Origin of the sequence: Ureibacillus terrenus, from assembly GCF_006569205.1 — a bacterium.
GTDB classification, from domain to species: Bacteria; Bacillota; Bacilli; order Bacillales_A; family Planococcaceae; genus Ureibacillus; species Ureibacillus terrenus.
The window spans coordinates 56471-158024 of record NZ_VIGD01000007.1 but is presented as its reverse complement, the minus strand read 5'-3'; the positions used below and the strand labels follow the sequence as shown (position 1 = coordinate 158024).

At 40.7% G+C, this 101554-nt stretch carries 96 protein-coding genes and 1 rRNA gene; 62 read left to right on the top strand and 35 right to left on the bottom strand.

The annotated features are described in order from the left end of the window. The 8 genes from FKZ59_RS07345 to dnaA form a co-directional block, all read right to left on the bottom strand. Positions 1-89 (bottom strand): 16S ribosomal RNA (locus FKZ59_RS07345); the annotation flags it as partial. Between the two features lie 292 nt (positions 90-381). Further along, on the bottom strand, positions 382-1473 hold the full coding sequence (locus FKZ59_RS07340; RefSeq protein ID WP_246045841.1) for an HD-GYP domain-containing protein: 1092 nt from the start codon (positions 1471-1473) through the stop codon (positions 382-384). A gap of 162 nt (positions 1474-1635) precedes the next feature. Continuing rightward, a complete protein-coding gene (gene gyrA, locus FKZ59_RS07335) occupies positions 1636-4113 on the bottom strand; it encodes a DNA gyrase subunit A (RefSeq protein WP_141602100.1) in 2478 nt (825 codons plus the stop codon). A gap of 24 nt (positions 4114-4137) precedes the next feature. Further along, positions 4138-6072 (bottom strand): DNA topoisomerase (ATP-hydrolyzing) subunit B, encoded by a 1935-nt coding sequence (gyrB, locus tag FKZ59_RS07330; RefSeq protein ID WP_408057463.1) that lies wholly within the window; start codon positions 6070-6072, stop codon positions 4138-4140. A gap of 65 nt (positions 6073-6137) precedes the next feature. Next, complete coding sequence (gene recF / locus FKZ59_RS07325) at positions 6138-7253, bottom strand: DNA replication/repair protein RecF (RefSeq protein ID WP_141602099.1); 1116 nt, start codon at positions 7251-7253, stop codon at positions 6138-6140. Then, positions 7250-7480: a S4 domain-containing protein YaaA gene (gene yaaA / locus FKZ59_RS07320; RefSeq protein ID WP_141602098.1), complete on the bottom strand. Its 231-nt coding sequence runs from the start codon at positions 7478-7480 to the stop codon at positions 7250-7252. Before yaaA ends, recF begins: the two co-directional genes overlap by 4 nt. Positions 7481-7815: 335 nt before the next feature. Continuing rightward, entirely contained in the window at positions 7816-8958 is a 1143-nt protein-coding gene (gene dnaN / locus FKZ59_RS07315; protein WP_141602097.1) for a DNA polymerase III subunit beta, read from the bottom strand. 175 nt (positions 8959-9133) lie between these two features. Then, positions 9134-10477, bottom strand: a complete 1344-nt coding sequence (dnaA, locus tag FKZ59_RS07310) for a chromosomal replication initiator protein DnaA (protein WP_141602096.1) — start codon at positions 10475-10477, stop codon at positions 9134-9136. Between the two features lie 517 nt (positions 10478-10994). Between dnaA and rpmH the strand changes: the two genes are divergently transcribed. The 11 genes from rpmH (at position 10995) to FKZ59_RS07255 (ending at position 21573) form a co-directional block, all read left to right on the top strand. After that, positions 10995-11129, top strand: a complete 135-nt coding sequence (rpmH, locus tag FKZ59_RS07305) for a 50S ribosomal protein L34 (RefSeq protein WP_141602095.1) — start codon at positions 10995-10997, stop codon at positions 11127-11129. 65 nt (positions 11130-11194) lie between these two features. Beyond that, entirely contained in the window at positions 11195-11554 is a 360-nt protein-coding gene (gene rnpA, locus FKZ59_RS07300; RefSeq protein ID WP_141602094.1) for a ribonuclease P protein component, read from the top strand. 111 nt (positions 11555-11665) lie between these two features. Further along, positions 11666-12442, top strand: coding sequence for a membrane protein insertase YidC (gene yidC / locus FKZ59_RS07295; RefSeq protein ID WP_141602093.1), 777 nt, complete (start codon positions 11666-11668; stop codon positions 12440-12442). Then, positions 12439-13197 (top strand): RNA-binding cell elongation regulator Jag/EloR, encoded by a 759-nt coding sequence (gene jag / locus FKZ59_RS07290; protein ID WP_141602092.1) that lies wholly within the window; start codon positions 12439-12441, stop codon positions 13195-13197. The genes yidC and jag overlap by 4 nt, the downstream gene beginning before the upstream one ends. A gap of 312 nt (positions 13198-13509) precedes the next feature. After that, positions 13510-14895, top strand: coding sequence for a tRNA uridine-5-carboxymethylaminomethyl(34) synthesis GTPase MnmE (gene mnmE, locus FKZ59_RS07285; RefSeq protein ID WP_141602091.1), 1386 nt, complete (start codon positions 13510-13512; stop codon positions 14893-14895). A 35-nt stretch (positions 14896-14930) separates the two neighbouring features. Beyond that, complete coding sequence (mnmG, locus tag FKZ59_RS07280) at positions 14931-16826, top strand: tRNA uridine-5-carboxymethylaminomethyl(34) synthesis enzyme MnmG (protein ID WP_141602090.1); 1896 nt, start codon at positions 14931-14933, stop codon at positions 16824-16826. A gap of 82 nt (positions 16827-16908) precedes the next feature. Then, positions 16909-17625: a 16S rRNA (guanine(527)-N(7))-methyltransferase RsmG gene (rsmG, locus tag FKZ59_RS07275; RefSeq protein WP_141602089.1), complete on the top strand. Its 717-nt coding sequence runs from the start codon at positions 16909-16911 to the stop codon at positions 17623-17625. Positions 17626-17952: 327 nt separating this feature from the next. Further along, positions 17953-18840 (top strand): nucleoid occlusion protein, encoded by an 888-nt coding sequence (gene noc, locus FKZ59_RS07270; protein ID WP_141602088.1) that lies wholly within the window; start codon positions 17953-17955, stop codon positions 18838-18840. A gap of 195 nt (positions 18841-19035) precedes the next feature. Further along, positions 19036-19797, top strand: a complete 762-nt coding sequence (locus FKZ59_RS07265) for a ParA family protein (RefSeq protein ID WP_141602087.1) — start codon at positions 19036-19038, stop codon at positions 19795-19797. Next, positions 19790-20653: a ParB/RepB/Spo0J family partition protein gene (locus FKZ59_RS07260; protein ID WP_141602086.1), complete on the top strand. Its 864-nt coding sequence runs from the start codon at positions 19790-19792 to the stop codon at positions 20651-20653. The genes FKZ59_RS07265 and FKZ59_RS07260 overlap by 8 nt, the downstream gene beginning before the upstream one ends. 215 nt (positions 20654-20868) lie before the next feature. Further along, positions 20869-21573, top strand: a complete 705-nt coding sequence (locus FKZ59_RS07255; protein WP_141602108.1) for a DUF554 domain-containing protein — start codon at positions 20869-20871, stop codon at positions 21571-21573. On the opposite strand, the gene yyaC is transcribed toward FKZ59_RS07255, so the two are convergent. After that, positions 21475-22119, bottom strand: a complete 645-nt coding sequence (gene yyaC / locus FKZ59_RS07250; protein WP_141602085.1) for a spore protease YyaC — start codon at positions 22117-22119, stop codon at positions 21475-21477. The genes FKZ59_RS07255 and yyaC overlap by 99 nt on opposite strands. 98 nt (positions 22120-22217) lie before the next feature. Between yyaC and FKZ59_RS07245 the strand changes: the two genes are divergently transcribed. The 3 genes from FKZ59_RS07245 (at position 22218) to ychF (ending at position 24623) form a co-directional block, all read left to right on the top strand. Continuing rightward, on the top strand, positions 22218-23156 hold the full coding sequence (locus FKZ59_RS07245; RefSeq protein ID WP_141602084.1) for a mechanosensitive ion channel family protein: 939 nt from the start codon (positions 22218-22220) through the stop codon (positions 23154-23156). Then, positions 23137-23331, top strand: coding sequence for a DUF951 domain-containing protein (locus tag FKZ59_RS07240; RefSeq protein WP_141602107.1), 195 nt, complete (start codon positions 23137-23139; stop codon positions 23329-23331). Before FKZ59_RS07245 ends, FKZ59_RS07240 begins: the two co-directional genes overlap by 20 nt. Before the next feature lie 191 nt (positions 23332-23522). Continuing rightward, complete coding sequence (gene ychF, locus FKZ59_RS07235; RefSeq protein WP_141602083.1) at positions 23523-24623, top strand: redox-regulated ATPase YchF; 1101 nt, start codon at positions 23523-23525, stop codon at positions 24621-24623. Positions 24624-24680: 57 nt separating this feature from the next. Here the strand turns inward: ychF and FKZ59_RS07230 are convergent, their stop codons facing one another. Then, positions 24681-25226, bottom strand: a complete 546-nt coding sequence (locus FKZ59_RS07230; protein ID WP_141602082.1) for a DUF3267 domain-containing protein — start codon at positions 25224-25226, stop codon at positions 24681-24683. A gap of 188 nt (positions 25227-25414) precedes the next feature. Here FKZ59_RS07230 and rpsF point away from each other — a divergent pair, with 188 nt between their 5' ends. From rpsF to rlmH, 18 genes are all read left to right on the top strand, one after another. After that, the gene (rpsF, locus tag FKZ59_RS07225; protein ID WP_141602081.1) at positions 25415-25702 is read left to right on the top strand and encodes a 30S ribosomal protein S6; all 288 of its coding nucleotides are present in this window, start codon (positions 25415-25417) and stop codon (positions 25700-25702) included. Between the two features lie 40 nt (positions 25703-25742). Beyond that, on the top strand, positions 25743-26267 hold the full coding sequence (ssb, locus tag FKZ59_RS07220; RefSeq protein ID WP_141602080.1) for a single-stranded DNA-binding protein: 525 nt from the start codon (positions 25743-25745) through the stop codon (positions 26265-26267). Positions 26268-26311: 44 nt separating this feature from the next. Further along, positions 26312-26545 (top strand): 30S ribosomal protein S18, encoded by a 234-nt coding sequence (gene rpsR / locus FKZ59_RS07215; RefSeq protein WP_141602079.1) that lies wholly within the window; start codon positions 26312-26314, stop codon positions 26543-26545. Between the two features lie 578 nt (positions 26546-27123). Beyond that, the gene (locus tag FKZ59_RS07210) at positions 27124-27462 is read left to right on the top strand and encodes a hypothetical protein (protein ID WP_141602078.1); all 339 of its coding nucleotides are present in this window, start codon (positions 27124-27126) and stop codon (positions 27460-27462) included. A gap of 232 nt (positions 27463-27694) precedes the next feature. Continuing rightward, complete coding sequence (locus FKZ59_RS07205) at positions 27695-28651, top strand: YybS family protein (RefSeq protein ID WP_141602077.1); 957 nt, start codon at positions 27695-27697, stop codon at positions 28649-28651. Positions 28652-28663: 12 nt separating this feature from the next. Continuing rightward, a complete protein-coding gene (locus tag FKZ59_RS07200) occupies positions 28664-30637 on the top strand; it encodes a DHH family phosphoesterase (protein WP_141602076.1) in 1974 nt (657 codons plus the stop codon). Beyond that, positions 30634-31080: a 50S ribosomal protein L9 gene (gene rplI, locus FKZ59_RS07195; protein WP_141602075.1), complete on the top strand. Its 447-nt coding sequence runs from the start codon at positions 30634-30636 to the stop codon at positions 31078-31080. The genes FKZ59_RS07200 and rplI overlap by 4 nt, the downstream gene beginning before the upstream one ends. A 16-nt stretch (positions 31081-31096) precedes the next feature. Next, positions 31097-32452 (top strand): replicative DNA helicase, encoded by a 1356-nt coding sequence (gene dnaB, locus FKZ59_RS07190; RefSeq protein WP_141602074.1) that lies wholly within the window; start codon positions 31097-31099, stop codon positions 32450-32452. A gap of 170 nt (positions 32453-32622) precedes the next feature. Further along, entirely contained in the window at positions 32623-33909 is a 1287-nt protein-coding gene (locus FKZ59_RS07185; RefSeq protein WP_141602073.1) for an adenylosuccinate synthase, read from the top strand. 357 nt (positions 33910-34266) lie between these two features. Further along, positions 34267-35739, top strand: a complete 1473-nt coding sequence (locus FKZ59_RS07180) for a peptidoglycan DD-metalloendopeptidase family protein (RefSeq protein WP_141602072.1) — start codon at positions 34267-34269, stop codon at positions 35737-35739. A gap of 306 nt (positions 35740-36045) precedes the next feature. Beyond that, positions 36046-36756, top strand: a complete 711-nt coding sequence (yycF, locus tag FKZ59_RS07175; protein WP_141602071.1) for a response regulator YycF — start codon at positions 36046-36048, stop codon at positions 36754-36756. A 5-nt stretch (positions 36757-36761) separates the two neighbouring features. Next, positions 36762-38597: a cell wall metabolism sensor histidine kinase WalK gene (gene walK, locus FKZ59_RS07170; RefSeq protein ID WP_141602070.1), complete on the top strand. Its 1836-nt coding sequence runs from the start codon at positions 36762-36764 to the stop codon at positions 38595-38597. After that, positions 38594-39919, top strand: a complete 1326-nt coding sequence (locus FKZ59_RS07165) for a YycH family regulatory protein (RefSeq protein WP_141602069.1) — start codon at positions 38594-38596, stop codon at positions 39917-39919. The genes walK and FKZ59_RS07165 overlap by 4 nt, the downstream gene beginning before the upstream one ends. Continuing rightward, positions 39906-40754, top strand: a complete 849-nt coding sequence (locus tag FKZ59_RS07160; RefSeq protein WP_141602068.1) for a two-component system regulatory protein YycI — start codon at positions 39906-39908, stop codon at positions 40752-40754. The genes FKZ59_RS07165 and FKZ59_RS07160 overlap by 14 nt, the downstream gene beginning before the upstream one ends. Before the next feature lie 10 nt (positions 40755-40764). Next, positions 40765-41553 carry an MBL fold metallo-hydrolase gene (locus FKZ59_RS07155; RefSeq protein WP_141602106.1) on the top strand — a complete coding sequence of 263 codons (789 nt, stop codon included), beginning with the start codon at positions 40765-40767 and terminating at the stop codon, positions 41551-41553. A gap of 220 nt (positions 41554-41773) precedes the next feature. Continuing rightward, the gene (locus FKZ59_RS07150) at positions 41774-43051 is read left to right on the top strand and encodes a S1C family serine protease (protein ID WP_141602067.1); all 1278 of its coding nucleotides are present in this window, start codon (positions 41774-41776) and stop codon (positions 43049-43051) included. 166 nt (positions 43052-43217) lie between these two features. Beyond that, complete coding sequence (locus FKZ59_RS07145) at positions 43218-43382, top strand: CxxH/CxxC protein (RefSeq protein WP_141602066.1); 165 nt, start codon at positions 43218-43220, stop codon at positions 43380-43382. Between the two features lie 154 nt (positions 43383-43536). Continuing rightward, positions 43537-44016: a 23S rRNA (pseudouridine(1915)-N(3))-methyltransferase RlmH gene (rlmH, locus tag FKZ59_RS07140; protein ID WP_141602065.1), complete on the top strand. Its 480-nt coding sequence runs from the start codon at positions 43537-43539 to the stop codon at positions 44014-44016. A 52-nt stretch (positions 44017-44068) separates the two neighbouring features. Here rlmH and FKZ59_RS07135 read toward each other — a convergent pair whose 3' ends face one another. Both FKZ59_RS07135 and FKZ59_RS07130 read right to left on the bottom strand, forming a co-directional pair. Next, on the bottom strand, positions 44069-44560 hold the full coding sequence (locus FKZ59_RS07135; RefSeq protein WP_141602105.1) for a ferritin: 492 nt from the start codon (positions 44558-44560) through the stop codon (positions 44069-44071). Between the two features lie 139 nt (positions 44561-44699). Next, positions 44700-45107 (bottom strand): hypothetical protein, encoded by a 408-nt coding sequence (locus tag FKZ59_RS07130; protein WP_141602064.1) that lies wholly within the window; start codon positions 45105-45107, stop codon positions 44700-44702. A 195-nt stretch (positions 45108-45302) separates the two neighbouring features. Here FKZ59_RS07130 and FKZ59_RS07125 point away from each other — a divergent pair, with 195 nt between their 5' ends. Then, positions 45303-46070 carry a class I SAM-dependent methyltransferase gene (locus tag FKZ59_RS07125; protein ID WP_141602063.1) on the top strand — a complete coding sequence of 256 codons (768 nt, stop codon included), beginning with the start codon at positions 45303-45305 and terminating at the stop codon, positions 46068-46070. A gap of 94 nt (positions 46071-46164) precedes the next feature. Here FKZ59_RS07125 and FKZ59_RS07120 read toward each other — a convergent pair whose 3' ends face one another. From FKZ59_RS07120 to FKZ59_RS07085, 8 genes are all read right to left on the bottom strand, one after another. Continuing rightward, the gene (locus tag FKZ59_RS07120; protein ID WP_141602062.1) at positions 46165-46860 is read right to left on the bottom strand and encodes an ABC transporter ATP-binding protein; all 696 of its coding nucleotides are present in this window, start codon (positions 46858-46860) and stop codon (positions 46165-46167) included. Then, on the bottom strand, positions 46860-47978 hold the full coding sequence (locus tag FKZ59_RS07115; protein ID WP_141602061.1) for an ABC transporter permease: 1119 nt from the start codon (positions 47976-47978) through the stop codon (positions 46860-46862). The genes FKZ59_RS07120 and FKZ59_RS07115 overlap by 1 nt, the downstream gene beginning before the upstream one ends. Before the next feature lie 172 nt (positions 47979-48150). After that, on the bottom strand, positions 48151-48669 hold the full coding sequence (locus FKZ59_RS07110) for a PadR family transcriptional regulator (protein ID WP_141602060.1): 519 nt from the start codon (positions 48667-48669) through the stop codon (positions 48151-48153). A gap of 172 nt (positions 48670-48841) precedes the next feature. Then, positions 48842-49459 (bottom strand): NAD(P)-dependent oxidoreductase, encoded by a 618-nt coding sequence (locus tag FKZ59_RS07105; RefSeq protein ID WP_141602059.1) that lies wholly within the window; start codon positions 49457-49459, stop codon positions 48842-48844. 223 nt (positions 49460-49682) lie between these two features. Further along, positions 49683-50390, bottom strand: coding sequence for a LutC/YkgG family protein (locus FKZ59_RS07100; protein ID WP_141602058.1), 708 nt, complete (start codon positions 50388-50390; stop codon positions 49683-49685). Further along, a complete protein-coding gene (locus FKZ59_RS07095; RefSeq protein WP_141602057.1) occupies positions 50387-51811 on the bottom strand; it encodes a LutB/LldF family L-lactate oxidation iron-sulfur protein in 1425 nt (474 codons plus the stop codon). The genes FKZ59_RS07100 and FKZ59_RS07095 overlap by 4 nt, the downstream gene beginning before the upstream one ends. 13 nt (positions 51812-51824) lie before the next feature. Next, positions 51825-52541 (bottom strand): (Fe-S)-binding protein, encoded by a 717-nt coding sequence (locus FKZ59_RS07090; RefSeq protein ID WP_141602056.1) that lies wholly within the window; start codon positions 52539-52541, stop codon positions 51825-51827. 131 nt (positions 52542-52672) lie between these two features. Then, positions 52673-53392 (bottom strand): FadR/GntR family transcriptional regulator, encoded by a 720-nt coding sequence (locus FKZ59_RS07085; RefSeq protein WP_141602055.1) that lies wholly within the window; start codon positions 53390-53392, stop codon positions 52673-52675. Positions 53393-53618: 226 nt separating this feature from the next. On the opposite strand from FKZ59_RS07085, the gene FKZ59_RS07080 reads away from it, so the two are divergent. The 5 genes from FKZ59_RS07080 (at position 53619) to FKZ59_RS07060 (ending at position 60578) form a co-directional block, all read left to right on the top strand. Continuing rightward, positions 53619-55286 (top strand): L-lactate permease, encoded by a 1668-nt coding sequence (locus tag FKZ59_RS07080; protein ID WP_141602054.1) that lies wholly within the window; start codon positions 53619-53621, stop codon positions 55284-55286. 71 nt (positions 55287-55357) lie between these two features. After that, on the top strand, positions 55358-58786 hold the full coding sequence (pyc, locus tag FKZ59_RS07075; RefSeq protein WP_141602053.1) for a pyruvate carboxylase: 3429 nt from the start codon (positions 55358-55360) through the stop codon (positions 58784-58786). A gap of 161 nt (positions 58787-58947) precedes the next feature. After that, positions 58948-59271, top strand: a complete 324-nt coding sequence (locus tag FKZ59_RS07070; protein ID WP_141602052.1) for a DUF378 domain-containing protein — start codon at positions 58948-58950, stop codon at positions 59269-59271. Positions 59272-59411: 140 nt separating this feature from the next. Continuing rightward, positions 59412-59618, top strand: coding sequence for a YuzF family protein (locus FKZ59_RS07065; protein WP_141602051.1), 207 nt, complete (start codon positions 59412-59414; stop codon positions 59616-59618). 69 nt (positions 59619-59687) lie between these two features. Further along, positions 59688-60578 (top strand): manganese catalase family protein, encoded by an 891-nt coding sequence (locus FKZ59_RS07060; RefSeq protein WP_141602050.1) that lies wholly within the window; start codon positions 59688-59690, stop codon positions 60576-60578. Positions 60579-60758: 180 nt separating this feature from the next. Here the strand turns inward: FKZ59_RS07060 and FKZ59_RS07055 are convergent, their stop codons facing one another. The 3 genes from FKZ59_RS07055 to FKZ59_RS07045 all read right to left on the bottom strand — a co-directional run bounded on the left by FKZ59_RS07055 (position 60759) and on the right by FKZ59_RS07045 (position 62394). After that, positions 60759-61145, bottom strand: a complete 387-nt coding sequence (locus FKZ59_RS07055) for a cytochrome-c oxidase (protein ID WP_141602049.1) — start codon at positions 61143-61145, stop codon at positions 60759-60761. 236 nt (positions 61146-61381) lie between these two features. Further along, positions 61382-61687 (bottom strand): AzlD domain-containing protein, encoded by a 306-nt coding sequence (locus tag FKZ59_RS07050; protein ID WP_141602048.1) that lies wholly within the window; start codon positions 61685-61687, stop codon positions 61382-61384. Next, positions 61684-62394 (bottom strand): AzlC family ABC transporter permease, encoded by a 711-nt coding sequence (locus FKZ59_RS07045; RefSeq protein ID WP_141602047.1) that lies wholly within the window; start codon positions 62392-62394, stop codon positions 61684-61686. Before FKZ59_RS07045 ends, FKZ59_RS07050 begins: the two co-directional genes overlap by 4 nt. Positions 62395-62691: 297 nt before the next feature. On the opposite strand from FKZ59_RS07045, the gene FKZ59_RS07040 reads away from it, so the two are divergent. Next, complete coding sequence (locus FKZ59_RS07040) at positions 62692-63192, top strand: LURP-one-related/scramblase family protein (protein ID WP_141602046.1); 501 nt, start codon at positions 62692-62694, stop codon at positions 63190-63192. A gap of 56 nt (positions 63193-63248) precedes the next feature. Here the strand turns inward: FKZ59_RS07040 and FKZ59_RS07035 are convergent, their stop codons facing one another. The 3 genes from FKZ59_RS07035 to ahpC all read right to left on the bottom strand — a co-directional run bounded on the left by FKZ59_RS07035 (position 63249) and on the right by ahpC (position 65935). Continuing rightward, entirely contained in the window at positions 63249-63575 is a 327-nt protein-coding gene (locus FKZ59_RS07035) for a winged helix-turn-helix transcriptional regulator (RefSeq protein ID WP_141602045.1), read from the bottom strand. 249 nt (positions 63576-63824) lie between these two features. Beyond that, the gene (gene ahpF / locus FKZ59_RS07030; RefSeq protein ID WP_141602044.1) at positions 63825-65357 is read right to left on the bottom strand and encodes an alkyl hydroperoxide reductase subunit F; all 1533 of its coding nucleotides are present in this window, start codon (positions 65355-65357) and stop codon (positions 63825-63827) included. A gap of 14 nt (positions 65358-65371) precedes the next feature. After that, complete coding sequence (gene ahpC / locus FKZ59_RS07025) at positions 65372-65935, bottom strand: alkyl hydroperoxide reductase subunit C (protein WP_141602043.1); 564 nt, start codon at positions 65933-65935, stop codon at positions 65372-65374. Positions 65936-66229: 294 nt separating this feature from the next. On the opposite strand from ahpC, the gene FKZ59_RS07020 reads away from it, so the two are divergent. The 5 genes from FKZ59_RS07020 (at position 66230) to FKZ59_RS07000 (ending at position 70783) form a co-directional block, all read left to right on the top strand. Beyond that, positions 66230-66856 carry an NUDIX hydrolase gene (locus FKZ59_RS07020; RefSeq protein WP_141602042.1) on the top strand — a complete coding sequence of 209 codons (627 nt, stop codon included), beginning with the start codon at positions 66230-66232 and terminating at the stop codon, positions 66854-66856. A gap of 355 nt (positions 66857-67211) precedes the next feature. Further along, complete coding sequence (locus tag FKZ59_RS07015) at positions 67212-68732, top strand: malate:quinone oxidoreductase (RefSeq protein WP_141602041.1); 1521 nt, start codon at positions 67212-67214, stop codon at positions 68730-68732. Between the two features lie 105 nt (positions 68733-68837). After that, positions 68838-69560 carry a DNA/RNA nuclease SfsA gene (gene sfsA, locus FKZ59_RS07010; RefSeq protein ID WP_141602040.1) on the top strand — a complete coding sequence of 241 codons (723 nt, stop codon included), beginning with the start codon at positions 68838-68840 and terminating at the stop codon, positions 69558-69560. Positions 69561-69725: 165 nt separating this feature from the next. After that, the gene (locus tag FKZ59_RS07005; RefSeq protein ID WP_141602039.1) at positions 69726-69932 is read left to right on the top strand and encodes a DUF1540 domain-containing protein; all 207 of its coding nucleotides are present in this window, start codon (positions 69726-69728) and stop codon (positions 69930-69932) included. 56 nt (positions 69933-69988) lie between these two features. Next, positions 69989-70783: a nucleotidyltransferase domain-containing protein gene (locus FKZ59_RS07000; RefSeq protein ID WP_141602038.1), complete on the top strand. Its 795-nt coding sequence runs from the start codon at positions 69989-69991 to the stop codon at positions 70781-70783. On the opposite strand, the gene FKZ59_RS06995 is transcribed toward FKZ59_RS07000, so the two are convergent. From FKZ59_RS06995 to FKZ59_RS06975, 5 genes are all read right to left on the bottom strand, one after another. After that, positions 70775-71122 carry a DUF5658 family protein gene (locus tag FKZ59_RS06995; protein WP_220125034.1) on the bottom strand — a complete coding sequence of 116 codons (348 nt, stop codon included), beginning with the start codon at positions 71120-71122 and terminating at the stop codon, positions 70775-70777. The two genes, FKZ59_RS07000 and FKZ59_RS06995, sit on opposite strands and share 9 nt — an antisense overlap. A gap of 107 nt (positions 71123-71229) precedes the next feature. Next, positions 71230-71397 carry a YfhD family protein gene (locus tag FKZ59_RS06990; protein WP_141602036.1) on the bottom strand — a complete coding sequence of 56 codons (168 nt, stop codon included), beginning with the start codon at positions 71395-71397 and terminating at the stop codon, positions 71230-71232. Between the two features lie 190 nt (positions 71398-71587). Next, positions 71588-72730, bottom strand: coding sequence for an alanine/ornithine racemase family PLP-dependent enzyme (locus tag FKZ59_RS06985; protein WP_141602104.1), 1143 nt, complete (start codon positions 72728-72730; stop codon positions 71588-71590). After that, on the bottom strand, positions 72730-73818 hold the full coding sequence (locus FKZ59_RS06980) for a DUF1611 domain-containing protein (protein WP_141602035.1): 1089 nt from the start codon (positions 73816-73818) through the stop codon (positions 72730-72732). The genes FKZ59_RS06985 and FKZ59_RS06980 overlap by 1 nt, the downstream gene beginning before the upstream one ends. Positions 73819-74127: 309 nt before the next feature. After that, positions 74128-75537 carry a glycoside hydrolase family 18 protein gene (locus FKZ59_RS06975; RefSeq protein WP_141602103.1) on the bottom strand — a complete coding sequence of 470 codons (1410 nt, stop codon included), beginning with the start codon at positions 75535-75537 and terminating at the stop codon, positions 74128-74130. A 462-nt stretch (positions 75538-75999) separates the two neighbouring features. On the opposite strand from FKZ59_RS06975, the gene FKZ59_RS06970 reads away from it, so the two are divergent. Both FKZ59_RS06970 and FKZ59_RS06965 read left to right on the top strand, forming a co-directional pair. After that, positions 76000-77376 (top strand): efflux RND transporter periplasmic adaptor subunit, encoded by a 1377-nt coding sequence (locus FKZ59_RS06970; protein WP_141602034.1) that lies wholly within the window; start codon positions 76000-76002, stop codon positions 77374-77376. A 3-nt stretch (positions 77377-77379) separates the two neighbouring features. Further along, a complete protein-coding gene (locus FKZ59_RS06965) occupies positions 77380-80556 on the top strand; it encodes an efflux RND transporter permease subunit (protein ID WP_141602033.1) in 3177 nt (1058 codons plus the stop codon). Positions 80557-80670: 114 nt separating this feature from the next. On the opposite strand, the gene pgeF is transcribed toward FKZ59_RS06965, so the two are convergent. Then, a complete protein-coding gene (gene pgeF / locus FKZ59_RS06960) occupies positions 80671-81432 on the bottom strand; it encodes a peptidoglycan editing factor PgeF (RefSeq protein ID WP_141602032.1) in 762 nt (253 codons plus the stop codon). Between the two features lie 268 nt (positions 81433-81700). Further along, positions 81701-82948 (bottom strand): DUF346 domain-containing protein, encoded by a 1248-nt coding sequence (locus FKZ59_RS06955; protein ID WP_181733219.1) that lies wholly within the window; start codon positions 82946-82948, stop codon positions 81701-81703. 454 nt (positions 82949-83402) lie between these two features. Here FKZ59_RS06955 and FKZ59_RS06950 point away from each other — a divergent pair, with 454 nt between their 5' ends. The 5 genes from FKZ59_RS06950 to FKZ59_RS06930 all read left to right on the top strand — a co-directional run bounded on the left by FKZ59_RS06950 (position 83403) and on the right by FKZ59_RS06930 (position 88047). Further along, positions 83403-84608 carry an ABC transporter substrate-binding protein gene (locus FKZ59_RS06950; RefSeq protein WP_141602031.1) on the top strand — a complete coding sequence of 402 codons (1206 nt, stop codon included), beginning with the start codon at positions 83403-83405 and terminating at the stop codon, positions 84606-84608. A gap of 129 nt (positions 84609-84737) precedes the next feature. Beyond that, entirely contained in the window at positions 84738-85616 is an 879-nt protein-coding gene (locus FKZ59_RS06945) for a branched-chain amino acid ABC transporter permease (RefSeq protein ID WP_141602030.1), read from the top strand. A gap of 12 nt (positions 85617-85628) precedes the next feature. Further along, positions 85629-86567 (top strand): branched-chain amino acid ABC transporter permease, encoded by a 939-nt coding sequence (locus tag FKZ59_RS06940; RefSeq protein WP_141602029.1) that lies wholly within the window; start codon positions 85629-85631, stop codon positions 86565-86567. Further along, positions 86564-87340 carry an ABC transporter ATP-binding protein gene (locus FKZ59_RS06935; RefSeq protein ID WP_141602028.1) on the top strand — a complete coding sequence of 259 codons (777 nt, stop codon included), beginning with the start codon at positions 86564-86566 and terminating at the stop codon, positions 87338-87340. Before FKZ59_RS06940 ends, FKZ59_RS06935 begins: the two co-directional genes overlap by 4 nt. Then, positions 87340-88047: an ABC transporter ATP-binding protein gene (locus FKZ59_RS06930; RefSeq protein WP_141602027.1), complete on the top strand. Its 708-nt coding sequence runs from the start codon at positions 87340-87342 to the stop codon at positions 88045-88047. The genes FKZ59_RS06935 and FKZ59_RS06930 overlap by 1 nt, the downstream gene beginning before the upstream one ends. A 104-nt stretch (positions 88048-88151) precedes the next feature. Here the strand turns inward: FKZ59_RS06930 and FKZ59_RS06925 are convergent, their stop codons facing one another. Then, positions 88152-88871 (bottom strand): DUF6904 family protein, encoded by a 720-nt coding sequence (locus FKZ59_RS06925; RefSeq protein ID WP_141602026.1) that lies wholly within the window; start codon positions 88869-88871, stop codon positions 88152-88154. A gap of 415 nt (positions 88872-89286) precedes the next feature. On the opposite strand from FKZ59_RS06925, the gene adh reads away from it, so the two are divergent. The 5 genes from adh (at position 89287) to FKZ59_RS06900 (ending at position 94342) form a co-directional block, all read left to right on the top strand. Beyond that, the gene (gene adh, locus FKZ59_RS06920; protein WP_141602025.1) at positions 89287-90822 is read left to right on the top strand and encodes an aldehyde dehydrogenase; all 1536 of its coding nucleotides are present in this window, start codon (positions 89287-89289) and stop codon (positions 90820-90822) included. A 23-nt stretch (positions 90823-90845) separates the two neighbouring features. Beyond that, on the top strand, positions 90846-91211 hold the full coding sequence (locus FKZ59_RS06915) for a DUF779 domain-containing protein (RefSeq protein WP_141602024.1): 366 nt from the start codon (positions 90846-90848) through the stop codon (positions 91209-91211). Between the two features lie 89 nt (positions 91212-91300). Then, positions 91301-92263 (top strand): DUF4003 family protein, encoded by a 963-nt coding sequence (locus FKZ59_RS06910; RefSeq protein ID WP_141602023.1) that lies wholly within the window; start codon positions 91301-91303, stop codon positions 92261-92263. Between the two features lie 60 nt (positions 92264-92323). Beyond that, positions 92324-93751, top strand: a complete 1428-nt coding sequence (locus tag FKZ59_RS06905; protein WP_141602022.1) for an aldehyde dehydrogenase family protein — start codon at positions 92324-92326, stop codon at positions 93749-93751. 96 nt (positions 93752-93847) lie between these two features. Continuing rightward, on the top strand, positions 93848-94342 hold the full coding sequence (locus FKZ59_RS06900; protein ID WP_141602021.1) for an acyl-CoA thioesterase: 495 nt from the start codon (positions 93848-93850) through the stop codon (positions 94340-94342). Positions 94343-94470: 128 nt separating this feature from the next. Here the strand turns inward: FKZ59_RS06900 and FKZ59_RS15100 are convergent, their stop codons facing one another. Then, the gene (locus tag FKZ59_RS15100; RefSeq protein WP_141602020.1) at positions 94471-95781 is read right to left on the bottom strand and encodes a globin-coupled sensor protein; all 1311 of its coding nucleotides are present in this window, start codon (positions 95779-95781) and stop codon (positions 94471-94473) included. 161 nt (positions 95782-95942) lie between these two features. On the opposite strand from FKZ59_RS15100, the gene FKZ59_RS06890 reads away from it, so the two are divergent. From FKZ59_RS06890 to FKZ59_RS06865, 6 genes are all read left to right on the top strand, one after another. Further along, positions 95943-96164, top strand: coding sequence for a hypothetical protein (locus FKZ59_RS06890; RefSeq protein WP_141602019.1), 222 nt, complete (start codon positions 95943-95945; stop codon positions 96162-96164). 223 nt (positions 96165-96387) lie between these two features. Continuing rightward, positions 96388-96693: a DUF4870 domain-containing protein gene (locus FKZ59_RS06885; protein WP_141602018.1), complete on the top strand. Its 306-nt coding sequence runs from the start codon at positions 96388-96390 to the stop codon at positions 96691-96693. Positions 96694-96889: 196 nt separating this feature from the next. Beyond that, a complete protein-coding gene (locus FKZ59_RS06880; protein WP_141602017.1) occupies positions 96890-97354 on the top strand; it encodes a CtsR family transcriptional regulator in 465 nt (154 codons plus the stop codon). A gap of 14 nt (positions 97355-97368) precedes the next feature. Further along, entirely contained in the window at positions 97369-97923 is a 555-nt protein-coding gene (locus FKZ59_RS06875) for a UvrB/UvrC motif-containing protein (RefSeq protein ID WP_141602016.1), read from the top strand. Beyond that, complete coding sequence (locus FKZ59_RS06870) at positions 97920-98987, top strand: protein arginine kinase (RefSeq protein WP_141602015.1); 1068 nt, start codon at positions 97920-97922, stop codon at positions 98985-98987. Before FKZ59_RS06875 ends, FKZ59_RS06870 begins: the two co-directional genes overlap by 4 nt. A 22-nt stretch (positions 98988-99009) precedes the next feature. Continuing rightward, on the top strand, positions 99010-101448 hold the full coding sequence (locus tag FKZ59_RS06865; protein ID WP_141602014.1) for an ATP-dependent Clp protease ATP-binding subunit: 2439 nt from the start codon (positions 99010-99012) through the stop codon (positions 101446-101448). Positions 101449-101554: the final 106 nt, after the last annotated feature.

Sequence of the window (101554 nt, the reverse complement as noted above, 5' to 3'; positions counted from 1 at the left end):
AAGCAAGCTTCCTATGAGGTCCGCTCGACTTGCATGTATTAGGCACGCCGCCAGCGTTCGTCCTGAGCCAGGATCAAACTCTCCAAAAAGAATTTGATTTCGCTCAAATTGTTTGTCCGAATCCGGTTCGCCGACGGGGCCGGCAAACCAGAATTGTTTCTGGCATCAACGCTTTGGTGTTCAGTTTTCAAGGTTCATTATTAATCTTATCGTAGCGACTCATTAATACTAACATATTACTATAATGATGTCAATAAAAATATTAAAATATTTTAATGCAGATAGAAAATTTTATTTATATAATAAAGTAGTGTCAGCATTGGAACATTCTAATATAGGGTTAAGAAAAAATCAAGCTTAAAATTCACTTCAAAATTTTGCTTAATCCGTCACTATATCAGAAATCGTTAAAGATTTTTGTTTAGATAAATCAACGATTTCCCTATTTTTCAATAATCGGACAATTGGACGGGTTGGGCAAAATCGATTAATATATAAAACTTCCGCTTTTTCTAAATTCGTTAATTCTACCTTTGTTCCAATTGGCAAATCGGTTAGCAAATCGATCATTGCATTCACAACTTGGACATCAAGTTTACCGAATTCAGTTTCTTTAATCGTTTCAATCACTTCAAACGGGGTTTTTTTTGGGCGGTAAAAACGGTCGCTGGCCATGGCGTGGAAAGTATCAGCGACAGCAATAATTTGGGATAATTTCAATACATTCCCCATCTTGGCGCCCGAAGGATAGCCGCTGCCGTCCAAACGTTCGTGATGCTGAAAGATGGCGATTTTCATTTCCGGCTTTAATGCAGGTAAATCTTTAATCATGCTATAGCTGTAAATGGGATGTTTTCGAATTTCCTGCAATTCCGCATCCGTCAGAAGATCCTTCTTATTTCGTATACTTTTTATTATTTTAGACATTCCGCAATCCGCCAAAGTTCCTGCAATTCCCATTTGGATTGAATATCCCCAATCAACCCCCAGCTTGTTCGAAATGGCAGCCGCGATTAATCCTGTAGCAATACAATGATGGTAAATATAATCATCTGGTCTGGAGTATTTTAACAAATCAAAAATATAAAAGCGGTTTTCCAATACTTTTTCCATAAGCGGAATGACCATTTCCCTTAATTTTCTTATATCAATTTTGGAACCGGCTTCCCAGCTATTGAATTCTTTTTTAAATTGTTCAAACGATTCCAGATACTTTCTTCCAAATTGATTCATTTTATTTTCTTGGAAAATATCATGTTCATTTAAATCTATTGTTTTGTATGGAACGGATTGTCTTATACTTTCATCCAAAACTGGTACTTCTTTTATATTAAACGCTTTTAAAATATGTAAATGTTCATAGGAAATAGGTGTGTTTTTTTTAATAATCGGATAGCTGGTATTAGCGTAAATATCTTTTGCTATCACTGCACCTAGTTCTATGTTATTTACTTTTACCATCGTAAATCTCACACTAAAAACCCCTTTTTGTATGAATCCATCAAAGATCCCCGTGTAAATTATACTATAAACCACGGATTTTTTTAGTACTTTTTTCATAAAAAGGTAAAAAACAGGAACATTACATGAAAGCAATGTTCCTGTTTGGAAAGTAGATTATTTCTGTTTTTCTTTTTATTTATGATTTTCTTCTGTTTCTGCCGTTTCAGTTTCTTCGGAATTCTCTTCTTTTTTTACTCTTGCAACCGTAGACACATATTCGTCTTCAGCCAAACGGATTAAACGGACCCCTTGTGTATTTCTTCCGATGCAAGATATATCATTGACATCCATGCGGATCAGAATGCCATTGTTTGTAATCAACATGATATCTTCTGTACCGTCTACAGTTTTTACTGCACACATTGGACCGTTTTTCTCTGTAATCTGAATCGTTTTAATACCAATCCCACCACGGTTTTGCAGACGATATTCGGATTCAGGCGTACGTTTTCCATACCCTTTTTCCGTTACGACTAAAATATCTTGTCCGGGTTCAACGATTTCCATGCCGACTACCCAGTCGCCTTCCCGCAATTTAATGCCGCGTACACCTGCTGCTGTACGGCCCATTTCACGGATATCTGTTTCTTCAAAGCGGATTAACATGCCGTTTCTTGTGCCAATTACAACATGTTTTGATCCGTCTGTTAATCGGACGGAAATTAATTCATCATCTTCGTGTAAATGAATCGCAATCAATCCGTTGTTGCGGATATTTGCGAATTGGGATAAAGAGGTGCGCTTTGTAATCCCCATTTTTGTCGTAAATACGAAGAATGCATTTTCATCATATTCTTTTACGCCAATCATTGCCGTTACTTTTTCTTCTTTTTCCAAATTTAACAGGTTGACAATCGGCAATCCTTTTGCCATCCGTCCATATTCTGGAATTTCATATCCTTTCGCTTTATAAACTTTTCCTTTTGAAGTGAAGAATAAAATAACATCATGAGTGGATGTATATAACAGATGTTCAACGAAATCATCTTCATTGGTATTCATTCCCTGAACACCGCGGCCGCCCCTTCTTTGGCTGCGGTATGTGCTTGCCGGCAATCGTTTGATGTAGCCTCTATGGGTTAACGTTACAACAGAATCTTCTTTTGGAATCAAATCTTCGTCTTCAATCATTTCCGGACCGCCTGGGGCGATTTCCGTACGGCGTTCATCGTTGAATTTCTCTTTAATTTCCAATAATTCTTTTTTAATGATGTCGATGATTTTCGCTTCATCTGCCAAGATTGCTTTTAATTCGCCAATTAATTTTTGCAAGTCCTGATATTCATTTTCAATTTTTTCTCTTTCAAGACCGCTCAAACGGACAAGTCGCATATCCAAAATGGCTTGCGCTTGTTTATCTGTCAAGTTAAAGCGTTCCATCAAAATCGGTTTTGCGTCTTCACCTGAACGCGAAGATCGGATGATATTGATGATTTCATCAATATGGTTAAGTGCAATGCGCAATCCTTCCAAAATATGGGCCCGCTCTTCCGCTTTTCTTAATTCAAATTGTGTACGACGGGTAATGACCACTTTTTGATGTTCCAAATAATGATAAAGAACTTCTTTTAAACTTAATACTTTCGGCTGGCCATCCACTAAAGCAAGCATGTTGACACTGAAATTCATCTGCATGGCCGTATGTTTGTATAGATTATTTAACACGACATTGGCGTTGGCGTCTTTTCTGATTTCAATCACGATCCGCATTCCCCGGCGGTCGGATTCATCCCGCAGGTTGGAAATGCCTTCTATTTTTTTATCACGGACTAATTCGGCTATTTTTTCGATTAACTTCGCTTTGTTTACTTGATATGGTATTTCCGTAACAATAATGGTTTCTTTTCCTATCGGGCTGACTTCGATTTCCACTTTCGCACGGACGACGATTGTTCCGCGCCCTGTTTCATATGCTCTGCGTATTCCGCTCCGGCCTAGAATAATTCCACCTGTTGGAAAATCAGGGCCTGGGATGATTTCCATCAATTCTTCTGTCGTAATTTCCGGATTTTCGGCTACGGCAATGATTGCATCAATGGTTTCGCCCAATTGATGAGGCGGTATGTTTGTGGCCATGCCGACAGCAATTCCGGATGCACCGTTGACAAGCAAATTCGGAAAACGGGATGGCAGCACTTTTGGCTCTTTTTCTGTCCCATCGTAGTTTGGATCATAATCGATTGTATCTTTATTGATATCCCTAAGCATTTCCATCGAAATTTTGGACATGCGGGCTTCCGTATAACGATTGGCAGCAGCCCCGTCGCCATCAATGGAACCGAAGTTTCCGTGGCCATCCACCAATACGTAGCGGTAGCTGAAATCCTGCGCCATCCGCACCAACGCATCATAAATGGAGGAGTCGCCGTGGGGATGGTATTTCCCCATTACATCACCAACAATACGGGCACATTTTTTATACGGTTTGTCCGAATGGTTCCCCAATTCATACATGCCATATAAAATGCGGCGCTGAACAGGTTTTAATCCGTCTCTTACATCGGGCAATGCCCTGGAAACGATTACGCTCATCGCATAATCCAAAAAGGATTTTTGCACTTCTTCACTGATTTTCACTTGCTTGATTTCTGAATGTAAATTTTCAGGCAAAGCGGAAACCTCCTTTCCCACTTATTAAACATCCAAGTTTTCTACATTTACTGCATTTTCTTCGATAAATTGTCTGCGAGGTTCAACCTCATCGCCCATTAATTGTCTAAAGATTTGATCCGCTTTAATGGCATCGTCCAATTGGATCTGAAGCAATGTACGTCTTTTCGGATCCATCGTTGTTTCCCATAACTGTTCAGCATTCATTTCCCCTAAACCTTTGTACCGTTGGATGGTAGGTTTTGGATTATCGGGAAGTCTTTTTAAGGTCTCTTGGAGTTCTTTATCGGAATAACAATACTCCACATGTTTCCCTTGTTTCACCTGATATAGGGGCGGCTGGGCTGCATATACATATCCGGCTTCAATGAGGGGACGCATGAAGCGGAAGAAAAATGTCAGCAAAAGAATACGGATATGCGCTCCGTCGACGTCTGCGTCTGTCATGATGATGATTTTATGATAACGGGCTTTTTCCAAGTCGAATTCTTCCCCGATTCCCGTGCCAAAAGCCGTAATCATGGCACGGATCTCCGAATTGGATAAAATGCGGTTTAAATTTGCCTTTTCCACATTCAAAATTTTCCCGCGCAAAGGCAAGATGGCTTGGAAATAACGGTCCCGTCCCGATTTTGCAGTTCCTCCCGCAGAATCCCCTTCGACGATGAAGATTTCCGATTCAGCAGGATTCGTTGAAGTACAGTCTGCAAGTTTTCCCGGTAAATTCGAAATTTCCAATGCCGATTTTCTTCTCGTAAATTCACGGGCCTTTTTCGCGGCAATCCGTGCCCGTGCGGCCATGATCCCTTTTTCAACAATTTTTCTGGCAACCGATGGATTTTCTAATAAATAACGTTCAAAGTTTTCGGCAAAAATTTGATTTGTAATTGTACTTACTTCCGAGTTCCCCAATTTTGTTTTTGTTTGCCCTTCAAATTGAGGATTCGGATGTTTGATGGAAATGACGGTTGTCAACCCTTCCCGGACATCTTCACCGGTCAAGTTCGCATCATTGTCTTTTAACATGCCGTTTTTCCGCGCATATTCATTAATGACACGGGTCAGGGCTGTTTTGAATCCGGACTCATGGGTACCGCCTTCGTACGTATGGATGTTATTTGCAAAGGAGAAGATATCTGTGGAATATCCGGAATTATATTGCATGGCAATTTCAACGGAGATTCCGTCCTTTTCTCCCAAAATTTCAATCGGATCGTGAATCGGCTCCTTCGACTCATTTAAGTGTTCCACATATTCCCTTATTCCGCCTTCGTAATGGAATATTTCCGAACGGGGCTCTTCCCCGCGCTCATCCGTTAAAGTGATCGTAATGCCGCGGTTTAAATATGCCAATTCCCGCAGGCGAGATGCCAATGTTTCATAATCGTATTCAGTTGTCTCCCTGAATATTTCAGGATCCGCTTTAAAGCGGGTAGTTGTTCCGGTTTCGTCAGTGTCGCCGATAATTTTTAACGGTTCTACCGTCTTTCCCCTGGCAAACTTAATATAATGAATGTGTCCGTCGCGTTTTACATAGACTTCTGTTTCTTCGGACAGCGCATTTACAACGGAAGCTCCTACACCGTGCAACCCCCCTGAAACTTTATATCCGCCGCTTCCGAATTTACCTCCTGCATGAAGTACGGTCATAATGACTTCCACGGCAGGAATTCCCATCTTTTCATGAATGCTTACAGGTATACCGCGACCATTATCTTCTACACGAATCCAATTGCCTTTTTCTATTGTTACATGGATTGTATTGCAATAGCCTGCTAATGCTTCGTCTATACTATTGTCGACGATTTCCCAAACCAAATGGTGCAGTCCTTTGGAATTGGTTGATCCGATATACATTCCCGGACGTTTGCGGACAGCCTCTAGTCCTTCCAACACTTGTATTTGTTCAGCGTCATAGTTTCCCTGAACTTTGCTTTCTTCTAAAGCCACCACGTTCACCTACTCTTTCATACCCTAGTATGCGTTATTTGAAATTGCCTAAATGACAAAAAATTAAATCTGGACTATTTGGTCTCCACTTTTCCTTGTTTCACGTGAAACATTTTTGCATGTTGTAGTGTCTCATGGTGAATTCCGTCAACACTTGTGGTTGTTACAAGTGTTTGCACTTCTTCTTGAATCGTATTCAATAGATGTGATTGACGGAAATCATCCAGTTCAGACAATACATCATCCAATAGTAAAATGGGAGACTCTCCCGTCTCTTGTTTGATTAATTCAATTTCCGCCAACTTCAATGATAGAGCAGTCGTTCTTTGTTGGCCTTGTGAACCGTATGTTTGAACATCATAATCGTTCACTAGAAATTGCAAATCATCACGATGAGGTCCGATCAGCGTCAGACCCCTTTCCATTTCTTTTTCTTTCACTTGAGCGAATTTTTCCGCTAAGTATGTAGTCATTTCACTGTTGGTCCAATTTTTTTCAATTCCTTTAGTAGTAAAATATTTGATCTTCAAATTTTCCATTCCCTGGGATATGCCGGAGTGGATCTTTTCCGCCCATTCTTGCAAAAGATCAACGAATTCAAATCGCTTACGAATAATTTGTATTGCCGATTGAATATATTGTTCAGTGTAAATATCGAACAATACTTCATCGACTTTTTGTTTCTCTTGATAGCTTTTCAACAACTGGTTTCTCTGCTTTAAAAGTTTTTGAAAATTGAGCAGTTCATGCAAATATATTGGGGAAATTTGCCCGATTTCCATATCAATAAAACGTCTGCGCACTTGCGGACTGCCTTTTACAATATTCAAGTCCTCCGGCGCAAACATAACAACATTGATTTGACCTATATAATTACTTAGTTTCGATTGCTCAATATGGTTAACCTTACCCTTTTTTCCTTTTTTAGTAATCAAAAGCTCTAAAGGAAAGCGGCCGTGCCGGTTTCTAATCTCTCCTTTTATTTTACCATAGTCTTCTCCCCAACGTATTAATTCTTTATCATTGCTGGTCCGATGGGATTTGGCCATCGCCAAGACATAAATAGACTCTAAAATATTTGTTTTTCCTTGTGCATTTTCTCCAATCAGAACATTTATGTTGGGGGAAAACTCCAAATCAAGAGATTCGTAATTGCGATAATTGATCAGTTGTAAGCGTTCAATAATCATCCATTTTCTCCGTTCTTACTTACAATTACATATCTTCCGCAACCCGGAATATTGACAATATCTCCATTTCTTAATTTCCGGCCACGGCGCCTTTCAATTTCGCCATTCACATATACGTTGTTTTCTTCCAAAAACCATTTTGCCATACCACCAGTACTGATTGCATCAGTAACTTTCAATAGTTGTCCAAGGGTGATAAATTCCGTATCAATCACAAATTCATTCAAACATCTTCAGCCTCCGTAAACGAACATCTATCATTTAATCTTACCTTAATTTTCGATAATTCGCCAGAAAAGCCGCGAACACCTAACCTAATTTTTGACGAAAAGCTTATAATTCAAACATTATAAACACTCTCCAACGTCTTCTGTTTTGAAAAACCGAATATTCAAAAATTTTTTCATCCAACCTGGAATAAATGAATCCCCCTTACATATAATTTGGTAAATCTTGATCCACCAAAAACTTTAAATTTAATAGAGATTAACAAGAATTCTTGTTTTTAAAAATAAAAAGTGTAGACAAGCCCCACTCGGCTTTATCTACACTTTGCAATTCTTTAGTATGTTCTTACCGGTAAAATCAGCTGAAGAATGGAATCGTCATTCACTTGTCTCAAAATGAACGGCCGCATTGCACCGGTAAATTGGACAATCACTTCCTGCCCTTGTCCGTCAATGGCTTTTAATGCTTCCATCATATATTTTGCACTGAATGAAATGACAAGTTCGTCGCCGTCAATGGAATGAACCGGAATTTGTTCCTCCACTTTCCCGATTTCAGGTGAGTTGGATGAAATTTTTACGGCATTGTCCTCCAATGTTTCGAAACGCACCACATTGTTCCGGTCTTCTCTGGCAACAAGGGACGCCCGGTCAATCGCCTGTAATAATGTTTTGCCATCCAAAGTAATGTTTGTTTTGAATTCGGTCGGAATTAATCTGGAAGTATCCGGATAATTTCCCTCAAGCAGACGGGAGAAGAATAAAACATGATCTGTTTTGAACAAGATTTGTTGATTTGACATGATGATTTGAACAGGATTGCTTGTTTCATCCAAAATTTTGTTCAATTCATTCAAGCTTTTTCCAGGGATGACGATTGAATCAACATCAGTTGGCAAATTTTCCAGTTTCACTTTTCTTCTTGCCAATCGGTGGCTATCTGTTGCAACACAAATCAATTCATCGTTTTCAATGATCCAGTTTACCCCTGTAAGGACAGGCCTGCTCTCGCTTGTTGCAACAGCAAATACTGTTTCGCGGATAACCGCTTTTAGCAAATCGGCAGGTATTTCAAATTTGTTTTCGTCGTCAATTTTGGGCAATAACGGATATTCCGATGCATCTGAACCGATTAGATGGAATTCTGTTTTACCAGACCGAATGTGAGTTTGGAACTCATTTTCCACTTCAATTTCTACATCATTTGTAGGCAGTTTTCTTACGATTTCGTTGAACATTCTGGCCTGAAGAACAATGGATCCCGTTTCGATGATATTGATAATCTGATCTCCGTTTTCTTCAGCCGGGATAAAAGTTTGAATGGTAATGTCCGCATCGGATCCCGTCAAAAGCACTCCATTATCCGTAACATCGATTTTAATCCCGGTCAAAATTGGTATCGTCGTCTTGGAGCTGATGGCTTTGGTTACATCATTCAGTCCATCCAACAGCCGGTCTCGCATGATTTCAAATTTCATCGTCATACCTCGCTTATATATTAAATTATTATTCTTTTAATAATTAAGTAAAAATAATAGTAATAGGTGATGTGGATTTGTGGATAAGTATATTTTTTTCTTTATACAGCAAGATATCCACATGTGAATATATTGTGCATAACGCCGCAAAGAAAAAAGAAAGTTATCCACAAAGCTATTTTCCAAGCATGTTGCGGATTTTTTTTATTTCTTCCTGCAGATGTTGATCCTCTTTTAACATTTTTTCAATCTTCTCATGGGCATGGATGACCGTTGTATGGTCCCTTCCGCCAAATTCTTCCCCGATTTTCGGCAAAGAAAAATCCGTTAATTCCCTGGATAAATACATTGCGATTTGGCGCGGGAACGCAATGGATTTTGTTCGCTTTTTCGAAGTGAAGTCTTCCAATCGTATATTGAAGTGTTCGCCGACTACTTTTTGAATTTCCTGGATTGTGATCGTTTTCGGTTTGGTGTTCGGCATGATATCTTTTAATGCTTCTTTTGCCAAATCAATTGTAATGTCTTTGTTGACAAGAGATGAATAAGCGACAACGCGAATCAATGCTCCTTCCAATTCCCGGATATTTGTGTCGATTTGATTCGCTATGTAGTGCATCACTTCGTTCGGAATATCGAGTCCGTCCGCTTTGGCCTTTTTGCGCAAAATCGCAATTCTCGTTTCCAAATCCGGCGGTGTAATGTCTGTAATCAATCCCCATTCAAATCTGGATCGCAGCCGGTCTTCCAAAGTCGGTATTTCTTTCGGAGGACGGTCGCTTGAAATGACAATTTGTTTTGATTCAGTGTGCAAGGCATTAAAAGTGTGGAAAAATTCTTCCTGAGTCGATTCTTTTCCTGCCAGGAATTGAATATCATCAATTAATAAAACATCCACATTGCGATATTTATTCCGGAAATCTTCGGCCTTGTTATCACGGATAGAGTTGATGAACTCGTTCGTAAATTTTTCGGAAGACAAGTAAACCACTTTTGCATTCGGATTGTGTTCAAGCACATAGTGTCCGATAGCGTGCATTAAATGAGTTTTCCCCAAACCTACACCACCGTAAATAAATAACGGGTTATAGGCTTTTGCCGGTGCTTCAGCGACCGCAAGTGAAGCTGCATGGGCAAACCGGTTGCCCGAACCGATAACAAACGTATCAAAGGTGTACTTTGGATTGAGCATGCTGTGTGAACTTTCCGCGGAATCATTTGACTTCGTTTGAATGACTGGCGCCGGAATGTCAAAATCATCATTGTCCTGATCCTTTTGAACAACAAATTGAATGAGTAGATCTTTTCCGGTAATTTCAGACAAGATTCTCGCTATTAAAGGAACATAGTGGGTTTCAAGCCATTCACGGGCGAACGAAGTGGGTGCGGCGATTGTCACTTTTTTCCCGTTGTAAGAGAGCAATTTTGTTGATTTTAACCACGTCTCAAAGCTTGGTTTCGAAATTTGTTGTTCTACTCGGGCCAGGACTTTGTTCCATAATTCATCTAAATGTTCCAAGCTTGTGACCCCTTTACTTATTTTTTTAATCAAAACGTCTTCATCAATATTATTAAAACACAAAATCACAACCTGTGGATAACTTTTTCCATAGGTTGTGGTTTATTTTATCCACAAGTTATCAACAGCTGGGGATAAAATATTTCCCAAAAAACTTTTCCACAGAGTAAAGCACAATAATACTATCAAAAAAATATCATCGTTTCAATAGGTTGATAAACTTATCCACAATATTCATCATCATCCTTGAAAATTTATCCACAATGTATGATTTTGTGAAAAAGTTGTCAATAACCATTGTGGATAAAAAAATGCCGAAAAAATTTATCCACAATATTTGTGATTATCTACAGGAGATTTGTGGATAAGTTGTTTAAAAATTTAGAAAATAATTTAGGAACTTTGTCGCTTGATTTTCTTTAATAGTCATTTGACAATATGAATGGGATTTTTATATAATAGTCGAGTCTATATGTAAAATTGAAACTGAACAATCACTTTGGAGGTGTGAATATAGATGAAACGCACTTATCAACCGTCAAAACTTAAGCGCAAAAGAGTGCACGGTTTCCGTAAACGCATGAGCACAAAAAATGGTCGAAAAGTATTAGCTGCGCGCCGTCGTAAAGGAAGAAAAGTATTATCTGCATAAGTCCACTGAATTTTCAGTGGTCTTTTTTTTCATAATTTGCCAACCAAGCGGAAGCAGGTGATTGAGTGAAAAAGCGCCAAAGGATTAAAGAAAATAAAGAGTTTCAGAAAGTATTTAAGGAAGGGAAATCGTTCGCCAACCGGCAGTTTGTCGTATATTGTTTGCCGAGAGAGGGGCAAAAGGAGTTCCGGATCGGGCTTTCAGTAGGAAAAAAAATCGGAAAAGCCGTGACCCGCAACAAAGTGAAACGCTATATTCGCCAATCGTTTTTGGAATTGAAAGACGATCTCAGGCAAGACATGGACTATGTTATCATCGCCAGATTACCGGCGGCCAATTTAAATTATCATGAAACGAAAAAAAGTTTGGAACATGTATTGAAAATCGCAAAAGTATTAAATAAGAAAAAAGTAAGTAAAGAATAAAAAATGCATATAGGGAAGGAAAAAAACTAGTAGTAGAGCTGCCAGTTAAAAACATGGTAAAATAGCATAAAAATAAAATAGAAAGTTCTGTAAGCTGTAGGAGGAACAGAATTGAAAAAAAATTCGCGGATCATATTGACTTTGGCGTTCGCCGCCATTTTGCTCAGCGGCTGCAGGGAATACAACCAGCCGATTTCAGCCGACAGTGAGGGTTTTTGGAATCAATTCATTGTTTGGCCAATCGTTTCAATCATTGAATATTTCTCTAATTTGTTCGGGTCATATGGGCTAGGGATTATTGCAGTGACCATCATCATCCGATTGGCTATACTGCCATTGACTATAAAACAGGTCCAAAGCTCGAAAAAAATGCAGGAACTCCAGCCGAAATTAAAAGAGCTACAAGAGAAATATAGTTCAAAAGATGCTGTAACCCAGCAAAAGTATCAAAAAGAATTAATGGAATTGATGCAATCCAGCGGCGTAAATCCAATGATGGGATGTTTGCCCGCTTTGATTCAAATGCCGATCATTATCGGGTTGTACCATGCCATTAGCCGGATGAATGCGACGCCTGAGTTTGATCTTGGGACATTCCTGATTTTCCCGCTGGCTGAACCAAGTATCATCCTTGCGATTGCAGCTGGTTTGATCCAATATATTGTATTAATGACCGGCCCGGCAGTGGACAACCCTCAAATGAAAATCATGCTGTATTTTATGCCTCTCATGGTTATTGGATTCGGGATGGTATTACCGGCGGCATTATCTTTATATTGGGTGGTCGGAAACATTATTTCAGTTATTCAAAACATATTTATTTATAAGAAACCTTGGGAAAAGAAAGATAATGAAAAACCTGCGACAACTGGAGGATCGAAAAAGTGAAACAAATTACACAAACTGGCGCGACGAAGGAAGAAGCGATTGCTTTAGCGTTACAAAAGCTTGGTGTAACACAAGATCAAGTGGAAATCGAAGTGTTGCAAGAAGCGAGAAAAGGTTTTTTGGGGTTCGGTGCCCGTCCAGCGGAAGTCCGGGTTACTGTCATTGAACAACAGGTGGATGAAATTGAAACATCGGGAGAACCTTCCGTAATAGAAGAAAAATCCGATGAAATACCTGTAAAAGATGAAGCAGTAAATGAGGATGCAGAAGAAAAAACATTGAGTGAAGATGTTGAAGGAGAGCCCGATCCAGTCCTAATTGCTGAGCAATATTTGAAAGATGTTGCAAACGCTATGGGAATTCATGATTTGAAAGTGGAAGCGGAAAAAGAAGGAAAAACCATTCATTTTAAATTGGAGAGCGAAAGAGCGGCACTTCTGATCGGAAAACACGGCAGCAATTTGAACGCACTGCAGCAACTAACCCAATTGGTTGTAAGCAAAAACATAAAATCGTATGTAACGGTGAGACTGGACGTTGAAAATTATCGCGAGCGCCGCCAAGAAGCGTTGGAAAAATTGGCGCAGAAAATGGCCGATAAAGCAATCCGGACGGGAAAGAAAGTGGCATTGGAACCGATGCCTTCTTACGAAAGAAAAATCATTCACAACGCTTTGGCAAATCGATTGGATGTTGAAACATATTCGGAAGGTGAAGAGCCGAACCGCCATTTAATTATTGAACCGGTAAAATAGGAAAAAAATATAGGGAAAATATCATCCAGATGAAGATTTGGATGATATTTTTTTGCCCTTGAATGGATGATTGCGGCTGATTTGGCCTTCGAAAACCTTTTCCATCTTCATCTTTATTTCCCAATCCCCATTCTTTCATTTTGGGGATTATTCTTTTTGATTTTTAAACGTCTAAAACCTGGGAAATGATCAATATCCACATGTGGAAAAGATACTATACTTTCGATTTAAAGTAATTTGTGTTAAGCTATTTTGTTAGTGAGAAAGTTCGGCGAGTTATCCACATGTGGATAATATAAGGGAGTGAATACAATGGAAACTGATACAATCGCCGCCATCTCCACGCCGATGGGAGAGGGAGCCATTGCCATCGTTCGTTTAAGCGGTGACGAAGCGGTTCCGATAGCGGATAAAATATTTAAATCCCCTGCCAATAAAAAATTAAAAGACCAGCCATCCCATACAATTCATTACGGACATTTAATCGATCCGGAAACAGGAAAAATAGTGGAAGAAGTAATGGTTTCGGTCATGAAAGCACCAAAAACGTTTACCCGTGAAGATGTAGTGGAAATCAACTGTCACGGAGGGATTGTTTCGGTCAATCGGGTGCTGAATCTTGTATTAAAAAATGGTGCGAGATTGGCTGAACCAGGTGAATTTACAAAACGCGCCTTCTTAAATGGCAGAATTGATTTGTCCCAGGCTGAAGCGGTAATGGATTTAATACGTGCGAAAACAGACCGCGCGATGAATATAGCCCTCAGCCAAATGGACGGGAAATTGTCGCGGCTAATCAAAGAGCTGCGCCAGGCATTAATCGAAACATTGGCACACGTGGAAGTAAACATTGATTATCCCGAATATGATGACGTCGAAGAAATGACAGTTCCGATGCTGCTTGAAAAATGTACATGGGTTCGTGATGAAATAAAAAAATTGCTCCGGACTTCCAGCCAAGGAAAGATTTTGCGCGAAGGGCTTTCAACGGTGATTTTGGGTAGACCGAATGTAGGAAAATCATCGTTGTTAAATACGCTCGTACATGAAAATAAAGCGATTGTAACAGATATTGCAGGGACAACCCGTGATATTATAGAAGAGTATGTCAACATCCGCGGCGTCCCTTTGCGCCTGGTGGATACTGCCGGAATCCGGGAAACGGAAGATATCGTCGAACGGATCGGGGTAGAAAGATCCCGCCAAGTATTAAAAGAAGCGGATTTGATTTTGCTTGTGCTGAACGGGTCAGAACCGTTGACAAAAGAAGATGAAAATCTGTTCGAGACAATAAAAGATATGAATTTTATTGTCGTGATCAATAAAATGGATTTGCCGCAAAAAATTGATTTGGAAAAAGTAAAAGAACTTGCAAATGGAAGACGGATTGTCGCCACTTCTTTATTAAAAGAAGAAGGGGTGGATGAGCTGGAAGAAGCGATTGCGGAATTGTTTTTTGAAGGACAGATCGAATCGGACGATTTGACGTATGTTTCCAATGCGCGGCATATTTCCATATTGGAACAGGCATTGAAAGCGATAGAAGATGCGATTGAATCGGCGAAAGCGGGCGTGCCTGTGGATATTATTCAAATCGATGTAACAAGAACGTGGGAGCTGCTTGGGGAAATCATTGGCGACACAGTGCATGAAAGCCTGATCGATCAGCTGTTCTCGCAATTCTGTTTGGGAAAATAAACAAAACTTACTATGGAAGGGAAGAGTTTTTCGGCATGACAACTTATGAAGCAGGAATGTATGATGTCATTGTTGTCGGGGCTGGTCATGCTGGTGTGGAAGCGGCACATGCCGCTGCTAAACTGGGTGCAAAAACCCTCATGCTGACAATCAGTTTGGAAAATATAGCGTTTATGCCATGTAATCCATCGATTGGCGGACCCGCAAAGGGAATTGTTGTTCGCGAAATCGATGCTCTTGGAGGATTAATGGCAAAAGTAATTGATAAAACCCATGTTCAAATGCGTATGCTGAACACGGGGAAAGGTCCTGCCGTCCGGGCATTGCGGGCTCAGGCGGATAAAGTCCTGTATCAGAGGGAAATGAAAAGAGTATTGGAACAACTAGAAAACCTCCATATCCAGCAAACAATGGTGGAAGAGCTGATTATTGAAGATGGGGAAGTTAAGGGGGTTATTACGAGAACCGGAGGCGTTTTCCGGGGAAAAGCCGTTATATTGACTACCGGCACGTATTTGCGCGGAGAAATCATTATCGGTGATATCAAATACTCAAGCGGGCCGAACAACATGCAGCCATCCATCAAACTGGCCGATCAATTAAAGGAGTTGGGCTTTGATATAGTACGTTTTAAAACTGGAACACCTCCCCGTCTGAATGGAAGAACGGTGGATTATAGCAAAATGGAGATTCAGCCGGGGGATGACGTTCCGAGGGCTTTCAGTTTTGAAACGACAGAATATATTATGGATCAGATACCTTGCTGGTTGACATATACGACACCGGAAACCCATGAAATTATCAACAGCAATTTAGATAAAGCACCGATGTTCACGGGTCTTATTACTGGACCGGGCCCAAGATATTGTCCGTCCATTGAAACGAAAGTTGTCCGGTTTAATGACAAACCCCGCCATCAAATTTTTATTGAACCGGAAGGGCGGGAAACGGATGAAGTATATGTGCAAGGACTTTCAACAAGCATGCCGGAAGATATTCAGCTGAAAATGATTGCCTCCATTCCTGGATTGGAAAATGCCCAAATGATGCGTCCAGGTTATGCGATTGAGTATGATGCGATTGTTCCGACCCAATTATGGCCAACCCTTGAAACGAAACGGATCAAAAATCTTTTCACAGCCGGCCAAATCAACGGAACGAGCGGTTACGAAGAGGCCGCAGGGCAAGGTATCATGGCAGGGATAAATGCGGCAGCAAAAGTGTTAGGTAAAGAACCGGTTATTTTAAAACGTTCAGAAGCATACATCGGCGTGTTAATTGATGATTTGGTGACGAAAGGAACAAATGAGCCGTATCGTCTGCTGACATCACGTGCGGAATACCGGCTTCTTCTCCGTCATGATAATGCGGACTTGCGATTAACAGAAATCGGCTATAAGGTTGGTTTAATATCAGAAGAACGTTATCAAAGATTCTTGAAAAAGAAACAGCAAATAGAAAATGAGATGGCGCGTCTTCGGGAAGTGATTATTAAACCAAGCGAAAAAACGCAGGAAGTCATCCGTTCCGTAGGAGGCTCGGAACTTAAGGACGGTATTCGCGCGGCTGACTTGTTGAGACGCCCGGAAATGAATTATGATTTGGTAGCTTCTTTAACCCCGCCGGATGAGGAGTTAAGCGAAGAAGTAAAAGAGCAAGTCGAAATTCAAATCAAATATGAAGGCTACATCCAAAAAGCATTGCAGCAAGTAGATCGCCTTCATAAATTGGAAAGCAAAAAAATTCCTGAAGATATCGATTATGATCAAGTGCCTAACCTTGCCTCAGAAGCCCGTGAAAAATTGAAAGAAGTGCGTCCATTGACGATTGCCCAGGCTTCCCGCATCTCCGGTGTGAACCCTGCGGATATATCCATTTTGCTAGTATATATCGAACAAGGGAAAATCGCCCGCGTAAGCGGCAATTCATAATAAAATAAGCGTTCGAGCAAATTGTTCTCGAACGCTTATTTGTTATATTCTTTCAAAAATATATAGTGAAGAGGAGCGAAAAATGAACGAACAACTTTTTATCCAGAGCCTGAAAGACAATGGAATTGCGCTGAATGAAACGCAGATTGAACAATTCCGGAAATATTTCGAATTGCTTGTTGAATGGAACGAAAAAATGAATTTAACGGCTATTACGGATCTGGAAGGAGTATATCTCAAACATTTTTTTGATTCCGTCAGTGCATCCTTTTTCTTTGATTTTACGAAAGTTCAAACCCTTTGCGATGTCGGGGCGGGCGCCGGTTTCCCGAGCATCCCTTTGAAAATTTGTTTTCCTCATTTACATGTGACAATTGTTGACTCCTTAAAGAAGCGCATTACGTTTTTAAATCATTTGAGCGAACAATTAAATTTGACAAATTGCCAATTTGTTCATGCAAGAGCCGAAGATTTCGGCCAAAACCCGGATTATAGGGAAAAATTTGATGTTGTTACGGCAAGGGCAGTTGCGCGGTTAAATGTGTTGGCAGAGCTTTGCATCCCTTTGGTAAAAGTGGGAGGGCATTTCCTTGCGTTGAAAGCGGCTGCCGCGGATGAAGAATACAAAGAAGCGAAAAAAGCCGTCCAAGTGCTTGGAACGACTTTAAAAGAACAATTTGATTATCATCTGCCGATCGAAAATAGTGAACGGACCATTTTTGTTTTTGAAAAAATCAAAAAAACCCCGAAAAAATATCCAAGAAAACCAGGCATTCCAAACAAATCGCCGATCAAATAATCCATATGCGCTCAAATTTTGTTGAGCGCCTTATTCTTACAATTAGAAAGGATTTTTCTAATATACATCATTTTCTTGTATAATAGAAAATAATAAGCAAGATTAATGGTTAATTAATGGATATAAAAAGATTCAGAGATTAATAATAATCTCCTGTCATCGTAAGTTTCACGTGAAACATTTTAGAAATATATTCAGAAAAGTTTGCATCATTTTCTGTTCAAGACTATTTCATAGATTTTACTTCTATCAGACTCTGTACAATTCATATAGAATATTAAATAATAAAATATAGTGCAGATAGTTTCCAAAAGGTGGTGCCATTGAATGAGAAGTCCTTTTTCACGATTTTTTGGGGGCGGGGAAAAACTGGTTTCCGAAAAAAAAGGTGAAATAGAAACGGAAGAGAAAGAGAAAAAACATTCGGAAGAAGTAGTGAAAATTCCGATTGATCAAATCGTGCCAAATCGTTATCAGCCGCGAACAGTTTTTGATGAAGAGAAGATCGAGGAATTGTCCAGAACGATCCATACACACGGTGTGATTCAGCCAATCGTTGTCCGCCGTTTGGATGATAATCGGTACGAAATCATTGCGGGGGAGAGACGTTACCGGGCGATAAAAAAGTTAAATTGGACGGAAGTGCCGGCGATTGTCCGGGATTTAAATGATAAGGAAACAGCATCCATTGCGTTGATTGAGAACTTGCAAAGGGAAGAATTAACGGCCATTGAAGAAGCTTTGGCTTATCAACAATTGATCGAAATCCATCATTTGACACAGGAAGCATTGGCTCAACGCCTTGGAAAAGGCCAGTCCACCATCGCAAATAAACTGAGACTGTTAAAACTTCCGCAATATGTACAAGACGCGATTTTAAGACGTGAAATTACAGAGAGACATGCGCGGGCGTTAATCAGCATCAAAGATGAAGAAATGCAAATTAAATTAGTAGATTTAATTAAAGAAAACGATTGGAACGTCCGGCAACTGGAAGAATATATTCAACAATTGACAAAAGAAAATGAGAATGAAGAAGGGAAAAAAGCCAGACCGAAGCGCAAGGCAATCAGCAAAGATATCCGCATTGCACTCAATACAATTAAGCAATCTTTATCGATGGTATCAAAAAGCGGCATCAATATAAAAACCGAGGAAGAAGATACGGAAGATTACTATCTAATTACGGTAAAAATCCCCAAAAAAAAATCTTGATGTTTCACGTGAAACCGTTGGTCGTCTCTAAAATAAAGGGACGGCCGCTTTTTCTATATCATTTTTTTTAGAAAAAAAGCATATAGAATACAATTGCATTATAAATTTGATAGAATGGAAGAGGTAAAAATATAATATATTCATTGCTTAATAGAAATTTTAATTATTGATAAAGATGAAAGCAGGTGCACAAGATTGGGAAGAATAATTGCAATTGCCAACCAAAAAGGCGGTGTTGGTAAAACAACTACTTCAGTAAATTTGAGCGCTTGCCTTGCTTATTTAGGAAAAAAAGTATTGTTGATCGACATCGATCCACAGGGGAATGCCACAAGCGGCGTAGGCATCAATAAAGGGGAAACATCCGGATGCATTTATAATGTATTGATCGATGATGAAGATGTAAAAAATGTCATACAACAGACCAAAGTAGAGAATCTATATGTCATACCGGCTACCATTTCACTAGCAGGTGCAGAGATCGAACTGGTTTCCACGATTTCAAGGGAAGTGCGTTTAAAACACGCGTTGGAAAACATTAAAGATGATTATGATTTCATCATTATTGATTGCCCTCCCTCATTAGGCTTGTTGACAATCAATGCCTTGACAGCCTCAGATTCGGTCATCATTCCCGTTCAATGTGAATATTACGCTTTAGAGGGGCTCAGTCAGCTATTATCAACGGTAAGATTGGTGCAAAAACATTTAAATCCGAATTTGACGATTGACGGTGTATTGTTGACGATGCTGGATGCCCGCACAAATTTAGGGCTTCAAGTCATTGAAGAGGTAAAAAAATATTTTCAAGATAAAGTTTATAAAACAATTATCCCTAGAAACGTGCGTTTGAGTGAAGCACCCAGCTTTGGAGAACCGATTATCATTTATGACCCGAAATCCCGGGGAGCGGAAGTTTATTTAGAGTTAGCAAGGGAAGTGATAAAAAATGGCTAGAGGCTTAGGAAAAGGAATCGGGGCTTTATTTCCGTCCGAAACATTGGAGTCCATCCAGAAAGATGAGCATATTGAGAAAATTCCGTTGCAAAAGATTGTTGCAAACCCTTTCCAGCCAAGGAAAAAATTTGATGATGAAGCCATCGAAGAATTGGCTCAATCCATCCGTGAACATGGCATTATTCAACCGATCGTCGTAAGAAAGAAAGGAAAAAAATACGAGATTGTAGTAGGGGAACGCAGATATCGCGCCGCTAAACTGGCGAATTTGGGAGAAATTCCGGCCATTATCAAAGAAATGACTGAAGAGCAAATGATGGAACTGGCCATTCTTGAAAATTTGCAGCGGGAAGATTTAACACCGATTGAAGAAGCGGAGGCATACCAAAGTTTAATTGAAAAGTTGAATTTCACCCAGGATGATTTGGCGAAACGATTGGGAAAAAGCCGGCCCCACATTACCAATATGATCCGATTATTGCAATTGCCCGAAGAGGTGCGGGAATTGGTTAATGAGGGGAAACTAAGCATGGGGCATGGCCGGGCCTTGCTTGGCTTAAAAAACAAAAGACAAATGATCGAAGTTGCGAAAAAAGTCATCAATCAATCACTGAATGTACGCCAATTGGAAGCATTGATTAAACAGTTAAATGAAAAGGTTTCACGTGAAACAAAACAGAAACCAAAAAAGGATATTTTTGTGCAAGCCACTGAATCTCAATTGAGGGAATTCTTTGGAACAAATGTCCAAATCAAGAAAACAAAAAATAAAGGGAAAATAGAAATAGAGTTTTATTCAGAAGATGATTTGGAACGCATTTTGGAAATTTTAAATTTAAATCACGAAGAACTATAAAATGACCGGGAAAAACATCATTTTAGGATTGCTCCCTAAAATGATGTTTTTTGGTTAAAAAAATTGTTGAACCGGATTATGAAAATAGAGAATTTCAAATGTATTTTCAACTGTATTATACGGAACAGGCCTGCTTGATTGCTTTACCAATCGATACTATATGATTTATATGTTCACAATTTCAATTACAAAAAAAGAGAAAGAGGACAATTTTGATGATACTGTTTGGTACAGTGATGAATGCAATATTGATTATGATTGGCTCAATTATTGGGCGTTTTTTGGGGAATATGCCGGAAAAAATGAAAAGTACCGTACTGTCGATTATTGGGTTGGCGGTGGCCATGCTGGGCATTCAAATGGGAATGGAAACCGGCAATTTCATTATTTTAATCATCAGTTTGGTAGTGGGTGCGGTTATTGGAGAATGGATTGATCTGGATACGTTGTTCAACCGGTTTGGAAAATGGGTGGAATCAAAAATAGCTGCCGAAGGTTCCAACAACATTGTCGAGGGCTTCATCACAGCATCTCTCATTTTTGTCATCGGATCAATGGGAGTCATTGGCGCAATGGACAGCGGATTAAGAAATGACCATGATGTTCTGATAATGAAAGGGATCATTGACGGTTTTACAGCCATTATTTTGACATCCACATTAGGGATGGGCGTGATGTTATCCGCATTTCCTGTATTGATTTACGAAGGAATCATTGCTTTATTTTCGGGACTCATTAGTAAGTATATCCCGGAAGAAGCATTGAATCTTTTTATCCAGGAAATGACCGCAACGGGCGGCGTCATGATTTTTGCCATTGGTTTAAATATTGCCGGACTGACCAAAATTCGGGTAGCTAATTTGCTCCCGGGAATTGCGGTTGTTGCGGTGATGGTTGGGCTTATGTTTCCTCTTCAATGAATGGCGTTGATAGGCAAGCAATAGTGCGCGGGCGATTTTATTGCTCATCGAATAAGTTACGTGCAATCGGGTGTTTTGCAAAACCAGCATTTCCATAAAGCCTCCGACGTTGACGACCCCTTTGATTGAAATATTCCCGATGGGAGGCAAATCTTTGTTGACCGCTTTTCCAGGGAGCAGCGGGCCATGTTGAACAATGATTTGCCCGATGCTTTTTTCCCGTCCCAGACAGGCATCAATCGCAACGACAAAAGGATACGTTTTCATTTGTTGTAACTCCTCGATGGTAAGTGCTAAATTGATAGCATGAAGAGGTTTTTCCAATGTCCCGATGATTTTATAAGGAAACTGAGAATTGGTTAATATGCTTCCGGTTAAAGGTCCCAATGCATCTCCGGTCGAGCGGTCGGTGCCGATGCAGCAAAAAATAAGATTGTCATGTTCAAAAGGGATATGTTGCAAAAACAATTCGCTTAAGCGCCATACAGCCCCGGTTTCTTCATGATGGACGGCCATTTTAAGCGGTTCTTGAGGAATATTTTGCATATAATTCCCACTTTCTTTTATGATTTACATAAAGAATGTCTATATTATTTTGTAGCATTATATCCATTTTCTTACTTTTCTATTCTCGAGGTGGAATTATGGCGGTATCAGCTGTAGAAAAAGAAACAAAGGATTTTGTCAGCATCACCCAAAAAATTTGGGATTATTTTTCCAGTGAGCAGTTTTGGAATTTTATTGTCAGTGCATCCATTAAAATTTTTGCGATCCTGTTGATTTCTTATCTCATTGTATTTATAGGAAAGCGGATTATTGCACGATTTTTTAAAATAAGAATGAAAACTCCGCTGAAATATTCTGAGCGGAGGCAAAAAACTCTTTTGAAATTGTCGCAGAGCGTGTTATCCTATGTTGTTTACTTTTCCGCGATCATCGGTATATTGTCTTCATTGAATATCAATGTTGCCGGTTTGTTGGCCGGCGCCGGAATTGCCGGTCTTGCCATCGGGTTTGGCGCCCAAAACTTGGTGAAAGATGTGATTACCGGATTTTTTATTATATTCGAGGATCAGTTCGGTGTAGGGGACTATGTACGGATTAGTACTGCGAGTGCGGCGGAGGGAACGGTTACGGAAATCGGATTGCGAACGACCAAGATTGTCGGCGCCACAGGGGAAGTTTATATCATTCCGAACGGCCAAATTACAGAAGTCGTAAACTATTCGTTAAACAACTCGAAAGCCTTTATTGATATGCAAGTCAGCATTGAAGCGGATATAGAAAAGATTGAAAAATTGGTGACCGAGTACTTGGAAACATTGCCTGAAAAATATAAAGAGCTGGTGAGCGTGCCTGTTTTTGTCGGTGTTCAAAATGTTTCGGGCACTGAAATGACCATCCGTATTGTAGCTGAAACAAAACCTCAACAACACTATGGCATTGCGAGAATTATACGAAGAGATGTCAAAAAGATTTTAGAGAAAAACGGAATTCCGATGGCTTATCCTAAGATGATGATATATGATTCTAGTAGAGTGGTGTCGAGGGGAGATGAGAATGATGGAAACAAAGACATTTAAATTAAATGACATTGTGGAAATGAAAAAACCGCATCCATGCGGTACGAATGCCTGGAAGATTATCCGGATGGGAGCGGACATCCGGATCAAATGCCAAGGCTGCGGCCACAGTGTTTTATTGCCCCGCAGAGAATTTATGAAAAAAATGAAGAGAGTCATACAGGAAGCGGAATAGCGGAAAGGATTAATTTTTCGAAAACCGATCCGGCGTATTGTTCCAGTCACATCCCCACTAACACTTGGAAATGTGGAGATTTTATCGTGATGAAAAATGGAAAATAGACTTTTTAATAGGAAATTCATTATAATTAACACTAGTGTAAAAAATAATGCAGTGAGGTTTTACATGAGAAAGGTAGTGAGTCGATGTCTCTGACAGCTGGAATAGTAGGTCTCCCAAATGTCGGAAAGTCCACATTGTTTAATGCGATTACAAAAGCTGGCGCCCTTGCGGCAAACTATCCGTTTGCAACGATTGATCCAAATGTCGGCGTTGTTGATGTTCCGGATTACCGATTGGATAAATTGGCAGAAATCGTAAAACCGCAAAGAGTGGTTCCGACATCGTTTGAATTTACAGATATCGCCGGGATTGTAAAAGGCGCTTCAAAAGGTGAAGGATTGGGAAATAAATTCCTTTCCCATATTCGGGAAGTGGATGCGATTTGCCAGGTTGTACGTTGCTTTGATGATGAAAATATCACCCATGTGGCCGGAAAAGTGGACCCGATTGCGGATATAGAAGTCATCAATTTAGAACTGATTTTAGCCGATTTGGAATCGGTGGACAAAAGGCTTCAAAGAGTAAGCAAAATCGCCAAGCAAAAAGATAAAGACGCAATGGCGGAAGAAGCGGTTTTACTAAAAATCAAAGAAGCCCTTGAAAACGAAAAACCTGCCCGTTCCGTGGAACTTTCGGAAGATGAGAAAAAAATCATCAAAGGGTTAAATTTATTAACAATGAAGCCAATGCTATATGTGGCGAACGTTTCTGAAGAGGACGTGGCAAATCCGGACGATAATGAATATGTAAAACAAGTGCGGGCCTATGCGGAAGCGGAAGGTTCGAAGGTCATTACCGTTTGTGCAAAAATTGAAGAAGAAATTGCGCAATTGGATGACGAAGAAAAGAAAATGTTCCTGGAAGAATTGGGCATTAAAGAATCCGGACTGGATCAGCTCATTCGGGCTGCCTACGATTTGCTGGGTTTTGCCACATACTTTACGGCGGGAGAAAAAGAAGTGCGCGCCTGGACATTTAAAAAAGGAATGAAGGCTCCGGAATGCGCGGGAATCATCCACTCCGACTTTGAACGGGGCTTTATCCGGGCGGAAACGGTTTCCTTTGAGGATTTAGTAGCGGCAGGTTCAATGCAACAAGCGAAAGAACAAGGGAAAGTCCGTTTGGAAGGAAAAGATTATGTCGTGCAAGATGGCGACATCATGTTATTCCGGTTCAATGTGTAAGGCATGGCGCTGAAAAAGAGGAATTTGCGGCAGGGAAAGGCCGCAAATTCCATTTTTTTATTCATATACATATAGTTTTGGCAGCTTCGGATCATCTTTCACCAATACGTTTTTGGGATATTTGCGCAGCTCTTTGTACATGCAAAAATCTCCGGCTGCCCCTGCCATCAAAAAGGCGCCTAAAACCACAAGCAGCTGGCTGTCAAGGACAAATCCAAAAATGGAGGGAAGAACCCCTGTTGCCCAAAAAGGCAGAAGGAGGGCTTTTTTCATCGCATGATTCGGCAATGGCTTGGATGTGGTTGCATAAGCAATCCCCAATTTCAAATTCACGCCATAATCCAATTCGCTCCACTTGGCTTTCCCAAAAATTATAAATCCGATTAAATGAAAGAGTTCATGCAGAGCGATCAGGATAAAATAACAGATAATAAAAAGAGTGAAATTCCAGAAATTGATATGCACTTCAAAACCTGTTTTCCCATGAAGAAACGCATTCAATAACAATAAAGCGGCACTTAAGATGATGGTTGACCAAAATCCCGCTTTGGCCACTTTTTTTATATCCAGTTCAATAATTTTGGGTTCCTTTTCTTCCAACAAAAATTCTCAACTCCTTTTATATAGAATTATATTAAAATGGATGAAATTAGAAAATATCGAGCTGCAATGAATGCCAGTTGCGATGTGGGAAAGTATATGTTACAATTCAAAGATGTGAGTAATAGTAATTTACTCCTTGCTCCCTTGAAAATAGAGGAGCCAAAGTCCATAAGGAGGTGTAGAGTGCGATGAGAAAATACGAATTAATGTACATTATTCGTCCGGACATTGAAGAAGAAGAGAAAAAAGCGTTAGTTCAACGCTTTGATGAAATTCTTACTTCAAATGGTGCGGAAATCATTGAATCAAAAGAATGGGGCAAACGTCGTCTTGCATACGAAATAAAAAAATATCGCGAAGGTATTTACCATATCGTGAAAGTGAATGCTCCAGCGAAAGCAGTTGAAGAATACAACCGTTTAGCAAACATTAACGAAAACATTATTCGTCATATCGCTGTTCGTGAAGATGACTAATCAAATATGAAATTTCATGCTGAAAGAGGAGGTTGCAAAATTGATTAATCGCGTCGTATTGGTCGGTCGGCTAACGAAAGATCCGGAGTTGCGGTACACGCCAAGCGGGGTGCCGGTGACCCGTTTTACGATTGCCGTCAACCGGACATTTACAAACCAGCAAGGTGAAAGGGAAGCGGATTTCATTAGTTGTGTAGCATGGAGAAAACAGGCTGAAAACCTCGCCAACTTCATGAGAAAAGGAAGCCTCATTGGAGTGGATGGCCGAATTCAAACCGGCAGTTATGAAGGGCCTGATGGCAAACGGGTTTACACAACGGAAGTCGTAGCTGAATCTGTGCAATTTTTGGAACCAAAAAGTGCACAAAGTCCGCAGCAATTTGGAGGACAACCTTCTTACGGTGCAAGTCAACCTCCATACGGAAGTCAGCAACCGGATCCTTTTGGCGCACCATTTCCAAGTCAACCTCCTCAAAATCAGCAAAATTATACACGTGTCGATGAAGACCCATTTGCTTCAAGCAAAGGTCCGATTGAAATTTCAGAGGACGATTTACCGTTTTAAGGTATTAGGATAACGGCAGTTTAATGCAAAAGGAGGGAAAAAAAATGGCACAACGTCGTGGTCGCAAACGTCGCAAAGTTTGCTACTTCACTTCAAATAACATCACACACATCGACTATAAAGATGTGGACTTGCTTAAAAAATTCATTTCTGAACGTGGAAAAATTCTTCCTCGCCGCGTAACTGGCACAAGCGCAAAATACCAACGCAAATTAACGAGAGCCATCAAACGTGCCCGCATCATGGCACTTCTTCCATTCGTGGCGGAAGATAAATAATCAAACGTATTAAAAACAACAAAGGTTCAGCTGAACCTTTGTTGTTTTTTATTTCCAATAAAAGGGGTCGATTGCACTGAAAGAGAGACACCTAATTGATCGGCGATTTTTTTGCAGATATATAGTCCAATGCCGAGGAATTCGGAAATTTTCGCCCATTCTCTCCTGTGAAGAATGGTTCAAAAATTCGCGGTAAATCATATGAAGGTATACAATTCCTTCATCGATGATAGATAACCGTATTGTATAGTCGGACACACGAATGTCAAAAATTAATCGCTTCTTCCCTTCTTTATAGCTGCTATATTTTATACATTGAGAGAACTCCTATCCGCTTTTTACCCTCACTATAAAAATAATCCTCTTTAGATAAATCAAAAAATTTAAAAAATTATATTCTTCGCATTTTGCATGATAAAACATTAAGTAATATGTTGAACTCTTTCTAGATACCCTCACTATTCGAAAGCTTTTTTCAAAGAAACGGGAAATATTGATGCTTGACGATATTGTATACAAATGTATACAATGACAATATAAAAAATTGTATACATTTGTATACGATGTGGAGGTTTATGATGAGACGCGAAGGACCTGGACGGCATGGCCACGGGCATTGTGACAAAGGAGGAGCCAAAACGTTTCGGCGGAAAAGGGCGGTCATGTTTTTGGAACATTTGGAGACGAAGGAAAAAGTGCTGAAAAAACAATTGGAAACAAAAGAACTGCAGGCGGCGAACCCTGTCATTGCCGGCGAATTGAAAGCGACGCAGGAAATTATCGCAGATTTTGTGCAAATGTTTGAACTTTATGAGTTTGAAAAGTATCAAGATCTTCTAACCCGGCAGGATCAGAAAAATGGAAACGAAAAACCCGATGATGGTGAAACGGAAAATGCGGAGCAACCTGAATCCTGATCAGGGGTTCAAGAAAAACGACACATTATTGAGGATACGATGATCATCTAATCTTTGATTGGATGATCTTTTTAATTGCAAAGAATTTTATTTATAGAACGTCCAAATCTATATTTAAAAATCAAATCTTTTTTCTGTGGATAACTCTATCCGCAATTTTGTCCTGCTATTTAAAAAATGGTACAATATACGAATGTAAAGATTGATTGATATTTAAAAAGGAAGGTATCCCATGCCGAACAATCACACACAAAAACTGACTCATGGAGCTATGATCATAGCCATTTTCGCGATTCTCATTGCTATTGCATATTATGTACCAGTCATCAGTTTGGCGGCGGCATTGTTTGCGCCATTGCCAATGGCATGGTATAGCGCAAAATATGATCTGGCTACCTCCATTGTAACAGGGGTTGTAGGATGTTTGATCACCCTTTTCTTTGGGGGGGGATTATTCATATTGCCATTTTCCATGATTTTTGCCGTTTGCGGCATTGTCATGGGAAATGCATTGCATAAGGGCAAAAGCAAAGCTTATTTATTCATGTCTACCGGAATTTCATTATTAATTACGTTTGCAATACAATATATTGTGGCAGTAAAACTGTTTGAACAGGATTTTATAAAAGAATCCTTTCAATTAATGCGCGACAGTTACATGGAATCTTTTGAACTGGCCAAAAATCTTACGGGCGAAATGCCGATGAATGAAGAAGCGTTTAAAGAAACATTAAATTTGATGTTTCAACATATGGAAATGTCGATTCCCGCCGTGGTGACATTAAGTGCGTTTTTCTTTGCATTTTTGCTGATATCGGTTAATCTTCCAATTTTAAAACGGCTGGGTATCGCAATTCCCAAATTCCATGCTTTTAAAGATTTGCGTTTGCCAAAGACGATATTATGGATTTATTTAATCGTGTTGACCGTTCAATTGTTTGTGCGCCCTGAAATTGGAACAACACTATATGTAATCGTATTGAATTTTTCATTCGTTTTATGGGTGTTGTTGACAATTCAAGGGATTTCTTTCCTTCACTTTGTGTTGGATCTGAAACGGGCACCCGCTTTTTTGAAAGTGTTGGCGACGATTTTGGCCATTCCGCTGTACAATTTTGTCATCCTCTTAGGAATTTTGGATTTGGGGTTTGACATTCGCTCATATGTGTCAGGGAAGATTCGGAAGTAAGGGGCTGATTACATGGATACTTACAGGAAGCGGAAAATGCATTACCCACTTTTCCATTTGGCCTTTTTCGGCTTGGTGGGCATCATCGGATTATTCCTGTTGAATGTTTGGGTCGGACTCGCTTTTACCATAATAGTTGCAATCGTCATTTTTTATGATTGGCGAAAGGAAAAAATCTCGCATCTTGCGATTGAAAAATATATCGAATCTTTGGCATTCCGGATGAAAAAAGTTGGGCAGGAAGTCCTTTTGGAAATGCCGATTGGCGTGATATTGATCAATGATAAATTTGAAATTGAATGGGCAAACCCCTATATGACGAGGCTCATGGATCTGCCCTCTTTAACGGGTCAAAATTTATTCGTGTTATCCGATGAATTGCAAAATATAAGAAAAAGCGATGATAAAAAAGATTGCATTGTGACCATTCAAGATCGCAAGTTTAAAGTGCTTTATAAGCAAGCGGAGAAACTGTTATATTTTCTTGATGTAACAGAACAAGTCGAAATAGAAAAACAATATCATGACGATCGCACGGTCATTGCCATTCTATTTATCGATAACTATGACGATATTACACAGGGAATGGATGACCAGACGAAGAGCATGACAAGTTCAACGGTAACTTCCATTATTAATGAATGGGCAGAAGAACATGACATTTATATCAAAAGAATTGATACAGACCGGTTTTTGGCGATCTTAAATGAAGCGACGCTGCATGAATTGGAGAGAAAGAAATTTTCCATTTTAGATGATATTCGCGAAAAAACAGCCAAAAAGAATCTATCCCTCACATTGAGTATCGGAGTCGGAGCGGGTTCTCCATCCCTAATTGAACTTGGAGAATTGGCCCAATCAAGTCTGGATTTGGTGTTGGGCCGCGGAGGAGACCAGGTGGCCATTAAACAACCAAACGGAAAAATTAAATTTTATGGCGGAAAAACAAACCCTGTTGAAAAGCGGACCAGGGTCCGGGCGCGTGTCATCAGCCACGCATTGAAAGATTTAATTCAAGATAGCGATTCAGTATTCATCATGGGACACAAAAATCCTGACATGGATTCCATAGGCGCCGGAGTCGGTGTACGGAAGATGGCCGAAATGAATAAAGTGAATGGCTATATCGTATTGGATTTTGATGAATTGAATGGAAGTGTCAAGCGCCTCATGGATGTCATTAAAAAGGATTCTGATTTGATAGAGTATTTTATTTCGCCCGATGAGGCTTTAAGCATCATGACGGAAAATTCCTTATTGGTTGTTGTGGATACCCATCGCCCGAGCCTTGTGGTCGATGAAACTTTATTAAAACGGTTTGAAAAAATTGTCGTGATTGACCATCATCGTCGAGGTGAGGAATTTATTAAAAATTCCACGCTGGTATATATGGAACCGTATGCTTCGTCCACTTCGGAACTAGTGACAGAGCTTCTGGAATATCAGCCTGATGATGAAAAACTTTCAAGTCTGGAAGCAACCGCATTACTTGCCGGAATTATTGTTGATACAAAAAGTTTTACATTAAGAACAGGAGCCAGAACTTTTGAAGCGGCTTCCTATTTAAGATCCTACGGAGCCGATACGGTGCTTGTGCAGCGGCTGTTGAAAGAAGACATTGATACATTTATTATGCGGTCGAAAATTATCCAGACGGCCCAATTTATTTATCCTGGCATCGCGGTAGCCCATGGAGAAGAAGATAAAAAATACGATACGGTATTAATTGCCCAAACGGCAGATATATTGCTCACGATGAAAGATGTGAATGCTTCGTTTGTCATTGCCCGCCGCCAAGATGGTTTGATCGGGATCAGCGCCCGTTCTTTGGGCGATGTGAATGTGCAAGTCATTATGGAAAAACTCGGCGGAGGCGGACATTTGAGCAATGCCGCTTGTCAACTTGAAGCGGAAACAATCGAGGAAGCTTTAATATTATTGAAAGATGCCATTACGGAAACTTTGGAAGGGAGCAGTGAAAAATGAAAGTCGTATTTTTGAAAGATGTGAAAGGCCAAGGAAAAAAAGGTGAAGTGAAAAATGTTGCGGATGGTTATGCCCAAAACTACTTAATCAAAAGAGGTTTGGCTGTAGAAGCGACAAAAGAAGCACTGAGCCGATTGGAGGCGCAAAAAAGACATGAAGCGAAACTAGCAGCCCAGGAGTTTCAAAAAGCGAAAGAATTAAAAGAAAAGTTGGAAAGCATCACAGTGGAAATTAAAGCGAAAGCGGGAGAAGGGGGACGCCTTTTTGGCTCCGTTTCCACAAAACAAATTGCGGAAGTATTGCAAAAAGATTTCGGCATTAAATTAGACAAAAGGAAAATGGAGTTAAACGAAGGCATTCGTTCATTAGGCGTTACAAACGTTCCGGTGAAATTGCATCCAGAAGTAAAAGCGACTTTGAAAGTCCATGTGAAGGAAGAATAAGGAGCGTAGAATCATAATGAGTGATCTGATCGATCGCGTTCCGCCGCATAACCATGAAGCGGAGCAATCAGTCCTTGGTGCGATATTCCTGGATCCGCAAGCCTTGATTACCGCATCAGAAATATTGGTGCCGGAAGATTTTTATCGCATTGCCCATCAAAAAATATTCCAGACAATGCTTGATTTAAACGACAAAGGCAGTGCCATCGATGTCGTTACCGTCACGGAAGAATTATCTGCAAGAAAAGAATTGGAGGATGTAGGGGGGCTCTCCTATTTAACGGAACTGGCCAATGCCGTCCCTACAGCGGCCAATGTCAGCTACTATGCAAAGATTGTGGAAGAAAAGTCCATTTTAAGGAGACTAATCCGCACCGCAACAAAAATTGTGGAGGACAGTTTTACGAGGGAAGATGAGGTAGAGGAACTCTTATCCGAAGCAGAAAGAAAAATAATGGAGGTTGCCAACCGGAAAAATGCCGGCGACTTCAAACATGTAAAAGATATTCTTGTTGAAACTTACGACAAAATTGAACAGCTTCAGAATCGCAGCGGAGATGTGACCGGTATTCCGACCGGATTTACGGACTTAGACCGGATGACGGCAGGATTTCAGCGGAATGATTTAATTATTGTTGCCGCGCGTCCATCCGTAGGGAAAACCGCTTTTGCATTAAACATTGCGCAGAATGTGGCGGTGAAAGCGCGGGAAAATGTGGCAATATTCTCGCTGGAAATGGGTGCCGAACAATTAGTCATGCGTATGCTTTGTGCGGAAGGAAATATCGACGCCCAAGTATTAAGAACGGGATCCCTTACCGCAGAAGATTGGAGCAAGCTAACGATTGCGATGGGTACGCTATCGAATGCGGGAATTTATATTGACGATACGCCGGGGCTAAGGGTGAACGAAATTCGTGCGAAATGCCGCCGCCTTGCCCAAGAAAAGGGGCTTGGAATGGTGGTCATCGATTATTTGCAGTTGATTCAAGGAAGCGGCAGGCGCGGAGAGAATCGGCAACAGGAAGTATCGGAAATTTCCCGTTCATTAAAAGCGTTGGCCCGTGAATTGCATGTACCGGTAATAGCTTTGTCCCAGTTATCCCGCGGCGTCGAACAGCGGCAGGATAAGCGCCCGATGATGAGCGATATTCGTGAATCCGGAAGCATTGAGCAGGATGCGGATATTGTGGCTTTCTTATACCGCGACGATTATTACGACAAAGAAACGGAAAATAAGAATATGATTGAAATCATCATTGCGAAACAGCGGAACGGTCCGACTGGAACTGTGACCCTCGCGTTTAAAAAAGAGTTTAATAAATTTTTGAATATCGACTGGTCTCAGCGCCAAGAGCCGATGCATGCATAACAGGAATCGAAAAACAGCATAATAAAATAGACATTTAAGAACACGAACAATGGTACATAATATTAAAATATTTGTTCGTGTTCTTTTATTTTTATACATTGACGAATAGACTTTTTCACTGTACAATTAATCTGTTTGATAAAGGACGTATAATGCCCGGAGGTGCTCAAATGACTTCAGTTGTTGTTGTTGGAACTCAATGGGGAGACGAAGGAAAAGGGAAAATTACCGATTTCCTTTCAAAAAAGGCGGACGTGATTGCTCGTTTTTCAGGCGGCGACAATGCCGGACATACCATCAAGATTGGCGAAGAAACATATAAATTACATTTAATCCCTTCCGGTATTTTTTATAAAGATAAAATATCTGTAATGGGCAATGGGATGGTTATCAATCCGAAATCCCTTGTAGAAGAATTAAAGGGCTTGCAAGCACGCGGTATTGATACGTCAAATTTGCGTATCTCAAACCGTGCCCACGTCATTCTCCCTTATCACATCTACCAAGATAAAATAGAAGAAGAAGCCCGTGGCGATAAAAAAATTGGAACCACATGCAAAGGGATTGGACCATGTTATCAGGATAAAATCGCGCGCATGGGAATCCGGATTGCCGATTTGCTCGATCGGGAAGTATTCGAACAGAAGCTGCGCGAAAACTTGGAAAAGAAAAACCGTCTGTTTGAAAAATATTATGAAGTGGAAGGCCTTAAATTCGAGGACATTTTTGAAGAGTATTATAACTATGGACAAGAAATCAAACAATACGTTACAGATACGGCAAAAGTATTGAATGACGTGTTAGATCGAGGCGGGCGCGTATTATTTGAAGGTGCCCAAGGCGTGATGCTGGATATTGATCATGGAACATATCCGTTCGTCACTTCTTCCAACCCTGTTGCCGGCGGTGTAACAACTGGCACGGGAATCGGCCCTTCCCATGTATCAAGAGTGGTCGGTGTATGCAAAGCGTACACATCCCGCGTAGGCGACGGTCCGTTCCCGACAGAGTTGTTTGATGAAATTGGCCATCAGATTCGGGAAGTCGGCAGAGAATACGGTACAACGACTGGCCGCCCTCGCCGCGTAGGCTGGTTTGATGCAGTTGTGGTGCGCCATTCCCGCCGCGTATCAGGCATTACAGATTTGGCTTTAAACTCCATCGATGTATTGACAGGTTTGGAAACAGTGAAAATTTGCACAGCTTATAAATATAAAGATCAAATTTTGACAGAATATCCTGCGAACTTGCATGTTCTGGAGGAATGCGAACCTGTTTACGAAGAACTTCCAGGGTGGACGGAAGATATCACAGGCGTCCGTTCTTTCGATGAACTGCCTGAAAACGCCCAAAATTATATCAACCGGATTGTAGAATTGACAGGCATTCCATTAATGACATTTTCTGTAGGTCCAGCAAGGGAACAAACTAACATTGTAAATGATGTTTGGGAATAATACTCCAATCGTTATTAGCTCGTAATTCGGAGATTAAATTTTGAAGGAGAATTTGAGTTTTGCTCAAATTCTCCTTTTTGTTTTGCCTGGACTTGGTTCAATTGGGTATATGCCGATTTAATTCCTTGGATATATTAAAGAAGATCTTTATAAAACACTGATTTTGACGAATTTTTTTAATAAATTTACATGTTTCAACATTAATTTATAAATTGTAACAAAAGTTTCCGAAATAATACATTTTCATTACAAAAAACTTAAATTGAACAAACTTACTCAACATTATGATACAGTCTATAATTGGGGAACATGGAAAGCGTCTTTAAATGGAGCAGGAAGAGTGGAAGGGGCTAGATTATGAAGACGAAATGGAAAATAGGTCGTCTGAACAGCCAAAATGTAAGTCTTCTGGAACAGCATAAATATGGTACATTGATCAAAGCATTCGTTGCAACTGTCATCCTTTCGACAGTAACTTTCAATTTGGCTTTTGCCAATGAAGGCGACATTGATTCAGTCGACAAAATTTATCATGTTTATTTGGAAGACGAGTATATCGGTTCGGTATCCGATGAAAAGAAAGTAAAAGAAGTGATAAAAGAGAAAGAAAAAGAGGCAAGTGCAAACTATCCAGGATATGAAGTGGATGCTGATGAATTGGTAACCATTGTTCCAGAACAAGTATTTTCTTATGAAACAACAGATTCGGACACATTGAAAACATTGAAGAAACAACTGGAAGTCCAAACGGATGCTTATGCGCTTTATGTCAATGGAGAACCGGTTCTTTATTTGAAAAATAAAGAAGATTATGAAGAAACATTAAAGAAATTAAAGCTTCAATATGTTCCGGAAGAAAAACTGAAAAAATTTGAGCAATCCAAAAATTCGGAAGCTCAACAAAACTTAAAAGAAAACGACATGAAAATTGTGGATGTTGTTCTTTCGGAAGATGTTTCAGTCAAAGAAGCAAAGGCGAATCCTGCGAACATTCTTACACCTGATGAAGCGGTGAAATTTATTAAAACCGGTTCCCTTGAAAAACAGGTTTATATTGTAAAAAAAGGCGATGTTCTTGGAAAAATCGCGAAAGAACATGGTTTGACAACGAAAGAACTATTGGCCCTGAACCCAGGTTTGTCGGTTGATAGCTTATTGCAAATTGGACAAGAAATTAATGTGACAGTTGAAAAACCGTTAATCAATGTAAAAGTGGTTTATGAAACCGTAAAATCAGAAACTATTGATTTTGAAAAAGAAATTCGAAAAGATGCTTCCATGTTTAAAGGCGAAAAAGTAATTGTTCAAAAAGGCAGCCCCGGCAAAAAAGAAGTTTCTTATTTAGTGACAGCAGTCAATGGACAAGTGGTAAATAAAACGGTGACAAATGAAAAAGTATTAGTTCAACCAACAAAACATATTGAAAAAGTAGGAACAAAAGTCATTTCATCCCGAGGTACCGGCAAATTTGTTTGGCCGACAAGCGGTGGATATATTTCAAGCGGCATGGGTTCGCGTTGGGGCAGCTTCCATAGAGGAATCGATATTGCCCGTCCATCAAATTACAACATTAAAGCAAGCGACAATGGTGTTGTAGTTTTTGCAGGATGGGATGGTTCCTATGGGAATAAAATTGTCATTAACCACAACAATGGATACCAAACATTATATGGCCATTTATCCCAAATCAAAGTTTCTGTCGGACAAGTGGTGCCTCAAGGAACTGTAATCGGAATAATGGGATCAACTGGAAATTCGACTGGAGTGCACTTGCATTTTGAAGTCACAAAAAATGGATTATTGATCAATCCTTTATCAGTTTTAAATTAATCATGATGCAGGCAGTGGCATAAAAATATGTCATTGCCTTTTTTATTTCTTAAAGAAGAAATATGTCGAAATATTTCCCGGAAAATAGTTTTTATGTTTGCAATCATTTCAAATGGAAAAATTTGATTTGCAGAAGAAATGGGAATTAATAATAATACAGGACAATTCAGTATTATGATTTTTGGTATAATGGTTAAGGAATGCATGAAAACAAAAAGCATGATAGATTTAATAGTGAAATGTGAATATGAGCATGCAGCATTTAAAATAGATTTACTGATATTTATTAAGGAGGAACTTCAAAAAATGGACGGCAAAACAATTTTGGTTGTTGACGACGAAAAGCCCATTGCAGATATTTTGCAGTTTAACTTGGTGAAGGAAGGATATAAAGTTATTTGTGCTTATGACGGAGAGGAAGCTTTAAAAATTATCGAAGAACAACAGCCGGATTTAATGTTGTTGGATATTATGCTTCCCAAAAAAGATGGTATGGAAGTTTGCCGGGAAGTCAGAAAGAAATATGATTTTCCAATCATTATGCTTACGGCAAAAGGGTCTGAAATTGACAAGGTGTTAGGGCTTGAAATGGGAGCCGATGATTATGTAACGAAGCCTTTCAGCACGAGGGAATTAATTGCCCGAGTAAAAGCGAATATGCGGCGTTTAAAAGCTTCTGCTCAAGAAGAGGCAAAAGAAGAATCGAACAATATTACAATCGGTTCATTAGTAATTCAGCCGGATGCTTATATTGTCCAAAAACGAGGTGAAACAATCGAGTTGACACACCGGGAATTCGAACTCTTACATTATTTAGCAAAACATATTGGACAAGTGATGACCCGGGAACATTTATTGCAAACCGTTTGGGGGTATGATTATTTTGGAGATGTCCGGACAGTAGATGTAACCATCCGCCGTCTTCGGGAAAAAATTGAAGATAACCCAAGCCATCCTGCTTGGATTGTTACCCGCCGAGGGGTTGGCTACTATTTGCGAAATCCTGAACAGGAGTAGAATGAATGCAAAAGGTTAGTTTTTTTCGCTCAATCCATGTAAAGCTTGTATTAATATACGTGTTGCTGATCATCATTGCATTGCAAATAATCGGGATTTACTTTTCCAATAAACTGGAAGACAGCCTGAAATCAAGCTTCCAGGATTCCATTCTTCAACGCATGGATTTAATTCAATACAGCATCAGGGAGGAATTGACGAAGGAACGGGATGAAACGGCCCCTACGTTGGAGCAAAGTTTGAACATCGCATTACGCGAATTTGCAACTGGCGATATCAATGAAATTCGGGTGATTGACCAGCGGAATAGAATCATTGCCACTTCCGATTCGGAAAATCAGTCGATCATCGGTCAGCGGTCAAATGATGATATTGTAAAAAAAGCCATTTCATCTCAAACCTATCAAGAAGAAATTGCCCTTGATGCAGATACAAATACCAGGGTTTGGCTCATTGCAAGCCCTATTTTTAGTACAGCGGATCCAAACAGTGACGTCATCGGCGCCATTTATATAGAATCAAATATTGAAAAAGTATATGACACGATGAATGATATCAACCGAATTTTTGCGGTTGGTACAGCGATATCATTGGTCATTACGGTCATTTTAGGAATATTGATTGCAAGAACAATCACTAGGCCCATATTGGATATGCGCAAACAGGCTCAAGCAATGTCCAGAGGAAACTTTTCCAGAAAAGTGCGTGTATACGGCGATGATGAAATTGGTCAATTGGCCATCACTTTCAACCATTTGACAAACCGTTTACAAGAAGCACAATCCTCAACAGAGGCAGAGCGCAGAAAACTGGCGTCCGTTCTGGCCAATATGACGGACGGGGTAATCGCAACGGACCGGAAAGGAAAAATTATTTTGATCAATGATCCCGCATTAAGCTTTTTAAAAGTAACAAGGGAAGAGACGTTGAACCGGCCGATTGCATCGGTGCTTGGAATCGAAGAAAACTATAGCTTTGAAGATTTAATTCATATGAAGGAACCGATTAACTTAGATTTCAGCACGGAAGAAGCGCCACTAATTTTGAGGGCTAATTTTTCTGTCATCCAAAAAGAAACAGGGTTTGTAAATGGTTTAATTACTGTGTTGCATGACATCACCGAACAAGAAAAAATTGAAATGGAGCGGCGCGAATTCGTGGCAAATGTTTCCCATGAGCTGAGAACGCCTTTAACAACGATGAGAAGTTATTTGGAAGCACTTGCGGATGGGGCCTGGAAAGATGAAAATATTGCTCCGCACTTTATCAATGTTGTTCAGACAGAAACCGAGCGGATGATTCGCCTTGTAAATGATTTATTGGATTTATCCAAAATGGATGCGAAAGACTATCAGCTAAATAAGGAAGTCGTTGAATTCAACAGCTTCTTCCATAGAATCATTGACCGTTTTGAAATGTCAAAATCCCAAAATGTGAAATTCATCCGCTACATACCGGAGACACCGTATTTTGTGGAAATTGACACGGATAAGTTGACCCAAGTGCTCGATAATATCATTTCGAACGCCATCAAATATTCCCCTGATGGAGGCAATATCCGCTTTGGTTTTACGGTTCAAGGAAACATGTTAAAAGTGATGATTTCCGACGACGGTATGGGGATTCCGAAAGAAAATCTCGGAAAAATCTTTGACCGATTCTATCGCGTAGATAAAGCGCGTTCCCGTGCAATGGGCGGAACCGGGCTGGGTCTTGCGATTGCCAAAGAAATGATTAAAGCGCACAACGGAACGATTTGGGCAGAAAGTGAAGAAGGAGTGGGAACAACCATTTTCTTCACGTTGCCGTATGAAATCGATGGGGCTGGTGATTGGGAATGAAGTATATTGAGCAAATCAAATCCTTTTTGCTTCTTTTTCTTGTCCTGTTAAGCATTGCCTTAACCTTTGCCATTTGGACCTATACACCAAGCCTTCAAGTGATCGAGGAATCGCCGGTGGACCAGCTGATGGTAGGGAAAAAAAAGGATCTGCAAGAAGTCATTAAACCTTACCGAATTTTGGTCAGAAATCATGATGATTGGGAAGGGACAATCGGAACAGAGGCTATTAATCATTTGATGGAAATGATGACCGGTTGGAACGGTTCAAATCTTTATTTGGTCCAAAATAATATGTCCGATAAAAAAATAAATGATTTTCTCAGGACAAACCAAAGAATGACGCTATTTTTTGCAGATGAAGTGCCGATTAAAGTATTTCATTCAATCATCCGCTTTTCTCAGGATGAATTGCCGGAAACGGGTTTTAATAAACTTGTGCTGGATTGGAGCAAAGTGAGTGCTGACAAGACATTGATAGTTTACTTGTTAAGCGATTCACACCGCACCTTATATAGCACTGAAATAAAAATGTCAGGGGATTATTTTCAAGAAACGGTGTTGAAAGCTTTGCAAGGATTGGTTGCTTATAAAGAAATTGAACGGCCCGAAAACCTCTCCTTATATGTACCGGCAGATGAAATGGAATTAGTTCAATATACGTACTATATTGATGAAATTGAACCGGATATGTTCAGGGACATTTTGTTTTATGACCCGAACATTGTGCGGAAAAACATTGAGAACCAGGAGACCGCTAAGTATACAGATGGTATGACTCTTATGACGGTAGATGTAAAATACCGCTATTTGAATTATGTAAATCCATCTTCCGAAAGCATGGTGGAAATACCGGCTTCTCAATTGCTGCAGGATAGCTTTGAATTTGTCAATGAACATGGTGGCTTTACAGGTGATTATCGTTTAATTTCCATTAATGAAGCGAAACATATCGTAGAATATCAACTATTTAAGCAGGGCTTTCCTGTTCTTGGCACAGATACGGCAACAAGAATTACGACGACCTGGGGGGAAAATCAATTATTCCGCTATAAGAGACCTTATTTTTTGCTTGATTTAGATATCAATTCTGAAAAATTCAACCGAAAAGTGGCAAGCGGGCTTCAAGTTGTGGATTTTATTCAAAAAACAAAACAGTTAGAGTTAAGTGAAGTGGACGATTTGATCCTTGGATATTATATAAAACAAAATGATAATGATCTTTTATATTCATTGGAGCCAAGCTGGTTTGCGTTAAGCCAAGGGAGCTGGATACGCATTACGCCGGAAGCGATAGGAGGGGGAAATAATGGACTGGAGTAGATCCAAAACCATATTTATTTTCGTATTTCTCATTTTGGATGTTTTTCTTTTCTCCCTCTATTTAAACCGCCATATCGAAGCCCAACAGGTGAAAGTATCCGGCGGCAATACAATCGAAGCAAGATTGAAAGAGGATCGCATCACATATAATTTGCTGCCGACTATTGAAACGGCGCCGTATATTTCTGCAAAAGTAATGGATTTTAATAAAGAAAATTTACAACTGAAAAACTATCAACAAATTACAATAGAAAATAACAACAAACTGATCGTCACGCTGAAGGAACCGGTAAAACTCCGAAATGTCAAAGAAAAGTCGAGTTTTAACGAGTTTGTAAAAAACAATGTATATAACGGGTCTTCCTATACAATATGGAAAATTGACGAAGAAGAACGGAAGGCCATTTTCTTTCAAAATTTTGATGATAAAACGATCTACTACAATGTCAATGGTATTGTTACAATATATTGGAATGAAGATTTGGAAGTAACGAAATATGAGCAAACGATGTTGAGGGATTTTGAAAAATTTGAAGAAGAAGAAAATCTCCTTCCCCCTCAACAAATTATTCAAATATTATACGCAAGGGACTTGATTAAACCAAATTCACATATTGCAGAGATTAAGCTTGGCTATTCAACCCTTGTGCAGCTGACACAGACCCAGGTATTTGTTCCTACTTGGAAAGTGCGCATCATTCCCGCCGATGGTGAAGAAGAAGAATTGTTTGTAAATGCGGTAGACGGGAAAATGATTGATGTTCAATCGGATTTAACAGTGGATGTTGATGAAACAGATGAATTGGAACAATTGAAAGAAATAGAAGAGGAATAGGGTGTACGAAATGCGATTTAGTGTGTTGGCAAGTGGCAGTACAGGAAATGCCATCTACGTAGAAACAGACGAACATGCCTTTTTGGTGGATGTCGGATTGAGCGGCAAAAAAATGGAACAGCTGTTTTCCAAAATTGGCCGCGATCTTAGAAAATTAACGGGCATTTTGATAACCCATGAACATAGCGATCACATTAAAGGGTTGGGCGTCATTGCAAGAAAATATCAAGTGCCGATTTATGCGAATGAAAAAACGTGGAGGGCATTGGATGAACTGGTCGGCAATATTCCGCTGGATCAGCGATTTTTGTTCAATATGGAATCAATAAAATCCTTTGGCTCATTGGATATTGAATCCTTTGCAGTATCCCATGATGCGGTGGACCCGATGTTTTATGTGTTCCATGAAAATGGCCGCAAGCTTGCCATCATTACAGATACCGGTTATGTAAGCGACCGGATGAAAGGATTCATCCGGGGCGCGGATGCATTCGTGTTTGAAACCAACCATGATATCAACATGTTGCAAATGGGGAAATATCCTTGGTCAATCAAGCGTCGCATATTAAGCGATGTTGGACATGTTTCCAACGAAGATGCGGCAGTGGCCATGAGTGAAGTGGTTGAAGAAAAACCGACCCATATCTATTTGTCCCATTTAAGTAAAGAAAATAATATGAAAGAGCTTGCCCGTATGACTGTTAAGCAAGTATTGGCTTCTTACGGCATAAAAGAAGGGGAATTTTTGCATTTGCATGATACGGATGCGGAAGAGCCGACATTGCTTGTTACTGTATGAAGAATTGATGGGCATAAAAAAATAATTTTTGGGTGTCTCGAAAGTTTTTGACTTTCAAGGCACCCTTTTTTATTGATTGAACGTTTTTGTTAAAATTTGATTGTATCGTTCATAATGAAATTATGATTTTTTCTTTATTGAATTTAGCAAGGGTTTTTTCATGTAAATTTCATTTTAAAGTTGTATTATATTTACGATAGAGAATGAAAGGGGAAGGACTATGAGTTTTTATCAAAATAATAATGACCGGAATGAGTCAGATAAAGATGTTTCCTATTCTCCTTTACAGGAAAGGTTAAGACGCGAAGAAGAGGAAAGGATGTCCCGGCAGCAAAATAAAAGAAGGCCAGGGGTTTTTGGATATTACTTCAGCGGTTTTATCGGCGTACTTGTAGGTGCCCTTTTAGTCTGGTTTATGATTCCTTCTCTGGTTGGAGAGGATTCAGGTAGTTCAATCAGCCGGACGGACAATGATACGCCGAAAATTACGCAATCGGCTACGGAAGTTACAACGGATGTAACAAAAGCAGTCGAGAAGATGTCGAAAGCGGTTGTAGGAATTACAAACATTCAGGAAGTGGCAAACTTCTGGACGCGCCAATCACAAGAAACTGAAGCTGGCAGCGGTTCAGGGGTCATTTATAAAGTGGATGGAAATAAAGCCTATATTGTCACAAACCATCATGTAGTGGAAAACGCGAAGCAATTGGAAGTGACATTGGCTGATGGAACAAAGGAAAAAGCGGAATTGGTCGGCAGCGATATCTGGACAGACTTGGCCGTCATTACCATTCCAAGCAAAAATGTGGAGACTGTTGCGCAATTTGGGAACTCTGACGTATTAAAACAAGGAGAAACGGTGATTGCCATTGGAAATCCATTAGGAATGGATTTTTACGGCTCTGTCACAACAGGGGTGATTTCCGGAAAAGACCGTTCCGTTCCTGTCGATTTGAACGGTGATGGAACAGTGGATTGGGAAACGGATGTATTGCAAACAGATGCGGCCATCAACCCTGGCAACAGCGGCGGTGCTTTAGTGAATATCGCCGGAGAAGTAGTCGGCATCAATTCCATGAAAATTGCGGAAGACAGGGTTGAAGGATTAGGCTTTGCAATTCCGATCAACACGGTCATTCCGATCATTGAAGAGCTTGAAAAAAACGGAGAGGTTAAGCGTCCGGCGATGGGAATCGGATTAATGGATTTAACGGACGTGCCATCCTTCTACCAAAAACAAACGTTAAGATTGCCTGACAATGTGACAACAGGTGTTGTTGTTTCAGAAGTTGTACCTGGTTCCCCTGCAGACCGCGCGGGAGTCAAGCAATATGACGTCATTGTGGAAATGGACGGACAAAAAATTGAAAACTCCATTGATTTGCGAAAATATCTATATAATGAAAAAGAAATTGGCGATACTTTGAAAGTAAAAGTATATCGTTCAGGTAAAGAGATGGAGTTGAAATTAAAATTAACGGAAGGCAGCCAATTATAATTTGTGGATAAATTCGGGTTATCCACACGAGTTTGTTCACAAAAGAGCAGGAACAAAAAGTTGATTGTTTCCTGCTCTTTCTTTGTTTGTTACAATGTTTTGTGGATAAAATAAGAAAAATGTGAATAACTCTGTGGAAAAATGCGTTCAAAAGGAGGGCATGAAAATGAACATATTTTGCTGTGAAATGCATGTAAATCATGCGTTAGATGTGGTTATTGCTGAAACGAAGGAATTTCCCATTTTAGAACAAGTGAAAGAAGAAGAAAAGTTATCCACAAAATGCGAGTATTGCGAAAAGGAAGCAAAATATCTTGTATCAAGAAAATAACTTTACACAAAATGTAGATTTGTTTTGTGGATATGTGCAAAACTTTTGTGGATAACTTGTTTATAAATGCTTTTTTCATGTGGATTCCATGTGAATTTCTAAAAATTATCATTAGTTGAACAATAATAGGTATGGACGGTAAAAGGTGGAGAAGATGAACATTTCGATTATTTCGGTAGGAAAGTTAAAAGAAAAATATTTAAAAATGGGAATCGATGAGTATGCAAAGCGCCTTTCGGGTTATGCCAAAGTGGATTTCGTGGAAGTGGCGGACGAAAAGGCTCCTGAACAGCTGAGCGAATCCGAAATGGAAATCGTGAAAAAGAAGGAAGGCGACAGGATTTTATCGAAAATTCCTAACGGCGCCTATGTTTATGCCCTTGCCATTGAAGGAAAAATGAAAAGCTCGGAGGAATTTGCGGAAGGGTTGGAAAAATTGATGACATATGGCACAAGCAAAGTGGCCTTTGTCATCGGCGGATCCCTCGGTTTACATAAAGATGTGTTGAAGCGGGCGGACGAAAAAATCAGCTTCGGCCCCATGACCTTCCCCCATCAGCTCATGCGCCTCATTCTGCTGGAGCAAATCTACCGCGGATTCCGGATTATGAAGGGGGAGCCGTATCATAAATAAAGGAAAAAGCAACAACTTACATTGGTAAGTCGTTGCTTTTTATTTTAAAGGATTATTCCACTTCATCATGACTGATATGCATATCGTAAATGAAAAGCGCGCTTTCATCATCTTTGATGCGTCTTAATTTTTGGACTACCGTTTCAAACAGTGATTCTTCCTCAACCTGCTCTTCAAGGAACCATTTCAGAAAGGAAATCGTAGTATATTCTTTTTCGCTTTCCGCAATATCGGAAAGATTATAGAAACGGCTTGTTACCACTTTTTCATGTTCCAACGCCTTTTCGCAGGCATCCAGCACGGATTCGTATTCATTGCTTGGATCGCCAAAGCCTGTAATAATCGCTTGTTCGCCGCGATCTTGAAGATATTTGTAGATTTTCATTCCGTGCTCTCTTTCTTCTTCTGCATGTTCCAGGAAAAATTTCGCGAAACCATTATAATTCTGGCTTTCACAGTAGGAAGCCATCGCAAGATAAACATGGGAAGAATAAAATTCATAATTCATCTGGTCATTTAATGCTTCCACCAATGTGGGAGACATTTTGGTGCTTGCGCTTCTTTGTAAATTTGTCATAGGCTATCATCCTTTCTTAATTAGAGTCAATAGTGCATCAAGTGCAACTATGGGTTTCCTCCATTATGATGGGTCCAAGACATATAAATCATGTACAGGAAATTTTTTACGTTTCTATATATACCTTCTCACATAATCTTTCATAGAGGGTGGCAAATTTATTACGAATTGAAGAATATTTTATAAACTCCTTTTTATTCCTGATGGCTAACGCTTGATCTAAATAATAAGAGATGCTTAGCATTTTTAGCATGCATCCGATTTCGTCCAGCAATGCTTCATTGGTCATCGCTTCTTCCAATTCATCCACAGGCAAAAATTCCTCTTGGGAATCGTTGATTTTGACGAGAATAAACCAGCCGACATCCACGATATATTTTTTCCGGTTTGTAATGGTCAACAGATCCCCTTGTTCAAGAAAAACCGGGTGCAAGACGAGGTTTTCCTTTTTATAGCCCTGACAAAAACATTGAAATTCAATACCGCGATTATCTGCTACAATAAAATTACCCACCATTGATGCCTCCAAACCATTTTCTAATTATCAAACATAAAAATAATGCAGCAATCAGGTTCTTTTATGATAATGATAATCGTTATCATGAAAAGAATCAATAAATCATCATTGAAGTATGTTCATTTGAAACGGGACAGGATTTTAATATGCGAAGCTGAAAGGGAGTTAAAAACGTTTGGAAGGAGTGGTAACATGACAGAAAAAGCAAAATATCGAACTTGGATCCGGGTTTATAAACTGGTGATTTTTATTGGGATGGCCCTTATCCTGCTGGATGCCTTATTTTTGCCGATTGAATTGTACTTGAAAGTGGTTGCGGTGATTTTGGCGCTGCCGTTTCTTTATATTTCCTTTTTGCTTCTCTATTCCATTTATCAATTTTCTCCAATAGGCGGAAATTATCAATCCAGGATTCATGATTTCATTGTTTCCAAAGTCGATTGGGATGGAAAAGGAAAAGCGTTGGATATCGGTGCGGGCAATGGATCACTGATCATTAAATTGGCGAAAGCATTTCCCGAAGGCGCTTTTACCGGAATTGATTTTTGGGGAAGAGGTTGGGGATATTCAAAAGAACAATGCAAGCGGAATGCGGAAGTCGAAGGTGTTTCTAATCGGGTTAAATTTTTGAAAGCAAGCGCTGCCGATCTCCCTTTTGAGGATGGGGAATTCGATTTGGTTGTAAGCTGCCTCACTTTTCATGAAGTGAAAGATTCCAAAAACAAAACGGAAGTGGTCAAAGAGGCATTAAGAGTGTTGAAGCCGGGTGGTAACTTTGTTTTTTTGGATTTGTTCGGGGATGAGAAAATTTTCGGCGATGAACAAGCGTTCTTGGAAGAAATAAGGGCACAGGCGTCCAATCTGGAGAGCTGTAAACTGGCCGATGCCGTCCAATTGCCTAAGCTTTTGCTGCACAAAAAAGTATTGGGGCATGCAAGAATCTTAAAAGGGAAAAAATAAAAGCCGAACAAAAAGGGAGAGGCCTCCATGATATATGGCCTCTCTCTTTCAGTTTGTCATTGGCCGGGTTAACGGATTCCCTTTCTTCCACCGATTATTTTTTATGTGTGGAAGTTTCGTCCAATGACAATCTGCCGTCTTCCATTCGATAAACTTTATCGCAATACTCAAGCATACGTTCGTCATGGGTTACCATGATGGCTGCTTTATTTCTTAGTTTTGTTTCTTTTGCAATCAGTTGGACGACTTCAAAAGCTCTTTTTGAATCCAGGCTTGCAGTCGGTTCGTCTGCCAGGATGATGGATGGATTGTTCATAAAGGCGCGGGCGATGGCGGTCCGTTGCCGTTCTCCCCCGGACAATTGTTCAGGGAATTTTTTCAATTTTTCCCCCAAACCGAGTTCTTGCAACAATTGAATGGCATATTGCTTGTCCTCTTTCGTCACTTTTCCGGCCATTCTTTTTACGACAAGCAATTGATCAAGCACATTTAAATAAGGGACAAGATTGCTTGTCTGCAAGATGAAGCCTATTTCATGAAGGCGCACTTTGGCCAAATCTTTCGGTTTGATTTCATGAAGGTTTTTGCCGTTCAGAATGACCTCGCCTTGTGTAGGATTCAAGAGGGCCCCTGCAATTGATAAGAATGTACTTTTTCCTGAACCTGATGGACCAATGACAGCAATAAATTCTCCTTGTTCCACTGTCAGCGATACATCATTCAGGGCTTGGACTTCATTTTCTCCTTGTTTGTAAATTTTAGAAACGTTTTTGAATTCCAAAACAGGCATTATTCTACCCTCCCTATCGCTAGCAGTGGATCAATTTTTACAATTCTGCGGACAGAAGCCAGTGATCCTAATGTCGAAATCAAAATCAATAAAATGGAGTATAAAATGACCAGTTTCACGTCAAGCGCAAATGGCATTTCATCCGGCAGAATGAGGGCTGTCACATAAGTCAGCAAGATTCCGATGATTACGCTCGTCAGTGACAGCAAGAACACTTGGGAAACAATGATTTTGGCAAGGAAACGATTGCTAGCCCCAATAGCTTTCAAGACGCCGAATTGATTGGATTTTTGCAATGTGAGTACGTAGAAGAAAACACCCAATACAAATGCTGAAATGACCAAAAGGAATGTCAGCATCATCATGATGGTGCCGTTTTCCTCTTTATAACCGGGCACTCCTTGGATGGCTTTTGCCTTTGTTACGACTTCAATATTGTCAAATTCTTTGTTTAACTTTTCAGCATTGATGTTTTCCCCTTGCATTACAATCGCATTGACCGGTTTTTCGACACCTTTGTTTGAACCGGGCGCTGCAAACTGGATTGATCGCCATTTATCTAAAGTGGTAAATATGGCCGGCAAGTGGTTGTATGTTTCATTCGTCACAAACCCGACAATTTTCATTTTTTCCAGTGATCCTTCAATTTTTAACGTGTCCCCGACTTCATAACCTTTTTTCTTCAAGGAATCATTGGCGATAACTTCCAAAGGCTGATCTTTTTGAAGGGGTTTTCCTTCAACAATTTCAGGTTCTAGGAAGCTGCCGGGAATCACTCCTATAATAGAAACGTCCACTTTTTCATTGTCGGAAGATGATTCATTGATGACTGTCAACGATGTTGCCCCTACTGGCGACGCATCTTCGACACCGGATTGTTGTTTTAAATCGTCGACCAATGTTTCGCTGATTACGGAGCGGCTCATGGAAGCTCTTGATCCTTCTTCAAATGCAACATAGTCGGCATCCATATTTTTTAATGTGGCGGCACTTAATGTGGTAAGGCCGTTACCGAGACCGCAGAGAATAAATACGAGCCATGCAATGAGAACGGTAATTGCCCCGATCAGTAAAAAACGCAGTTTGCTGTGCTTTAGCTCTTTGATTGCGAGATACAATATTTGTCCACTCCTTATCGGTATTCTAAATGGTCATGTATGACTATTACGAGTATATTAGTATTTTTGTGAATAGTCAATCTTGACTATTTGGGCAACAGATAATAATCTGTTGTCAATTCTAGAGAAAATAGGAACCATCCCATGTGCCCATTTAAAAGATGTGTGGAAATTAATCTGCGTGATGAAGTTTCTGGATGGTTTTTTCAAGAAAGGCAATTTCCGCTTCCAACATTGCAATTTTATGTTCAACGGCCAAGTTCACTCCGAACCGTATTTCGTGTGCCGGGGTCTGTTTAAGTGATTCCATCATTTTTTTGTTCTTCTCCAATCGTTCTTTTAAGGAGGAAATCACCTTTTCCATTGGAAGAAAGTCTATAAACATCAACCCGATATCGCCTTTATAATGAACCGTTTCTGCAGACGAGAGATTTTCAATGAGCAATTGATAAAAATATTCCCGGCCTTTCTCGTTGATGGAATAAACTTTCCGCGTAGGCCGGTTTCCTTCTTGTTCTAATTGGATGTCGATATACCCTTGTTGATGAAGTTTATCCAAAGTGGCATAGGCGGTCGGCTTTTTCATATCGGTTACTGTATTTAAGTTTCTTTCAATGAATTCATTGATTTGATATCCGTGCTGGCTTTGTCCCATAAGCAACCCGAGCAATATTAGAGAGCGATGTTTCATGAAATCCGCCTTTCATTTTGGAATACAAAGTATATTTTCCCGTAAATTTTTTTCATAGTCAAATGGGCGTCATCCGGGGAAGCCGGAAGGACATATCGTGAGCGAATCCAATGCTTTTGATTGGTTTCCGGTTTGAATGATTAACTGTTGCATCGATGAAATTTGTTTTGCATTATGTTGCAATAGCAATTGATGCGTTTTCATATTGTTCATCCGTCAATGCTTTCACAATAAAATGTGCTACATCCGCCCGCGGAATGGTGCGCGAGTTTTTTGGCACCCCTTCTTTTGCTTCCCTGTACTTTCCGGTGAAAGGATCATTTGTTAACCCCATAGGCCGTACAATCGTATAACTCAATTCATTCGATTTAATATAATTCACTGCATTGCGATGGTCGGCGAGGGCATGTTTCAACATTTGCATCACCATTTTTCCGCTGATTCCCGGAATTTCCCCGTCAATCCCCGCGGAAGCCGTGTAGATGATTCGTTTGACATGATGTTTTTTCATGCCATCCACGATATTTTTTGTCATTTCTTCAAGTTCCGTCGATTTTTTCATCCCTTTGCTTGACCCTAGACAGGATACGACTACATCATGGCCTGCAATTGCTGCAGATACTTCTTTTTTATTGAAGGCATCGCCTTGTATCACATGTAACTTTTCATGTTTGAGTTCCATTTTGGATGGGGTGCGTACAAATGCAGTTACTTCAAAGCCCTTTTCTAATGCTTGCTTTACAACCTGTCGGCCGACGCCACCGGTTGATCCAAATACGATCACTTTCATAAAAATCCTCCTTTTTTTATTCCGATCCACTACAGGGTAAATATTCCTTGTTCATCAATTATAAGATCGAGTTATTTAAGATGCCAGTTGAGTATTTAAAAGATTATAGGCAAGATTTTTCATAAGCAAAGATAAAAGCGTGCTTAAAAATTCATATGCAAAAAAAGTCGCAAGATGTTGATTGTACATCATTACGACTTTTGTAAGATGGGAAAACAAACATTTATTGATCTTCGATTACAATGTACGTTGCGTTAACCGGTCCATGGACCCCAACAATTAAGACAGATTCAATATCGGCAGAATTGCTTGGCCCTGACATAAATAAAATGCAAGACGGCAGTTGTTGCCCCTTTTCAATTTGCTGATGGATTTTTTGGGCAGCCTGCGTCATTCTTGGCACAATGGTGCTTTTTGGGATCAGCACGATCATGTTTTGCGGCAGAAAGTTCATGGCGCGTCCCCGTTTCGGATGGCTGCACAGCATGGCCGTTGCAGATTCGGCCAATGTCATTTCGCTGATAGTAATACCGATGTTTGCCTGTTCCGCTTGCCGTATGTTTTCTTTCGGCGTATCAGGATTCCATTCATAAACCTTTATGCCTGTTTCAGGCCAAATTTCCATCAATTTTTTGACGCCGAATTTTTCAAATCGTTCATCATTCCACGTGATGACCGACTCTCCGCCGAAATCCGTTACCACTTGTTGAAGCACATTCGGCAAATTGGCAGTATCCGTTTGGACAAAGGTTGTATGAATATTTTGGCACTGTTGTTTCAATACTTCCACCAGTTCATCTTGAGACGCATTTTTTAATACTTCAAGCTGCGGAGCGTGCTTCCAAACCGGACGTTCCACTTTGGTTTTGACAGGGCGGCCGAGGCTTTTGGCAATTTGATTTAGAAATTCATCGCGATTTTGAATGGTCATGATTTCTCCCCTTTCTGGCGCTGCTTCATCCAATGGCGGAAGCTTTCTTTATTTGGGGCAGGGAAATCCCGCACTTCCGTCCATGCTTTTAGTGGCCCTGGTCCGCTTGTGATTTTGTCATCTCTTGCAAAAGGAGACATGATTGGTGAAGCGACTTTGGCTGCCACATTAAAGAGCGGCGAAGAGGATGCCCCCAGCCCAAACGCTTTCATGATTAGACGTTCTGAAATCGGCGCCTTCCCTTCCTGTTCCACAATTTTTTGGCGATGCAAATGCAATAATTGATGCAACGGGATTTTTACAGGGCACACCTCTGTACAAGCACCGCAAAGGCTTGAAGCATACGGCAATTCTTTGAAATCTTCATATCCTCCAAGGAGCGGCGATAAAACAGCACCAATCGGACCGGAATAAATGGACCCGTAAGTGTGGCCTCCTACATGGCGATATACCGGGCAAACATTGACGCACGCTGCGCAGCGGATACATTGAAGTATCGGCTGGAATTCGCTTCCTAAAATCTTCGAACGTCCATTATCTACAATGACTAAGTGGAATTCTTCAGGGCCGTCCGTTTCGTATTCTCCTTTAGGGCCTGTCAGCAATGTGACATAGCTTGTTAATCGCTGGCCGACCGAGCTGCGTGTTAATAAACTGACAAGCACTTCCATTTCCTCAAAAGTCGGCACGATTCGTTCCATTCCCATCACAACGATTTGGGTTTTTGGCAAGGCCGATACAAGGTCGGCATTTCCTTCGTTTGTAACAAGCGTCACTGTGCCGCTTTCCGCAATGGCAAAGTTGCAGCCGGTAATGCCGATATCTGCCGTTAAATATTCCTGGCGCAATGTTTTGCGGGCAAAAAGCGCCATTTCTTCAGGCTGCTCCGATTTGTCATAGCCCGCTTTTGCAAAGATTTCCCGTATTTGGCGGCGGTTTTTATGCAATGACGGCACAATGATATGTGAAGGTGGTTCGTGGTCATTTAATTGCAGAATGAACTCCGCAAGATCGGTTTCCACCACTTTGCAGCCAATTTCTTCCAGCTCGGCATTTAAATTGATTTCTTCCGTTACCATCGATTTGGATTTGACGATTTTTTTCGCCTGTTTTTGGGTGGCGATGTTTTTTATATAATCCGAAGCCTCTTCTTTCGTTTTAGCGAAAAATACATGGCCGCCCCGTTTTTCCACATTTTCGCTCAATTCATAAAGATAGGCATCTAAATTTTCTAGAACGTGTTTTCGAATTTCTTCTCCATGGGCCCGCCATTCTTCCCAGTTCCCTAATTCTTCTACGCGGGCTTGCCGGCGGGTTTGGAACCGGGCTTGTGCAGCGGAAATGGCGCCGCGCATAAAGCTATCGTTTAAGTTTTTCTCCACACGTTCTTTGAATTGTTCATCACTTGTTTTCATAGCCATCATAAATCCCCCCTCAGCGACTATTTAATACTTCTGCAATATGCATGACGCGAATCGGTTTTCCAGTGCGGCTGATTCGCCCTCCGATATTCATGAGGCAACCGGCATCCGCACCAACTAAAATATCCGCTCCTGTTTCTTCGATATTTCGCACTTTTTCATCCACCATTTCTCCGGAAATATTCCCCATTTTCACAGAGAATGTACCGCCAAATCCACAGCAGCGTTCTTTTCCTAGAAGTTCAACATATTCCAGCCCTTCAACATTTTTGAGTAATCGGATGGGTGCATCTTTGACTCCTAAAAGTCTCGTCATATGGCATGATGTATGATAAGTGGCTTTGCCTTTTAATCGGGCTCCGACATTTTCAATTTTTAAAACGTTTACAATAAAGTCGGTCAATTCAAAGGTTTTATCTGCTAAACATTGAGCCTTTTGTTCCCATTCCGGATCCCCTTTAAAAATATGCGGATATTCTTTGAACATATATGCGCAGGAACCGGATGGCGTTACAACATATTCCGCATGTTCAAATGCTTTAATCATATTTTTCATTGAACCTTTTGACTCTACTACATACCCGCTGTTATAAGCCGGCTGTCCGCAGCAAACTTGTGATGTTGGGAAATCGATTTCACAACCAAGCCGTTCAAGAAGTTCCACAGTCGCCTTTCCTACATTTCCTTGAAACATATCGACAAGGCATGTCACAAATAATGAGACTTTCATTATGAATCCCTCCAAATCAACAGGTCATCAGATGACTAAAATGCTATCATATTTTTTTAAATTCTACTATAATTTTTTGATAATACAAAACATAAAAAGGGCAGAAGTCGGATAAACTTCTGCACTTTGCCTTATTCTGCCATATCGAAATATTTCATTAAAATTTTTTCTACGTTATTCAAATGGGAATACATGGCCAGTTCTGCAAGTTCAGGATTTTGCTGTTTGATAGCCAAAAAAATCTGCATATGTTCATCATAAAGTTGTTCGAGGGTGGTCTGTTTCGAAAACAGCCAAATTCTCCTTGTTTCCCTCATCAATTCAATCGTGAGGCCGGATACCTGGTTTAATAAATTCGGCAATAGTGGATTATGGGAAGCATTTGCGATAGCCATATGGAATTCAAAATCCACCTTTTCACCAAGTTCTTCATCCCCTTGCACTTCTTTCATTTTCTCGAGAATCCCCTCTAAGATCTCAATATCTTCTTTTGTTCTGTTTTTTGCGGCGCTTCTAGCAGTGCCGACTTCGATGATTTTTCTTAATTCCAGCAAATGGGGAACGTTTTCTTTATGGTTAAGGATGGCAGTGGACAGTGGAAAGTCCAGCTTTTGTTTGGGAAAATCTTTTACAAAAGTGCCGGATCCCTGCTTCACTTCAATGAGCCCCATTGCTTTCAAAGCGGCCAATGCTTCACGGACAGCGGATCTGCTTACCTGTAATTGCTCCGCCAAATATTCGACAGAATCTAATCGATCGCCCGGTTTTAATTCGCCGGAACGGATTTTTTCATAAAGTATTTCGCAAACTTCTTCATAAATTTTTTTTGTTTTCACTTTTGCAAGTTTCAAATGGTCCACCTCGTTCGTTGTGTGAAATCCACGGATTATTATGTTCATTATACATAAAGAACATAGAAAAATCTCCACTATTACAAAGACTTTGCAAAGCGCAGAAAAAATTGTCGTTTAAGTAAAATAACATTGAATTTTATAAAAATTCAATTTATAATCTACGTCATAAGGTCATCAGATGATTTGATGAGGGATAATATAAACAAGTATTGGGGGAAAAAGAATGACATTTACACAAAATTTTACAGCCGTCGGTAACAGTTTAGGATGGACAGCACTAGTTGCAACTATTCCAATTTTATATTTTTTTTGGGCTCTTGCGATCAAAAAAATGAAAGGTTATATGGCGGGGCTGACCACTCTGATGATAGCCGTTGCTATTGCGGTCATAGCATTTAAAGTGCCAGTGACTACAGCGATGGCTTCTGCATCACAAGGCGCTGTATACGGAATTATTCCGATTGGTTGGATCATTATTACATCGGTATTTTTATATAACTTGACTGTAAAAACAGGACATTTTAATGTGATTCGTTCGTCGGTGTTATCAATTACAGCGGACAGGCGTATTCAGGCAATTTTGATAGCGTTTTCTTTTGGAGCGTTTTTGGAAGGCGCGGCAGGATTTGGCGCTCCCGTTGCAATCACTGCAGCGTTGCTTGTTGGGTTGGGATTTAAACCATTGCAGGCGGCGGGTCTCTGTTTAATTGCGAATACAGCTCCGGTGGCATTTGGCGCAATCGGGGTGCCGATTACGGTAATGGAAGGGATCACAGGAATCCCTGCTTTGGAAATATCGAAGATGGTTGGCCGACAATTGCCGCTCATCGCTGTATTTATTCCATTTGTATTAGTTGTCATTATGGTCGGTTTTAAAAGGGCTTTGGAAGTATTACCGGCCATTTTGATATCAGGAATTTCATTCGCGGTGGCACAATATTTGAGTTCCAACTATTTAGGTGCGGAATTGCCGGATATCGTTTCATCACTGGTTTCATTGATCGCTTTGACGATTTTCTTGCGCTTCTGGCAGCCAAAAAAAATTTATCGTTTTGAAACGGATCGCCAAGTGGAGGATACAAAAAATCATTATTCTGGTGGACAAATTTTAAGAGCCTGGTCTCCGTTTATTGTACTAACGCTATTTATCTCTGCTTGGGGAATTCCGTCTTTCAAAAAGGTGTTATTAGGTACATATGAAGGGGGGAACGCATTTTTAACGATTGTCAATAAAGTTGGGAGTGCGTTCACGTTCTATCCGGAAGTTCCGTTTTTACACAATGTCGTCATTGATGGTTCGACCGGCAAGGAAATTGCGGCGGTTTATAAATTTGAGTTATTAGGTGCCGCGGGGACAGCCATTTTACTTGCCGCAATCATTTCCAAATTTCTATTAAAAGTTTCCTGGGGAAAATGGGGAAAAACCTTCGTGGAAACCATCAATGAAATAAAATTCCCATTGCTTACGATTTGCTGTGTAGTCGGTTATGCATATGTGGCAAATACAGCCGGAATGATGACGACTTTGGGATTAGTGTTAGCAAAAACGGGAGACTTGTTCCCGTTCTTCTCGCCGGTACTTGGTTGGATTGGTGTATTTGTAACAGGTTCCGACACTTCTTCAAACGTACTGTTTGCCAAACTGCAACAAGTAACCGCCGATTCGATTGGAATGGATCCGGTTCTTGCGTTGGCAGCCAATACCTCGGGCGGGGTTACAGGAAAAATGATTTCGCCGCAAACATTGGCTGTAGCCGCAGCGGCGGTTGGATTGATAGGAAGAGAATCGGAGCTATTAAAATTCGCTTTAAAATACAGTTTAATCCTTCTCCTAAGCGTTTGTATCATTACATTTTTACAAAGCACCGTACTCACATGGATGATTCCGTAAGTTCTGAAATCCTGACAGTATAGTCTGAAAAGATATTGATGCTTGCAATTTGAAGAAATGGGGGAGAACTTATGAAAAAAATAGAGAAAATTTTGGTGGCAAACCGAGGTGAAATTGCCATCCGCATTTTTCGCGCATGTACCGAATTGAAGATCAAAACGGTCGCCATTTATTCCTATGAAGATAGTGGTGCCATCCATCGTTTTAAAGCGGATGAATCTTATTTGGTGGGCAAAGGAAAAAAACCGATTGATGCTTATTTAGATATCGAAGGGATTTTAAGAATAGCTAAAGAAGCGGATGTGGATGCAATTCACCCGGGATATGGCTTTTTATCGGAAAATGTAGAGTTTGCTCGCCGTTGCGAAGAAGAAGGGATCATCTTCATTGGCCCAAAATCAAAACATTTAAGCATGTTTGGAGATAAAGTAAAGGCTCGCGAACAAGCCATCGCTGCAGGAATTCCCGTCATTCCGGGCACAGATGGGCCGGTGAAAAGTTTGGAAGAAGTTGAACAGTTTGCGGATACATACGGCTATCCAATCATGATTAAAGCGGCTCTTGGTGGTGGAGGCAGGGGAATGCGCCTTGTGGAAAAGGCAAGCGATTTAAAAGAGGCTTATGAACGGGCCAAATCCGAAGCAAAAGCGGCCTTTGGTTCCGATGAGGTTTACGTGGAAAAAGCCATTGTGAAACCAAAACATATAGAGGTTCAAATTCTAGGCGACATAGAGGGCAATATCGTGCATTTATATGAACGGGATTGCTCGATCCAACGCCGCCATCAAAAAGTGGTGGAGATTGCGCCGTCCATATCCCTTTCAGAAGATTTGCGCCGCCGCATTTGCGAAGCGGCCGTGAAATTGATGAAAAACGTGGGGTATGTGAGTGCGGGAACAGTGGAGTTTTTAGTAACCGGCGGCGATTTTTACTTTATTGAGGTAAACCCGCGCATTCAAGTGGAACATACCATTACGGAAATGATTACAGGGATTGATATTGTTCAGGCACAAATCAAAATTGCGGAAGGTCATGGGCTACATAGTAAAGCAATTCAGATTCCTGAGCAAGAAAAGATTCCTTTATTTGGATATGCCATTCAATCACGGATTACAACAGAAGATCCGAAAAACCATTTTATGCCGGATACAGGAAAAATTATAGTGTATCGATCATCCGGTGGTTTCGGTGTCCGTTTAGATGCAGGGAACGGTTTCCAAGGCGCGGTTGTTACTCCTCACTATGATTCATTGCTTGTGAAACTATCTACTTGGGGAAGAACTTTTGAAGAAGCAGCACAGAAAATGGATCGCAATTTGCGGGAGTTCCGTATTCGAGGTGTGAAAACCAATATTCCGTTTTTAGAAAATGTTGTAAACCATGAGAAATTTCTAACCGGCCAATTTGATACAAGCTTTATTGATACAACACCTGAATTATTTGAATTCAAAGGGCGGAAAGACCGGGCAACCAAACTGTTAAGCTATATCGGAAATGTTACATTGAACGGCTTCCCGGGAATCGAAAAACGGCCAAAACCAATCTTCGTTCAGCCCAATATTCCGACTGTACCTGAAAAAAAGGTATCCGGAACAAAACAAATTTTGGATGAACAAGGAGTGGATGGACTGATCCAATGGATTAAAGCCCAGGATGATGTATTGCTTACTGATACAACATTCCGGGATGCCCACCAATCGCTCCTTGCCACACGCGTCCGTTCAAAAGATATGTTTGAAATTGCCCATGCCACAAGCCAATTGATGAACGATTTCTTCTCCCTTGAAATGTGGGGGGGTGCAACTTTCGATGTTGCGTATCGCTTTTTAAAAGAAGACCCTTGGGATCGGTTGGAAAGATTGCGCAAAAAAATTCCGAATATCCTATTCCAAATGTTATTTAGAGGAAGCAATGCGGTAGGGTATTCCAACTATCCGGATAACGTCATCCGCGAATTTATTAAATTATCCGCTCAGTCCGGTATTGATGTATTCCGCATTTTCGATTCATTGAACTGGGTAAAAGCGATGGAAGTGGCCATCGATGAAGTTCGCCTCAATGGAAAAGTGGCAGAAGCGGCTATTTGCTATACGGGCGATATTTTAGATGATGGAAGAGCAAAATATACGGTGCAATATTACAAGGAAATGGCCAAACAATTAGAACAAGCCGGCGCGCACATTTTAGCCATTAAAGATATGGCAGGTCTGCTCAAACCAAATGCCGCTTACCGTTTAATTTCCGAATTGAAGGAAACAACCGATTTGCCAATTCATCTTCATACCCATGATACAAGCGGAAATGGTATTTTCGTTTATGCGAAAGCCATTGAAGCCGGAGTTGATATCATTGATACGGCATTAGGTTCCATGGCCGGTTTAACTTCCCAGCCAAGCGCCAATTCGCTTTACTATGCTTTAAGCGGCGAAAAACGGCAAGTCAAAGCGGATATTGAATCCCTTGAAAAACTGTCATACTATTGGGCGGATGTGCGCAAATATTATGTGGATTTCGAAAGCGGTATGAATGCCCCTCATTCAGAAGTGTATGTACATGAAATGCCTGGCGGACAATACAGCAACTTGCAGCAACAAGCAAAAGCTGTTGGGCTTGGAGATCGATGGGAGCAAGTGAAGAAAATGTATTCCCGCGTCAATTTAATGTTTGGCGATATTGTAAAAGTAACGCCATCTTCAAAAGTTGTTGGCGATATGGCGCTTTTTATGGTGCAAAATGATTTAGATGAAGAAAATATTTTTGAGCGCGGGAAAACGCTTGACTTCCCAGATTCCGTCATAGAATTTTTCCAAGGTTATCTGGGACAGCCTTATGGCGGATTCCCAGAAAAATTGCAAAAGCTCATACTAAAAGATCGCAAGCCAATTAAAGTGCGTCCCGGTGAACTGCTTGAGCCGGTTGATTTTAGTAAACTTGCTGTTGAGCTGGAAGAAAAAGTTGGATTCAAACCGACTGAGAAAGATTTAATCGCCTATGCACTGTATCCAAAAGTATTTGAAGAATACGCAAAAGTGCGTGACCAATATGGTGACATTTCTGTATTGGATACGCCGACATTCCTATACGGTTTACGCCTGGGCGAAGAAATTGAAGTAGAAATTGAAAAAGGAAAAACATTGATTATTAAATTAGTGTCCATTGGGGAGCCGCAACATGATGGTACACGGGTGATTTACTTTGAAATTAATGGCCAACCTCGGGAAATTATCGTACAAGATATGACGGTGGAGGTAAAGGGTAATAAAGCCATCAAAGCGGATCCATCCAATCCAAATCAAATCGGTGCAACGATGCCGGGTACCATACTGAAAGTGGTAGTATCTAAAGGCAGTCCTGTCAAACGGGGCGACCATTTATTGATTACAGAAGCCATGAAGATGGAGACAACTGTGCAAGCGCCAAAAGACGGTGTGGTAAAAGAAATTTACGTCAAAGAGGGAGATTCCATTTCTACAGGCGACCTATTAATTGAAATTGAATAATCAACAATAAAAAGAAGATGATTTAAGTCAGCAAGGATGTCGACTTGCTGGCTCATAAAGTTTATGGAATAATTTGGAATTTGGAAAATTGAAAAAATCCCAATATTGTTGCATGAAATCCTCCTTTAATAGAAAAGATAAAAATGTAAGGAGGTATGGTAATGAAAGTTTTGCAAAGAATTGCTCTGGTACTGGCCATTATCGGAGCTATCAATTGGGGACTCATTGGATTTTTTAATTTTGATTTAGTTGCCACTTTATTTGGAGGGCAAGATTCCGTTGTCTCACGCATTATCTATGGCTTGGTAGGCTTGAGCGGATTATTTTGCTTAACGCTCTTGTTTGAGCCTTGGGATGAATTGAATCGGCAAGAGACAACGAGTTCCGGCAGCCAGCCAAAACAAAATCAGATAAACTACAGAACAGAATTTGGCGAAGAGGAAGATCTCTCTTCCTTAAAGCGATCTAAAGAGAATGAACAATAAATTGCCTCGGTGCAGTACTTTGCAAGGAAAATTGCAGAGTACTGCACTATTTTTGTAAGCATCCAAAAACATAGACAACGGCACATTTTTCGCCGACATTGCATATATTGCAATGGACTTGTAAAAAGGGGTGTTGAAAGATGAATGGAAACTGGAAGCTCAGTGATCCGTATGTCTATGAAACTTTGAAAGGACTTCAAAATCAATCTATTGCTGTTCAAACCATTCGTGGCAGTTTAAGGGGAGTTTTAAAAACGGTTATGCCGGATCATATTGTCGTGCAAATGGGCGGATCGCCATTTTATGTAAGAACAGAGCAAATTATCTGGATTCAGCCAATCAAATAGGCATAATGCAAGCTTCGTCCGGCATATGATACAAATGGTTAAAATCTAAGGATGGAGGCAAATCCATTAATGTTTAAACGTGTGAACAAAATTCTCGTTGAATTGCCGATTCCGGAACACGGCGATATGAATGCGGCAGCGGCTGTGCAAGAACTGCTTGGCGGAAAATATGGTGAAATGTCCACGTTAAATAATTATATGTTCCAATCCTTTAATTTCCGGGGCAAAAAGAAGCTCAAACCCTTTCATGATTTAGTAGCAAGTATTACGGCAGAAGAATTTGGCCATGTTGAATTAGTATCGACAGCCATCAATCTTCTCTCCACAGGAAATACTGTTCCATCAGGACCTGACACAGCCCCGCTTCAAAACGGAAAAGATGCCCGTTATTCCCTCCACTTTACGTCAACCGCTCAAACCGCTTATCCAGGAGATTCAATGGGAAGACCATGGACCGGTGAATTTGTTACAAACACAGGCAACCTCGTAGCAGATCTTCTTTTCAATTTTATGTTGGAAATTGGTGCAAGAACCCACAAAATGCGGGTGTATGAGATGACAACCCACCCGACGGCGTTGACAATGATCGGCTATTTGCTCGTCCGGGGAGGCACGCACATTATTGCTTATGCCAAAGCCATTGAAATGGCAACGGGCGTGGATGTGACGAAAATGCTCCCGGTTCCGAGCTTAGACAACAGCAAATTTGACTATGCAAAACCGTTTATCGAACAGGGTTTATTTAATGTGTTGTATACATGGGGCGAGGAGGATTATCGGGATATCAACCAAATTTGGAAAGGGAAAAATCCTGAAACGGGTGAACAGTTAAAAGTGATTCACGGAACTCCTGAAGGCGCACCTGTCCCGGATCTTCCTGAGTTGCCGGAGGAATTTGCTCCTGGAATCGACAGGGACGATTATCAACGTATTTTAAAACGGCTTCAAAGCAATCTGTAGTGCTGCAAAAGAAAAGGCCGTTCCGCTCGGGGACGGCTTTTTTATGGAAATCGATGGCATTTTGAAACACTATAAAGATGGCTGATGAATGGTCCCATTGCACTAACAGGGAAAGCGGCTTAATATGAAAAAGGTATGCAAACATCATCCATTCGTTTGCATACCTTTCCACTTTATTTTTTACTTTGTACTAGAATCATTTATATATTGGAAGGCGTTGTATGCAAAGAAGAGTGTTCCCAAGAAGAAAGCTCCGCCGCCGATATACGTGAGAATATGTGCAGCATCAAGAAGATTGTCAACCTGAACTAAAAAGGCGCTGATAAGGAAAATAGGGATTCCTAAATTATGGAGCCAAAAATGTACTTTTCCTGTTGAGTTGACTGCTGCTTTTGGATAAACGCTATAAATAACTCCAAAAAGTGCCGTCGATGCAAATCCGACTAAGTTTACATGAGCATGTGCAGAATCCCACTGGAGATCCAATGTGTAGGACATGAACAAACCGACGAGAACCCCGATAATCAGATAAAGCGCAGCAAGCCGGATCCAAATGGCTCCTTTCATGAATACACCCCTTTGTTTGTTTTTCGCATGCCCTTTCTAACGATGTGCGAACCTTTTACTCGAAGCTTTTTATTCCCCCTTTATTTTTCCTTATTCCATAATAATGCGGAATGGCGCGAATTATGAATGAATAATGAGGATTTTTCTTTGGGGAATTTCCGGGGAAAAAATGTTAAGAAGTAATTGGGCGGTTAGTAAATTTATGAGGTTTTGGGGGAAGAGGGTTCCCCCATATCTTAATATAAAAACCATTCCGTGATGAATACGGCTCCACACGTAAGCAACGCCACCGTAACGACACTTCTTCCGGAATAAGCGGCGATTATGGCGACAATGAAACCGACGAGCGCAGACCAGGGAGAAGATGTGGAATCTAAAATGCCGGGAAAAATCATGACAGCCAATGTCACATAAGGGACATAGTGCAAAAAGGAACGGATATAAATATTTTTTATTTCCTTTCGCACAAGGGTTAATGGCAAAACACGAATGAAATATGTAACGAGAGCCATGATTAAAATATAACAAATTGTTTGATTCATGCCTCATCCTCCTTAAGGGGGAAGAAGAAGGCTGCGCACCCTGCAATGACTACGGTGAGGACAATGATTTTCACTGCAGATGAAATGTTTTTTAAAACAGGGATGATTGCAAAAAGAGAGCTGAACAGCATCGATACAACAATCATGCCGGCAATCGCTTTATTCTTTTTGGCAGGCGGAATAATCACTGCAAGAAGCATTCCATAAAGGGCAATGCTCAAAGCGCTCGTAATCCTTTCGGGAAAAATATTGCCCGAAGCCACCCCGAAAAGCGTCCCTAATGTCCAGCCTGGAACCGCCGCAGTCATCACTCCATACATAAAATACGGATTCAATTTTCCCGGCTGAGCAATCGAAACTCCAAAAATCTCGTCGGTAATCCCATAAGATAATAGTAATCGATGATAAATGGGTGTATCGGTTGGAATCTTTTGAGATAGCGAAAAGGACATTAAAAAATATCTGGAGTTAATGATGAGCTGTGCAAGGACGATTTCAATCAACGTTGCCATTGCCGTGATCATCGAAAGTCCGGCAAACTGGCCTGCGGAAGTTAAATTCGTTGCCGACATCAATACCGCTTCAAAGGGATTTAGTCCTGCCTTTTTACAAAGAATACCGAAGGAAAAAGAAACCGCAAAATAACCGAAGGCAACCGGGATGCCCGTTTTCACGCCTTTTTTCCATGCTGCTATATTTGTCTCCATCTCTTATCCTCCATTGCATTTCGTTAGCATTTCGTTAGCATTTTGTTAGAAAAGATTCTAACAAATGGATAACTATTAGTAAAACTAATGTTTATAATGGTTCCTGAGATGGTAATGTATAAAGCCTTCCGACAATTGGTGATGAAGAATGTGGATCCTCCGATTGCCCGTACGATTGCATCGACTATAATACATTGACTATAACTGGCCGATATTTTATCGATTTTATCATCCGAAAATTGTCTTAAGGGATGGTTGAGACTTTGTATGAGCTGATTTGAAAGGAATGAATCATTGATGAAACAGCTTTTTATCAAACAGAAGCTTCTTAGCCTCACTGATAAGTTTAAGGTGAGAGACGAGCATGGAAACGATGTGTATTATGTAGAGGGGAGTTTCTTAAAAATACCAAAAACCTTTACGATTTATAACATGCAAGGTCGGGAAGTGGCGGTTATTACAAAAAAAGTATTCGCCTTTTTGCCGAAGTTTACCGTTGTAATGGAAGGAAAACAGGTGATCACCATCAAAAAGGAATTCACTTTCTTCCGCTCCCGATATACCATTGACGCTGAAGGAATCGAAGTGCGCGGCAATTGGTGGGATATGACTTTCGAAGTGTTCCAAAATGGCGAAAAAATTGGCCAAGTAAGCAAAGAGTGGTTTACTTGGGGGGATAGTTACAAAGTAGAAATTTTAAATGAAGAAATGGAAACAATCATTATTGCGCTTGTTATTGCCATAGACTGTGTGAAAGATGATCAAAGTACCGCAGCCGCGGCCAGCACTTCCGTCTAAAAGGAATTTTCCGGAATGAAAAGACATTAGTAATTCTTTTACTAATGCCTTTTCATTTACGATTGAGTTGAATCGACGGAAATCCATTGTTGAGACCATTCTTCGATCGATTTCAATATCGGCTCCATTGCACGCCCTTTTTCAGTTAACGAATATTCGATCATGACTGGTGTGGCAGGAATGACTTTGCGGTCGATAATGTCCATCTGTTCCAATTCTTTTAACCGGTCGGATAACACTTTTCCGCTGATGCCGATTGCAGATTGAATTTCGCTGAAGCGTTTGGGTCCGGAAAGCAATTCATATATGACGAGAGCAGTCCATCTTTGGCTGATGATGGATACGGCTTTTTCAAACTTTGGACAAATCGCTGGCTGATTCATTTATGAAACACCTCTTTCACATGTATTCTATCAAAAAATTCTTGTTAATAACAAAACAAGTAATATAAATAAACTCCATTACTTAAAGTAACCAATATAAAATAAAAAAATAGTATTTTTAAAATTTCAATTTATATGTAAAATGTTATGTGAATTTATATAAAGCCTATATCATTTAGACAAGAAGTGCGGCTTCAAAAAATATTGGCCCCAAAAGATGAACTTCTTTTAGGGCCAAGTGTGCAATATTCAATTTCGAATGAGGTAGTCGAATGCGCTCAATGCGGCAATTGCGCCTGAGCCCATGGAAATGATGATTTGGTTGTATGGGCTGTCTGTGCAGTCTCCTGCCGCAAATACGCCAGGAATTGAAGTCGCACCTTTTTTGTCAACAATGATTTCGCCGATTTGGTTGAGTTCAAGCGTACCTCTCAACCATTCTGTATTCGGAACGAGGCCGATTTGAACGAATACACCGGCTAATTCAATGTGTTTTTCTTCCCCAGTTGCCCGGTCGACATAAGTAAGGCCATTTACTTTGTCCGTACCCGTGATTTCTTTTGTAGCTGCGTTTGTGATAACTGTCACATTTGGAAGCTTATTGAGACGTTCTTGCAAGATTTCGTCCGCTTTTAAGTGATCATTGAATTCAAGCAATGTGACATGGTTGACAATTCCGGCAAGATCGATTGCCGCTTCGACTCCGGAGTTGCCTCCTCCAATTACTGCAACATCTTTTCCGGCAAATAATGGTCCATCACAGTGAGGGCAGTATGCAACACCTTTATTTTTGAATTCTTGTTCGCCAGGAACGTTAATGTTGCGCCAGCGGGCACCTGTTGCAACGATGACAGTTTTACTTTTTAAAACGGCACCATTTTCAAGTTCTACTTCAATCATGCCATCTTTCTTTTCGAGGTGTTTTGCCCGTTGCAAATTCATGATATCAACAGGATATTCTTTGACATGTTCCTCAAGGGCTTTGGCAAGTTTCGGACCTTCCGTTTCTTTTACACTGATGAAGTTTTCAATTGTCAATGTATCAAGAATTTGGCCGCCGAAACGTTCTGCCACAATACCTGTACGGATTCCTTTGCGGGCTGCATAAATTGCTGCGCTGGCTCCCGCCGGACCACCGCCGATCACTAAAACATCAAACGGCTCTTTGTTCGACAGTTCTTCAACCGCAGCTCCTTGTCCAAGTTTGTCAAGAATTTCCTCAATCTGCATACGGCCGCTCGCAAAAGGTTCGCCATTCAAATAAACTGTTGGCACTGCCAAAATATTTTTGCTTTCAACCTCTTCTTTGTACACAGCACCGTCAATCATGGTATGCGTGATATTTGGATTTAGCACGCTCATGATATTAAGTGCCTGTACAACGTCCGGGCAGTTGTGGCAAGTAAGGCTGACATATGTTTCGAAGTGGTATTCTTCTTTGATGGATTTAATTTGATCAATGATTTTTTGGTCAACTTTTGGAGGACGGCCGCTTACTTGGAGCAAAGCCAATACTAATGAAGTGAATTCATGGCCCAACGGAACACCTGCAAACACGATGCCGGTATCTTCTCCGACACGGTTTACACTGAAGCTAGGTGTTCTTTTCAGTTCGGCTTTTTCGACTTTAATTTTTGGAGTCATGGATGCCAGCTCATCAATTAGAGCCAGCATCTCTTTGGAAACCTCGTCAGTACCTGCGCTTACTTTAATGACAATATCATTTTCAAGCAATTGCAAGTACTGGTTTAATTGGGCTTTTATATCTGCATCTAATGCCATGCTGAATCGTCTCCTTAAATTTTACCAACAAGGTCAAGGCTTGGTTTAAGAGTTTTACCAGTTTCTTTCCATTTCGCAGGGCATACTTCGCCAGGATTGTTGCGTACATATTGTGCAGCTCTGATTTTGTCGATGAGAGTGCTTGCATCGCGGCCAATGCCGTCAGCGTTAATTTCAACAGCTTGGATTACGCCGTCTGGGTCGATAATGAATGTACCGCGGTCAGCAACGCCTTCGCCTTCTCTTAATACTTCAAATTGTGTTGAAAGAACGTGTGCTGGGTCGCCGATCATTGTATAAGTGATTTTACTGATCGCTTCTGAAGTATCATGCCATGCTTTGTGTGTGAAGTGAGTGTCAGTTGAAACAGAATATACTTCAACGCCAAGTTCTTTTAATTTTGGATATTGTTCTTGAAGGTCTTCCAATTCTGTTGGGCAAACGAATGTGAAGTCTGCAGGATAGAAGCATACAACAGACCATTTACCTTTGAAATCTTCTTCCGTTACAGTAACGAATTCGCCGTTTCTGTAAGCTTGGCATGTGAAAGGTTGAACTTGTTTACCGATTAATGACATACTCTCTACCTCCAGTTTTATGTTTTATTTGTAATAATTATTACCTAGAACTTATTATCATATACATGCGGCCATTTGTCAAACGGAATAAGCAAAATAATTCAAGTATAGTCTTTATTTTTGACAAAAATATATACGCAAAAGAGGCAAATATAATAATATACATAATAGCTAAACATTTCCAATATCTATTTTAGAAGAAACAAAAAGGCAATACAAGAAACAAGCACCACCTCAAATTGCGGCCTATAATCACGTTGAAAACCTAGTGAATGGGGGAGAAAGGGAGATTTCATGTTTTTGGAACAATTAAAGAAAAAGCTGGGGGAACAACGATTTCGGTTTATCGGCGAAGAAGAAGCCTATCGTTCAGCCGTACTGTTGCCGATTGTTCAAGTCAATGGGGAATGGCACATTCTTTTTGAGGTCCGTTCATTCAGCTTGAGAAAGCAGCCCGGGGACATCAGCTTTCCGGGAGGCAGGGTCGATGAAACAGACGAATCCCCGTTAGAAGCGGCTTTGAGAGAAACCCATGAGGAATTGGGTATTGATCGGAGAAAGATTCATGTAATAGGCGAATTAAGTCCTCTCGTCACTTCTCCTTCTTTTGTTATTTATCCCTATGTTGCAGCGCTAAAGGATGACATTCTTCGTCTTCCTTATAATAAGGAAGAAGTGGAAGAGATTTTTACCGTCCCGATCAAGTGGCTTCTCAATTACGAGCCGTATTCTCATTTAGTAAAAATAAAATTTATTCCTCCAAAGGATTTTCCTTATGAAAAAATTGTGAACGGGAAGGAATACCAGTGGAGAATGAGAGAAATAGAAGAGTGGTTTTATGATTACCGGCAGTATACGATTTGGGGGTTAACTGCCAGAATTTTAAAATATTTTATTGAGATACTTAAAAAGGAAATGTGAAATAAGTAACTTAGTTCTTTTTACCATTCAGATGAAGGGAGGAATGTTATATTGACATAATTAAAACTGGAAATTTCCAAATATTTCGTTAATTAACAAACTTATATTTGCCTCAAATCAGTAAATAATATTTCTAAATTATTAAAGAAAGAATTTTCGTATTCAGGTAAATGTTGAACAAAAAATTTTGTCTGTTCATGCAGAATTTCACTTTCTGGAGCATAGATATAATATTTAAATCTCAAATTAAAAGTGTTATACTATAATAAGGTTAATATGCATGTCCAAAAAGGTGTTGACTTTTTTAAGTCTTCACACTTTTTGAAAAAATAGGGGAGATAAGGATGGTTATAAAATGAGTAGCAGTCAAACTAAAAAGAATGTCGTATTAATCGGTGCCGGAATCATGAGTGCAACTTTGGGAACGTTACTAAAAGAGCTTGCTCCGGACTGGGAGATCACGATTTACGAAAAATTGGATAAAGCAGGCGAAGAAAGTTCCAATGAATGGAACAATGCGGGTACAGGACACGCTGCATTGTGCGAACTCAACTACACAGTGGAAAAACCTGACGGCTCCATCGATATTTCCAAAGCGATCAACGTAAATGAACAGTTCCAAATCTCTAAACAATTCTGGGCTTACCTTGTAAAAAATAATTTGATCAAAGATCCTAAAGAATTTGTTATGCCATTGCCTCATTTGAGTTTCGTTACAGGGGAAAAAGATGTTGCCTTCTTGAAAAAACGCTTTGAAGCGCTTTCAAAATTACATCTGTTCGAAGGCATGGAGTTCACGGATGATCCGGAAAAATTAAAAGAATGGATTCCTTTGATGATGGAACAACGTGAAATTAAAGAGCCGATTGCAGCTACAAAAATTGATTCAGGTACGGACGTGAACTTCGGGGCATTAACGCGCATCTTAGTTCAGCATCTGCAAAACCAAGGCGTAAATGTATACTATAATCATATGGTAGAAGGGATTAAACGCACAAAAGACAACCGTTGGGAACTTAAAGTTCACGATTTAGATGGCATTAAGATGAAATATGTCACTGCTGACTTCGTCTTTATCGGTGCGGGCGGAGGAAGCTTGCATCTGCTTCAAGATACAGGAATCCCTGAAAGCAAGCACATTGGCGGCTTCCCTGTAAGCGGTCTATTCTTGGTATGCAAAAATCCTGAAGTGATTAAAAAGCATCATGCCAAAGTATATGGTAAAGCAAAAGTTGGAGCGCCTCCAATGTCTGTTCCGCATTTGGATACCCGTTATATTGATGGACAAAAATCTCTATTGTTCGGACCATTTGCGGGATTCTCGCCTAAGTTCTTGAAAACAGGTTCTTACATGGATTTATTTGCATCCATCAAGCCGAACAACATCGTTACATTGCTTGCTTGCGGTGCGAAAAATGTTCCGTTGACAAAATATTTAATCGGACAATTGCTGTTAACAAAAGAACAGCGCATCAACGAATTGCGCGAATTCGTTCCAACAGCAAAAAGCGAAGATTGGGAAATCATTATTGCCGGTCAACGTGTGCAAGTAATCAAAGATACTGAAACAGGCGGCAAAGGTACATTACAATTCGGTACGGAAGTAATCACTTCATCCGATGGTACAGTTGCAGCGTTGTTGGGTGCTTCACCAGGCGCTTCTACAGCAGTAAAAGTAATGCTTGATGTGATCAACCGCTGCTTCCCAGAAGAAATGAAAAAATGGGAAGGAAAAATTAAAGAAATGATTCCATCCTATGGCCAAAAATTGTTGGACAACCCTGATTTATTCAGAAAAGTTCAAGATTTCACAGATGAAATTTTAGGTTTAGGAAAAGAAAATATTCAAAAAGAATTGGAAACAATCCAATCATAAAACATGAATAGATGATGAAACATGTTTAGTACCAGATTCCATCAAGGAATTCTGGTACATTTTTTATTAGATTAACCTTGGAAAAGAATTTGGATGTGAAATTGAATGATCTACCATCATTTGAAAAAAGGGACATTTTCCCAACGATTAAACAGATTTGTAGCCGAAGTGTATTTGAACGGACAAAAAGAACGGGTTCATGTCAAAAACACAGGCCGTTTAAGGGAATTATTGCTGCAGGGGGCGGAGGTGATTTTGGAAGAAAGCCATCAACCAAATCGGAAAACGAAATATTCCCTGATTGCGGTAAAAAAAGATGGACGGTGGGTCAACATTGATTCCCAAGCACCCAATGCAGTGGCATATGAAGCGATTCGGGAAGGAAGAATTGCCGAATTGAAACAAATTCAATTATTGAAAAAAGAAGTGAAATATCATGATTCACGGTTTGATTTCTATTTTGAAACAAAAAGCGAGAAAGGATTTATTGAAGTAAAAGGCGTAACATTAGAAAAAAATGGGATTGCCCTCTTTCCGGATGCTCCCACATCGAGGGGCACAAAACATATATGGGAGCTGGTGAAAGCGGGGAAAGAAGGCTATAAAGGAATTTTGTTATTTATCATCCAAATGGAAGGCTGCAGATGCTTTGCTCCCAATCGCTATACAGACCCCGATTTTGCGGATGCATTGGTGCAAGCTTCAAGACACGGGGTGGAAATTTTGGCTTATGAAACAAAAGTGAGCAGCTGTGGCATGGATATTGGCCGAAAGATTCCCGTGGAGTTAACCAATCAACGGCATGGCAATCAAAAAAGCGATCATTGAAGGATATGGCGATTTCCTCCATAGTTTTTTTACTAAATACTCCGGTGTCAATAATTTACTTTCAACCTAGTAATTAAAGAAAATAAACGACTTGCAGAGTGTACAAAATACTTATTGAGAAAGGTCATGCCTTTTCTCATTTTATTTCAACGAAGGAGGATTGCTATGCCGAATGTAGAAGTCAATTGTACCGTCTCCAATTGTTATTTCCACAGGAAAGGGAATATTTGCGGCGCAGAGAAAATACTGATTGATACGGATTCAAAAGACCGGTCTTCCGAGTTTGGTTCAGAAATCGACTTCCGAGAAGTTGAGGAGAAAGCGAAAACTTCTGAAGAAACGTGCTGCAAGACGTTCAGACCGAAACGCTGAATTGATTTATGGGGACTCATCATATAGTCCCCATTTTTTTTAAGGAGTTGATTGATATGGAAGAGAAAATCCGCACAAAATTAAAAGAAATTGAACAAACTTATCAGGTAAAAGTGCTATTTGCGGTCGAATCCGGCAGCAGGGCATGGGGGCTTGCATCCAGAGAAAGTGATTACGATGTCAGGTTTGTTTATATACATCCTTTGGATTGGTATCTTTCCATCGACCCGCATCGGCGGGATGTCATTGAATTGCCGATCAGCGATCAATTGGATATAAGCGGTTGGGAAATCACGAAAGCATTGAGACTTTTCCGGAAAAGCAACCCTGCCATTTTAGAATGGATAAGAAGCAAGGCGGTATATGTGGAGCACGATCAATTTATTGCCAAATTACGGCGATTGGAAAAAGATGTTTTTCATCCAAAATCGGTGCTCTCCCATTACATACAAATTGCAAAAAAGAATTATGCATCCCTTCATGGTAAAGAGGCAAAACTGAAAAATTACCTATATGCTTTCCGTTCATTGCTGGCAAGTAAATGGATTGTGCAATTCAATGAAATTCCGCCGGTGGACTTTCGTGAATTGCTGGAACGTGTGAAGTTGGACAGCCAATTGGGCAACGAACTGGAACAATTAGCGGCCGCCAAAATTCACGGTGATGAGCGGAAAAGCATGCAGCCGGATCCGGTATTAAATGAATATATCCGGAAGGAGCTGGATTGGCTTAGCGATACGGTGAAGCTTATGTATGCCGGGAAGAAAGATCCGACTGCCAAATTAAATAAACTGTTTCGGGAAACACTAATAGACGTGTGGAAGGAAAATTTTGTTGCATACTTAAAATGATCCGGAGATGGATAACCAATAAATATGAAGACAAAAAACCCCGGCATAGAGGGCCGTTACACCAACCAAAGAATAAAGAAAAAACTTTTGAAAGAGGCTTTTGCTGCTGCAGTTGCCGCTTTTATAAACAAGATACGAAACGATCAAAATGAGCAGAGAAAGGGAAAGTTTAACTCCTATAAACAAGGCCGGGCTTATTTCGGCTATAAGCCGCATAACAGGATTAACTTCCTCGATATAATGGTTTGTTAATCCATAATTAGTAGCCAGTCCATCAAACATATTTAGAATGGCGATGATCAATCCAAAAACCATCAAACAACTGATACCCTTCATCATCCACTTCCTCAAACGTTTTTGATCAGTATATCCATTTTATGAAAAATTTAAAAAAAGTGGAATTCCCTTTCCTGTGTTTTGTTGAGAATTCCACAAAAAGCATGATATTATTTTTTTATTTTTGCTCTTCTTTTCAATACTAATTTTTCCAATTCTGAAAGTTCGCGTGAAAATTCTTCATTCACACGATGGGCTGGGATCATTTGTTGCTTCGGTGTCTGCGGAAAAGAGTGGGCATTCTTTGAATTTTTTTGGGGCTGGTTATCTCTTCCCATGGTATCCCTCCTTTTTGTCCAGGTAATTTTAATATGGGAAGATGCATCTTTTTTATCACAATCGGAACAGGATTAATTGCAGGAGGGAATGGAATAATATAATAAATAAAGTTTATTTTAATAAGACATGCTTGTTTTGGAGGAAAAATAAACGGGATGCCGCATCCGAAAGGCGGCATCCCAAGTGCGACTATTGTCGGGGTATAATTCGTTGTTTGTAAATACTGTAAACATTTCCTTGTTTTTCAGATTTGCTTCCTTTGAATTGTATATATGTTTTATGAATGTACGGAGATGTCATCAACGAAAGAATAGCTGCATAGTTTGGAGTAAAAGTAACCTCATCTCCTACTTTCAAATGGATATTTTTTCCATCTATTACGATATGGTCACTTGTTGCCCCAAGGATTTTTAAAGGTTTCATAGGCACTAATCCTGGGACAAACACATCTTGCCTTCCAACGCCGACAAGGATATGGTTCATCCATCCATGGTCTTGGAATTCAATCGATTCGCCAAAACCGTTTTTGCCTCGAAAGCCATAGGGGGCAGAAGGTTTTTGTTTTACTTCGATGACTTCCGCAACAAATTTAAATGTGTCTTGATAAAGATTCGGTATGATTCCGCCTTCTGCAGTTTCCCTTCCCAACAGAATCGATTCTCCAAGGCGTATATCGTTAATGGCACCGGTATTTTTCGTTTCAAATAGCCATTTTAGATTCGCGGAGTTTCCGCCGGAGACAATCGGAAGTTCCAAAGAAAATTGCTTTCTGATTTGCTCTACAAGGGTTGAGAATTCCCTCATTTTATCCTCTGTCGGCAATACGCCTCCAAAACAAGCAAAGTTTGTTCCGATACCGGCAATTTCGATTCCTGGGAGTTCCATGACTTCACTGATAAATTCTGGCAGATCCTTTGGCATAACCCCTTCGCGAAGATCTCCCATTTCTACCATAATCATAATCTTATGGATTTTTCCTTGTTTGATGGCTTCGTTTGAAAGGGCACGTATTACCTCAATTTCAGAGTTCATGCTGATATCCGCATATTTCACGACATTGTGGACTTCCGAAAGGCCAGGTGTTCGAAGCAAAATTAAGGTTGCATTGATTTTTGCCTTTTTTAATTTTTCCAAATGAATCGTTTTGGATACGGCCAGTCTGGTGATTCCTGCCTGGACAAAAGCATTGACGATTTGCAAATCGGCGCAGACTCCTTTTACGACCCCTGTCACTCCCACGCCCTTCGATTCGCATAAATATTTTAATATCTTAGCGTTGTGTTGAATTTTATCAAGATTGATTTCAATTCGAGGCAACGGTTTCAGTTTCATCATGAGCTCACGACCTTTTCTTTTGCTTTTAAAGACGGGAAGAAATCAATGATTGCATCGATGATTTTGTCTTCCCCTTTTTTCAACACATCGCTAACAGGCAAGTGATATTTTTCTTCGTATTCCTCGATGGTTTGATCAATTTCTTCATCTGTCATATTCTCATGGTTTATTGTGATGGCGATCACTTTTGTTTTTCCGAAATGTTCAATTAAGTCGATTTCTTCTTGCACATCCGGCATTGGAATAAACGGGAAATCGCCCAACATTTTCCGTTTCGGAGGATGTTGCAAGATGATTGCCTTAGGTCTTGCACCTCTTAAAATACCGCATGAACTGATATAGGCTGGATGGCTGACCGCACCTTGACCTTCCACGATAATAATGTCCGGATTTTCATTTTTTTGCGCTCTCAATATTTCCCTTTCCAATTCCCCGATCAAATATTGGAGCGGGAAGGCATCCATAGCAAAACCGTATTCCGCACCTTGAATCAGACCGGTTTGTCCGGTAGCAATAAAGACAGGGTTATAACCGCGCTTTCTGAAGCCCTTTTCGAGGATTTTCGCGGTTGTACGTTTTCCGCATGCGCTGTCAGTACCTAATACTGCAATGATAGGTGTATCGATTTTTAATATTCCGCCTGTAAATAACGTCCATTCTTTTTTCGGTTTCGGTTTTCGGATATCGCGAATCGTTACATTGTATTTTTTGGCGGCATTCATCATCTCTTCATCTTCAGTAAGGAATTCTTGAAGTGGATTAATGATATTTAAACCGGCTTTCATGGCTTCAAATATGACAGATCTTTCTTGATCTTTTAAAAAGGCATCACCGGGGGCAATTCCGAGGATAAAATGTGTTGGTTTTTCATCGGAAATCGATAAAGCTTCTTCGAGGTTTTTGCATAAAGGAATACCGTTTTTGACTCCATCGAGATATTCCCCAGAATCAAGTCCGCTTTTTGTACTGTCAATCACAGCGACGATATCGTAATATCCAGGATCTCGAATAAGGCCGTTCGCGGTTTTTCCATCCATGGAGCCAAATTGACCCTCGCAATAGACAATTGCTTTTTTCTTCTTCATATTCACCCCTCCATCTTTCGAAGATACCCAAGATCATTTCTTCAGATGTTAGAGATTCGTAAATCCGTCGTTAATTTTTTAATTATTTCGTTAATTTATTTTTTATTATAGGGTTATTAATTTTTTTACGCAAAAATTAGAAACAAAATTCATGAAAATTTCCTTTTTTTAGCTAAAAAGTTTAGAAATTTTGTAACTTTTGTATTTTTAGTAGGTATACTTTTTGAAAATTCATGATTTGACGCAGCCCATAAAAATAGCAGCACAAACAATTATAGTATGTTTGTACTGCCAATTTTAGAATGCTCATCAAAATTTGCGGATATCAAAATAATCCCCCAACAATGCCCAGTTTTGAGGGAACGGGTATCCCAAGGCCCAGTAACTGATTCCCCGCAAGTTGAATTCGATGGCCAAAAGAAATTTCGCGACAGCGCTTCTTGCATCTTCAAACCATACTTCATGGGCTTGGCCGTTTTCATCCACATAGCGGAAATATGGCGACTGGGCGATCTCATCATAATAAATTTGAGATTTGTAGCGTGTTGCGCGGCGGATTGCTTCCTGTGGGCTGTAGGTATCGGCAGATGCACCTTGAATGTGCGGGATTTTCCAGTCCCTTGCATATATCTGAAAACCTAAATATATTTTTTCCCGGGGAATGACGGACACCGCATATTCCACTACCCGCCGCATTTGATGAATTGGTGAAATCGCTTGCGGCGCAGCCCCTCTCCATCCCCATTCGTAAGTCATTAAAATGACAAAATCCACAATACGCCCATGGGCTTCATAGTCATGGGCGGTATAAAGCAGCCCTTCCTGTTCTCCGCTCGTCTTTGGCGCAACCGCTGTTGAAATGAAGTACCCCTTTTCATGCAAGCGGTCGGTTGCTTGTTGCAAAAATGCATTATAGTTTTCCCGATCTTCCGGCAGCACATATTCAAAATCGATGTTCAATCCTTTATATCCTTTTTCTTCCATCACTTGCAAACAATTGTTGATCAATTTTTCCCTTAAGTCCTGATTGGATAAAATGAGATGTGCCAAGTTGGAACCGGTGCTTGTCGAAGTAAAATTATTGATGGACATCATCGGGGTTGCCCGTTGAGCATTTGCGGCCCTGAGCATTAATTCATCCGCAAAAGGAACCAATGTGGCATCCTCTTTAATCATGTAAGCGAAAGGAGTGAAATATGTCAGCAGGCTCCCGACTTCATTGACGGATTTCGCACCGGCTGCATCTTGCTGATAAGAGTAGGCGTTGACTTCAATAGATGGCTTTTGTCTCGGGACGACGAGCATCATTCCAGGATAGATCATATCAGGATTTCGGATGCCGTTTTGTTTCAAAATGGCTTCGATGGTTGTTCCGTATAGAGCGGCGATATACCAAAGGGATTCTCCTGGCTGCACCATATGCAACCGGGGCGGAATGTATAGGATGGTGCCAGGAATTAAATTGTATGGATTTATGGACGGATTCGCCTGTTGGATAGCTTGGACGGATACCCCATAAGTATTTGCCAGTTTCCATAAGGTATCTCCATATTGAATAATGTGGGGAGTTGTCGTATCCGGAATGACCAACGCTTGACCAATAAGCAATTGATTTGGATTCGGAAGCTGGTTCAGCTGAATGATGGCGTTCATGCTTGTATGGTACATATTCGCCAATTTCCAGATGGAGTCATCGTGCTGCACTACATGAATTCTCAGTTGGAGGCCTCCTCCCAAATTTTTTTATATTGCAATATATGTGCCGGTTTGCTATTTCATATGCGGAAGAAAAAAGAAAGTCCATCATTTTTCGGTGTCTTGTTATAATTTCATAGATTCTCAAGCTTCTCAACGGCGGATTCTTTTAAAGCGTCGGATTCCGTATTTTTCAGAGGATCTTTCGGAAGCTTTTATTACGATTGAACAGGATAAGAAAAGATTTCCGGAAACAAAATGGTCAAAAACTAGCAATTGTTTTTTTAGTTTTATTGAAAGATAATGAAGGGAAAGGGTAAATTTTTAAAATTTAATAGAAGCGCGGGCTTCCAAGAAGAAAAAGTTGCATTTTGATGCTGCGTGGGTACGGACTTTCAATGCATCAATAACAGCCGCTCCATTCCACAAAAAAACAGAAAGAAGATTTCGAATTTTTCCGCGCTTTAAGTAAGGAGGCATTCATAGATGATGAAAAAAGGGATCAAAGGGACCCTTTTTGTTTTGTTATCATTCCTTTTATTAGCAGGATGCAATGATAAGGATGAAAAATCAAAGGTTCCTGAAACGGAAATACCGGTAAAGGTTGCCAAGGTCACTTTCGGCACGTTAACAGATGACAATGCATTGACAGGCACCATATCGGCTGAAAATGAAGTGGCCGTATTGCCGAAAGCTGTTGGGGAAATCACAGCCATTTATGTGAAGAAAGGAGATAAAGTCAAAAAGGGAGACGTGATTGCCCAGCTTGATGATACAACCGAGAGAAACATGGTTGAACAACAGCAAAAAAGTCTAGAACAAGCCCAAGCGAACTTGCAGAGCGCTCAAAACGGAAGGGAAAGAGCCGAAAACAGCTATATGCAAGCCCAAGCCTCCCTAAAGTCTGCGCAAGCATCGCTGCAACAAGCAATCGATAACATACAAAATTTGGATTATCAAGTTCAAAATGCCAGAAATGCTTATCAACAGGCAAAAAAGAATTTGGAACGAATGAAATCTTTGTATTATTCAAGAAAAATATCCCTCCAAGAGTACGAAAATGCACAAAGTGCTGAAAAGAGCGCAAAAATTGCCCTGGAACAAGCTGAACTATCAAAAAGAACCAGTGAAACAGAAGGCATTAAAATGCAAGAAGCAGCGGTGGAACAAGCACAGGCTAATGTGAATATGGCGCAGACTGCCATAAAGGATGCGGATGTAGCGGTGCAACAAGCGCAAATCCAAGTGGAGCAGGCCCAACTGGCTTTGGATTCCGCGATGGAACAATTGAATAATAAAGTCATTCGGGCGCCGATTAATGGAGAAGTTACCGAAATCAATGGGAAAGTGGGGGAATTGGCATCCAATGCCAATCCTTTTGCAAAGATTGTTTCAAAAGATTTAATGAAATTAACGGTTAAAATTACATCCAATCAGTTGTCCAGCTTTCATGAAGGCGACGAGCTGGATGTGAAGGTCGCGGGTTTGGCCGGAACATATAAAGGAACCGTCACTTATGTATCAAGCGTAGGTTCAGGATTTGGTTTATTTACTGTGGATTTAGAAATCGAAAATAAAGATCAACAAATCCGCCCGGGTATGATTGCTTCAGTGATTGTGAAAGAAATAAAACAAGCTGACTCCCTTATCGTTCCTGTGGAGGCAGTGATACAAAAAGAAGGAAAAACCGTGGTATTTGTCGTTTCCAACGGAAAAGCCGAAGAAAGGGAAGTGGAGATTCTCAAATATGGCACCGATTTGGTGGCTGTAGTTGGAAAACTTGAAGAAAATGAAAAGGTAGTCATCAGTGGCCAGAACCTCCTCGATGACGGTAATAAAGTCCGGATTGTGGAGGAGGAGTAGAGATTGAAGTTAGTAAACATCTCAATTAAACGTCCAGTGGGCGTCATCATGTTTGTGATTTGCGCAATTATACTTGGTTTTATTTCATTAAGGGATTTAAAGGTGGAACTGTTCCCTAAAATGGATTTGCCGGTGGCGGTAATCGCTACAAGTTACCAGGGGGCTGCTCCCCAAGAGGTGGAAGAATTAATTTCAAAACCTATCGAAACGGCTGTGAGTACTGTGGAAGGGATCGATACGCTCCAGTCGGTTTCGAACCAAGGCGCTTCCTTGGTGCTCATGATGTTTGATTATGATCGGGATATAGATGAAGCATTGATCGATGTAAGAGAAAAGGTTGACCAGATTTCCGATATGCTTCCGGATGGAGCAAATGATCCAATGGTTATGCGGCTGGATCCGAATGCGGCTCCGATTATGATTGTCAGCCTTTCAGGGAAAAATTTGGAGAAGCTGCAAGCAATTGCGGAATCTGATGTTCAACCGGCGCTTGAACGGGCACCGGGTGTGGCTTCCGCTGCCATTTCCGGCGGGAAAGAAAGGGAAATCCGGGTCAATCTTAATCAGGCAATGCTGAAGACTTTAGGTATTACAGGCAATCAAGTCATCGCCGCATTGCAGGCGGAAAACCGCACCATTTCAGCGGGAACCGTTGAACAAGGAAATCAGGATGTCCAATTGCGTGTTGTGGGAGAATATACATCCATTGCCGATATTGAGAATACCTTAATTCCTTTAAATAGCGGCGATACGGTTCGCCTAAAAGATGTAGCGGAAGTCGAAGACACTTTTAAAGAAGTATCGGCGATTTCCCGGGTGAATGGCGAAGATACATTGGTTTTCACCATCATGAAACAATCAGATGCAAACTCTGTTGAAACGGCGGAAGAAGTACAAAAAGTCATCAAGGAATTAAATGAAAAATATAAAAATCAAGGCATCGAAGTGAAAACCATTTTGGATACATCGGTCTATATCACTTCTTCCATAGACTCGGTCATCAGCAACATGATTGTCGGGGGAACCTTGGCGGCCATCATTTTGCTGCTGTTCTTAAGAAGTGTAAAAGCGACGCTCGTCATTGCCGTTTCGATGCCGATTTCAATCATCAGTACCTTTATCCTGATGTATTTTACCGGCGAAACGTTAAATATTATATCCATGGGGGGACTTGCCCTCGGAATCGGGATGATGGTCGACAGTTCCATCGTGATATTGGAAAACATATACAAGAAGCGGTCAGAAGGATTGTCCATTAAAGATGCGGCATTTGAAGGGGCATCCGAATTGGGTCCTGCCGTCATCGCTTCGACACTGACGACTGCTGTTGTATTCGTTCCTGTCGTATTCGTGGAAGGACTTACGGCTCAGATTTTCCGTCCGCTTGCATTGACGGTTGTGTTTTCTTTGACAGCATCATTGATTGCTGCAATCACACTGGTTCCGATGCTGTCCACTCAATTTATGCGAAATGTTCAAATTTCATTGGAAGATGATGCAACCTATTTCTTTAACCGCTTTTTGAGCAAGGTGAAAAATGTTTATGGAAGAGTGCTGGAAAAAGCCTTACATAGAAGAAAAACTGTCATTTCCATTGTTTCCGTTGTTTTTATCGGCAGTTTGGCTTTAATCCCGGTGGTGGGAATGGAACTGATGCCGTCCACGGATAGCGGACAAGTTTCCATTAATGCAACTTTGGAAAATGGTGCGCAATTGGAAGAAACGGAAGCGGTTGTAAATGAAATCGATCAACGGTTAAAAAAATTTGAAGACATTATCGACGTGAGTTATGTCAATATCGGCGGTTCTAATAACGGAATCATGGCAGGCAGCAAAAACACTGCCTCCTACATGATCAAACTGGTTGGTCCTTCGGACAGGGATATGACGACCGATGAATTTGTCGCTGAAATAAGCGATTTGGTAAGTGATATTCCAGGAGCGGAAATCACGGTTTCACAAAACGATTATGAAATGTCGACCGGTTCGCCAATCACGATTTCCATTTCCGGAGACAACCTGGATGTTCTGAAAGACTTGAGCCAGCAAGTTGTATGGATGTTGGAAGAAATTGAAGGCACATTGAATGTGGAAAGCACCGTCGAAGAAGGAAGTCCGGAAGTGCAAGTGGTTGTGAATAGAGACCTTGCCTCTGCTTACGGATTAAGCTATCAGCAGATTATGAACGAAATTAATGTTGCGTTTAATGGTCAAGTGGCCACTTTGTATAAAGAAGGCGGCCACGAATATGATGTCAGGGTAACATTGCCCGATTCCCAAAAACAATCCGTCCGTGATCTGGAAGCATTTGTAGTCCGGAATAATCAGGGGGAAAATATTCCGCTTTCCGCTGTTGCGGAGTTAAAAATCGTGCAAGGGCCTTCGCAAATTATGCGCAATAATCAGGAGCGCACCATTAACGTCACAAGCGATGTTATGGGGCGGGATTTAGGAACGGTTTCCCAAGAGATTGAAGAGAAACTGGAACAACTGCATTTGCCGGATGGATATGAAATTTCCATCGGCGGAGAAGTGGAAACAATGATGGAATCCTTCATCCAATTGGCTTTGGTCTTGGCTTTGGGAATATTCCTTGTATACATGGTGATGGCTGTTCAATTTGAATCTTTTTCGTATCCGCTGATCATCATGTTCTCTGTTCCAACGATGGCAATCGGAATCGTTTTAGGGCTGCTCATAACGGGATTGCCTTTCAGTTTACCTGCATTTATCGGGGTTATAATGCTTGCGGGTATTGTTGTAAACAACGGTATATTGCTTGTTGAATATATCAATATTCTAAGAAGACAAGACATGGAGCGGATGGAAGCCATTATGGAAGCGGGGAAAAGCCGCTTGCGCCCGATTTTGATGACGACACTGACTACAGTATTAGGGATGATTCCGTTGGCCCTTGCCATTGGGGAAGGGGCGGAAAACCAACAACCAATGGCCGTTGTGGTTGTATTCGGATTAACATCCTCCACCATTTTTACTTTAGTATTTGTTCCGGTCATGTATGTTGTAATTGATAATCTATCTGATAAATTTAGAAAGTTCTATTACAAAGGTCAATCTGAAAAGTCTGATCATCCGAAAAGAAGAGCCTTTAAACACAGAAAAGCAAAAAACAAAGCTGTGAAAAAGGAATTGGAGGCAATCGGCAATAAATCGAAATAGGGGATGTCCGGGAAGCCAAATGCTTTCCGGCCCCCATCAGAGCAAAGAATTTGCGTTTAAGAAAGCGGCAGTCTAACTCTAAAGGGTCCGTCGAACAGGACGGACCCTTTTCTTTTATGCTTTTTTCATGATGAATGTTAAATGACGTCCGGCTTTTTTATTTTCCCGATAGGAGAAACCTTGTGGATTTTTGAAAGTGCATGTGGAATCGATGGCAATTTGATCTGAAGGAATGCCGCTCAGTTCGCATTGTTTTTTGACGGTTTGCTGATTGTCGATATGATATTTGCCGGTCTTTTCGTTAAAATAAATGAATTCGTTTGCATATCCGAGATTTTTGAATTTTGCATATACATCTTCATCAACCTCAAACTTTTCCTGGCTGATGGCCGTGCCTATGTGAACATGGAAATCTTCCATATTGCAATGCTCGTTTGTTTGAATATGCCCAAACACTTTCCGGGTAATTTCCTTTACGGTTCCTTGCCAGCCTGAGTGAATCACGCCGATGATGCCGTCTTTTTCACTATAGAAAATGACGGGCACACAATCGGCTGTAAAGGTGCATAGGACGATATTGGGTTCTGTTGTATAAAGGGCATCGGTGTCCGGAATGGCAGTTTCTGACGAAAATGCTCCCCGTCCGCAATCTTGCGCTGTCACTTTGTAGACGTGATCGCTATGGGTCTGATTGGCGCATACAAATTGCCGAAGATCGCAGCCGATGAAGCAGGCAAGTTTTTTTCGATTTTCAATCACATCCGCTGGATTTTCGCAAACATGAAGGGCCATATTATTTTGTTCCGCTTCTCCTTCATTTTTTAAAGTAATGCCGGCGATGAATCGATCATTATTGAAATAGATTTTTGTTGTCATATTTTCACTCCCAGAACCGGTTCGTTATTTTCCATCAGTAATTCATTCTAATTATATCCGTTTCTTTCGATTGGGATAAAGGATTGCCAAGGGAAATGAATTTTACTGAATACGAGGTGAATAAGAGGGTTTTAACAGCTGCATTTTCATATCGACCGCTCTGATAAATTGATTGTCCGTTTCAAGAATGCAGCAAATGCTTCAAAGAAGAAGATCCCTATTAGGCAAAACGTGCTGTCGCCTAATAGGGCATCAATTATCCAGGTTCTTAAGATTCTTGATATCGATGGATTAACTCATTGTTTTGTCCTCTGGCAAAGACATCTGTCCGATTTGGCCCCCAGGAAACGGCTGCCGGTGCGCTTGTAATTTGAGTCGGTCCAAGGCTTACCCAAGGCTCCCAGCGGGTTCCATTCCAAGTTCTTTTAAACAGCCGATTTCCTGCTCCTCTTGCAAAAACATCAAGATGGTTTGGGCGTTTCGAAGAGACTGCCGGTGCACTTGTCAATGTGCCTCCAAGGCTTTCCCAATCGCTCCAGCGGCTGCCGTCCCACCATTTATGAATCAGATCATTATTCATTCCTCTGGCAAATACATCGATTCGATTTGGTCCCCAGGAAATTGCGGCAGGTTCAGATGCTAAGTTGCCGCCAAGATCTTCCCAGGTCTCCCAATAGGATCCATTCCAAGTTCTTTTGTACAACCGGTTTCCTGTGCCTCTTACAAATACATCTAATTGATTGCTTCTCCGGGAAGAGGCGCTTGGACCGCTCGTCAATGTGCCGCCGAGGCTTTCCCAATTGCTCCAGCGTGTACCATCCCACCATTTATGGTACAAAGCATCATCTGTGCCTCTCACAAAAACATCAATGCGGTTAGGACCCCAGGAGACTGAACCGGGAGCCGAAGTTAATACTCCCCCAAGGCTTTCCCAATTGCTCCAACGGTTGCCGTCCCACCAAATATGATACAGCGCATTATCGTTGCCTCTCGCGAACACATCTAAACGGTTTGCCCCCCAGGAGCTCGCACTGGGAGCGCTTAACAATGTCCCCCCTAAACTTTCCCAATCAGACCAGCCTTTCTCCGGTCCCAGTTCTGGAGGCGGGCTTTCTCCTTTAATGTAGGCTAAAGCTAATTCAATAACTCTTATTAAAATACGGTTAACTGTATTTTCTGGGAAATTCATTGAACGGATAAAAAGCGGGAACCATGGATTATCGCGTTGGAATTGATTGTAAATTTGGGTAGGAGTGCGGTTTAAATTTTGCTGATTGCGCAAATAGTTAATGGTTAAGAACATAAGAGTATCAATTGTTTGAGGATTTACGCCGGCTTGCTCCAGCTGTGTATAGAGGTTGCTGTGCTCTCTCCGGATGCGTTGAATCAATTCTTGTACGCCCGGTCTTGCGGCTTGTTGAGGGGACCGTTGTGCATATAAAGGATAATTTAACGTTGGATAGTAATGAACAGGTACATAGACGTAATAATACGGATAGCCATTATACATGTACATTTTCATCCCTCCATTCCTTTGAATAGTGTATGCTCAGTAAAAAAAAGTGGGACTCCAATGAATTGAAGAGCATAGGGCAATAGTTCTAAAAAAGGATTTGTAAATAGAGGGTTTATTTGTTTATATAATAAAAATTTGTAATTTTTTATAAAGGGAATCATAAAGGAAAAAATATAAAAATTTGATAATTAAGGGTATATTTATTGGATAAAATCAATATATTAATAATCAAATATTTCGTATAATTCGAAATATTTAAATTTACCAAAAAATCACACTAGACTAAATAGAGATAATGTTTTAAAATACTTAAAGCTGAACAATTACAAATTAAGATAGATATTAGATGCGGAATATATTTCAGAAAATTATGATTTTAGTGTCCCTGGAATAAGATATTTATTTTCTGAAAAATCTAATATCTATAAATATCAAGTAATGGGGGGATTAATTAATGGAGGAAACAAAAAAACTTAAAAAATTTGCCTCTCTATTTTTGGCGTCTTCTTTAGTGATGGGCGCTTTGGCCGGCTGCGGAGGCAACAATGAGTCCAAAGACAGCGGATCTTCCGGCGGCGGAGATAAAGATGTTATCAAAATCGGGGCAAACCTTGAGTTGACTGGTAATGTTGCATCATACGGTTCATCCATCAAGCAAGGCGCAGAACTTGCCGTTGAGGAAATTAACAAGAACGGCGGAATTGACGGTAAAAAAGTGGAATTAGTTGCAGTGGACAACAAATCAGAAAACTCGGAATCATCAGCGGCTGCACTTCGCCTGGCAACTCAGGAAAAAGTGGACGTAATGATTGGGCCTGCGACAAGCGGTAACGTGCTTGCAGCAGTACAAATTGCGAACCAAAATAAAATTCCAATGGTTACTGCTTCAGGTACAGCTCCAAATGTAACGGAAAATGAAAATGGATCCATCAACGAATATGTATTCCGTACATGCTTCATCGACCCATTCCAAGGGGTTATCGCGGCAAACTTCGCTACGGAAGAGCTCGGTGTTAAAAATGTAGCCATCTTTGCCGATAATTCTTCAGATTATGCAAAAGGTTTGGCGTCAGCCTTCAAAGAGCAGATTGAAAAGAACGGCGGCAAAGTTGTTGCAGAAGAAGCGTATGTTGCCAAAGATACAGACTTCAAATCTACATTGACAAACATTAAGAAGACAAATCCGGAATTTATTTTTATTCCTGGATATTATGAAGAAGTCGGTCTGATTGTTAAACAAGCCCGCGAATTAGGAATTGACGTTCCATTGATGGGCGCTGACGGATGGGATTCGCCAAAATTGGTGGAATTGGCAGGCGCGGAAAGCCTAAACAACACATTTATTACAAACCACTATTCATCTGAAGACCCAGATGAAAAAATCCAGGACTTCGTGAAAGCGTTTAATGATAAATATGGGGAAAAACCAAATGCATTCCACGCTCTCGGATATGACACAGTTTACTTCATTAAAGATGCGATTGAGCGCGCCGGTTCTTTGGATGGAGAAAAAATTAAAGATGCGCTTGCTGCAACAAAAGATATTTCGCTTATAACTGGTACTTTCTCAGTGGATGAAAAACATAATGCTGTAAAATCTGCGACAATTCTGGAATATAAAGACGGTAAACAAACGTTCAGAACAAAAATTGAACCGTAATGTTCGCAAAAGGGGGGCACACCGCCTCCCTTTTCCCTTTCACATTATAAATTCCAAATATTAGTCGGTCATAGCTTTAAAGAACAACAGATTTTGATCATGAGTGTTACATAAAAGGAGTGTGAATTTATGGATTGGTTGCAGCAACTCTTTAACGGTATTTCTTTGGGGAGCATTTACGCCCTGATCGCATTGGGATATACGATGGTATACGGCATTATCAAATTAATTAACTTCGCCCATGGAGACGTTTTCATGTTAGGGGCGTTTGTCGGATTTTTTGCCATCACCCGGTGGGAAATGGGCTTCATTCCCGCTTTGATTACAGCAATGATTGTGTGTGCAATCATAGGGGTGATCATTGAGAGGGTTGCTTATAAACGTTTAAGAAACGCTACACGGATTGCCGCTTTAACGACTGCCATCGGGGTATCCTTTTTGATCGAATATACAATGATTTTCTTCAGAGGTGCGACACCGGAAGCATATCCAAAAAATGTATTGCCGGAAAAAACGATTGAGATTTTAGGTGCGAAATTAGACTACAAAATTATTTTCATTTTAATAGTGACAGTTATTCTTATGGTGCTTTTGCAATTTATCGTGCACAAAACGAAAATAGGTAAAGCCATGCGCGCGGTTTCTTATGATGCGGATGCGGCAAAACTGATGGGGATCAACGTTGATAACACCATTTCCGCAACGTTTGCCATCGGCTCTGCATTGGCCGGGGCAGCAGGGGTAATTTTTGGTGCTTACTATACAAGAATCGATCCTTTAATGGGAGTGCTGCCGGGATTGAAAGCCTTCATCGCGGCGGTTCTTGGAGGAATTGGAAGCATTCCGGGAGCGATGGTCGGAGGCTTTATTTTGGGCATCGTCGAGACGATTGTAAGTGCTGTGGGATATTCGCTATGGCGTGATGCGGCGGCATTCATCATTTTGATCTTGATCTTGCTATTAAAACCAGCTGGATTATTTGGTAAAAACATCCGTGAGAAAGTGTAGGTGAATGAGGTCATGAAGAAGTCGAAAGCCTTTTGGGTTTATTTGGCACTTGCATTAGTAATCTATGCAGTTGTACAAGTGATGACGGCAAATGAAATGATAGATTTATATTATCAAAACATGTTGATTACGATTTGCATCAACATCATGCTTGCCGTAAGTTTGCATATTGTCATAGGAATTACGGGACAGTTTTCCATTGGACATGCCGGTTTCATGGCGGTCGGTGCATATGTGAGCGCGATTTGTACGATGAAGCTGGGATTGCCGTTTATAGTGGGAATTATTATGGCGGGAGTCGTAGCCGCTATTGCCGGTTTGCTTGTAGGTGTGCCTTCTTTGCGGTTAAAAGGGGATTATTTGGCGATTGCGACATTAGGTTTTGCCGAGATTATCCGGATTACCTTTTTAAATATTGATTATGTAGGTGGAGCGGCAGGGATGGTTGTCAATCATATGACTACTTGGACCTATGCTTTTCTCGGCGTTTTGATTACCATTCTTGTGATTTCAAACTTTACGAACTCCCGTCATGGCCGCAGCTGTTTGGCTATTCGCGAAGATGAAATAGCCGCAGATGCAATGGGGATTAATACGACTTATTATAAAGTGGTTGCTTTCGTGATCGGATCGCTTTTTGCAGGGGTTGCAGGCGCTCTTTACGCACATAACTTCTATATTATTCAACCGACGGCTTTTAACTTCCTAAAATCTTTTGAAATTTTGATTTATGTTGTATTGGGCGGTTTAGGAAGCCTTTCCGGATCTGTCATCGCGGCGATTTTCTTGACAACGGTTTCACAATATTTGCAGGCGTTTCCGGAAACCCGCATGATCATTTACTCCGTTGTATTGATTCTCGTGATGTTGTATCGACCTACAGGGCTAATGGGAACGAAAGAACTGAAAGATGTATTCAGATTGAAAAAAAGAGGAGGTTCTGAAGCATGAGCAATCCTCTTGTGAAGTTGGAAAATGTGGGAATTCAATTTGGCGGATTAAAAGCGGTTCAAAATGTGAACATGTATATCAATAAAGGGGAACTGGTCGGCCTGATCGGACCGAATGGGGCCGGAAAAACCACCACCTTCAACATGTTGACGGGAGTGTATACCCCTACCGAGGGAGATATTACGTTTGAAGGAAAAAGCATCAAAGGGTTAAAGCCGTATCAAGTAACAAAACGGGGAATTAGCCGCACTTTCCAAAATATTCGATTGTTTAAAGATTTAACCGTTTTGGACAACGTAAAGATCGCCAACCACCATCTTGCAAAACATTCCATTCTGTCTTCCGTTCTGCGTTTGCCAAGCCACTTCAAAGGCGAAGGAAAGATGGAAAAAGAGTCAATCGAGTTTTTGAAAATTTTCGGGCTCGATGTTTATAAAGATGAATTGGCCAAAAACCTGCCTTACGGGATGCAACGGCGCCTGGAAATTGCACGGGCATTGGCTGCAGGTCCAAAACTTCTATTGTTGGACGAGCCTGCAGCCGGAATGAATCCGCAAGAAACGCAAGATTTGATGGATTTGATAGCGTTAATCCGGAAAGAGTTTGATTTAACGATTTTATTAATCGAACATGATATGAGCCTGGTAATGGGAATCTGTGAAAGAATCTACGTGTTGGACCATGGCCAATTGATCGCCGAAGGAACGCCGGAAGAAATACGTAATAATCCAAAAGTGATTGAAGCTTACCTTGGAGAGGAGGTCAAAAATTAATGTTGCAGGTAAATAATATTGATGTTTATTACGGAAATATTCATGCCCTGAAAGGTGTCTCCTTGGAAGTCAATGAAGGCGAGATTGTTACGTTAATCGGCGCGAACGGCGCGGGGAAAACAACGTTATTGAAAACTTTGTCCGGATTATTAAAGCCGAAACATGGGACGATTTTATACAACATGCAACAAATCGGGGGCAAACCGGCACAGGGGATTGTGAAAAATGGCATTGTCCATGTGCCTGAAGGACGAAGAGTGTTTGCCAACATGTCGGTAGAGGAAAACCTGGAATTAGGTGCTTTTCTCCGGAAAGACCGGGATGGCATTAAAAAGGATTTAAATCGTGTATACGAAATGTTTCCGATCTTGAATGAACGAAGAAAACAATTGGCGGGTACATTGTCTGGCGGTGAACAACAGATGTTGGCCATCGGAAGAGGGCTTATGTCCAAACCGAAGCTGTTATTGTTGGATGAACCGTCAATGGGGCTGGCGCCAATCATTGTTCAACAAATCTTTGAAATCATTCAAACCATCAATCAAGAGGGAACAACGATTTTGCTTGTTGAACAAAACGCCCACATGGCTTTATCGATTGCGGACCGGGCTTATGTCATTGAGACGGGTAGAATCGTATTGTCCGGATCAGCGAAGGAGCTCCAAGAAAGCGAACAAGTGAAAGCGGCATATTTAGGCGGGGTATAAATAAAAAAGGCTTGTCCGAAAAGAGACTGGAAATAACCTTTTCGGTACAGCCTTTTTAATTTTTTTTTGGCTTTTTTCAGCAAAGAGTCTGTAAAAAAAGCGTATTACCATTCAATATGTTCGGGATATTTCGTTTGAATGGGAAGTTCGTGTATCTCGTTTTTTGTCAGTTTTGCGGTGGCCATAATTTCATTTTTTAATGCGGTATATTCATCATCTTCCACCATCAACCGGAAGGCGAATGCACCCAAGTTTTCTTTGCGTTCATCATATGAAAGTTTTAAATATTCCAAGTTTAAAACATCCACATATTGTGTGGCATAACGGAAATATTTCGGTGATTTGGTAAACATGAGATGGATGAATACCCTGAATTGTTCTTCCAACAGATGTTCCCGCAAACATTCCGTGACAATGGATTGGAATTTCCGGATGGTAGTTGTATGCGGATTCCATGGATTGTTATCTACAAATTCATTATATAAATCGATGAAGTCATTTAAAGCAAGGGCGGTGAAAATTAATTCCGGCCACAGTATTTCAACGGAAAAATAAACATTTTTTGCAGGTGCGATGAGATCTTTGCGCTTTTCAATTCCTTTATGAATCCCGTTTGCGACAAATTCGATATTGCACTCGCCTTTTGTGGCTTTCCGCAATTGAAGGCAAACTCCTAAGATCCGTTGTCTTGCCCCCTGGTAATCGTAGTATTTATTTTCATCTCCAATGACTTCATAAATGGAGGTAATCAATTCGTCCAAATCCCAATAATCGCCGCTGATTCTTCCACCGGTTAAACGTTCTGTGCTTTCAATGGATAACATGATGATCCCACCTTTTAAACGCTGCAAACTTAAATCTATCAAATCTATTGTACAATCTTTCAACCGCAAAAAACTACAAATTTATTATTTATGGCATATAGATTACAAAAACAGAAGGACGATCCCGGAAATGCATAAAATAGAATTATTCTTCACGAAAGAGAAAATATGAGAAAAATATAAAGAAAAAATGTTTATAGATAGTAAACTTAGGGTAGAGAAAAGAAAATGATTGAGGTCATCATAGGAGGTGCAAAGTGAAAAAAGGGGAAAGGGAGAAAAAATGATTCTATTCAGAAATAAATGAAAGCCTTTCTGAATAAATATTACTGTATACCTTTTACAGGATGGTGTTGGTGTCAGCAAGAGAAAAGGTATAAAAATCATAAATATTATTGAGGGGGAGTATGAGAACATGTCAATTTTGACTGCCGCATATGCATTTCCAAACACTGAGGGAGCTATTATAAACTTCAAGGATCGTTATGACAACTATATTGGAGGAAAATGGACGCCTCCAGTGAACGGAGAGTATTTCGACAACATTACACCAGTAACAGGAAAAGTTTATACGAAAGTTGCCCGCTCCACTGCGGAGGATATTGAACTTGCCATTGATGCTGCTTACAAGGCGAAAGATGCGTGGGGCAAAACCTCCGTTGCGGAAAGAGCAAAAATATTGAACAAAATTGCTGACCGCATGGAAGAAAATTTGGAACTGTTGGCAGTTGCGGAAAGCTGGGAAAATGGTAAACCGGTCCGTGAAACATTGAATGCGGATATTCCATTGGCAATCGATCATTTCCGTTACTTTGCCGGAGCAATCCGAGCCCAAGAAGGCGGCATTAGCGAAATTGATGAAAATACGGTAGCCTACCATTTTAAAGAGCCGATTGGCGTTGTCGGGCAAATTATTCCTTGGAACTTCCCGATTTTGATGGCAGCATGGAAACTGGCACCAGCCTTGGCGGCAGGAAACTGTGTTGTTTTAAAACCGGCTGAACAAACACCAACTTCTATTTTAGTGTTAATGGAGCTTATTGAAGATTTGTTGCCTCCAGGTGTTGTAAACATTGTAAACGGTTTCGGATTGGAAGCCGGAAAACCGTTGGCATCCAACCCTCGCATCAGCAAAGTTGCGTTTACAGGAGAAACAACAACAGGAAGACTCATCATGCAATATGCTTCCCAAAATATCATACCGGTGACATTGGAGCTTGGAGGTAAATCTCCAAATATCTTCTTTGAAGATGTGTTTGAAGCGGATGATGAATTTTTGGATAAAGCGATTGAAGGCTTTGTATTGTTTGCCCTAAACCAAGGGGAAGTATGTACATGCCCTTCAAGAGCGTTAATCCAGGAATCCATTTACGATAAATTTATGGAACGGGCCCTTGAACGGGTGAAAGCCATTAAGCAAGGAAACCCGCTTGATCCGTCGACAATGATTGGGGCTCAGGCTTCAACGGAACAGATGGAGAAGATTTTATCTTACATTGATATTGGCAAGCAGGAAGGTGCGGAACTGCTTATTGGTGGTGAGCGCAACAAATTGGATGGCGAACTGGCGGATGGCTACTACATTAAGCCGACTGTTTTCAAAGGCCATAACAAAATGCGCATTTTCCAAGAAGAAATTTTCGGACCGGTTGTGGCAGTCACAACATTTAAAACGCCGGAAGAAGCGTTGGAAATCGCAAACGATACAATGTACGGTTTAGGCGCAGGCGTATGGACTCGCGACATTAATACCGCTTATCGCATGGGACGCGGCATTCAAGCGGGACGTGTATGGACAAACTGTTACCATCAATATCCTGCTCATGCAGCGTTCGGCGGATACAAAATGAGCGGAATCGGCCGCGAAACGCACAAAATGATGCTTTCACACTATCAACAAACGAAAAACTTGCTGGTGAGCTACGATCCAAATAAACTTGGCTTCTTCTAATTCCTATCCAGGGAGGGATGGCTTTGGTGGAACGCGTTGTTGCGACGGATGCAGCCCTTGCCCTCATTGAACAGTTAAAGAAAAAACATGGTCCAATTATTTTCCATCAATCAGGCGGATGTTGCGATGGCTCTTCTCCTATGTGTTATCCTGAAGGGGATTTAATCATCGGAGACAATGATATATTATTAGGGGAAATTGGTGGAGCCAAATTTTATATGCATAAAACCCAATTTGAATATTGGAAGCATACGCAACTGATCATTGATGTTGTGGAAGGCCGCGGTGGCATGTTCAGTTTGGAAGGTGTGGAAGGAAAACGCTTCTTGACCAGATCAAGGGCATTCACTTCCGATGAACTCGCGGAATTAAAAAAGGTAAGTTCATAAATAAAAGGGGAACTTCTTATGGAGTTCCCCTTTATTCATTTTGAAACTTGTCCTCCTGGAAAACGTATAACAACTAGGAGTGATTAGAAATGGATACACAATTTACCGAAGAACTTCAAAACAATTACAACCGGGCCGTCAATTATTTTGGAAATCAATTTAAAGTAAGCGCGGTTATTTCCCTTGCCAGCAAGTATACCCTTGAAAAAAGGGAATTCAGCGGGGTGGCGCTGCAAAAAATCGTCGACCAAATGGCGGAATACTCAAAAAAGGCTTTGTCCATCCAAAAAAATTCGCCGATTCCCTATTACATAGCCGCCCGGTTTTTGGGGCAAGATTTGGAAGCATGCTTTGAAAATTTATTGCAAAGGGATGGGGCGTTAAAAGAAGCCGGGTTTCATAACTCCCCTTTCCGGTTGGCGGGTGCGATGATGCTGGATGAAGATATTCATCTTCACGCAAAACGGGCAAAAACGTTATATGATGAAATGCACAGGAAACAATTCATTTTAACGTCCAAAGAAGATGTACCTTATGCAGTTTTATTATCAAAAGTAAATGAACCCCCTCAATTACAAGTAGAAACAATGGTGCAATATTACAAAGCTTTAAGAAAACAAGGGTTTCTGTTGGGCAATTCCCTTCAATCCCTTGCGCAAATTTTAACAATGTACAGCGCCGATTATAACGAAACGCTTCTCCAGTATGTGGCAGAGCTGCGGCATTCATTGAATCATAGAGGCATCAAAGTAAAACCGATACACTATCCGTATTTGGGGATTTTAGCGTTAAATGCAACAGATAATGAAAAAATAGATGAAATAGCGGAATGGCAGAAAGCTTTATTGGAATTAAAAATATTCCGCATGGCAAAGGAATTGGCACTAATTGTCGCCATCCAAAAAATCATGAGAGAGCTGGTTGAGGTGCAAAATATGGTCGATATGAAAGAGCTTTTTATTGAAGATTTAATTGATGTTATGGAAATTACGCTGGATGTTGTGGATATTATTTTTTTGCCTGGAATTGATTTGTTGGATTTCTTCCGTTGATTCACTCAAAAATTGTTGGGAGTGATAAAATGGAAATAAATCATAATGGAGGTGTAGGAGATGAAAGAAACAAAATTATGGATTAACGGTCAATGGGAGAATGCAAAAGAATCGTATGACTTGACAGCCCCCTATACGGGCGAAGTGATTGCCAAAGTGGCGAAGGCCTCTGTTCAAGATGTGGAACGCGCCATCCAAGGGGCTCATGAAGCGTTTCAAACTTTCAAAAAGACGACAGCCTACGAAAGAGCAGAAATATTATATAAAGTAGTAGATTTATTGAAAGAGAGAAAACAAGAATTTGCCGAAATTCTTGCAAGCGAAGCGGCAAAACCGATCACGGCCGGCCTTGCGGAGTTGGACCGTACGATTGCCACTTATCAATTTGCAGCAGAAGCGGCGAAAAATATATTTGGAGAAACGGTGCCAATGGATGCGGCACCTGGAGGAAAAAACCGCATCGGCTTTACAAAGCGGGTGCCTCTGGGGGTAGTATCAGCCATTACACCTTTCAATTTTCCATTTAACCTGGTTGCCCACAAATTAGGGCCGGCTTTTGCAGTCGGAAATACCGTTGTTTTAAAACCGGCTACCCAAACGCCGTTAAGTGCATTGGCGATGGCCGAAATCTTTAAAGAAGCGGGGCTTCCTGATGGGGCATTGCAAATTGTGACAGGATCAGGTGGAGAGTTGAGCGATGTGCTTGTTACGCATCCGTTGGTGAAAAAAGTGACATTCACTGGCAGCGGCGCAGTAGGAATGAAAATCAAAGAAAAAGTCGGCTTAAGAAAAGTGACGCTAGAATTGGGTTCCAATGCGGCAGTGATTATTGAACCAAGCGCTCCGATCGAAAAAATTATTCCCCGCACGGTTAGCGGTGCGTTTGGATTTTCGGGACAAGTATGCATTTCCCTGCAGCGGATTTATGTTCATGAATCCATTTATGATCAATTTACAGAGGCTTTTGTAAACGAAACAAAAAAATTGAAAGTCGGCGATCCTTTTGACCCGTCGACAGATTTAAGTGCGATGATCAATCCGAGAGAAGTATCCCGGATAAAAGAATGGATTGAGGAAGCGAAAGCGCAGGGGGCAAAAGTCGCGACTGGAGCGGAATTTACGGAACGCACGATGGCACCGACCGTAATGGTAAATGTAAAACCGGAAATGAAAATTATGTGTTTGGAAACATTTGCTCCGATCGTATCCATTGTGTCATATAAAACATTGGATGAAGCGATTCAATACGTAAATCAATCTGATTTGGGGCTGAATGCAGGAATCTATACAAATGTCTTAACAGATGCGTTGAAAGCGGCCGATGAATTGGAAGCCGGCGCGGTAATCATTAATGATATTCCGACGTTCCGGGTTGATCATATGCCTTATGGCGGAGTGAAAAATAGCGGATATGGCCGGGAAGGAATCAAATATGCAATTGAAGAAATGACGGACTTGAAGTTTATTACAATTAAGACGGAAATATGAACAAATGGCATTACTCATTTGTATGAAAGTGGTGCTATGTTAGCATAATAACAGAAAGTTTTGGAAAAACAGCATTTGAATTGGGAGGATAAACAAATGAGTAATGCACATCCGATGAGCTTGTCGCGCACTACGCAAACCCGGCTCGTATTGCCTCCGGATGCGAATCAATATGGTTCCGTCTTTGGAGGGAAAATTTTGGCTTATATTGATGAAATCGCGGCCATCGCCTGTATGAAACATACAGGAAAAGAAGTGGTAACCGCTTCTTTTGATTCGGTCGATTTCGTTTCTCCTGCCTATGTGGGAGATGTGTTGGAATTGGAAGGGATCATCACCTCCACTGGGAGAACATCCATGGAAGTGTATGTGCGCGTGATGTCCCGCTGTGTCAAGACAGGAGAAAAAAGGCTGACAACGGAATCATATGTGACGATGGTAGCGCTTGATGAACATGGAAAACCGACTCCGATTCCTGCAGTTTACCCGGAAACGGAAGAGGAAGAAAAAATGCATAAAGCAGGTATAGAAAGGCAAAGATTAAGGAAGGAAAAAAGAAAAAAATTAAAGCGGGATGAATCCCGGGAATAAAGGTCCAAGGCTGTCCGGAAACTTCCGGACAGCCTTGATTTTATGGAGTATTTATGTATTTACAATATTAAATTAAACTCTATGTACCATTTTTTAGGCATGTCAGCATAAAACTACATTGAATCGGACTATTTTGAAAAATCTTGCACCAGATTGATGAGCGTGTCCGAAGATTTTGCAATGTGTTCGGTGCTTTCCACCAAGTTTGCAATATTATTTGAAATGTACTCAATGTCATTCAAAGTGGAAGCATATTGGTTGCGGATGCCGGAAACTTTCTTGGTGATTTCCTCGAAAGACTCCATCAGATGTTCCTGGGTTTGTACGCTTAATTGTACTTGTTCATCTACATTGTTTACACTGGAAGTCATTTCTGTTATATTTTCTTCCATTTCTTGTATTAATCCGGAAACATTTTGTACAGCTTTTTTTGTTTCTTCAGCAAGTTTTCTCACTTCTTCTGCAACCACCGCAAAACCTCTTCCATGTTCCCCTGCCCGAGCGGCTTCAATGGATGCATTTAAGGCAAGCAAGTTTGTTTGATCTGCAATACCTGTCACCAAATTTACAATTTCCGAGATGCTCCGGGAAGATGTTCGAAGATTGAGCATCGATTTCTCCAGCAGATTGACACTGTTTAAAATCGTATTCATCAAGCTGGTTTGTTTGGACAATTCCGTTTTCCCTTGATTTGATTTTTCTTCCGTATCGGCAACAAAGTCCAATCCTTGCGCGGTAGATACGGAGATATTTTGCGACTGTTCCGATATCATTTGAATGGATGTGGTCGTTTCTTTATTCATTCTGTTCAGCTCTTCTGCGATTTGTTGTATCGATGCCAGCAATGATTGTTTTACCTCTTCATTTTCTGTGCGGATGCGTTCCTGCTCTTTTTCGTAGGCGTCAATCACAAGCTGCTGTTCCAGATTGATGATTTTTGAGAAGGCGTTGATTGCAAGAAGTCCTTCTTCTTTAGGAATATCCTGTTCTTTTATAAATTCGCTAAAGGAAGAAATTAAAGATTGGAAAGATGAAAGGTACCATTTGGAAGTCAATCCGATCCGGATGTGGGCAATGGCAATCGTATTCCGGTTTTCAAAATATTTTTTATCAATATGCCCTTCAAAGATGTCGGACAAGTGTTTGCGCAATTTCATCTTCAATCTGTCGAATGATGAGTATCGATTGATTAATTCGGTTAAACGGGGATTTGCGGATATATTTTTGTAAAATTTATCCACCATGATCGGAATAAAGTTTTCTATAAGCGGTTTTATTTGGCGGAGGACTGCCAAATCTTTTTTGGTTAACTCAATAATTTCCATTTGTTTGGCCACAACAGGATTGTCGGAAACATTTAATGCTACTTCTTGGACGTATTTTTCGACAGCAAAGAATTGAGATGTCTTTTGTCCCTTTTTTAATAGTGGAAATCTCATATGTATGCCCCTTTCCTTCTTAAAATTTATGTATGTATTATGTATATCTTTATATTAAACGTTAAAGAATGTGTTAAAATGAAATTCCTTAATTTGCCTTTCCATTGCAAACATTGTAAAATACGAATAGCTGAATTAAAGAGTAAAGGAAGTTATTTGAGATGGATCAGCGAAGGCTTGCATATATTATTGTGTCTATGGTAACGGTAGCTGTTATCGCCATTTTGATGTTGAATAATATGTTTGAAGAAGTGCCGAGAAATCATAAAATTTTAATTGTGATAAGCGCCACCCTCTTTTCGGGGCTGTTTGCCCGCGCGCTGTTCCCGGCAGAGCAACCGGATGAAGCGGAACCCAAAAACAAAAATAATCTTAAAAAGTAAAGCCGCTCATGTGGAGCAGGCTTTTTATTTTGGCTTTTTTAAAGAATATCATATATCATGAGGGATTTTCTAAAAAATTTTTGTCTGTCATCTGATTATATCGGAAAAAATGCAGGAATAAGAAGGGAAAAAATCACTAAAATTTGAAACAATTCGTTATGTCATTCGTAAAAATAAATAACAAAAGTTAAACCTAAAATTAAACAGGGGTTGATTTTTCATTATGGAGGAAAAATGGGCAAAAGTCATCATTCACGCGAGCGCGTTTTTTGCTCCGGTTTTAGTTCCGGTTCTCTTTTTCTTGATCAGCAACGATGAAAGGGTCAAACGGCTCGCAGTCCAAGCATTGTTGTTCCAATTTGTAATGGGCATATTGATTGGCGTCAGCGCTTTTCTAAGCATCATTTTAATCGGCCTGCCATTCCTGATCATATTCGGGATTATGACGGTTGTGGTGCCGATTATCGGAATCGTCAAGGCGCTGCAGGAAATCGAATGGGATTATCCGATTGTCGGCCGTTGGGTGTAAAAAAAACAGTTTGAGATTTATTCCAATCAATTGAATATATTGAATAAAAATCGGCAAAACGTATTGTAATACGTGTTGTCGATTTTTTTGCTCCATTATGGTTGTCAAGGGTTTTTAATTGCAAATTCGAAGGAAAGGAAATATAATATAGTCAAAGAAAGTCAAAGTCAAAAAAGCGAGGTGAATTGTAAAAAAAATGAAAAATATTTCCGATTTAATTGAAGGGTATTTGAAGAAGGTTATCGAATTAGAAGGTAAAGGACATATTGAAATCAAACGAAGTGAATTGGCGGATAAATTCCAATGCGTTCCCTCGCAAATCAATTATGTGATCAACACCCGCTTTACAGTGGAAAGAGGTTACCTCGTCGAAAGCAAACGGGGCGGCGGTGGATATATACGCATTTTCCGTGTGAAACCGAGTTCAAAGGTTGAATTGATTGATGAATTAATCAAGCAGATCGAAAAAGGTGCAACCCAAAACATGGGGGAAGATATTATTTATCGTTTGTTGGAAGAAGATGTGATCACCGAAAGAGAGGCAACGTTAATGCTTGCGGCCATTGACCGGAATACATTAAAGTTTCAGCTTCCGACTCGCGATGAATTGAGGTCGGCCATCCTAAAAGCAATGTTATTAACTTTAAAATACGAAAAATGAAGAGGTGTTAGGTCATGCTTTGTGAACACTGTAAACAACGGAAAGCGACGGTGACGGTTACACAAATCATTAATGGCCAAAAAAGCGAAAAGCATTATTGTGAAGTTTGCGCAGCGCAATTTCATCCCTTCAGCCTGGATTTCCCTAAAGAAGAACAAATTCCGATTCATCAACTATTTTCAAACTGGTTTGGCATTCCAATATGGAAAAATGATTTGAGCGAAAGAACCGTTCAGCCTTCCGTACAAACCTCTGCATGTCCGGCTTGCGGCTTTACATTTCGAAAATTTCTGAATGAAGGCAAACTGGGATGCCCTCAATGTTATGAAACGTTCAGCGAAAAACTGCCTCAAGTACTTGCGAAAATTCAAGCAGGAACAAAACATACCGGAAAAAGACCGGGCCAAAAAACGGATAATAACCGCCTCTTGAAAAAGCAAATCGAACGGGCTCGTGAACAATTGCAGTTGGCTATTCAAGATGAACGCTTTGAAGATGCGGCAAAATATCGGGACGAAATCAAAGAATTGGAACGCAAGCTTGAAATGGGAGGTGTAGATACTCCATGAACCTTGAATATTTCTTGAAAGCGGAGGCTCCGAGCTGGATGGGCGCAGATGGTTCGGACCATGACATTGTGATTTCCACCCGTATACGGTTGGCGAGAAATTTGGAAGGCTTCCGGTTTCCGTTAATTTTCACCGATGAAGAAGCCAAAACGGTTGACCGAATGGTTACACAAGCTTTTTATCAGTTAAATGATGAAAACCATAACTTTTCCCATTTTGCAATCCAAGAAATGCCGGCTTTGCAGCGGCAAGTGCTGGTAGAAAAACATCTCATCAGCCCAATGCTTGCGCAAAGCGATAAATATGCATCTGTAATCATTTCCCAAGACGAATCAATCAGCGCCATGGTAAATGAAGAAGACCATTTAAGAATCCAATGCTTGGCTCCGGGATTAAAACTGATGGAGACTTACGAAGTGGCCAACAAATTGGATAGCCGGCTTGAAAAACTATTGCCGTTTGCTTTCCATAACGAGTTCGGTTATTTAACGAGCTGCCCGACAAATGTGGGAACGGGTTTACGGGCTTCTGTCATGATGCATCTGCCTGGGCTCTCCATGATGAAGCAGATGAAAAGTTTAACGCAAATGCTGGCCCGTTTCGGAATGGTGGTAAGAGGCATTTACGGTGAAGGAAGCGAAAATTTGGGCAACATGTATCAGATATCCAATCAGATCACGCTCGGCAAATCGGAAGATGAAATTATAGAAGATTTGCAAAATGTCGTCATGCAAATTATCGAACAAGAACGCAAGGCAAGACATACCCTTCTGTCGCAATCAAAAATCGCGTTAGAAGACCGAATATACCGTGCTTACGGAACATTGAAACATGCTCGGATTATGACAAGCGAAGAAGCGGCGACATGCTTATCCAATGTGCGCCTAGGTGTCGATTTAGGAATCATTAAAGATGTTTCAAAGCATATTCTAAATGAGTGTACAATCCTTATTCAACCTGGATTTGTGCAACAGTACGCAGGGACTACATTAGAGCCTGCTGAACGGGATGTCTTCCGGGCTAAATTAATACGCGAAAAATTGAACAGCGAAAATTTGAAATAAAAGGAAAAGGAGCTGAAAGAATATGATGTTTAACCGATTTACTCAACGGGCACAAAAAGTGTTGCAGTTGGCACAAGAAGAAGCGATCCGCTGGAAACATGAAGCCATCGGAACAGAACATATCTTGCTCGGCCTTATTCGGGAAGGCGGAGGCATTGCGGCAAAAGCTTTGGAAGCGATCGATGTAACTCCGGAAATGATTGAACGCGGCATCGAAGAATTGGTAGGAAAAGGAACAAAAGAAGTAGGACCAATCGTTCACTATACACCAAGAGCGAAAAAAGTCATTGAATTGGCTGTTGATGAATCTCGCAAATTAGGTCATGCATACATTGGCACAGAACACCTATTGCTTGCGTTGATTCGTGAAGGTGAAGGGGTTGCAGCACGAGTTCTTGCAAACGCGGGGGTAAGCCTTAATAAAGCGCGCCAGCAGGTACTATTGCTATTAGGCAATAACGATGTTTCACAAACATCCAATACAGCTCAAACAGTAAGCACACCGACACTTGACAGCTTGGCCCGGGATTTGACGGCAATTGCCCGTGAAGGAGGACTGGATCCTGTCATTGGTCGCAGCAAAGAAATCACCCGTGTGATTGAAGTGCTTTCACGCCGTACAAAAAACAACCCGGTATTAATCGGTGAACCTGGTGTCGGTAAAACAGCGATTGCAGAAGGACTTGCCCAACAAATCGTGAATAATGAAGTGCCTGAAACATTGCGCAATAAACGGGTAATGGTTCTCGATATGGGAACAGTTGTTGCGGGTACAAAATATCGTGGCGAATTCGAAGATCGTTTGAAAAAAGTAATGGATGAAATTCGACAAGCCGGAAACATCATTTTGTTCATCGACGAACTTCATACATTGATTGGTGCCGGCGGTGCAGAAGGTGCCATCGACGCTTCAAACATTTTGAAACCTGCCCTTGCACGCGGCGAGTTGCAATGCATCGGCGCGACAACATTGGATGAATACCGCAAATATATTGAAAAAGATGCGGCTTTGGAACGGAGATTCCAGCCTATTATGGTAGACGAACCGACAGTGGAAGAAACAATCCAAATCATTAAAGGTTTGCGCGATCGCTATGAAGCGCATCACCGTGTAAAAATTACGGATGAAGCGATCGAGGCTGCGGCAAAATTATCAGACCGGTATATTACAGACCGTTTCTTGCCGGACAAAGCTATCGACTTGATTGATGAAGCAGGTTCAAAAGTGCGTTTGCGTTCATTTACAATGCCTCCAAATCTAAAAGCCCTTGAAGATAAATTGGAACATGTGCGCAATGAGAAAAACGCGGCCGTATCAAGCCAGGAATTCGAAAAAGCGGCTGCATTGCGCGATACTGAACAAAAAATTAAAGAAGAACTTGAACAATTGAAAAAATCCTGGAAAGAAAAACAAGGTAAAGAAGAATCAAAAGTCACAGTTGAAGATATTGCGGAAGTAGTATCGATGTGGACAGGAATTCCGGTAAACAAAATTGCCCAAGAAGAGTCCGAAAAACTGCTTCATTTGGAAGATGAATTGCATAAACGCGTTGTCGGCCAACATGAAGCGGTAGAAGCCATTTCCAGAGCAATCCGCCGTGCCCGTGCAGGACTCAAGGATCCAAAACGTCCAATCGGAACATTCATCTTCTTGGGACCTACAGGAGTCGGTAAAACAGAACTTGCAAAAGCTTTGGCCGAAGTCATGTTCGGCGACGAAGATGCGATGATTCGGATCGATATGTCCGAATATATGGAAAAACATTCAACTTCCCGCTTAGTCGGATCACCTCCTGGATATGTAGGATTTGAAGAAGGCGGGCAACTCACGGAAAAAGTACGCCGCAAACCATACTCTGTCGTGCTTTTAGATGAAATTGAAAAAGCCCATCCGGATGTGTTCAACATTCTATTGCAAGTTCTTGACGATGGACGTTTGACAGATTCAAAAGGACGCACTGTGGATTTCCGCAATACGGTTGTCATTATGACATCCAATGTTGGTGCAGAAGCATTGAAATATCAAAAAAGCGTGGGATTCGGCGTAGGAACAAAAGACAAATCATATAAAGACATGAAATCCACAATGCTGGAAGAATTGAAAAAAGCATTCCGTCCAGAGTTCCTAAACCGGATCGATGAAATCATAGTGTTCAAACCATTGGAAAAAGAAGAATTAAAACAAATTGTGTTGCTAATGGCAAAATCTTTGATCAAACGCTTGAAAGAACAAGATATCGAATTGGAATTGACAGACGCAGCGTTGGAGAAAATTGCGGAAGAAGGATACGATCCGCAATATGGAGCGCGTCCTATCCGAAGAGCTTTACAGAAAAATGTAGAGGACCGATTGTCCGAAGAATTATTGAAAGGCACGATTTCTAAAAACAGCAAAGTCGTCTTTGACTATGTTGACGGCGAATTTGTTGTAAGACAAAAAGATACGATTGAAAGTGCATAATTTTGGAGAGCTGTCCGCAAGTCTTGGCAAGACTGCGGTACAGCTTTATTTTAATATTATCCGGAATTTATTTAATGAGCTTGTATGCTATCTGTTCTTAATGCAA

Excerpts from the sequence above, each read along its gene's own strand:
- recF (WP_141602099.1), bottom strand. The coding sequence starts at position 7,253 with ATGATTATTGAACGCTTACAACTGATCAATTATCGCAATTACGAATCT.
- FKZ59_RS07125 (WP_141602063.1), top strand. The coding sequence starts at position 45,303 with ATGACAGAAAAAGCAAAATATCGAACTTGGATCCGGGTTTATAAACTG.
- pyc (WP_141602053.1), top strand. The coding sequence starts at position 55,358 with ATGAAAAAAATAGAGAAAATTTTGGTGGCAAACCGAGGTGAAATTGCC.
- FKZ59_RS07095 (WP_141602057.1), bottom strand. The coding sequence starts at position 51,811 with ATGGCTATGAAAACAAGTGATGAACAATTCAAAGAACGTGTGGAGAAA.
- FKZ59_RS06885 (WP_141602018.1), top strand. The coding sequence starts at position 96,388 with ATGGAGGAAAAATGGGCAAAAGTCATCATTCACGCGAGCGCGTTTTTT.
- FKZ59_RS07165 (WP_141602069.1), top strand. The coding sequence starts at position 38,594 with ATGAAGTATATTGAGCAAATCAAATCCTTTTTGCTTCTTTTTCTTGTC.
- FKZ59_RS07035 (WP_141602045.1), bottom strand. The coding sequence starts at position 63,575 with ATGAATCAGCCAGCGATTTGTCCAAAGTTTGAAAAAGCCGTATCCATC.
- FKZ59_RS07210 (WP_141602078.1), top strand. The coding sequence starts at position 27,124 with ATGAGACGCGAAGGACCTGGACGGCATGGCCACGGGCATTGTGACAAA.
- FKZ59_RS07120 (WP_141602062.1), bottom strand. The coding sequence starts at position 46,860 with ATGCCTGTTTTGGAATTCAAAAACGTTTCTAAAATTTACAAACAAGGA.
- mnmE (WP_141602091.1), top strand. The coding sequence starts at position 13,510 with ATGGAAACTGATACAATCGCCGCCATCTCCACGCCGATGGGAGAGGGA.
- FKZ59_RS07155 (WP_141602106.1), top strand. The coding sequence starts at position 40,765 with ATGCGATTTAGTGTGTTGGCAAGTGGCAGTACAGGAAATGCCATCTAC.
- FKZ59_RS07110 (WP_141602060.1), bottom strand. The coding sequence starts at position 48,669 with ATGAAACATCGCTCTCTAATATTGCTCGGGTTGCTTATGGGACAAAGC.
- FKZ59_RS07100 (WP_141602058.1), bottom strand. The coding sequence starts at position 50,390 with ATGACCATTCAAAATCGCGATGAATTTCTAAATCAAATTGCCAAAAGC.
- FKZ59_RS07060 (WP_141602050.1), top strand. The coding sequence starts at position 59,688 with ATGTTTAAACGTGTGAACAAAATTCTCGTTGAATTGCCGATTCCGGAA.
- FKZ59_RS07150 (WP_141602067.1), top strand. The coding sequence starts at position 41,774 with ATGAGTTTTTATCAAAATAATAATGACCGGAATGAGTCAGATAAAGAT.
- rsmG (WP_141602089.1), top strand. The coding sequence starts at position 16,909 with ATGAACGAACAACTTTTTATCCAGAGCCTGAAAGACAATGGAATTGCG.
- FKZ59_RS07180 (WP_141602072.1), top strand. The coding sequence starts at position 34,267 with ATGAAGACGAAATGGAAAATAGGTCGTCTGAACAGCCAAAATGTAAGT.
- dnaN (WP_141602097.1), bottom strand. The coding sequence starts at position 8,958 with ATGAAATTTGAAATCATGCGAGACCGGCTGTTGGATGGACTGAATGAT.
- FKZ59_RS06985 (WP_141602104.1), bottom strand. The coding sequence starts at position 72,730 with ATGAAACTGAAACCGTTGCCTCGAATTGAAATCAATCTTGATAAAATT.
- adh (WP_141602025.1), top strand. The coding sequence starts at position 89,287 with ATGTCAATTTTGACTGCCGCATATGCATTTCCAAACACTGAGGGAGCT.
- FKZ59_RS07260 (WP_141602086.1), top strand. The coding sequence starts at position 19,790 with ATGGCTAGAGGCTTAGGAAAAGGAATCGGGGCTTTATTTCCGTCCGAA.
- FKZ59_RS06925 (WP_141602026.1), bottom strand. The coding sequence starts at position 88,871 with ATGTTATCCATTGAAAGCACAGAACGTTTAACCGGTGGAAGAATCAGC.
- FKZ59_RS07005 (WP_141602039.1), top strand. The coding sequence starts at position 69,726 with ATGCCGAATGTAGAAGTCAATTGTACCGTCTCCAATTGTTATTTCCAC.
- FKZ59_RS07240 (WP_141602107.1), top strand. The coding sequence starts at position 23,137 with ATGGAAACAAAGACATTTAAATTAAATGACATTGTGGAAATGAAAAAA.
- FKZ59_RS07245 (WP_141602084.1), top strand. The coding sequence starts at position 22,218 with ATGGCGGTATCAGCTGTAGAAAAAGAAACAAAGGATTTTGTCAGCATC.
- FKZ59_RS07135 (WP_141602105.1), bottom strand. The coding sequence starts at position 44,560 with ATGTCTCCCACATTGGTGGAAGCATTAAATGACCAGATGAATTATGAA.
- FKZ59_RS07045 (WP_141602047.1), bottom strand. The coding sequence starts at position 62,394 with ATGGAGACAAATATAGCAGCATGGAAAAAAGGCGTGAAAACGGGCATC.
- FKZ59_RS07145 (WP_141602066.1), top strand. The coding sequence starts at position 43,218 with ATGAACATATTTTGCTGTGAAATGCATGTAAATCATGCGTTAGATGTG.
- FKZ59_RS07040 (WP_141602046.1), top strand. The coding sequence starts at position 62,692 with ATGAAACAGCTTTTTATCAAACAGAAGCTTCTTAGCCTCACTGATAAG.
- FKZ59_RS07200 (WP_141602076.1), top strand. The coding sequence starts at position 28,664 with ATGGATACTTACAGGAAGCGGAAAATGCATTACCCACTTTTCCATTTG.
- ahpF (WP_141602044.1), bottom strand. The coding sequence starts at position 65,357 with ATGGCATTAGATGCAGATATAAAAGCCCAATTAAACCAGTACTTGCAA.
- FKZ59_RS06875 (WP_141602016.1), top strand. The coding sequence starts at position 97,369 with ATGCTTTGTGAACACTGTAAACAACGGAAAGCGACGGTGACGGTTACA.
- FKZ59_RS06935 (WP_141602028.1), top strand. The coding sequence starts at position 86,564 with ATGAGCAATCCTCTTGTGAAGTTGGAAAATGTGGGAATTCAATTTGGC.
- FKZ59_RS07160 (WP_141602068.1), top strand. The coding sequence starts at position 39,906 with ATGGACTGGAGTAGATCCAAAACCATATTTATTTTCGTATTTCTCATT.
- ychF (WP_141602083.1), top strand. The coding sequence starts at position 23,523 with ATGTCTCTGACAGCTGGAATAGTAGGTCTCCCAAATGTCGGAAAGTCC.
- rpsF (WP_141602081.1), top strand. The coding sequence starts at position 25,415 with ATGAGAAAATACGAATTAATGTACATTATTCGTCCGGACATTGAAGAA.
- FKZ59_RS07050 (WP_141602048.1), bottom strand. The coding sequence starts at position 61,687 with ATGAATCAAACAATTTGTTATATTTTAATCATGGCTCTCGTTACATAT.
- FKZ59_RS07015 (WP_141602041.1), top strand. The coding sequence starts at position 67,212 with ATGAGTAGCAGTCAAACTAAAAAGAATGTCGTATTAATCGGTGCCGGA.
- FKZ59_RS06940 (WP_141602029.1), top strand. The coding sequence starts at position 85,629 with ATGAAGAAGTCGAAAGCCTTTTGGGTTTATTTGGCACTTGCATTAGTA.
- FKZ59_RS06870 (WP_141602015.1), top strand. The coding sequence starts at position 97,920 with ATGAACCTTGAATATTTCTTGAAAGCGGAGGCTCCGAGCTGGATGGGC.
- yyaC (WP_141602085.1), bottom strand. The coding sequence starts at position 22,119 with ATGCAAAATATTCCTCAAGAACCGCTTAAAATGGCCGTCCATCATGAA.
- pgeF (WP_141602032.1), bottom strand. The coding sequence starts at position 81,432 with ATGACAACAAAAATCTATTTCAATAATGATCGATTCATCGCCGGCATT.
- noc (WP_141602088.1), top strand. The coding sequence starts at position 17,953 with ATGAGAAGTCCTTTTTCACGATTTTTTGGGGGCGGGGAAAAACTGGTT.
- FKZ59_RS07185 (WP_141602073.1), top strand. The coding sequence starts at position 32,623 with ATGACTTCAGTTGTTGTTGTTGGAACTCAATGGGGAGACGAAGGAAAA.
- FKZ59_RS07255 (WP_141602108.1), top strand. The coding sequence starts at position 20,869 with ATGATACTGTTTGGTACAGTGATGAATGCAATATTGATTATGATTGGC.
- FKZ59_RS06980 (WP_141602035.1), bottom strand. The coding sequence starts at position 73,818 with ATGAAGAAGAAAAAAGCAATTGTCTATTGCGAGGGTCAATTTGGCTCC.
- rlmH (WP_141602065.1), top strand. The coding sequence starts at position 43,537 with ATGAACATTTCGATTATTTCGGTAGGAAAGTTAAAAGAAAAATATTTA.
- FKZ59_RS06890 (WP_141602019.1), top strand. The coding sequence starts at position 95,943 with ATGGATCAGCGAAGGCTTGCATATATTATTGTGTCTATGGTAACGGTA.
- FKZ59_RS07080 (WP_141602054.1), top strand. The coding sequence starts at position 53,619 with ATGACATTTACACAAAATTTTACAGCCGTCGGTAACAGTTTAGGATGG.
- ahpC (WP_141602043.1), bottom strand. The coding sequence starts at position 65,935 with ATGTCATTAATCGGTAAACAAGTTCAACCTTTCACATGCCAAGCTTAC.
- FKZ59_RS06865 (WP_141602014.1), top strand. The coding sequence starts at position 99,010 with ATGATGTTTAACCGATTTACTCAACGGGCACAAAAAGTGTTGCAGTTG.
- rpsR (WP_141602079.1), top strand. The coding sequence starts at position 26,312 with ATGGCACAACGTCGTGGTCGCAAACGTCGCAAAGTTTGCTACTTCACT.
- FKZ59_RS06990 (WP_141602036.1), bottom strand. The coding sequence starts at position 71,397 with ATGGGAAGAGATAACCAGCCCCAAAAAAATTCAAAGAATGCCCACTCT.
- yycF (WP_141602071.1), top strand. The coding sequence starts at position 36,046 with ATGGACGGCAAAACAATTTTGGTTGTTGACGACGAAAAGCCCATTGCA.
- FKZ59_RS06930 (WP_141602027.1), top strand. The coding sequence starts at position 87,340 with ATGTTGCAGGTAAATAATATTGATGTTTATTACGGAAATATTCATGCC.
- FKZ59_RS06950 (WP_141602031.1), top strand. The coding sequence starts at position 83,403 with ATGGAGGAAACAAAAAAACTTAAAAAATTTGCCTCTCTATTTTTGGCG.
- FKZ59_RS07055 (WP_141602049.1), bottom strand. The coding sequence starts at position 61,145 with ATGAAAGGAGCCATTTGGATCCGGCTTGCTGCGCTTTATCTGATTATC.
- FKZ59_RS06970 (WP_141602034.1), top strand. The coding sequence starts at position 76,000 with ATGATGAAAAAAGGGATCAAAGGGACCCTTTTTGTTTTGTTATCATTC.
- rplI (WP_141602075.1), top strand. The coding sequence starts at position 30,634 with ATGAAAGTCGTATTTTTGAAAGATGTGAAAGGCCAAGGAAAAAAAGGT.
- sfsA (WP_141602040.1), top strand. The coding sequence starts at position 68,838 with ATGATCTACCATCATTTGAAAAAAGGGACATTTTCCCAACGATTAAAC.
- FKZ59_RS07065 (WP_141602051.1), top strand. The coding sequence starts at position 59,412 with ATGAATGGAAACTGGAAGCTCAGTGATCCGTATGTCTATGAAACTTTG.
- FKZ59_RS06905 (WP_141602022.1), top strand. The coding sequence starts at position 92,324 with ATGAAAGAAACAAAATTATGGATTAACGGTCAATGGGAGAATGCAAAA.
- FKZ59_RS06900 (WP_141602021.1), top strand. The coding sequence starts at position 93,848 with ATGAGTAATGCACATCCGATGAGCTTGTCGCGCACTACGCAAACCCGG.
- FKZ59_RS06995 (WP_220125034.1), bottom strand. The coding sequence starts at position 71,122 with ATGATGAAGGGTATCAGTTGTTTGATGGTTTTTGGATTGATCATCGCC.
- mnmG (WP_141602090.1), top strand. The coding sequence starts at position 14,931 with ATGACAACTTATGAAGCAGGAATGTATGATGTCATTGTTGTCGGGGCT.
- FKZ59_RS07205 (WP_141602077.1), top strand. The coding sequence starts at position 27,695 with ATGCCGAACAATCACACACAAAAACTGACTCATGGAGCTATGATCATA.
- FKZ59_RS07090 (WP_141602056.1), bottom strand. The coding sequence starts at position 52,541 with ATGAAAGTCTCATTATTTGTGACATGCCTTGTCGATATGTTTCAAGGA.
- FKZ59_RS07070 (WP_141602052.1), top strand. The coding sequence starts at position 58,948 with ATGAAAGTTTTGCAAAGAATTGCTCTGGTACTGGCCATTATCGGAGCT.
- FKZ59_RS06880 (WP_141602017.1), top strand. The coding sequence starts at position 96,890 with ATGAAAAATATTTCCGATTTAATTGAAGGGTATTTGAAGAAGGTTATC.
- FKZ59_RS07105 (WP_141602059.1), bottom strand. The coding sequence starts at position 49,459 with ATGAAAGTGATCGTATTTGGATCAACCGGTGGCGTCGGCCGACAGGTT.
- dnaB (WP_141602074.1), top strand. The coding sequence starts at position 31,097 with ATGAGTGATCTGATCGATCGCGTTCCGCCGCATAACCATGAAGCGGAG.
- FKZ59_RS15100 (WP_141602020.1), bottom strand. The coding sequence starts at position 95,781 with ATGAGATTTCCACTATTAAAAAAGGGACAAAAGACATCTCAATTCTTT.
- FKZ59_RS07020 (WP_141602042.1), top strand. The coding sequence starts at position 66,230 with ATGTTTTTGGAACAATTAAAGAAAAAGCTGGGGGAACAACGATTTCGG.
- FKZ59_RS06945 (WP_141602030.1), top strand. The coding sequence starts at position 84,738 with ATGGATTGGTTGCAGCAACTCTTTAACGGTATTTCTTTGGGGAGCATT.
- rpmH (WP_141602095.1), top strand. The coding sequence starts at position 10,995 with ATGAAACGCACTTATCAACCGTCAAAACTTAAGCGCAAAAGAGTGCAC.
- FKZ59_RS07000 (WP_141602038.1), top strand. The coding sequence starts at position 69,989 with ATGGAAGAGAAAATCCGCACAAAATTAAAAGAAATTGAACAAACTTAT.
- walK (WP_141602070.1), top strand. The coding sequence starts at position 36,762 with ATGCAAAAGGTTAGTTTTTTTCGCTCAATCCATGTAAAGCTTGTATTA.
- FKZ59_RS06955 (WP_181733219.1), bottom strand. The coding sequence starts at position 82,948 with ATGTACATGTATAATGGCTATCCGTATTATTACGTCTATGTACCTGTT.
- FKZ59_RS06910 (WP_141602023.1), top strand. The coding sequence starts at position 91,301 with ATGGATACACAATTTACCGAAGAACTTCAAAACAATTACAACCGGGCC.